Here is a 115343-nt window from a genome sequence, read left to right as displayed (position 1 = left end):
GCCGAGCGCGCGCAGCACGTCGGGCCCCGGGGCGGCGGGGTCGAGGGCACGGACCGCGTCGGCGGCGCCGCGCACCGTGAGCAGGACGTTGGTGCCCGTGTCCCCGTCGGGGACGGGGAACACGTTGACCGCGTCGATGCGCTCCCGGGCCGCGTCCAGCGCCGGCACGGCGCGGTCCAGCCAGGAGCGCAGCACGTCGCCGTCCCCGAGTCGTCCAGCCACGTCCGCGCGCGGTCCTTCCCGTCCGTCCTGGGTGCGGGCGGCGTGCCCGCACCGCCCTACTCTGCCGCACGGGACCGGCGTCGCCCGCCTCGTCCCCAGGCCCGTGCCGCTCCGCCCGCCGGCCGCGGCGCCCGCGGTGTGACGGACGTCGTTTTGAGGGTCCGGGCGGTCGTGGGCTAGTCTTATCCGGTTGCCTGGCCACTGCCGGGCACGGGTGGCACCCCAGCGGACCGGTCTCCGGAGCCTTGCGGGCGCCCCCACTCAACCAGGACTTGCCGCCCGGGCACCTTCCGAGCGGCGTGCAATAACCGGATCAGGAGAAGACCGTGGCTGCCAACTGCGACGTCTGCGCCAAGGGCCCGAGCTTCGGGCACAGCATCTCGCACTCGCACGTGCGCACGAAGCGGCGCTGGAACCCGAACATCCAGCGCGTCCGTGTGGTGGTCGCGGGTACCCCGAAGCGGCTCAACGTGTGCACCTCGTGCCTCAAGGCCGGCAAGGTGCAGCGCGCCGTCTGACGGCTCATGCGTGACGAGGGCCCGCACGGCTGACGCCTGCGGGCCTTCGTGCTGCCCGGGGCCGGGCGCCACCCGCGTGAACCCCTGTGGCGGGCCAGGCCCGTGTGGCACCCTGTCCGCATGAGCGAGCAGCGCCGCGAGCACACGGTCCGACCTGCGGAGCCGCGGGATGCCGCGGGCATCGCCCGCGTGCACGTGCAGACGTGGCAGCAGGCCTACGCGGGGATCGTCCCGGACAGCTACCTCGCCGCGCTCGACGTCGAGCGCCGGACCGAGGTCTGGCAGCGCGACCTGTCCCCCGGCAGCCGGATCCGGGCCTGGGTCGCGACCTCCGGCGACGACGTCGTGGGGTTCATCTCGCTCGGTCCCGCGCTGGACGAGGACGCGGAGCGGCACCAGCTCCAGATCTACGCGATCTACCTGGACCACGGCATGTGGGGCTCCGGCGCCGCGCGCGAGCTCCTGCGCACCGCGATGGAGGACGTCCCGCCGCGGGTGCCCGTCACGCTGTGGGTGTTCGCCGACAACGACCGGGCCCGGCACTTCTACCGCCGGCACGGCTTCCAGCCCGACGGCACCGAGCGCACGGAGGACGTCGGCGGGGCCGACCTGCTCGAGGTCCGCTACCGCCGCCGCTGAGGCGCTGCCGGGCCCGACGGGCACGGGCCTCACCGGGCGAAGTGGTCCCAGCCCGGCGGGGTCCCGGCCGGTCGCCCGGCCACCAGCACCGTGCCCGCCGCGGCGCCGTCCCCCGGCGCCCGGACGCGCCCGACCTCCCGGAAGCCGGCCGGCACGGCGCCGGGCGGGAACGTCGCCAGCAGGCCGTGGTCCTCGCCGCCGCCGAGCACCCACGCCCGGGCGTCGCCGCCGACCGCCGCCGCGGCGGCTGCGAGCGCCGCGAGGTCGTCGGCCAGCACCTCGGCGGGCTCGCCCAGGTCGAGCACGACCCCGCTCGCGCGCGCGATCCGCCCGCCGTCGCGCAGCAGTCCGTCCGACACGTCCAGCATCGCGGTCGCACCGGCCCGCGCCGCCACCGGGCCGAGCGCGAGCGGCGGCTCCGGCCGGCGGTGCACCCGCACCACGGCGGGGTCCGCGTCGGCGGCCCCGGCGGCCAGCAGCGCCAGCCCGGCCGCCGACCGGCCGGCCGTCCCCGCCAGCGCCACCACGTCGCCCGGCCGCGCACCGGAGCGCAGCACCGGGTCCGCGCCGCCGAGGTCGCCGTGCACGGTCACCGCGACCACGACCAGGTCCCCGCCCGACAGGTCGCCGCCGACCACCCCGGCACCCACCGTGGCGCCGGCCGCACCGAGGCCGCGGGCGAGCCCCTCGACCCACGACACCGGGAGGTCGCCCGGCACGACCAGGGACACCACCATCCCCGTCGGCCGCGCGCCCATGGCCGCGACGTCCGCGAGGTTCTGCATCGCCGCCCGCCAGCCCACGTCCGCACCCGTGGACCACGCCAGCCGGAAGTGCCGGTCCTCGACCAGCACGTCGGTCGACACCACGACCCGGCCGTCCGGTGCGGCGAGCACGGCGGCGTCGTCACCGGGGCCCAGCAGCGTCGCGTCGCCGGGCGGCAGGTGCGGGAAGATCCGCGCGAGCAGCCCGTCCTCGGACAGGTCCGCGACGGTGGTGGTCTCGGCGTCGGGGGCTGCGGGGGCGTCGCTCACGCCGGTCACGGTATCCCCCGCCGGCCGGGTTACCGTGACGGGGTGACCCACCCGAGCCGTGCCCCGCGTCGTCCTGCCGTCCTGCTGGGCGGGCTCGTGCTGGCCGCGTCGCCGCTGCTCGCCGGGTGCGCGCAGGGCGTGGGCGTCGCCGTCGCCCCGGACGCGGCGAACCCCGACTGCGCCCGCGTGGTGCTGGCGCTGCCGGAGTCGCTCGGCGACGGCCTGGAGCAGCAGCGCACCACGAGCCAGGCCACCTCGGCCTGGGGCACCCCGTCCGACCCGGTCACGCTGCGGTGCGGCGTCGAGGTCCCCGGACCCACCACCGAGCAGTGCGTGACCATGGAGACGGCCGGCGGTACGAGCATCGACTGGCTGGTCCGCGCGGACGCCGAGCCCGCCGACGCCGAGACCGCGGACGCCGGGTCCGCGGACGGGGCCGACGCCGACAGCCTCGCGACCGACCCGGGCTCGTCCGACTGGACCTTCGTCACCTACGGCCGCGACCCGGCGGTCGAGGTGCACGTGCCCGCCTCGGTGGTCGCGGAGCGGTCGACGTCGTTCCTCGACGCGCTGAGCACCGCGGTGTCCCAGGTCGAGGCGACCCGTTCCTGCCTCTGAGCGGGTCCGGGCGGGGCGCGGCGGGTCAGCGCAGGCCGGTCGGCCGCTCCAGCGCCAGCTGCAGCAGCTCGTCCAGCAGGTCCGGGTAGGACAGGCCGCTCTGCTGCCACATCCGCGGGTACATCGAGAACGGCGTGAAGCCCGGCATCGTGTTGATCTCGTTGACGACCACCTCGCCGTCCGCGGTGACGAACACGTCGACGCGCGCCAGGCCCTCGCAGTCGACGGCCTCGAACGTCCGGACGGCGACGTCCTGCACCCGCGCCGTCACGTCGTCCGGCAGGTCGGCCGGGCAGGACAGCTCGACGGCGGACTCGTCCAGGTACTTCGCCTCGAAGTCGTAGAACCCGTGCGAGCTGTCCGTCACGACGATCTCGCCCGGGAGCGACGCGCGGGCGCGCGCACCGTTCCGGCCGCCCAGCACCGCGCACTCGATCTCGCGCCCGACGATGCCCGCCTCCACGACGACCTTGGGGTCGTGCTGCTGGGCGGTCGCCACGGCGGCGTCGAGGTCGGCCAGGTCCGTGACCCGCGTGATGCCGATGCTGGACCCGGCGCGCGCGGGCTTGACGAACAGCGGCAGCCCGAGCGCCGCGATCCGCGCGCGCACGCCGTCCTTGTCCTGCGCCAGGTCGTCGCCGCGCAGCGTGACGAACGGCCCGACCGGCAGCCCGGCGCCGGCCAGCGCCACCTTCATGAAGTGCTTGTCCATGCCGACCGCCGAGGCGAGCACGCCCGCGCCGACGTACCGGACGTCCGCGAGCTCGAGCATCCCCTGCAGCGTGCCGTCCTCGCCGAACGGGCCGTGCAGCAGCGGCAGCACCACGTCGACGTCGCCGAGCGCCGTGGCCGGCGTACCCGGCTCGATCACCTGGAGCGCGCGGGAGCCGGCCTCCTGCGGCAGCAGCACCTGCTCCGGGGACGCCTGCACCTCCGGCAGGCGGCCGTCGACGATCGCCCAGCGGTCCGGGTCGTCCTCGACGCGCACCCAGCGGCCCTGCGGCGTGATGCCGATCGGCAGCACGTCGTACCGCTCGCGGTCGACCGCGCGCAGCACGGCGCCGGCGGTGGCGCACGAGATCGCGTGCTCGCTCGACCGCCCCCCGAACAGGACGAGCACGCGCGGGCGCGCGGGCGTGGACGGGGTCGGGGGCTGCGTCTGGCTGGACATCGCCCGCGAGCCTAGCCCGTGCCGGTGCCGCTGGGTGGGACGGCCGGCGCCGCCCGCCGCGCGCGGCGCTAACCTGCGCAGCGTGACCGACCACGCGCACCCGACCGAGCTCCGCCGCGAGACCCTCGCCGTGACGACGGGCCGTCCCGCCCGCGTGCAGGGCGCCCCGGTCAACGAGCCGATCGTCCTGTCCTCCACGTACGTCTCCCAGGGCGAGCCGCAGCCCGGCGAGATGATGTACGCCCGCGCCGACACCGAAACCTGGGGGCCGTTCGAGCAGACGCTCGGCGCCCTGGAGGGCTCGGTGCACCCGGCGCTGGTGCTCGGCTCCGGCATGGCCGCCATCGCCGCGGCGCTGTCGCTGGTGCCGCACGGAGGCCGGCTGGTGCTGCCGCGGCACGCGTACCAGGTGACCCTCGGCTACGCCCGCGACCTCGCGGGGCGCTCCGACGTCGAGGTGGCGCAGGTCGACATCGCGGACACCGACGCCGTCGTCGCTGCGCTGGACCCCGCGGCCTCCCCCACCGGCCGGGCCACCTCCATGCTGTGGGTCGAGTCGCCGACCAACCCGATGCTGGAGGTCGCCGACCTCCCGGCGCTGGTCGCCGCCGGGCACGCCGCCGGCGCCCTGGTGGCCGTGGACAACACGTTCGCCACCCCGCTCGTGCAGCGGCCGCTGGAGCACGGCGCCGACGTCGTCGTGCACTCGGTGACCAAGTACCTGGCCGGGCACAGCGACGTGGTGCTCGGGGCGGTCCTGACCGACGACGCGGACCTGCGCGCCACGCTGCACGGCTACCGCACGGTGCACGGCGCCATCGCCGGCCCGTTCGAGGTCTACCTGGCGCTGCGCGGCATCCGCACCCTGGCGCTGCGGGTCGAGCGCTCGCAGCGCACCGCGCTGGACCTGGCGCAGCGGCTCGCCGCGCACCCGGGCGTCGTCGAGGTGCGGCACCCCGGCCTGCCCGGCGACCCGGGCCACGCCCGCGCGACCGCGCAGATGTCCGGCTACGGCTCGATCATCGGCCTGCGCCCGCGCGGCGGTGCGGCGGGGGCGGACGCCCTGGTCGCCGCGCTGCGCCTGTGGGTGCCGGCGACCAGCCTGGGCGGCGTGGAGTCGAGCATCGAGCGCCGGCGCCGGTTCGCGACCGAGTCGCCGACGGTCCCCGAGGACCTGCTGCGCCTGTCGGTCGGCATCGAGGACGTCGAGGACCTCTGGGCCGACCTGGACCAGGCGCTCCGCGGCTGACGCATCGCGCGAGGTCGTCAGTCATCGGCGAGGTCGTCACGTACGTATGACGACCTCGCCGCCGTATGACGACCTCGAGGTGCTGCTGCGGGGATTCCGGTCGGCCGCGCGCCGGTCGGCTACAGACCCTCCGCCTTGCGCGGCCGTCCCAGCAGCAGCGGGGCCAGCGCGTCCACCGGCAGCCCCTCGTGCAGCACCTGCACCACGGCGTGCGTGATCGGCATGTCCACGCCCGCGCGCTCAGCCAGGTCGAGCACCGACCGCGAGGACTTCACGCCCTCGGCCGTGCCGCCGGTCGCCGCGATCGCCTCGTCCAGCGTCATCCCGCGGCCGATGTGCAGCCCCAGCTTGTGGTTCCGCGAGTCGGGCGACGCGCAGGTGGCCATGAGGTCGCCCATGCCGGCCAGCCCCGGGAAGGTCTCCGCGCGCGCGCCGAGCGCCTGCCCGAGCCGCGTGATCTCCACCAGGCCCCGGGTGATGACCGTGGCCATCGTGTTGTACCCGAGGCCCCGGCCCTGCGAGATGCCGACGGCCAGGGCGATGACGTTCTTCACCGCGCCGCACAGCTCGACGCCGACGACGTCGTCGTTCGTGTACGGCCGGAAGTAGCCCGTGGCGCAGGCGGCCGCGACCCGCTCGGCCGCGTGCGGGTCCGTGGCGGCGACCACGGTCGCGGTCGGCTGCCGCGCGGCGATCTCGGCGGCGAGGTTCGGCCCGGACAGCACCGCGACGCGCTCCGCCGGCAGGTCGAGCGACTCGGCGATCACCTCGCTCATCCGGCGGTCGGTCGCGAGCTCGACGCCCTTCATCAGCGAGACGACGACGGAGCCCGGTGCCAGCGCGCCGGCCAGCGGCGCCAGGATCGCGCGCGCCGACTGCGACGGCACGGCGACGGCGACCACGTCGGCGCCCGCCACCGCCGCTGCCGGGTCGGCGTCGGCCGTCACCCGCGCGGGCAGGTCGACGCCGGGCAGGTAGCGCTCGTTGCGGTGGTCCCGGACGATCTCCTCGCAGACGGCGGCGTCGCGGCCCCACACGGTGACGTCGCAGCCGGCGTCGGCCAGCACGGCGGCGAACGTCGTGCCCCACGCGCCGGCCCCGAGGACGGCGGCGCGGGTCACGTCAGGTCCGTCGACGCGCCGCCGGGACGCCGCATGTCGTAGGGGGTGGCCGGCGGCGTCGCGCCGCGGATGTCGGCCAGCAGCGCGGTGATCGCGGCCATGACCCGCTCGGTCGCCTCGCGGAGCGTCGCGGCGTCCAGCGGCCGGCCGTACAGGTCGTCGAGGTCCACCGGCGGGCCGGCGACGATCGTGATCTTCTTGGGCGGGAACGGCTTGAACAACTTCTTGTACCGGCCCAGCAGGTCCTGGGCGCCCCACTGCGCGGTGGGGACCACCGGCACGCGGGTGGTCAGCGCCAGCCGGGCGACCCCGGTCTTCGCGACCATCGGCCACAGGTCGGGGTCCCGGGTCAGCGTGCCCTCGGGGAAGACGGCGACGCACTCCCCCGCGAGCAGCGCGGCCTCGGCGTCCCGCAGCGAGTCGCCGGCGCGCGAGGTGTTCCGGTGCACCGGGATCTGCCCCGAGGTGCGCAGCACCCAGCCGAGCACCGGGACCGAGAACAGCGACGCCTTCGCGAGGATCTTCGGCGCGACGCCGTTGTCGTACAGGAAGTGCGCGAACGTCACCGGGTCCACGTTGGACATGTGGTTGCTCGCCGCGATGAACCCCGTGCCGGACGGCAGGTGCTCGACGCCCCGCCAGTCCCGCCGGGTGATCGCGTACAGCACGGGGCGCAGGACGCGGGCGACGTTGCGGTAGGCGCGGTTGGCGCGGGGCGGGTGCACGGGAGCCGATGCTACCGGGCGGCTCCGGCACCGCCCGCGCCGCCGGTGCGCCGCACGAAACGGGGACCCGGCGTGCACCGCGGGCGCGGATTTGGCACTATCGGTGCTGGTCCCGAACCCCGGCGTCGCCGGACCGGGCTCCCGCGCATCGTTGGGACGAAGCGAGCCGCGCGAGAAATACCGGTTCGACGTGCGCCTGAAGCCGTCGTGCCACGGCTCCGGAGTCTGCATGTCCCTCAGCACCCGTCCCTCGTCGTCGTCGACCGCCTCCTGGTCCGTGGCCCCGGGCACGTTCCGTCTCCTGGGTGACGGCGACTCCGTGGCCTGGTCGGAGCCCGTGTACCAGATGCACGGGTTCCAGCCGGGCGAGGTCGTGCCCTCGACCGCCCTCATGCTGGCGCACTGCCACCGCGACGACCGGCTCGCGCTCGAGGCCGTCCTGCGCTCGGCCGCCGCGGGCGATGTCACGGGCTCCGGCCGCAGCGCCCGGTACCGGCTGCTCGACGCGACGGGCCAGGAGCGGGTCGTGCTCGCCGTGCTCGCCCCCGGCACCGACGGGAACGGCGTGCCCCAGCTGCCCGGGGAGTCCGGCGCCCCCGGCCCGGGCGACGCCGCGGAGCCGGGCGGCACGTCGCCGCACCACGGCCTGCTCGTCGACCTGGGCGCCGAGATCAGCGCCACCGCCGCGCGCCGCGCGGACGAGATGCTCGCCGCCGCCATCGCCTCCCGCGAGGTCATCGACCAGGCGAAGGGCGCGGCCATGCTCGCCTACGGGCTGGACGGCGAGGCCGCGTTCGACTTCCTGCGCTGGCACTCCGAGCACCTCAACGTCAAGGTGCGCACGCTCGCCGAGCGGCTCCTGGAGACCATGCCGGCCCGCCGCGCGGACGGCGACCCCCGCGAGATCATCGACGCCGCGCTGGCCGAGCTCGGCGGTGCGCCCGCCACCGCCGGCACCGGCGGCGGGCGCGGGTCCGGCGTGCTGCCCGCCTCGCTCACCGTGACCCACGAGGTCGAGGGCCGGTCCGTCGTCGCCCACGTCGACGGCGAGGTGGACGGCGCGACCGCGCCCGCCCTGGTCGCCGGGCTCGCGACGGCGCTGCGCGCCGTGCCGGCGCGCGGCACGCTGGTGGTCGACGCGTCCCGGCTGCAGCGGGTCGGACCGGTCGCGGCCCTGCACGTGGCGCGGCTGCGGCGGCGTGCCGAGCAGGCGGGCGTCCAGCTGCGGATCGTCCCGCCCGCCGCCGACCCCTCCGAGATGCGGGACGGCGACCTCGGGTAAAGCATGGAGGGACCCGATCGAGGAGGTAGCAGCGTGAGCGAGCAGCAGGCCGACCGCCCCGAGGGCGTCCTGCCGGGCGGCGACCCGGACGACGTCGCCGAGCAGAGCACACCCGGTTCCGACGGCGACGGCCCCGAAGCCGGCTACACCGCGCAGCGGTCCTCGGGCGACGCGTCGCAGGAGGACCCGGGCGCGGACGGCGCCTGAGGCCGTGAGCTCCGTGGCCCGGTCGCAGGCGCGGGACGGATCCGCGCAGGTCGGGGTCCGCGGCGGCTGGCGTGCCGACGCGGTCGGTGCCCTGCACGCGATGCTGGCGAGCACCGTGCAGGTGGACGAGCTGCTGACCGTCATCGCGGCCCAGGCCGCGGAGCGCGCCGGGCCGGGGTGCTCGGCGGCGATCACGGTGCGGCTGGCGGGCCAGGCGACCGTCGCCGCGGCGACCGACCACCGCGCCGAGACGTGCGACCGGGCCGAGCAGGCCGCCGGCGACGGCCCGTGCCTCGAGGCCGGGCGGCAGTCCCGGATCGTGGTGGTCGCCGACGTCCGGGACGACGACCGGTGGCCGCAGTGGCACGAGGCGACCCTCGACGCCGGCTTCCGGTCCGCGGCCGCGCTGCCCGCCGCCACGCCGCAGGGGCTCGACCTGGACCTGGCGATCAACCTCTACCGCGACGAGCCGGGCGACTGGGGCCTCGACGTGCTGGGCGACGTCGGGCAGTTCGCGGACGACGCCGTCCGCGCGGTGGCCGTCGCCGCACGCGTCGAGGAGCAGGCCCGGGTGAACGAGGACCTCCGCCAGGCCATGGCCGCGCGCGCGGTCATCGACCAGGCCCTCGGGGTGGTGATGGCCCAGAACCGGTGCGGCCCGGAGGAGGCGTTCGAGATCCTGCGCCGCGCGTCCCAGCACCGGAACCAGAAGCTGCGGGTCCTGGCGGCGGAGATCGTCACGCAGGTGTCGGGCAGCACCCCGCACAGCCCGCACGAGTTCCGCGACCGGCCGCGTCGGTAGGCCCGGCGCCGGGGGGCCGCGCGCTGGTGCCGCCCGGGGCCGTGCTGCACCGGACCACCACCCGGAACGGCACCTCGACCTGGCACGGCGGCAGCCCGGGTTCCGCGAGCCGCCGCACCAGCAGGCGGACCGCCGCGGCCGCCAGCAGCTCCAGGTCGGGGGCCACCGACGTCAGCCCGGCGTACCGGGACTCCTCGACGTCGTCGAACCCCGCTACCGCCACGTCCTGCGGCACCCGCAGCCCCGCACGGCGCAGCGCGTGCACCGCACCGAGCGCCAGCAGGTCGTTGAAGCACAGCACCGCGTCCGGTGGCGGCCCCGCCGCCAGCAGCGCCTCGACGGCGCCGATCCCGTCCTCCCGCCGGTAGGCCGCGACCTGCGGCACCAGCGCCTCGTCGGGCCGCAGCCCCGCCGCCGCGAGCGCCTGCACGTGCCCGCGCCACCGCTCGCCGCCCGTGCTGCCCGGCACCTGCCGGCCGACGACGGCGATCCGCCGCCGGCCCGTGGCGAGCAGGTGCGCGGTCAGCTCCCGGGCCGCGCGCACGCTGTCCATCGCGACGTGGTCCGCGCCGACGTCGTACCGGTGCTCGCCGAGCATCACCAGCGGCGTCCGGCCGATCCGGTCGAGCACCAGCGGCTCGGGCGTGACGAGCGGCGACAGGATCACGCCGTCGACCAGCCGGGAGGTCAGGTCCACCAGCGCGACCCGCTCCCCCTCGACGTCGCCGCGGGTCTCCTCGATGACCAGCACCCGGCCGTGCTCCTTGGCCGCGCGGCCGGCGGCCGAGGCGAGCGCCGCGAAGTAGGGCGACGTCAGCTCCGGCACGGCGAGCGCGAGGATGCCGGACCGCCCGTGCCGCAGGCTGCGCGCGCTGGGGTTCGGCCGGTAGCCCGTGAGCTCGATGGCGGCCAGCACGCGGGCCCGCGTCACCTCGCTGACGTGGGGGTGGCCGTTCACCACGTTGGACACGGTCTTGAACGACACCCCGGCGCGTGCGGCCACGTCCCGCAGCGTCACCGTCACGGCGTGCGGCCCACGGTCGCCGCGGGGCCGTCCAGCACCGGGACGCCGTCGTCGCCGAACCGCAGCGGCGTCAACCACATCTGCCGGCCCGGGTAGGTGGCGCCCACCGCGTCCGGCGGCCACGCGTGGTGCACGTACCAGGTGCCCGTGTCCGTGGTGACGACGCTCCCGTGCCCCGGCCCGGCGGCGACCTCGTTGCTCCGCATCAGCGGCTCGTCGTGCGGCTTGGTCCACGGGCCGAGCAGGTGGTCGGCGACCGCCCAGCCCACCCCGTAGTCCGCGGACCCGTAGTCGTTCGCGGAGTACAGCAGGTGGTACCGGCCGTCGTGGACGTGCACCGACGGCCCCTCGACCAGGTGCCCCTCCCACGGCTGGTCGTGCGTGACGAGGTCGACCGGGCCGTCGCCGACCAGCGCACCGCCGTCCGCGGCGAGCTGCTGCACCCGGATCCAGGACCGGACGCCGACGTGGTTGCCGTCGTTCTTCCACAGCAGGTACGGCGTCCCGTCGACGTCGACGAACGGGGACGCGTCGATCGACCCGCCCTCGTCGTGCTCGCACACCAGCGGCGCGTCGGCGTCGTCGACGAACGGCCCCGTCGGCGCGTCCGCGTACGCGACCCCGATGCACTGCTGCTGCGTCCTGCGCTCCATCGCGGTGTAGTACGCGACGTACCGGCCGCCCAGCTCGACGACCTCCGGCGCCCAGTGCCGGCCCGCGCCGGACCAGGGGGCCAGGGTCGGCATCGCGTCGCCGACCACCTCCCAGGTCACCAGGTCCGGCGAGGTGAGCACGGGCATCGTGCCGAACCGGCCCTGCGTGCCGTACGCGTACCAGGCGTCGCCCGCGCGCAGCACGAACGGGTCGGGGAGGTTGCCGTCGTGGACCGGGTTGCTGAACGCCACGTCCTGCTCCTGCTCGGTGGTGGGGACGGGCTCGGCGCCGGCGGGCCCGCCGGGACCGCACGCGGCGGTCCCGGCCACCAGGCCCAGCACCAGCGCGCCCGACGCCAGCGCCCGGGTGGAGCGCCCGCCGCGACCGGGGATGACGCGTCGCACGGCGCTCACCCCTTCAGCCCGCTGCGCGCGACGCCCTCGATGATGAACCGCTGCGTCAGCAGGAACAGCACGATCACCGGGACGGACGCCACCACGGCGCCGGCCATGATGGACGGGAAGTCGGTCACGTAGGCGCCCTGCAGGAGCTTCAGCCCCGCGGGCAGGGTGAGCCGGTCCGGGCTGAACAGGACGTAGACCGGCCAGATGTAGTCGTTCCAGTTGCCCAGGAACGCCAGCACCGCGAGCGTGGCCAGCGCGGGCCGGGTGTTGGGCAGCACCACGCGCGTGAACACGTGCCACTGGTTGGCCCCGTCCAGGGCGGCGGCCTCCTCCAGCTCCGCCGGCAGCCCGACGAAGAACTGCCGCAGGAAGAACACCCCGAACGCCCCGGCCGCGCCCGGCACCACCAGCGCCCACACCGAGTCGGTCCAGCCGAGCCGGTCGATCGTCAGGTAGTTCGGCATCAGGAACACGAACGCCGGCAGGAACAGCGTGGAGACGATGACGCCGAAGATCAGCCCGCGCCCGCGGAACCGCATCCGGGCCAGGGCGAACGCCGCCGTCGACGCCACCGTCAGCACCAGCGCGGTGTGCAGGGTCCCGGCCAGCAGCGAGTTGAGGAACCAGCGCAGCACCGGGTACTGCCCGTCCAGGCTGAGCAGCCGCTCGTAGGCGGACAGGTCCACCTCGGCCGGCCAGAGCGTCGGCGGGGACGCCGTGGCCTCGCCGTAGGACTTGACCGACGTGAGGCCCATCCACAGCAGCGGGCCGATGAACGTCACCGCCAGCGCCGCGACCAGGGCCCAGGTCGCGCCCGCGCCGAGCCCCCGGCGGGTCCGCCCGCCGGCCCCGGCGCTCACGACGCCCTCCGCGCACGCAGCCCGCGCCGCCGGCGAGGGACGCCGTCGCGTTCCCGCAGGGCGACGAAGCTGATGATCGAGACGATGCCGAGCCCGATGGACAGCACGTACCCCATCGCCGCCGCGGCCCCCATCCGGTACTGCCCGAGCCCGGTGTCCAGGATGACCATGAGCGCGGTCCGCGTGGACGTGCCCGGGCCGCCGCTGGTCATCAGGTCCGCCTGCCCGAACATGTTGGCCGAGGCGAGCACCGTCATGGTCAGCACGAACGCCAGCACCGGCCGCAGCCCGGGCAGCGTGACGTGCCGGAACCGCTGGCGGGCGGAGGCCCCGTCGACCTTCGCCGCGTCGTACAGCTCGGCCGGCACGTCCTGCAGCCCGGCCAGGTAGATGATCATGTTGAAGCCGAGGGTCCACCAGACCGTGACGCCCACCAGGGACACCCAGGTCCACGGCTGCGCGGTGAGCCACGGCACCGGGTCGCCCGCACCCAGCGCGTGCAGCACCCGGTCCAGCCGGGTGACCTGGAGCAGGTGGTTGAGGATGCCGAGGTTCGGGTCCAGCACGAACCGGAACAGCACGCCGACGACCGCCACCCCCAGCACGTACGGCAGGAACACCACCGCGCGCAGGAACGTCCGCCCGGGGAACCGACGGTTCAGCGCCATCGCGAGCAGCAGCGGCAGCGTCAGCAGCACCGGCACCGAGGCCACGACGAAGATCCCCGTGGCGGACATCCCGTCCCAGAACCTCTCGAACAGCACGCTGGCCGGGTCGAGCAGGTCGGCGTAGTTGCCCAGCCCCACGAACGGCTTGCTCGGCATCAGGTAGTCCCAGTCGTGCAGCGACATCCAGAGCCCGCGGACCGCCGGGAACGCGACGAACGTGCCGAAGATCGCCAGGAACGGCGCCAGGAACAGGTACGGCGTGAACCACGCGCCGCGCTTCATGCGCCGTAGCGGTCGCGGTTGTCGGCCAGCACCTGGTCGGACCGCGCCGCCGCGTCCGCCAGGGCCTCGGCCGGCTCCTTCTGCAGCAGCACCGCCTCGTTCAGGGCGGTGTACAGCTCGCCGATCGCGTCGCCGATGCCGGGGATCGACGGCAGGAACCGCAGGTCCTCCGCCTGCTCGGCGATGGCCGCCTGGTGCTCGAGCGCCGCGAACTCGGCCGAGTCGCGCGCGGAGATCCGGGCCGGCACCTGCCCGCCGACGGCCCACTCGGCCGACTGCTGGGACACCCAGTTGATGAACGTGCGGGACGCCTCCAGCTGGTCGTCGGACGTGCCGCGCTGCTTGGTCATCACGAAGTTGTGCGAGCCCGCCCACGCGGCGTCGACGCTGCCGATGCGCGGCAGCCGCCGCACGCCCCACTCGAGGCCGCCGATCGAGTCCAGGGTGTTGATGGACCAGATGCCGTTCCAGTTGAACGCCGCCTGGCCGTTCTGCAGGGCGATCAGGTCGGCGTCCTGCCCCACGTCGGGGACGCTCCAGCCGCGGTGGATCGCGTCCACCATCCAGGACAGCGCCTCGACGCCCTCGTCCTGCGCCCAGGTCGTGGTGGCGCCCTCGGCGTCGAACAGGTCGCCGCCGAACTGCCAGATCAGCGACTGCACCGTCTGCCCGCCGGTGAACGTGTGCGGGCTCATCCAGTGCCCCGCCACGCCCTGCCCGAGCAGCGTGTCGAGCGCCGCCTCGTACGACGCCCGGTCCATCGGCGGGTCCTCCGGGTCCAGCCCGGCGTCGGCCAGCACCCGGGTGTTGTAGAACATGCCCAGCGGGTGCACGTCCAGCGGGATGCCGTAGCGCTCGTCGTCGTACAGCCCGGCGTCCCAGACGGTCCGGATGAAGTCGTCCGAGGTCAGCCCGAGGTCGTCCGCCACGTCGTCCAGCGGCAGCAGCAGGCCGCGGGCGGCGGAGGTGGGCAGCGAGTCGAGGTGCTGGATCGCGACGTGCGGGCCCTGGCCCGACGTGAGCGCGGCGGGCAGCTTCGCGTGGAAGTCAGCCCACTCCATCGTCGTCATCCGGACCGCGATGCCCTCGTGCTCGGCGTTGAACCGGTCGACCAGGTCCTGCATCACCGGGCCGTCGCCCCCGGTGAAGCCGTTCCAGAAGGCCAGCTCGACCTTGCCGGACGCGCCGGAGGACGACGGGCCGGGGCTGCCGGACGAGCAGGCCGCGACGGTGGCGCCGAGGCCCACCGCACCGAGGCCCGCCAGGAACCCGCGACGGGACATGCTGCTGAGGGTGGCGCCCGGTCGCGGGCGCGCCGAAGTCGGTCGTGTCTGGCTCACAGTGGCTCCTTCGCCATGGGGCCAGGTGGGCGGCGGCTGTTCGCCACCCGGCGTTTACAACGGATAACCGATACCTATGAGTAGCAACATCGCGGCTCCGTCGTCAACCCCGTCCTGCCGCCCCTGGGGACGACGACGCCCGCCGGGCCGGGGGCCGGGCGGGCGTCGTCGCGAGGTCGGCGGAGCGTCAGTCGCGGTCGAACTTGGCGCCGAGCGCCTCGAGCTTCGCGGTGAAGTTCTCGTACCCCCGGTCGATCAGGCTGATGCCCCGCACGGCCGAGGTGCCCTGGGCCGTGAGCGCCGCGATCAGGTGGCTGAACCCCCCGCGCAGGTCCGGGACCTCGATGTCGGCCGCCGTGAGCGGCGTGGGGCCGGAGATCACCGCGGAGTGCGAGAAGTTCCGCTGGCCGAACCGGCAGGGCCGGCCGCCCAGGCACTCCTTGTAGACCTGGATGGTGGCGCCCATGCCGCGCAGCGCGTCGGTGAAGCCGAACCGGTTCTCGTAGACCGTCTCGTGCACGATGGACAGGCCCTTGGCCTGGGTCAGCGCGACGACCAGCGGCTGCTGCCAGTCGGTCATGAAGCCGGGGTGCACGTCCGTCTCCAGCACGATCGACGACAGGTCCCCGCCCGGGTGGAAGAACCGGATGCCCTCGTCGTCGATGGCGAACTCGCCGCCCACCTTGCGGAAGGTGTTGAGGAACGCCGTCATCTCGGGCTGCGAGGCGCCGCGGACGTAGATGTCGCCGCCGGTGGCCAGCGCGGCCGACGCCCAGGACGCCGCCTCGATCCGGTCGCCCAGGGCGGTGTGCTGGAACCCGACGAGCCGGTCGACGCCCTCGATCCGGATGACCCGGTCGGTGTCGACCGAGATGATCGCGCCCATCTTCTGCAGGACGTTGATCAGGTCCATGATCTCGGGCTCGATGGCCGCGTTGGTCAGCTCCGTGATGCCCTCGGCGCGCACGGCGGTGAGCAGCAGCTGCTCGGTCGCCCCGACGCTCGGGTACGGCAGCGTGATCTTGGTGCCCTGCAGGCGGCGCGGCGCCCGGATGTGGATGCCGTTCTCGCGCTTGTCCACCACGGCGCCGAACTGCCGCAGGATGTCCAGGTGGTAGTTGATCGGCCGGTCGCCGATCCGGCAGCCGCCCAGGTCGGGGATGAACGCCTCGCCGAGCCGGTGCAGCAGCGGGCCGCAGAACAGGATCGGGATGCGGCTGGAGCCGGCGTGCGCGTCGATGTCCGCCACGTGCGCGGACTCCACGTCGGTCGGGTCCAGGCGCAGGACGCCGCCCTCGGCGTCGGCCTCGACCCGGACGCCGTGCAGCTCCAGCAGGCCGGTCACGACGCCGACGTCGCGGATCTGCGGGACGTTCCGCAGCACGCTCGGGGTCTCGCCCAGCAGCGCGGCCACCATCGCCTTGGAGACGAAGTTCTTCGCCCCGCGGACGGTGATCTCCCCGGAGAGCGGGGTGCCGCCGTGGACGTACAGGAGGTCGGTCATCCCCCCATGGTGGCGCACGCCCGGGGGTGCTCGCGCCAGGCGCACACGCGTCGCGGGCAGCGCGCGCCAAACCTCCACAAAGGGGACGCCCGGGCCACGCACGGTGCTGCGCGTGGCCCGGGCGTCGCGGCCCCTGCCGGACTACAGGCCGGGGCGGCGGCCCAGGCTCAGCTCGACGGGACGGGCGGCCTTGATCTCGACCGGCGGCAGGTGCTTGGCCGGCAGCGTCTTCGGGCGCCACGCGTCGCGCCGCGCCTCGAACGCCGTGATCTCCTCCTCGTGCTGGAGCGTGAGGCCGATGTCGTCCAGGCCCTCCATCAGGCGCCAGCGCGTGTAGTCGTCGATCTGGAACGGCACCACGACGTCGTCGCAGGTGACCGTGCGGGTCGCCAGGTCCACGGTCACCTCGGTGCCCGGGGTGGTCTCCAGGACCTTCCAGATCAGCTCGATGTCCTCCTGCGCGAGCTGGGCGGCGACCAGGCCCTGCTTGCCCGAGTTGCCGCGGAAGATGTCGGCGAACCGGGAGGCGAGCACGGCCTTGAAGCCGTAGTCCTTGAGCGCCCACACCGCGTGCTCGCGGGACGAGCCGGTGCCGAAGTCGGGGCCCGCCACCAGGACCGACCCGGACTTGTAGGCCTCCTGGTTGAGCAGGAAGTCCGGGTCGCCGCGCCAGGCGGCGAACAGCGCGTCCTCGAAGCCGGTGCGGGTGACCCGCTTGAGGTAGACGGCGGGGATGATCTGGTCGGTGTCGACGTTGCTGCGGCGCAGCGGGACGCCGACACCGGTGTGCTGGGTGAACTTCTCCATGAGCGTGGCTCGCTCTCTTCGGGTCGAGGGGCTGCGGGGGCGACGGCTGCGGTGCGGCGGCTCAGGCCGGCTGGAGGTCCAGCGGCGAGCCGTCCGGCACGGCGACGTCCGGGCCCAGGTCGGAGACGGAGGACAGGGTGCCGCGGATCGCCGTGGCGGCCGCGACCAGCGGGGACACCAGGTGCGTGCGGCCGCCCTTGCCCTGCCGGCCCTCGAAGTTGCGGTTCGACGTCGACGCCGAGCGCTCCCCCGGCGCCAGCTGGTCGGGGTTCATGCCCAGGCACATCGAGCAGCCGGCGTTGCGCCACTCCGCGCCGAAGTCCAGGAAGATCTTGTCCAGGCCCTCCGCCTCGGCCTGCAGCCGCACGCGCGCCGAGGACGGCACCACGAGCACGCGCACCGAGTCGGCCTTGGTCTGCCCCTGCATCAGCTTGGCGGCGGCCCGCAGGTCCTCGATCCGGCCGTTGGTGCACGAACCGATGAACACCGTGTCCACCGCGATCTCGCGCAGCGGCTGGCCCGGGGTCAGGCCCATGTACTCGATGGCGCGCTCGGCGGCGACGCGCTCGTTGGCGTCGGCGATCTCCTCCGGCACCGGCACGGTGGCCGACAGCGGCAGGCCCTGGCCCGGGTTGGTGCCCCAGGTGACGAAGGGCTCCAGGTCGGCGGCCTCGAGGACGACCTCGGCGTCGAACGTGGCGTCGTCGTCGGTGCGCAGCGTCCGCCAGTACGCGACCGCGGCGTCCCAGTCGGCGCCCTCCGGCGCGTGCGGGCGGCCCTTCAGGTACTCGAAGGTCGTGTCGTCCGGCGCGATCATGCCCGCGCGGGCCCCGGCCTCGATCGACATGTTGCAGATCGTCATCCGGCCCTCCATCGACAGGGCGCGGATGGCGTCGCCGCGGTACTCCAGGACGTAGCCCTGGCCGCCGCCGGTGCCGATCTTCGCGATCACGGCGAGGATGATGTCCTTCGCCGTGGCGCCGATCGGCAGCGCGCCGTTCACGGTGATCGCCATCGTCTTGAACGGGGCCAGCGGCAGCGTCTGGGTGGCGAGCACGTGCTCGACCTCCGACGTGCCGATGCCGAACGCCAGCGCGCCGAACGCGCCGTGCGTGGAGGTGTGCGAGTCGCCGCACACGACCGTCAGGCCCGGCATCGTCAGACCCAGCTGCGGACCGACCTGGTGCACGATCCCCTGGTCGGCGTCGCCGAGCGAGTGCAGGCGGACGCCGAACTCCTGCGCGTTGTTCCGCAGCGTCTGGATCTGGGTGCGCGAGGTCGTGTCCGCGATCGGCCGGTCGATGTCCAGCGTCGGGGTGTTGTGGTCCTCCGTGGCGAGCGTGAGGTCCGGCCGCCGCACGGGGCGCCCGGCGAGCCGCAGCCCCTCGAACGCCTGGGGGCTGGTGACCTCGTGCACGAGGTGCAGGTCGATGTAGAGCAGATCGGGCGCGCCGTCCGTGCCGCGCCGCACGATGTGGTTCTCCCACACCTTCTCCGCCAGGGTGCCCGCCATGTCGGGTGTCCTCTCCGCTCGGTCCGGCGGTGGGGGCCGCCGGAGCCTGTCTGGGTGTCGCACTTGCGTCTCAGTGAGCGAGACGCCAATATCGACCTATGGACAACTCTAGCGGAGTCGGCGTCTTGGACAAGGCCGCCTCGGTCCTCAACGCACTTGAGGCCGGACCCGCCACGCTCGCGCAGCTGGTCAACGCCACCCATCTTGCCCGTCCGACGGCCCACCGCCTGGCCGTCGCGCTGGAGCACCACCGCCTGGTGGGGCGCGACATGCAGGGCCGGTTCGTGCTCGGCCCGCGCCTGACCGAGCTGGCCAGCGCCGCCGGCGAGGACCGGCTGCTCGCGGCCGCAGGCCCCGTGCTCGCCGCGCTGCGCGACCACACGGGCGAGAGCGCGCAGCTCTACCGCCGGCAGGGCGACCAGCGCATCTGCGTGGCCGCCGCCGAGCGGCCGATCGGCCTGCGCGACTCGATCCCCGTCGGCGCCACGCTGACCATGGGCGCGGGCTCCGCGGCGCAGATCCTGCTCGCCTGGGAGGAGCCGGACCGGCTGCACCGCGGGCTGCAGGGCGCCAAGTTCACCGCGACGATCCTGTCCGGCGTGCGCCGGCGGGGCTGGGCGCAGTCCGTCTCCGAGCGCGAGCTCGGCGTCGCGTCGGTCAGCGCCCCCGTCCGCGGGCAGTCGGGGCGCGTCGTCGCGGCGGTGTCCATCTCCGGACCCGTGGAGCGCCTGAGCCGCCAGCCCGGCCGGCTGCACGCCGCCGCGGTCGTCTCCGCCGCCAACCGCCTCACGGAGGTCCTTCGCCGCACCGCGGAGTGACCCCGCGCGCCGGTCGGGTCCGCCCCGCCCGGCGGGCCGAGCGCGCTCAGCCCGCTCCCCCTCCGGCGAGGTCGTCATACCTGCGCGAGGTCGTCACACACGAGTGACGACCTCGCGCACGTGTGACGACCTCGGCACCTGGCCGAGCTGCGGCGAGGTCGAGGCTTTGCGGTGAGGTCGAGGGTTTGCGCCCGCCTGAGGCCGACAACCCCTCGACCTCGGTACCCCGGCGGGCCGCGTGAGCCCGGGGACAGCAGAAAGGCCGGTCACCTCGCGGTGACCGGCCTTTCTCGATGTACCCCCAAGGGGATTCGAACCCCTGTTACCGCCGTGAGAGGGCGGCGTCCTAGGCCTCTAGACGATGGGGGCCTGGACGATCTCACCGCCGGAGCGGCTTGACCGGGTCTTACTGTACTGCATCCTGCTCGGCCTCTTCAAATCGGCCCGGTCGGACCTTCTGGAGAAACCTTGCTGGGGTACCAGGACTCGAACCTAGACTAAGTGAACCAGAATCACTCGTGCTGCCAATTACACCATACCCCAATGGCATTGCTTGCCTTACTTTACCCGACCTTCCGACCAGCACCGACCGGCGCGCGGGGCGCCGGGAAGCGGGTGGAGGGGCGGGCGCCGCACGGACGCCTTGCCGACGGAGAACATTACCGGAGAGACCGGCACGCTCCAAACCGGCCGCTCGCGTGCGCCCTGAGGCCGGCTGACGCGGCCTGGCCCGCGTCAGAGCCCGAGCACGTCCGGCAGCTCGGCCAGCGACCGGATGACCACGTCCGTCGGCGCCGGCTCCCCCGCGTTCGCGTCCTTCGCCCCGAGCCCCGGCCGCGCCAGCCACACGCCCCGCAGACCGGCGGCCGTCGCAGCGCGCGCGTCGACGTCGAGCTCGTCGCCCACGTACGCGGTGCGCCCCGGCTCCGTGCCGAGGCGGCGGCACGCCTCGGCGAACACCCGCGGGTCGGGCTTGCCGAACCCGAGCGTGTCGACGCCGACCAGCATCGGCACGTCGTCGATCAGCCCGGCGCGGGTGAGCTTGCGCACCTGGTACTCGGTGGCGGCGTTGGTGAGCGCGCCCACGCGGATGCCGGCGTCGAGCAGGTGCCGGACCACCGCGGCGGCGTCGTCGTGCGCGGCCCACGCGCCGGTGAACCGGTCCTCGAACAGGGTGTTCCACTCGTCGTACGCGGCGTCGTCCAGCACCGGCCCGCCGAACGTCGCGTGCAGGTCGTTGGCGCGGGCCATCCGCTGCTCGCGGTACGACACCTCGCCGCGCGTGTACCCGCGGTACCGGCCGCCGGCGTCGGCGCGCCAGTGGTCCAGCACCTCGACGTCGCGCGCGGGGTCCAGGTCGGGCAGCCAGGTCCGCGACACGGCGGCCAGCGCCTGGGCGAACGCGCCGTGCGTGTCCACCAGGGTGTCGTCGACGTCGAACAGGACGCCGTCGACGGGCAGGACCGGGGCGGTCACAGCGACGCGCGCAGCGCCGCCAGCCGCGCCAGGGTGGACGTCCGGCCGAGGATCTCGAGGGACTCGAACAGCGGCGGGGACACCCGGCGCCCGGACACGGCCACCCGCAGCGGGGTGAACGCGAACCGCGGCTTGATGCCGAGCCCGTCGACCAGCGCAGCCTGCAGCGCGTCCTGGGTCGCCTGGGTGGTGAACCCGTCCTCCGGCAGCGCGGACAGCGCGGCGGTGGCGGCGTCGAGGACGTCGGCGGCGCTGTCCTTGAGCGCGGCGCGCGCGTCCTCCTCGACGACCAGGGCGTCGTCGGCGGTGAACAGGAAGCCGAGCATGCCCTCCACCTCGCCCAGCAGCGTGACCCGGGTCTGGATCAGCGGGGCGCCGGCGTCGAGCAGCGCGCGGTGCTCGGCGGACAGGTCGGCGTAGGAGTCGGCGGGGACGAGGCCGGCGCGGTGCAGGTAGGGCACCAGGCGGTCGCGGAAGTCCTCGGGCGCGAGCAGCCGGATGTGCTCGGCGTTGATCGCCTCGGCCTTCTTGAGGTCGAACCGCGCGGGGTTCGGGTTCACGTCGGCCACGTCGAACGCCTCGACCAGCTCGGGCACCGAGAAGATGTCCCGGTCCGGGCCGATCGACCAGCCGAGCAGCGACAGGTAGTTCAGCAGGCCCTCGGGCGTGAACCCGCGGTCGCGGTGCAGGAACAGGTTGGACTCGGGGTCCCGCTTGGAGAGCTTCTTGTTGCCCTCTCCCATGACGTACGGCAGGTGGCCGAACTCCGGCACCACGGTGGCGACGCCGAGCTCGAGCAGCGCGCGGTACAGCACGACCTGCCGCGGGGTGGAGGACAGCAGGTCCTCGCCGCGCAGCACGTGCGTGATGCCCATCAGCGCGTCGTCGACCGGGTTCACCAGCGTGTAGAGCGGCTGGCCGTTGCCGCGCACGATCACGTAGTCCGGGATCGACCCGGCCTTGAACGTGACGTCGCCGCGCACCAGGTCGCTGAAGGTGACGTCCTCGTCGGGCATCCGCAGGCGGAGCACGGCCTCGCGGCCCTCGGCCCGGTAGGCGGCCTTCTGCTCGTCGGTCAGCGCGCGGTCGAAGCCGTCGTAGCCGAGCTTCGGGTCCCGGCCGGCGGCACGGTGCCGGGCCTCGACCTCGTCGGGCGTCGAGAAGGACTCGTAGGCGTAGCCGCCCTCGACCAGCCGGCGCGCGACGTCGGCGTACAGGTCCATCCGCTGCGACTGCCGGTACGGCTCGTGCGGGCCACCGACCTCGACGCCCTCGTCCCAGTCCAGGCCGAGCCAGCGCAGCGCGTCCAGCAGCTGCTGGTAGGACTCCTCGGAGTCGCGCGCGGCGTCGGTGTCCTCGATGCGGAACACGAACGTGCCGCCGGTGTGCCGGGCGTAGGCCCAGTTGAACAGGGCCGTGCGGATCAGCCCGACGTGCGGGGTCCCCGTCGGCGAGGGGCAGAAGCGGACACGGACGCCGGACGCGGCAGGAGCACTCACACGCCAACCCTAGCGAGCGTCGGGCGCCACCCCGACCCGCGGTGCGACCGGCGCCCACACGTCGCCCGGGACGTCACCGGGCAGCAGCGGGTTGCCGTGCCCGACGAACCGCGGTTCGGTGCCGGCCGCCTCCGCCCGGCGGTAGTCCGCCAGCGCGCCCAGCGCCCACCTGCTCAGCAGCAGGATCGCCACCAGGTTGACCGTGGCCATCAGCGCCATCGCGACGTCCGCCACCGCCCAGACGGTGGTGAGCGCGAGCAGCGAGCCGAACCCGACGGCGGCCAGCACCAGGGTGCGCAGGGTGGTGAGCGCGCGCCCGCGGACGCCGAGGAACGTCAGGTTCACCTCGGCGTACGAGTAGTTGCCGAGCACCGAGCTGAAGGCGAACACGAAGATCAGCAGCGTCATCGGCCACGTGGTCCAGGTGCCGAGCTCGTGGGCGACGGCCGCGGACGTCAGGGCCGCCCCGGCGCTCTGGTCGGTCTGGCCCGGGACGTACACGTCCGGGCCGGCCGACAGGATGATGAACGCGGTCGCCGAGCAGACCAGCATCGTGTCGACGAAGACGCCGAGAGACTGCACGAGGCCCTGCTTGACCGGGTGCGACACCGTCGCCGTCGCCGCCGCGTTCGGCGCCGAGCCCATCCCCGCCTCGTTGGAGAACAACCCGCGCTTGGCACCGTTCAGCACCGCCGCCAGGATGCCGCCGGCGGTGCCGGCCAGCGCGCTGTCCAGGCCGAACGCCCCGCGGAGGATCTGGCCGAGCACCTCCGGCAGGGTGGACGCGTTCAGCAGCACGATCACCAGCGCGAGCAGCAGGTAGGCGGCCGCCATCACCGGCAGCATGACCTCGGCGACGCGGGCGACGCGGCGGACCCCGCCGAACAGCACGGGCGCGGCGAGCAGCATCAGGCCCACCGCCGTCCACGCCACCGGGACGCCGTGCGACGCCTGCAGCGTGTCCGCGATCGTGTTGGCCTGCACCATGTTGAACGCGAACCCGAAGGTCACGACCAGCAGCAGGGCGAACACGACGCCCCAGCGTCGCGAGCCCAGGCCCCGCTGGATGTAGTAGGCGGGCCCGCCCCGGAACGAGCCGTCGGGGTCGCGGACCTTGAACACCTGGGCGAGCGTCGCCTCGACGAGCGCGGTCGCCATGCCGACGGCGGCGACGACCCACATCCAGAACACCGCCCCGGGCCCGCCCAGGGTCAGCGCGACGGCGACGCCGGCGATGTTGCCGGTGCCCACCCGGGACGCGAGGCCCACGGCGAACGCCTGGAACGAGGAGATGCCGCCCTCGGCACCGGAGCGGGACGCGGCGACCTGGCGCAGCATCGCCGGGAACAGCCGCACCTGCACCACGCCGGTGCGCACGGTGAACCAGATGCCGACGCCGACCAGCAGGTAGACGAGCCAGTAGGTGTAGAGGGCGTTGGTCAGCCAGTCCAGCCCGGCCTGCAGGTCCATCGGGTCTCCTTCACGGAGCCAGGGGCTCCGGGTCGTGACCCTCGCGGGCCGTGGTCAGCTCCGGCGCAGCACCGGGTTGCGCAGCGTGCCGATCTCCTCGACCTCGACCTCGACGACGTCCCGCTCCTGGAGCAGGCCGACGCCGGCCGGGGTGCCGGTGAGGATGATGTCGCCCGGCAGCAGGGTGAACACCTCGGACACGTACGAGATGAGCGCGGCGACGTCGAACACCATCTGCGAGGTGCGGCCGTCCTGCTTGGTCTCGCCGTTGACCCGCGAGCGCACGGCGAGGTCGTCGACGTCCAGCCCGGGCACGATCCAGGGCCCGATCGGGCACGACGAGTCGAAGCCCTTGGCCCGGACCCACTGCGAGTCGGTGCGCTGGGCGTCGCGGGCGGTGACGTCGTTGGCGACGGTGAACCCGAACACCTTGCTCAGCGCGTGCTCGGGCGTGACGTCCTTGGTGACCTTGCCGATGACGACGGCGAGCTCGGCCTCGTACGAGACCTCCTCGGTCCAGTCCGGCAGCACGATCGGGTCGTCCGGACCGACCACGGCGGTATTCGGCTTGAGGAACAGCAGCGGCGCCGTCGGCACCTCGTTGCCCATCTCGGCGGCGTGGTCGACGTAGTTGCGCCCGACGCCGATGATCTTGGACCGCGGGATCACCGGGGCCAGCAGCCGGACGCCGTCGCCGAGCGGGATCCGCTCGCCGGTCGGCTGGACCGGGGTGTAGATCGGGTCGCCGCTGATGACGACGAGCTGCTCCGAGCCGGGCTCGCCCTCGACCAGGGCGTAGCGGGGGTCGTCCCCCGTGGTGAACCTCGCGATACGCACGAGAGCACCCTAACCGTCAGACGCGGGCGAGCACCTCGCCGTGCAGCACCGCGAACCACCCGTCGGGCGCCTCGCCCCACTCGCGCCAGCCCGCGGCGAGCTGCTCGAGCCCCACCTCGTCGGCCAGCCCGTGCGCGACCGCCTGGTGCGCGAAGTCGGAGGCGACGCAGCGCTCGGCCCACAGGCCGGCCCACCACGTGCGGTCCTCGGCGGAGGCGTAGCTCCACACGCCCGCGGTGGCGACGACGGCGTCGGGGTCGTAGCCGGCCGCGAGCACCCAGGACTGCAGGCGGCGGCCCGCGTCGGCCTCGGCCCCGTTGGCCTGGGTGACCTCGTGGTAGAGCGCGGACCACTCGTCGAGCGTCGGCGAGGCCGGGAACCAGGTCATCCCGGCGTAGTCGGCGTCGCGCACCGCGACCACGCCGCCGGGGCGGGTCACGCGGCGCAGCTCGCGCAGGGCGGCCACCGGGTCGACCAGGTGCTGGAGCAGCTGGTGCGCGTGCGTGACGTCGAAGCTGGCGTCGTCGAACGGCAGCGCGTAGGCGTCCGCCGCCCGGAAGGTCACGTTCGGCGTCCCCGCGGCGTCACCCGCCGCGCGCGCGATCTCGACCACGCGCTCGGACCGGTCGACCCCGACCACCTCGCCGGGGGCGACCCGCGCGGCGAGGTCGAGGGTCAGGTTGCCCGGGCCGCAGCCCACGTCGAGCAGGCGGTGGCCGGGCTGCAGGGCGGGCAGCAGGTAGGCCGCCGAGTTCTCCGCGGTGCGCCACCGGTGGGAGCGCAGCACGCTGTCGTGGTGGCCGTGGGTGTAGACCTCGGCCGGGTGCGTGTCGGTCACCTCTCGACTGTAGGGGCGCCGACGCGCTGCGTTCCACTCCCCGGTACGTTCCGTCCCGCTCAGCGAGACACCGCGTCCCCCAGGTCCGGCCGCTAGCGTGGCGGCATGCAGCGGATCACCGGGGTGGACGTCGCCCGCGGCCTGGCGGTGCTGGGCATGCTCACGGCGCACGTGGGCCCCGGCGGGCCCGACGACCCGTGGCCGTGGTCGCTGGCGCAGGTGGCGGACGGGCGGTCGGCCGCGCTGTTCGTGCTGCTGTCCGGGGTCTCGGTCGCCCTGATCTCCGGCGGGTCCGCGCCGGTCGCCGGGACCCGGCGCGCGCTCGCCCGGACCAAGGTGCTGGTGCGGGCGTTCGCCGTGCTCGGCATCGGCGTCGCGGTCCTGCTGCTCGGCACGCCGATCGCGGTGATCCTGCCGACGTACGCCGTGCTGTTCGCCGCGACGGTGCCGCTGCTCGGCGCGGACCCGCGCAGGCTGCTGGCGGGCGCGGCCGCCGTCGCGGCGATCGGCCCGGTGCTGCACCTCGCGCTGCAGCCGGTCCTCCTCCGCCTGCCGGGGCGCGCGTACACCGACCTCCTCGTCGGTGACTTCTACCCGGCCGTCGTCTGGTTCGCCTACGTGCTGGTGGGGCTCGCCGTCGGGCGGATGGACCTGCGCGACCGCGGCGTCCGGCTGCGGCTGCTCGGCGCCGGCGTGGCCCTGGCGGTCGTGGGGCACGCGCTGTCGGCGCTGCTCACCCGGGTGCTCGCCGCCGACGAGGCGCTGGTCGCGCTCGTCACCACGGAGCCGCACTCCAGCTCGGTGCTGGAGGTGGTGGCGAACACCGGCGTCGGGCTCGCCGTGCTGGCGCTGTGCCTGCTCGTGGCCGACGCCGTGCCCGCGCTGGTGGCGCCCGTGGCGGCGACCGGCGCGCTGGCGCTCACCGCCTACACGGTGCAGCTGGTCGCGATCGCGGCGCTGGGGTCGTCGGTGGTGTGGGAGCCGGACACCGGCACCTGGCTGGCGTTCCTCGGGTGCACCCTCGCGGCGTGCTGGCTGTGGCGCGCGGCGTTCGGCCGGGGGCCGCTCGAGCGGCTGCTGCACGGGCTCGCGGCGCGGGCCGCGGACGTGTCGCCGGACGAGCTGCCGGCGCGGGCCCCCGCCGCCTGAGGCCGCGGGCTCAGGGCCAGTCGAGGCGCCGGTCCCACCGGTCGCCGGCCCGGGAATACCGGACCCGCAGGTGCGTGCGGTCGGACACGCCCTGCCAGAGCTCGACCTCGTCCGGGCGCACCGCCCAGAGCTGCCACGTCGGCAGCACGAGCCCGGGCTCCCGGTCGACCCGGGCCCGCGCCTCGACCACCGCGTCCGCCAGCTGGGCGGCCGACGTCAGCTGCTCCCCCGGCCGCGAGGCCAGGGACGCGGCGCGCGAGCTGGGCGAGCGGCGCAGGAAGTCCGCCGCGCTGGTGGCGGCGTCCAGGGCGTGCGCGCGGCCCGAGACGCGCACCTGGCGCCCCAGGGCCTGCCAGTAGAAGGTCAGCGCCGCGTGCGGGTTGGCCGCGAGCTCCCGCGACTTGGCGGACCGGGCGTCGGTGGCGAACACCCACGCGCCCTCGGCGACGTCGGTGAGCAGCACGACCCGCGCGCTCGGCACGCCGTCGCGACCGGCGGTCGCCAGCGTGACCGCGTGCGGCTCGGGGACGCCGGCCGCGACCGCGTCGGCGAACCAGCTCTCGAACGCCTCGACCGGGTCGGCGGGCAGCGCGTACGGGTCGACCTCCGCGAGGTCGCCGGTGAGCGCGGGCAGCGTCCGCAGCAGGTCCCGCGTGGTCGGTCGGGTCGGCATGGCCCCATCATCGACCCGCGCGGCGCGCCCGGGGCGGGACGTCGGCCCCGCCCCGGACGGGCGCAGCCCTCAGGCGAGGGACAGCAGCGGGTCCCCCGGGGACACGCGGGTGCCGGGCTCGGCCAGCCGGGTCAGCGACTCGGGCGCCGCCTCGAGCCCGACGACCGGGCAGATCGCCGACCGGCCGCCGGCCTCGACGGCCGCCGGGTCCCACTCGACCAGCAGCTGCCCCGGCGTGACGGTGTCGCCCTCGGCGACGTGCAGCGTGAAGCCCTCGCCGCCGAGCTGCACCGTGTTGATGCCGAGGTGCACCAGCACGCCCCGGCCGCCCTCGGCGAGCAGCACGAACGCGTGCGGGTGCAGCTTGGCCACGGTGCCGGCGACGGGGGCGACGACCGTGCGGCCCGCCCCGGACGCCGCGTCGGGCTGCACGGCGAGCCCCGGCCCGACGATCTCCCCGGCGAACACCGGGTCGTCCACGTCCGCGAGCGCGTGCACGACCCCGGCCACCGGGGCCAGGACGGTCAGCGCCATCAGCGCAGGTCCTCGATGTCGGAGGCCAGCGTGTCCGCCTCCGGGCCGACGATGACCTGGACGACGGTGCCCTGCTGCATGACGGCGATCGCGCCGGCCGCCTTCAGGGTGGCCTCGGTGACCTTCGACGGGTCCTCGACCTCGACGCGCAGGCGCGTGATGCAGGGCTCCAGGTCGATGATGTTGGCGTCCCCGCCCAGTCCGGCGAGGATCTGCTCTGCCTTGCTCATGGTGATCTCCTTCGTGGCTCAGCCGGTGTGTGAGTTCAGTGGTGGTCGGGGGCCGTCACATCAGGTCCTCCAGGTCGGTGGCGAGGGTGTCGACGCTCGGGCCGATCACCACCTGCACCACCCGGCCGGACACCATGACCCCGAACGCGCCGGCGGCGCGCAGGGCCGCGGCGTCGACCCTGGACGGCTCCTTGACCAGCGAGCGCAGCCGCGTGGTGCACGGCTCGATCTCGTCGATGTTGCCCACGCCGCCGAGCCCGGCGAGGATCGCCGCCGCCTGCTCGGTCCCGTGACGCGTCATCCGGTGACTCCTCTCGTTCACGGCTGGGCCCCCACGGTCTCGGTCTCGCGCTCGCCCTCGTCGGCCCGCCCGCGCGGCACGAGTGCCGGCCCGGGGGCGCTGAGCGGCACCCAGACGCTGTACCGGTCGCCGCGGTAGCAGGCCCGCGAGTACATGGCCGGGGCGTCCGCGCTGAAGGTGCGACGCGTGGCGCGCAGCACCGCCCGGCTGGTGCGCAGGTCGAGCAGCGCGGCCTCCTCGTCCGTGGCGTCGGAGGCGGTCAGCGTCTCCTCGCCCCAGGACGGCTCCAGGCCGACGGCGCGCAGGGCGTCGTGCATGCTCACCGGCGGCCCGTCGGCCAGCAGGTCGGGCACGAGCGCGACCGCGACCCAGTGCTGCTCGATGCTCATCGGCGAGCCGTCGGCGTACCGGACGCGGCGCAGGTGGTGCAGCGGGGCGCCGACGACGGTGCCGAGCGCGTCGGCGGCGTCGGCGGACGCGGGGACCGTGCCGACGCCGAGCACCCGCGTCTCCGGGCGCATCCCGCGGCGGCGCATCTCCTCGCCGAACGTGGTCAGGCGCATCTCGAAGTCCATGCGCTGCGGGGCCACGAACGTGCCGCGGCCCTGCTCGCGGACCAGCAGACCCTCGCCGACCAGCGCGTCGACCGCCTGGCGGACCGTCATCCGGGAGACCCCGAAGCGCTCGCACAGCGTGCGCTCGGACGGGATCGCGTCGCCGACGAGCAGCTCGCGCTCCACCAGGTCCACCAGGAACGACCGGACCTCCTGGTACTTGTGGGCACCACGCGGGGGTCGGGGCTGCTCGGCGTGCACGGCCTCACCCTCCCACCTCGGTCGTCGTCGTCCGCACCACCCGCGGGTCGACGGAGCGTCTGCACGGCCGCCGATGTGGTCCTTGACACATCTTCCGGTCTAGACCACTCTGACCGCAACTGGTCCAGACAACTTGCCGGACTCGACGGCGACCACGCAAGTGCCGCACTTCCCCCACCGGGTGCACACACCCGCCGGACCCCCGGCGGACCCTCCCCCTGCACCTCTCTCGACGAGGAGTGACCATGTCCGCCACCACGGTCGACACCCCCAAGCGGGGCATCCCCGGGCTCGCGCAGCTGCAGCGCGTGGGCCGCTCCCTGATGCTCCCGATCGCCTCGCTGCCCGCCGCGGCCCTGCTGCTGCGGCTCGGGCAGTCCGACATGCTCGGCGCCGAGGGCGTCGGCCGGAACGCCGAGTGGATGCTGCCCGTCGCCGACGTCCTGGCCGCGGCCGGCAACGCGCTGCTCGGCAACCTGCCGCTGCTCTTCGCGCTCGGCGTTGCCATCGGCTACGCCCGCAAGTCCGACGGCTCCACCGCACTGGCCGCCGTCATCGGCTACCTGGTCTTCACCGGCGTGACCGACGCCCTGTCCCCGTACGTCCTGGACCGGGCCGGCGAGGGCGAGGTCCAGGAGCTCATCAACTACGGCGTGCTCGGCGGCATCGTCATCGGCCTCACCGCCGCCCTGCTCTACCAGCGGTTCTACCGGATCAAGCTGCCCGCCTACCTGGCGTTCTTCGGCGGCCGCCGGTTCGTGCCGATCATCACGGCGGGCGTCGCCGTGCTGATCGCCGTGGTCGCGGCGCTCATCTACCCCGCCTTCGACGCCGGGTTCACGGCCGTCGGCGACTGGGTCACCGGCTCGACCATCATCGGCGCGTTCGTGTTCGGCACGCTCAACCGGCTGCTGCTGCCGTTCGGCCTGCACCACCTGCTCAACTCGCTGCCGTGGTTCCAGTTCGGCTCGTACGACGCGGACGGCCAGACCTGGAACGGCGACATCGCCCGCTTCCTGCACGGCGACCCGACCGCGGGCACCTTCATGACCGGCTTCTTCCCGATCATGATGTTCGCGCTCCCCGCCGCCGCGCTGGCGATCGTGCACACCGCCAAGAAGAAGAACCGCAAGGTCATCGCCGGCATCATGGGCTCCGCCGCGCTCGTCGCGTTCGTCACCGGCGTCACCGAGCCGCTCGAGTTCGCGTTCGTCTACGTGGCCTACCCGCTGTACGCGATCCACGCGGTGCTGACCGGCACCTCGATGGCCCTGGTGAACGCGCTCGACATCCGCAGCGGGTTCGGGTTCTCCGCGGGAGCCATCGACTACCTGCTGAACTTCCGGATCGCCGAGCAGCCGCTGCTGCTCATCGTGATCGGTCTCGGCTACGCGGTCGTCTACTACTTCCTGTTCCGGTTCATGATCCTGAAGTTCAACTTCAAGACGCCCGGACGCGAGGACGACCCCGTCGCCGAGGGCGCGGGCGCGGGCGACACCGTCCCCGCCGACACGGTCCCCGCCGACGAGCCGGTCGCCTCCGTCCCCGCCGCCCGCGTGGAGTCCCGCGCCGACGACCCGGGCCGGCACGCCACGGGCCGCACCGAGGGCACCGCGTGACGGTCGTCCTGCACGGCGTCGGGGTCAGCCCCGGGACGGGCGCCGGCGTGGTCGCGACCATGCCGGCGCCCGTCGCCGAGCCGCCGGTGGCGACCGTGGCACCGGGCACGGACGTCGAGGCGGCCGTGGCGGCGATCGACGCCGCGACCGCCGGCGTGCAGGCCGACCTGGCCGCCGCCGCGGCCGGCGCCACCGGCACGGCGGCGGAGGTGCTGACCGTCGCCGCCGCGATGGCCGCCGACCCGGCGCTCGCCGCCGACGCCGCCCGCCGCGTCCGGACCGCCGGCAGCACCCCCGAGCGCGCGGTCTGGGAGGCCGCCGGGGTCGTCATCGACCAGCTCGCGGCGCTCGGCGGGTACATGGCCGAGCGCACCCGCGACGTCGCCGACATCCGGGACCGGGTCGTCGCCCGGCTCACCGGTGTCCGGCCGCCCGGCGTGCCGGACCCGGGGCACCCCTTCGTGCTCGTCGCGCACGACCTCGCCCCCGCCGACACCGCCACGCTGGACCCGGCGCAGGTCGTCGCCATCGTCACGGTCGGCGGCGGGCCCACCTCGCACACCGCGATCCTGGCCCGCGCGCTCGGCATCCCCGCCGTGGTCGCGGCACCGGACGCCGCCGCGCTGGCGGACGGGGAGACGGTCGTCGTCGACGGCTCCGCGGGCGAGGTCCTGCGGTCGCCGTCCCCCGACGACCTCGCGGCGGTCGAGCGCGCCGCCGCCCGGCGGGCCCGGTCGTTCAGCGGCCCGGGCGCCACCGCCGACGGGCACCGCGTGCAGCTGCTGGCCAACGTCGCCGACCCGTCGGGGGCGCGCGCCGCCGCGGACGCCGGCGCCGAGGGCGTGGGCCTGTTCCGCACCGAGTTCTGCTTCCTCGGCCGCACCGAGGAGCCCTCCGTCGCCGAGCAGGTCGAGGCCTACCGCTCCGTGCTGGCCGCGTTCCCGGGACGCAAGGTCGTCGTCCGCACGCTCGACGCCGGCGCCGACAAGCCGCTGCCGTTCGTCACCGCCGCCGGCGAGCCGAACCCGGCGCTCGGCGTCCGCGGGCTGCGCACCGCCGCCCGGCACCCCGAGGTGCTGGACCGGCAGCTGCAGGCGATCGCGACCGCGGCGGCCGCCGAGCAGGCCGAGGTCTGGGTGATGGCGCCGATGGTCGCGACCCCGGACGAGGCCGAGGCGTTCGTCCGGCTGTGCGCCGCCCACGGGCTCGCGCAGGCGGGCGTCATGGTCGAGGTGCCGGCGGCCGCGCTGTGCGCCGGCGCCGTCCTGGAGCACGCGCGGTTCGCGAGCCTCGGCACCAACGACCTGACCCAGTACGCGATGGCGGCCGACCGCGAGCTGGCGGACCTCGCGGCGCTGTCGACCCCGTGGCAGCCGGCGGTGCTGGCGCTGGTCGCGGCGACCTGCCGCGGCGGGGACGAGCAGGACCGCCCCGTCGGCGTCTGCGGCGAGGCTGCCGCCGACCCGGCGCTCGCGCCCGTGCTGGTCGGGCTCGGCGTCACGTCGCTGTCGATGACGCCCCGCGCGCTCGCCGACGTCGCGGCGGTGCTGGCGTCGGTCACGCTGGCGGACTGCCGCCGGGTGGCGGCACTGGCCCTGGCGGCACGGACCCCGGCCGACGGGCGTGCCGCGGTGCGGGACGCCCTGCCGGTGCTGGCCGAGCTCGGCCTGTAGGTCGCCGCATGACGACGGCCCCGGTGCACGCGAGGTGCGCCGGGGCCGTCGTCGTGCGAGCGCTACGCGATCTCGGTCTGCAGCAGGAACTTCTCCAGCGCGTCCAGCGAGGCCTCGGCCTCCGGACCGTCGGCCTCGGTGGCCAGCACCACGGTCTCCCCCGCCGCGGCGCCCAGGGTCATGACCCCGAGGATGCTCGCGGCCTGGACCGGGGCGGCGTCGCCCTTGCGGACGGTGACCGGGACCGGCTGCTTGCCGGCCTCCGCGACGAACAGGGCGGCGGGGCGGGCGTGCAGCCCCTCCGCGATGGCGACGACGACGGACCGTTCCATGCGTGCGACCTCCGGTACGAGCGGGTGTGCCCGGCGCTGGGCACGGGACCGACTGTAACTGGTCTGGACCACCAGCGGAACGCCTGCGTGCACGCGCGCCCTGCGAGGCGCCGTGCCCCCGCGCGCGCCGCGCGCAGCGCCTCCGCGCGCACCCTCGCGCGCTCAGCACCTCCGCGCACACCCCCACCGGCCGGCGCGGCTCGTCGAGTGTCCACCAACCCGTGCGCTCTGTCCCGAGATGTCCCCGGGTTTCTGGACACTCGACGCCGGTCGCGCCCCGGAGGGCAGGGGCTGGAGTGGACGGAGCAGGCCGGCCGGGGCGCGTGCAGCGGGTGGCGGGCAGCGCCCGGCGGACCCGGCCGGGCGGGTCAGCCCGCGCGGACCTCGTCGACGCCCTTGTTCGCGAGCTGGTCGGCGCGCTCGTTGCCCGGGTCGCCGGCGTGGCCCTTGACCCAGTGCCAGACCACCGCGTGCCGCGCGACCTCGGCGTCCAGCGCCTGCCACAGGTCCTGGTTCTTGACCGGCTTCTTGTCGGACGTGCGCCAGCCGTTGCGCTTCCAGCCGGCGATCCACTTCTGCACGCCGTTCATCACGTACTGCGAGTCCACGTGCAGGTCGACGCGGCACGGCTGGTTGAGCGCGCGCAGGCCCTCGATGACCGCGCGCAGCTCCATCCGGTTGTTGGTGGTGGTCGCCTCGCCGCCGAACAGCTCGCGCTCGTGCCCGTTCGCCCGGAGCAGCGCGCCCCAGCCGCCGACACCGGGGTTGCCCTTGCAGGCACCGTCCGTCCACATCTCGACGGCGGGGGGCGTGCTCTCGGCGGTGCTCATGGTCGCCCACTGTAGGGGCGCTCCCGGCGTGAAAGGATCAGCCGGTGCCTGCCTCCCGCCCGACCCTCGCCGACCGGGTCCCGGCGGACCCCCAGGACGCCGACGCCCTCTACGCCGCCTTCACCGGCTGGGCGGAGGACTCCGGCCTGACGCTGTACCCGCACCAGGACGAGGCGCTGCTGGAGCTGGTCACCGGCTCGCACGTCATCCTGTCGACGCCGACCGGGTCCGGGAAGTCCCTGGTGGCGACCGCCGCGCACTTCGTGGCGCTCGCCCAGGGCCGCCGCACGTACTACACCGCGCCGCTCAAGGCCCTGGTCAGCGAGAAGTTCTTCGCCCTGGTCGAGGCGTTCGGCTCCGCCAACGTCGGCATGATGACCGGCGACTCGGCGGTGAACCCGGACGCGCCGATCATCTGCTGCACCGCCGAGATCCTGGCCAACCTGGCGCTGCGGCAGGGGCCGGGCGCGGACGTCGGCCAGGTCGTCATGGACGAGTTCCACTTCTACTCCGACCCGCAGCGCGGCTGGGCGTGGCAGGTGCCGCTGCTGGAGCTGCCGCGGGCCCAGTTCCTGCTGATGTCGGCGACGCTCGGCGACGTGTCGTTCTTCGCCGAGGACCTGGAGCGGCGCACCGACGTGCCCGTCTCCGTGGTCGCGGGCGCGGAGCGGCCGGTGCCGCTGTCGTTCACCTACGAGGTGGAGCCGCTGCACGAGCTGCTGGAGATGCTGGTCCAGACCGGCCGCTCCCCCGTGTACGTCGTGCACTTCACGCAGAAGGAGGCCGTCGAGCGCGCGCAGGCGCTGCTGTCGACGACGCTCGCCAGCCGGGAGCAGCGCGACGTGATCGCCGCCGAGCTCGGCGACTTCCGGTTCGGCCCGGGGTTCGGGAAGACCCTGTCCCGGCTGCTGCGGCACGGCGTCGGCGTGCACCACGCGGGCATGCTGCCCAAGTACCGCCGGGTCGTCGAGCGGCTGACCCAGAAGGGCCTGCTGCGCGTCGTCTGCGGCACGGACACCCTCGGCGTCGGCATCAACGTGCCGATCCGCACGGTGCTGCTGACCTCGCTGGTCAAGTACGACGGCACCCGGATGCGGCACCTGTCCGCCCGCGAGTTCCACCAGATCGCCGGGCGCGCGGGCCGCGCGGGCTACGACACCACGGGCGAGGTGCTGGTGCTGGCGCCGGAGCACGTGATCGAGAACCGCAAGGCCCTGGCCAAGGCCGGCGACGACCCGAAGAAGCTCAAGAAGATCGTCCGCAAGCAGGCGCCGCCCGGGATGGTCAACTGGACCGACAAGACGTTCGAGCGCCTGCGGGACGCCGAGCCCGAGCCTCTGACGTCGTCGTTCTCGGTGACGCACGCGATGGTGCTCAACGTCCTGGCCCGGCCGACGGGCGACCCGGTCGAGACCATGAAGCACCTGCTGCTCGACAACCACGAGCCGGAGGCGGCCCGCGGCCGGCTGATCCGGCAGGCGGTCGCGATCTACCGGTCGCTGCGCGCCGCCGGCGTGGTCGAGCGGGTCGTGCACGACGGCCCCGGCCCGGAGCGGCTGCGGCGCACGGTCCGGCTCACCGTCGACGTCCCGCCGACGTTCGCACTGAACCAGGCGCTGTCCCCGTTCGCGTACGCCGCGCTGGACCTGCTGGACATCGAGGACCCCGGCTACGCGCACGACGTCGTCTCCGTCATCGAGGCCACGCTGGACGACCCGCGCCAGGTGCTCGCCGCGCAGCAGAACAAGGCCCGCGGCGAGGCCGTCGCCGCGATGAAGGCCGACGGCATCGAGTACGAGGAGCGGATGGCGCTGCTCGAGGACGTGACGTACCCGCGGCCGCTCGCCGAGCTGCTGGGCGCGTCGTTCGCGATCTACAAGCAGACCAACCCGTGGGTGGCCGACCACGAGCTCTCCCCCAAGTCGGTGGTCCGGGAGATGCACGAGCGCGCCGCGACGTTCGCGGAGTACGTGTCGCTGTACCAGCTGGACCGCACCGAGGGCGTGCTGCTGCGCTACCTCGCCGACGCGTTCCGCGCCCTGCGGCAGACGGTGCCCGAGGACGCCCGCACCGAGGAGCTGCACGAGATCATCGAGTGGCTCGGCGACCTGGTGCGCCGCACGGACTCGAGCCTGCTGGACGAGTGGGAGCGGCTCGCGCACCCGGAGGACCTCGACGACGCGACGGTCACCGAGTCCCGGCCCGAGGACGACGCGCCCCCGCCGATCACGACCAACGCGCGGGTGTTCCGCGCGCTGGTCCGCGGCGCGCTGTTCCGCCGGGTCGACCTCGCCGCGCGCGAGGCCTACCCCGCCCTGGCGGCGCTGCGGGACCTGGACGCGGCCGACGAGCCGTGGACGGCGGACCGGTGGGGCGACGCGCTGGACCCGTTCTACGACGACCACGACGAGATCCTCACCGGGGCCGCCGCCCGCGGCCCGGCGCTGTTCCAGGTCGACCAGCGGCCCGCTGCGCACGGCGAGGCGGGCGCCCGCGGGGACCTCTGGTTCGTCCGCCAGCTGCTCGACGACCCGGCCGGCGACCACGACTGGCGCATCGACGCCCTGGTCGACCTGCCCGCGTCCGACGCCGCCGGCGAGGTCGTGCTGCGGGTGCTGGACGTCGGCCCGCTCTGACCTGCGGTTTTCTGACACGGACGACCGAATGAGGGTAGCCATACCTGTGTTTGCGCAGGTCAGGCCAGCCTTTCCTGTGATGACAGGGTGCGCGGACCGGCCTACCGTGGAGGTATGAACGCTCCGTCGACCGACCTCCTGGACCGCGACCGCACCGTCCTGACGACGGGCCGTCCGACGTCCGAGGAGGCGCCGGCCGACGGGCGCGGCCCCCAGCGCCGGGCCGTCGCGGTCCCCCCTACCGACGGCGGTCCGGCCTCGACGGGGTCGTCCACCGGCTTCGCGCCGCCCACGGCCGAGCGGCTCAACTGGCTGCGCGCCGGCGTGCTCGGCGCGAACGACGGCATCGTCTCCGTGGCCGCGACCGTGGTGGGTGTCGCGGGCGCCGCCACCGGGACCTCCGCGATGGTGATCGCAGGCGTCGCCGCGCTGGTCGCCGGCGCGCTGTCGATGGCCGCCGGCGAGTACGTGTCGGTCAGCAGCCAGCGCGACGCCGAGCGGGTGCTGCGGGCGCACGGCCTGCGGGACGCCGAGGAGGGGTTGACCAACCCGTGGCACGCGGCGCTCGCGTCGCTGGTGGCGTTCGTCGTCGGCGGGCTGGTCCCGCTGCTGGTCGTGCTCGCGCCGTGGGGGTCGGGGCGCGTCGTCGCGACCTTCGCCGCCGTAGTGCTGGCGCTGGTCGTCACCGGTTCGGTGAGCGCCCGCCTCGGCGGCGCCCCGGCGGGTCGCGCGGTGCTGCGCAACGTGGTCGGCGGCTCGCTGGCGATGGCGGTCACCTACGGCGTCGGCACCCTGGTCGGCCTGGCGCTCTGACGCCACCGCGGCCTCACCCCGCCGACCTCACCCCGCGAGCAGGCGGCCCGCCAGCACGACCACGGCGACCGCCCCGAGCACGACGACGGCCAGCAGCGCGTCCCGCGGACCGAGCGGCACCGGCCGCCAGAGGGTACGGGGGCTGGTCGACAGCCCGCGCGACTCCAGCGCGAGCGCCACCCGCTCCGACGCCCGCACGGCGGACACCAGCAGCGCGAACGCCGAGCGCGCCAGGTCGCGCCACCCGCTCCGCGGGCGACCGTCGCGCCCGAGCGGGGCGCGGACGAGTTGCGCGGTCCGGATCGTCGTCCAGCGGGCCGGCAGCCCGGCGAGCATCCGGTGCCCCGCGAGCAGCGCGTAGGCGTAGCGCGGGCTGAGCCGCGCGTGCTGGGTCAGGCTCACCATGAGGTCGCGCGGCGGCGTGCTCGCCAGGAACGCGACCGTGCCGACCCCGATCACCAGCCCGCGCGCCGCCAGCGCCGCCCCGACCAGCACGCCCTCGCGTGACAGCGGCAGGGCGGACCCGGGGAGCAGCGGCTCCCCCGGTCGGCTCACGCCGTTCACCAGCAGCACCCCGAGGCCGAACGTCCAGAACGGCACCTGCGCCAGCCACAGCGTCCGGCCCCGCACGCCCGCGGCCCAGCGTGCCGCCGCCAGCCCGAGCAGGTACAGCACCGCCAGCGTGACCGGGTCGAGCAGGGCGAGCGTCACCACGGACACCGCGGTGAGCAGCGCCAGCTTCACCGTGGGGTTCCGCGCCGCCAGCGGCGTCACGGGACCGGCACCGGCGGTCGCGCGCCCGCCCGCGCGTCGAGGGCCGCCAGCGCGTCCCGGAGCCGGGCCGCGTCGTCGACCCCCTCGGCGAGCCAGCGCAGCAGCCGGGAGGGCCGCAGCCGCGCGGTCGCCAGCAGGTCCTGGTCCCGCAGCAGGGCGTGCGGGTCGACGTCCGCGACCAGCCGGCCCCCCGCCACCACCAGGACCCGGTCCGCGCAGGAGGCGACCGCGCGCAGGTCGTGGCACGAGAACAGCACGCCCCGGCCGGCCCGTGCCGCGGCGGTCAGCGCCCGCAGCGCGTGACCCGTCGCGTGCCGGTCGAGCCCGAACGTCGGCTCGTCGGCGAGCAGGAACGGGCGGTCGTGCACGAGCATCGCGGCCAGGCTCAGCCGCCGCTGCTGACCGCCGGACAGCCGGTGCGGGTCCCGCTCCGCGAGCGCGGTGAGGTCGAACTCCGCGAGCGCCGCCGCCACCCGCCGCTCGGTGGCCGGCCCGGCGGGCAGGCCGACGGCGACCTCGGCCCGGACGGTGCCCGCGGCGAGCTGGTGCTCGGGGTTCTGCAGGACCAGACCGGCACGCGGGCCCTCGACGGTGCCGGCGACCGGGTCCAGCAACCCCGCGAGGCACGCGAGCAGGGTGGACTTGCCGGCGCCGTTCGGACCCACGAGCGCGACCACCTCGCCCACGCGCAGCGTCAGGTCGACGTCCCGCAGCACCGGCGCCGGTGCGGGTGCCCGCCGGTACGTCCGGCGGTGCGGCGGCGCGACCGCGACCCCGCGGGCCGCGAGGACGGGACCGGGCGGGGGCGGGTCGGCGGCGTCGGGTGCGGGGGTCCGCGGCGGCGCCGCCGCCAGCGCCAGGAGCTCGCGCCGGTGCTCCGGCGACCCGACGGGGCCGCCGAGCACCGCCGCCAGCTCGACGTCCAGCGGCAGCCAGCAGCCGCGTGCCAGCAGCTCGGGACCGGCCTGCGCGGCCACGCGGTCGGCCGGCCCGTCGTGGGTGACGCGACCCGCGCGGTCGAGCACGACCCAGCGCGCCGGCAGCGCGGCGAGCCCGGCGTCCCCCGCCAGGTCGTCCAGCCGGTGCTCGACCAGCACGCACGCGGCGCCGGTCGCGTCCCGGGCCGCGCCGAGCGCGGCACGCACCGCCGCGACGCCGTCCGCGTCCAGCATCGACGTCGGCTCGTCCAGCAGCAGCAGCCGCGGGGCGGTGACGACCGTCGCCGCCAGCGCGACCCGCTGCAGCTCGCCCCCGGACAGCCCGTCGGTGCGGCGCCCGGCCAGGTGCGCCGCGCCGGTCGCGGCCAGCGCGGCCGTCACCGCGGGCCCGATCGTCACCGGGTCCGCCCCGAGGTTCTCCAGGGGGAACGCGACCTCGTCGGCGACGTCGGGCAGGCAGACCCCGGTCTCCGGGTCCTGGGCGAGCACGCCCACGACCTCCGCCAGGTCGGCCACGCCGTGCTCGGCGACCGCGCGGCCCGCGACCTCGACGGTGCCGGTGACCCGGCCCGGCACCGCGTGCGGGACGGCACCGTGCAGGCAGCGCAGCAGCGTGGACTTGCCCGCGCCGCTCGGGCCCAGCACCAGGACCTGCTCCCCCGGGCCGAGCCGCAGGTCGACCGGTCCGATGCCGTCGCCGGACGCGAGCACCGCCTCGAGCCCGGTCACGACCAGCACGTCGCCGGCGTCCGCGGGGTCAGCCCGCACGGCGCGGCCCGACGGGGAGCGCGGCGGCGTGGTCCCGGCCGATCGCGTAGCCGTCGAGCACCCCGGTGCGGTGCAGGGCGTCCACGACCACCTTGGCCAGCAGGCCGCCCAGCAGGATCCCGGAGGCCGCCTGCAGCACGAACCGCAGCAGCAGCACGTCCTGCCCGTACCAGCCGAACCGGAACGCCGACCAGACGAAGACCAGGCTCGCGCCCAGCAGCCCCGACACGGCGAACCGCGCCCAGCCGAACCGGCGGTACCCGCCGAGCGCGAACGGGATCTCGCTGCCCAGGCCCTGCAGCAGCGCGGCCACCACGAGCAGCGGCCCGACCGGGGAGCCGAGGAACACGACCTCGACGACGGACGCCAGCACCTCGGCGAGCACCCCGACCCCGGGCCGGCGGATGATCGCGAGCGCGATCGGCGCGACCAGCAGCCACCCGCCCAGCAGCACGTGCTGCGCCAGGTCGCCGGCCGGCCCCATGAGGACCGCGAGCCCGTTCCACGCCTGCACCAGCGCCCAGTACAGGAAGCCGAAGACCACCCCGAGCACGACCATCAGCACGATGTCCTTCAGGGCGAGCGGCTCGCGCCGCGGGCCCCGCACGGACCCGCGCACGCCCGGCTCAGCCACGGGTCCGGGACGGGGAGCCGAGCGACAGGGTCACGTGGCTGGTGACGTGCTGCACGCTCCGGCCGACGCGCGCCCACGCCCCGACCACCGTCTCGACGACGGCGCCGACGTCGCCCTCCAGCCGGGTGACGAAGTGCTCCGACCCGCGGAAGGTGCCGGCCCGGCGGGCGAGGTCGATCGCCGCCTCGATGTCCCGCATGTGGTCGGGCTCCACCCCGGCCCGCACGTCGTCGACCAGCGGGTACAGCGCCCACTCGGCGACCGCCTCGCGGCCGGTGCGCCGACCCGCGGGCAGGTCGACGGGGCGCGGTCCCGCACCCCCGGGCAGCTCGCAGCGCACCTCGCCCGGGCAGCCCCGGGACAGGTGCACCGTCACGGAGGCGTGCCGGCCGGTCGCCGCGACCGCGTCCACCAGGTCGGTCAGGTAGCGCTGCAGGTCGGACTCGTGCCCGCCGACGTACGTGCTGACGTCACCGGTCGACACCACCAGGCCGCGGGTGTCCACCCGGGCCAGGACGTCGAGGATGACGTCGGCGAAGTCGTCCGCCATCACCGCCACCGTCACGCGCGCCCCGACGCCGAAGCGCAGCGGGTCGGCGGTCGGGTCGTCCAGGACCTGCGGCCCCGGGTGCTGCGACGTGCGTGTCTCGGTCATCGGTGTCCTCCTGCGCTGGTCGGCCTCAGCACGGGAGGGCGCACGGACGGGCGTCCGGCGTCCTGCGATGTCGCTCCCTGCGCTGGCATGACCCAGATCAGGTTCTACGGTCGGAGTTCGAGTACTCCCTCTCAGCCCGGCTCACCGGACTCCCGTGCTGCTCCGCACGCTAGCAGCACCTCCCGCGCGACGGCACCGCACGGTCCTAGGCTGGTCGGCGTGAGCAAGCCGAAGCAGCCGCCGACCGGGACGCCCGCGCTGGTCGCGCTGGCCGCGGCCGGGGTCCCGCACACCGCGCACGCCTACGAGCACGACCCGCGCAGCACCGTCGGCTACGGCCAGGAGGCCGCCGAGGTGCTGGGCATCGACCCCGAGCAGGTGTACAAGACGCTGATGGCCGACGTGGACGGCACGCTGACCGTCGCGGTCGTGCCGGTGGCCGGCAAGCTGGACCTCAAGGCGCTCGCCCAGGCCGTGGGCGGCAAGAAGGCCGCGCTGGCCGACCCCGCCGCCGCCCAGCGCGCGACGGGGTACGTGGTCGGCGGCATCTCGCCGATCGGGCAGCGGACCGCGCACCCGACCGTCGTCGACGAGACCGTGTGGCTGTTCGACACGGTGTTCGTCTCGGGCGGGCGGCGCGGCCTCGACGTCGAGCTGGCCCCCGGCGACCTCGTCGCCCTGACGTCGGCCACGGTCGCCGACATCGCCCGCCCCTGACCCGCCGGCCCCGCCCGGCCGCCGCGCCCCCGCCCCACCCCGGTCGCCGAGGGAGAGTCCCCGGCCCGAGGTCGAGCGGGAGAACGCTCGACCTCGGCGCGATCGCTCGACCTCGGCGGACCGAGGGGTGGGGGCGCCGGGGCGGGCGGGGTCAGCGGGCGCTGCGGGCGAGGGTGCGGACGCCGACCAGCAGGCCGAGCGCCGCCGTGAGCACCGCCGCGACCGCGCCCCACGCCACCGTGCTCGTCGCCAGGTCGCCGGCGAACAGCGCGCGCTCCGCGTCGACGACGTACCGCAGCGGGTTCACGTCGGCGGCGACCTGCATCCACCCCGGCCCGGTCTCCAGGGGCAGCAGCATGCCGGACAGGATCAGCAGCGGGAACAGCAGCGTCTGCTGCACCGCCCAGAACATCCAGTCCTGCTTCCGGACCGCGATGGCCAGCGCGTAGGACAGCGACCCGATCCCGACGCCGAACACGGCGAGCAGCACCAGGCCGACCACGGCGCCGAGCGGGCTGAACGTGAACCCGAACGGCAGCATCACGACCACCACGACGACCGACTGCGCGACGATGGGCACCATCTCCTTCCAGGAGCGGCCGACCAGCTGCGCCGACCGGGCCAGCGGGGTGACCAGCAACCGCTCGTGCGCGCCCGTCTGCATCTCGAACAGCAGGTTGGCGCCCGTGGTCGACGTGCCGAACAGCGTGGTCATCACCAGGATCCCCGGCACGAACCACGCCCAGACGTCACCGCCGGGCAGCCCGTCGCCCACCGAGCCCGCCAGCAGCGGGCCGAACAGCGCCAGGAACACGACCGGCTGGATCAGGCCGAACACCACGGAGAACGGGTCGCGCAGGGTCGGCAGCAGCTCGCGGGTCATCACGAGCCACGCGTCACCCCACCAGGACCGGGCGGCCTCGCGGGCCGGCAGCGTCTCGCGGGCGGGAACGGTCGTCGCGGTCATGCCGCCACCTCCACGGGCTGGGCCGGCCGCGCGCCCTCGTCGCGCAGGCTGCGGCCGGTCAGGGTCAGGAACACGTCGTCGAGGGTGGGCTGGTGGCCCGAGGCCCGGGTGACCGCGACGCCGCGCAGGGCGGCCTCGGCGAGCACGCCGGGCAGGGCGGTGGGGGCGTCGGCGACCCGCGCACGCACGGCGGTGCCGTCCACCTCGAGGTCCCGCGCACCGGGGGCCCGCTCCACGATCCCGGCCAGCGCGGGCGCGTCGGCGGGGTCCGCGACGCCGAGCTCCAGCCGGTCGCCGGCCAGGGTGTGCTTGAGCCCCGCCGCGGTGTCGTCGGCGATGACCCGGCCGTCGTCGACCACCACCACCCGCTCGGCCATCGAGTCGGCCTCGTCCAGGTAGTGCGTGGTCAGCACCACGGTCATGTCGTGCTGCGCGCGCAGCCGCAGGATGTGCTCCCACAGGTTCGCGCGGTTGTGCGGGTCCAGCCCGGTCGACGGCTCGTCCAGGAACAGCAGCCGGGGCGCGTGCACCAGGCCGAGCGCCACGTCGAGCCGCCGCCGCTGCCGGCCGGACAGGTCCGAGACCTTGCGCCGCGCGAGCGGCTCCAGGTCGAGCTGCGCCATCAGCTCCCCGGCCCGGCGGCGGGCGTCCCGCCGGTCCAGGCCGTACACGACGCCCTGCACGACCAGCTCGTCGAGCGCGCGCTGGGCGTGCCCGGCGCCGTTGCCCTGCCCGACGTAGCCGATCCGCCGCCGCACCAGCGCCGATTCCCGGGCGATGTCGGCCCCGGCCACCTGCGCGGTGCCCGCGGTCGGCGCGATCAGCGTGGTCAGCATCCGGATCGTCGTGGTCTTGCCCGCGCCGTTCGGGCCGAGCACCGCCACCAGCTCCCCCGGTCCGATGTCCAGGTCGATGCCGCGCACGGCGTGCACGGTCGGCCCCTTGCCCCCGCTGAAGTCCTTGGTCAGTCCGCTCGTACGGATCACGTCCCGCTCCCCTCACCTCGGTCGAGGTCCCCACGGTGCTCGGGGTAGCGGTCAGATCCTGTCCGCTACCGGGAGCAGACTGCTGGCATGGCCGATTCCGTGGATGCCGCCGCCGCGACGCCGTCGTCGCGGCTGCTGTCCCTGCTCTCGCTGCTGCAGACGCGCCGGGACTGGCCGGGCGACGTGCTCGCGGACCGGCTGGGCGTGAGCGCCCGGACCGTGCGGCGGGACGTCGACCGGCTGCGCGCCCTCGGCTACCCCGTGCACGCCACCAAGGGGCCGGACGGCGGGTACCGGCTGGCGGCCGGCAGCGCCATGCCGCCGCTGATGCTCGACGACGAGCAGGTCGTCGCGCTCGCCGTCGCGCTGCAGACCGCGACGACCGGCGTCGACGGGCTCGACGAGGCCGCGGCCCGCGCGCTGGCCACCCTGCGCCAGGTGCTGCCCGCCCGGCTGCGGGCACGGGTCGAGGGCCTGGAGCTGACCGCCGTCCGCCGGGCCGACGCGCCGGACGAGGAGCGGGTCGACACCGAGCGGCTGCTGGCGATCGGCGCCGCGGTCCGCGCGCGCGAGGTGCTGCGGTTCGACTACCGGGCACCCGACCACGCCGAGGAGCCCGGGCGCCCCCGGCGCGCCGAGCCGCACCACCTGGTGACCCGCGGCCGCCGCTGGTACCTGGTCGCCTGGGACCTGGACCGCGCCGACTGGCGCACGTTCCGCGTGGACCGGCTGCACCCCCGCACCCCCACCGGCCCCCGGTTCGAGCGTCGCGCCCTGCCGGAGCCCGACGTCGCCGCCTACCTGCAGCAGCAGTTCGCCGGGGCGCTGCACCCCTGCCGCGGCGAGGCCGTCGTGGACGCCCCCGCGTCCGTCGTCGCGCGGTGGTCCGGCCCGGCCGACGTCGTGGAGCCGATCGACGCCAGGCGCTGCCGGGTGGTCGCGGGGTCGTGGTCCTGGGGCGGGCTCGCCGCGTGGCTGGGCATGTTCGACGCCCCGCTGACCGTGGTCGGGCCGCCGGAGCTGCGCGCCGCCGCCCGGGAGCTGGCGCACCGGTACGCCGCGGCGGCGGACGAGCGGGGCGACGTCACCCGCAGCGGTTAGGGTCGCACGCATGACGACCGGGGCGACGGAGGTGGCGGAGCGGCTCGCCCGCGTGCGGGCGCGGATCGCCGCAGCCGAGGCCGCCGCCGGCCGCGACGCGGGATCCGTGCGGCTGCTGCTCGCCACCAAGACCACCGACGCCGCGACGGTGCGCGCCGCCCTGCTCGCGGACATGGCGGGCACCGCGACCACGGCCGGTGCCGCGCGCCGGGTGCTGGTGGGCGAGAACCGCGTGCAGGAGCTGGTCGCCAAGGCCCCGGAGCTGACCGACCTCGCGCCCGAGCTGCACGTGATCGGCCCGCTGCAGTCCAACAAGGTCAACGCCGCGCTCCGCTGGGCGACCTGCGTGCAGAGCGTCGACTCCCCGGCGCTCGCCGACCGCCTGGCCCGCCGGTGCGCGGACGTCGACCGGACGCTGGACGTGCTGGTGCAGGTGAACGTCTCCGGCGAGCCCACCAAGCACGGCGCCGCGCCGCAGGACGCGCTCGACGTGGTCCGCGCGGTGACCGCGCACGACCGGCTGCGGCTGCGGGGCTTCATGACGATCGGCGCCAACACCACCGACGAGCGCGCGGTCCGCGCCGGGTACGCGCTGCTGCGGGACCTGCGGGACAAGGTCGCGGGCAGCGCCGAGCCGGGCACGGGCGCCGCGGTCGAGCTGTCGATGGGCATGAGCCGCGACCTCGAGGCCGCCGTCGCGGAGGGCGCGACGATCGTGCGTGTCGGCACCGCGGTGTTCGGCGCGCGCCCGGCTCCCGAGGCGCCGGCGTGACCGGGCCGGACGACCGCCGGTTCCCGCGCGGCGTCTACGCCCGCGGCAGCGAGCCCGACGCCCGGTTCTCCCTGGCGAACGAGCGCACGTTCCTGGCGTGGGTCCGCACCGCGCTGGCGCTGCTCGCGGGCGGCGTCGCGCTCGAGGCCCTGGACCTGCCCGTGGAGCCGCACCTGCGGCTGGCGGCGTCGGTGCTGCTCCTGGCGCTCGGCATCGCCGCCCCGGTGCAGGCGTGGTTCGGCTGGGCCCGCGCCGAGCGGGCGCTCCGCGAGCGCCGGCCGCTGCCCGCACCCGCGCTCAGCGGGCCGCTGGCCGCCGGCGTGGCCCTGGCCGGGGTGCTGGTGCTGGTCGGGCTGCTGGTGCGGTGACCACCGCCGACGCGGTACACGGTGCCCAGCCCGAGCGCACGGCGCTGGCGTGGCGGCGCACCGCCCTGTCGCTGGCCGTCGGGGCCCTGGCCGGCGGCCGGCTGCTGGAGCCGTGGCTCGGGCCGCTGGTCTGGGCGCCCGCCGTCGCCGGGGTGCTCGCCGCCGTCGTCCTGGCCCGTGCCGGTGACCGGCGGGCCGGCCGCTGGGCGACGGTGCTCGACGCCGGTGCGGCTCGCGGCCCGGGCGGGCGGCTGCTCGCCGTGACCGCCGGCGGGGCGCTCCTCCTCGGTGCGACGGCGCTCGTCGTCGTGCTGCGCCACGCCGCCGCCGGCTGAGCCGCGGACTACCGCCCGTAGGCGGCGAACGGCCGGTCGGTCGGCACGATCTCCTTGCCCAGCGGCAGCAGCGAGACCGGGATCATCTTGAGGTTCGCGATCGCCAGCGGGATGCCGACGATCGTGATCGCCTGCGCGACCGCGGTGGTCAGGTGCCCGATGGCGAGCCACCAGCCGGCCACCAGCACCCAGATCACGTTGCCCACCGCCGACATCGCACCGGCACGGGGGTGGTCGACGATCGTCCGGCCGAACGGCCACAGCGCGTAGCTGGCCATCCGGAACGACGCGATGCCGAACGGGATCGTGATGATGAGGATGCAGCAGAGGATCCCGGCCAGCACGTAGCCGAGCGCGAGCCAGATGCCGCCGAACAGCAGCCAGATGATGTTGAGGAGCGCCTTCACGCGTCCAGCCTCGCGGACGCGGGGCGACCTGCGCATCCGGGATGCCCCCGACCGGACCCTGGCCGGGCGCGCCTCACGGCACCCGCGCGGTCCACTCCGGGTTGCCGAACTTCTCCGCGACCAGCTGCTCCGCGCGCGCGAGCTCCTCCGGCCGCAGCTCGCCGTCGACCGTCCGGTACCGGGACCGGAAGTGCGCGATGAAGGCCTCGATCACGTCCTCGCGCGCCATCCCGGTCTGCGAGCGGACCGGGTCGACCCGCTTGTTGGCGCTGGTGGTGCCCTTGTCGGACAGCTTCTCGCGCCCGATCCGCAGCACCTCGAGCATCTTGTCGGCGTCGATGTCGTAGGCCATCGTCATGTGGTGCAGGACGGCGCCGCCGGCCAGCCGCTTCTGCGCGGACCCCGCGATCTTGCCCGCGGGCGACGCGACGTCGTTCAGCCCGGCGAAGGTCGCCGTCACGCCGACGTCGGCGAGCGCGCCGATCACCCAGTCGTCGAGGAACCGGTACGACTGCTCGAACGACAGCCCGTCCACCAGCGAGGCGGGCACCACGAGCGAGAACGTGATGCAGTTGCCGGCCTCCATGAACATGGCGCCGCCGCCGGAGATCCGCCGGACCACGGTCACGTCGTGCTTCGCGACGCCCTCGGGGTCGACCTCGTTGCGCAGCGACTGGAACGAGCCGATGAACACGGCGCGCTCCGTCCACTCCCAGAACCGCAGCGTCGGCCCGCGCCGTCCCGCGGCCAGCTCCTCCGTGAGCACCTGGTCCAGCGCGCCGAGCACGGCGGGCGGCAGCGGCCCGGGGTGGATGACCTCGAACGTGTGGTCCTGCCAGCCGGTGGCGTGGCCGAGCGCGCGGCGGACGGCGATCGCGACCGACTCGGCGCTGAACCCGACCATCTGCACCGGGACGTCGAACCGGCCGTCGGCCTCGGCCCGGCGCAGCCCGGCCTCGACCGCCTCGGTCAGGTCGGCGACGCGCGCGTCGGCCGGGCGGCCGCGCAGCGCCTCGTCGATGACCGCGAGCGCCTCGTCCGGCTCGAGGAAGAAGTCGCCGCTGACGCTCACGTCCGCGAGCGCGCCGTCGACCACCTCCACGTCCGCTGCCACGAGCTTGCCGCCGGGGACCTTGTACTCACCACGCACGACGTCGATCCTAGGCCCGTGACCGGGCCGGGGGCCGGGGTTCAGCCCTGCCGGTCGTCCACCTGGGCCAGCGCCCGCTCCCCCGCCGCCCGTGCGGCACGCGCCAGCACCCCCGGGTCGGCCGGGGCGGTCGCCGGGTCCACACCGGACACCGTGGTCGTGACGAGGGCGTTCCCCGCCAGCGCGGTCACCTCGACCTCCGGGCTCGTGGCCCCCTCCGCCGTGAGGGTCAGCTCCCGGACCACGGTGGGCACCGCGCCGTGCTGCGCGGTCGGCGGCTCCGCGGTCCACGAGCCGCTGTCGACCCCGGGGTTCATCTGCCGGTAGGAGTCGCACGTCTCGGCGGTCCGGACCAGCAGCGCGAACGCCTCCGCGGCGACGTCGGCGTCGGCCAGCACGTCGACCGACTGGACGACCGTGACGGCGTCGCCGCCGACGAACCGCCGCAGGAACGCGTCCGGCTGCTGCTCCACGATCGTCACCGCCGGCGTGCAGGACGGCGGCGTGACGGCCGAGCCCTCGGGCAGCCCCCACATCGGCTCGTCGACGTCGGCGAGGGCCAGGCCGGCGACCAGCGGCACGGCCTGCGCGAGCTCGGCGTCGGTGAAGAACAGGGCGACGGCGCTCGCCTCGTCGAAGCCGGGGCCGGCCGGCTCCGGGGACCCGGGGACGACGCCCGGGGCGGTCGCCGACGGCGTCGCGGCCGGTGCGGCGTCGACCACGTCCGCGGGTGCCGCCCACGGCCGCCACGCCAGCAGCACGCCGACGAGGAGCGCGCCGACGAGCACGAGCACCCAGGGCCAGGCCCGCGACCGGTCCGCCGGCTGCGCCATCGCCCCGCCCCCCTCGCGTGCTGCGGCTGTGCCCGTCAACCTACGGCGCGACGGGACGCGGCGCGAGCAGCCGGTCGCCGTCCCGGGCGACGGCGACCAGGCGCGTCACCTGGGCGGCCGTCCGCCGGATCCCGGCCGCGGCGACGGCGGGGTCCATCGCCTCGGCGAGCGGGAGGGGCCGGGGGTGCACCGGGAGCACGGCGTCGAACGGACCGCCGTCGCCCCCGGCGTCGTCCGAGACCGCGCCCGCCAGCGCCACGACGACCGCCCCGGCGGCACGCCCCTGCGCCGCGACGGCGGCGGGCGTCTTGCCGCGCGCGGTCTGGGCGTCCACCCGGCCCTCGCCGGTGAGCACGAGGTCCGCCCCGCGCAGCGCGTCCGGCAGGCCCACCGCCCGGGCGACGTACGCCGCCCCGGCCTCGCGGCGCGCGCCCAGCGCGAGGAGCGCGGCCCCGAGACCGCCGGCCGCACCGGCACCGGGCAGCCCGGCCACGTCGCGGCCGGATGCGGCGAGCGCCGCGCCCCACGCCCGCAGCCGGTCGTCCAGGTGCGCGACCTGCGCGGGCGTCGCCCCCTTCTGCGGACCGAACACGTGCGCCGCGCCGCGGGGGCCGTGCAGCGGGCTGTCGACGTCGGTGAGCACGACGAGCCCGACGCCCGGGTCCGGCAGCCGGTCCAGCCCGGCGAACCGCCACAGCGGGTTCGCGCCCGTGGCCGGGACGACGGCACCGGCGTCGTCGTGCACCTGCCCGCCGAGGGCGATCAGCAGCCCGAGGCCGCCGTCCGTGCAGGACGTGCCGCCGAGCGCGACGACCACCCGCCGGGCACCGCCCGCCGCCGCGTGCCGGACCAGCAGCCCCAGGCCCGCGGACCCGGCACGCGGCGGCAGGCCGTCGTCGACCGCGACCTGCGCCAGCCCGACGCAGGACGCGGCCTCGACGACCGCCGTGGCGCCGTCGTCCAGCACCGCGTAGGCGGCGTCGAGCGGGCGGCCGAGGGCGTCGACGGTGCTCGCCACGACCCGGCGCACCGGCCCGGGCGCCCCGGCGAGCAGCGCGTCGACGGTCCCCTCGCCGCCGTCCGCGACCGGGACCACGCGGACGTCCGCCCGCGGGTCGGCGTCCAGCACCCCGGCGCGCGCCGCGGCCCCGGCGGCCGCGCTGGTGAGGCAGCCCTTGTAGGCGTCGATCGCGACGACGACCCTCATCGCCGCAGCCAGACGTAGCCGTACGGCGGCAGCACCGGGTCGACGTGGACGGCGCCGGTCAGCACGTCGGTGCCCGCGAACCCGGGCAGCGCCACCGGCCGGCCGGACACGTTGGTCACCGCCACGACCTCGTGCGCGGTCCCCGGCGCGCGGCGGACGACGAGCGCGCGACCGGCCACCACCTCGACCTCCTGCCGGGCGAACGGGTCGAGGGCCGGCTGGCCGCCGCGCACCTGCAGCAGATGGCGGACGCCCTCGAACACCTCCCGGCGCCGGCCGGGACGCCGCAGCGCGTCGCCGAGCTCGTCGGCGTCCAGCCGGCCGCGGTTGACCCGGCGGGCGATCCCCGACTCCCGCATCCCGTCGAGGTCGTGGGGCGAGCCGAGCAGCGAGTGGTAGTAGACCGCCGGCACGCCCACGAGCGTGAGCAGGATGCTGTGCGCGGCGAGGCCGCGCTGCACCACCTGCGCGTCGTGGTCCGGGGCACCCGGGTCCGCGAGCGCGTCGAGGAACCCGACGTTGAGCTCGTACGGCCGCTCGCGACCCGCCGGGTCCGTGGCGACGGACACCCGCCCCCCGTGCGCGAGCGCGCGCTGCACCAGGGCGTCCCGCGCCGCGTCGTCGAGCAGGCCCTCGCTCGGCCGCATGCCGATGCCGTCGTGGCTGGCCAGGAAGTTGAACCAGGTCGCCGTGGGCCCGACGGCGTCGACCCCCGCCGCCCACCGGCCCAGGACCTCCGCGCGGCCGGAGACGAACGCGTCGAGCACCAGCGGCGGCAGCGCGAACTGGTAGACCATGTGCGCCTCGTCGGTCCCGTCCCCGAGGTACGACACGTTCTCCGCGTGCGGCACGTTGGTCTCGGTCAGCAGCAGGGTGCCGGGCGCCAGGTGGTCGAGCAGCGCCCGCCAGACCCGGATGAGCGCGTGGGTCTGCGGCAGGTGCAGGCAGGTGGTCCCCGACTCCTTCCAGAGGAACCCGATCGCGTCGAGACGCACGGTCCGGGCCCCGCGGGCGACGTACCCGAGCAGCACGTCGGTGAGGTCCAGCAGCACGCGCGGCTCGGCGAGGTCCACGTCGACCTGGTCCGCGCCGAACGTCGTCCACACCTCGGCCTGCGTCCCGTCCGGCCGGTCGTACCGGTGGAACAGGGGGCTGGTCCGCGGCCGGACCACCCGGGAGGTGTCGAAGGCCGGGTCGCGCTCGACGACGTACCCGGCGTACCGGGGGTCGCCCGCCAGCCATCCGGTGAACCACGGGCTGCTCGCGGACAGGTGGTTGGCCACGAGGTCGAGCATCACCCGCCGCCCGGTCGCGAGGTCCTCGACGTCCTGCCAGGTGCCGAGGGCCGGGTCGACCTGCCGGTGGTCCACGACCGCGAACCCGTCGTCCGACGTCCACGGGTAGACCGGCAGCAGGTGCACGTCCGTGATCGCGTCGCCCACGTGCTCGTCCAGCACCCGGCGCAGCGTGCGGAGCGGGACCTCGCCGGGGCGGCGCACCGCGTCGGCGTAGGTGATGAGGTAGGCCGTCGACTGGTCGGGCAGCGCGACGGCGCGCCCGCCGAGCCGGTCGGCCCAGGAGGCCGCGAGCGCCAGCAGGTCCGTCCGCACGTCGTCGGCCCGCGCGCCGTAGACGGACGCGAGCAGCGGACGCAGGGCCGCGTCGAGCGCGCGGTCGGGCCCGGCCTCCAGCGCGGTCGTGTCGCGCGCGGTCACCGGGGCACCGCCGCGGTGACGACCTCGTCCGGCAGGGGCCCGGTCGGCGGCGGGTCGTCGAGCAGCCGGCGCGCGGCCGCCAGCCCCCGGTCGTCCAGGTCGCCGACCCGGTCGGAGAACGACCGCAGCCCGCCGAACCGCGTCACCACCCGCTCCCACTCCGCGCGCAGCGCGAAGGACGGTCGCAGCACCGCGCAGTCCGGGTCGTTCGCCCACAGCCGCCCGTGCTGCCAGGCGCGCGCCTCCAGGGACGCGCGACCGCGCAGCCCCGCGGAGCCGTCCTCGCCGCCCTCGTGGAACGTGTCCGGCGACACCCGCATCGCGTCGACCAGGCCCACGCTCGGCAGCACCGGCGCGCCGCAGCCCACCAGGTAGACGTCGGGACCGAGCGCCTCGCGCAGCAGCCGCAGCCCGGAGCGGTACGCCTCGGTCCCGGAGACGGTGCGGTCGTACCGGTCGCCCGGCACGGCACCGGCGTACAGGAAGTCGGCCTTCACGTACCCGGCGCCCAGCGCGCGGACCCGCTCCGCCGCCTCGACCAGGAAGCCGCGCACGCCGGGGTGCGTCAGGTCCAGGCCGACCAGGTCGTCCCGCCAGTTGTAGCCCGCGGGCCCGACCAGCCAGTCGGGGTGCTCGCGCGCGACCGTGCTCGACGCGCCCACCACGAACGGCGCGAGCCAGACGCCCGCCTGCCGGCCCGTGCCGCGGATCTCCGCCAGCACGTCGGTGACCGACCCGAACTCCGGGCGCGGTCGCAGCAGCTCGCCGGTCGGCCCGACCCAGCCGTCGTCCAGCTGCACCACGTCCACCGGCAGGCCGAGCCGGTCGATCGCGTGCACGTTCTCGACCACGTCGGCCGCGGTGACGTCCTCGAAGTACTGGTACCAGGAGCACCACACCCGCGGTGCCGGCGTGCCGGCACCGCCCCCGCCGCCGCCGGTCCAGCTGCGCGCCACGGCGTCGAACGCGGCCACGACGCCCGGCGCCTCGGTCACCTCGACCGGCCCGTCCGCGCGCACGGCGACCCGCCCGCCCGTGACCGTCACGTCGATCGAGGGCACCTCGTGCTCGGGGCCGGTCGCGGCGTACGACCGCACGGGTCCGCCGTCGCCGGGGTCGACGAGCACGAGCCCCTCCCCGCGCAGGGTCGCGTCGGGGACCGGGTGACCGGGCCGCCGGCGCATCGCGTCCTCCACCGCGTGCTGCGGCGGGGCGGGCCAGGGGTCGCCCGGCTGCCACCAGCCGGCAGGGCTCCAGCTCTGCCAGCCCTCGGTGTACACCCGCGGCCGCGGCGCGGCGAGGTCGTCGACCGCCCTCATGCCCCGGCTCCGGTGCCGGGCGCCGTCAGCTCCAGGTCCAGGCCGGTCACCGGCGCACCGGTGGCCGCCGCGGCCACGGCGGCGGCGCCCAGCCGCACCGACGCGGCGACGTGCGCCACCCCGTTCTCCGGCTCGCGGCCCTCGGCGACCGCGCACTGCAGCTCCCCCATCGCGCCGGCGAACCCGTCCACGAACCACTGCCCCTCCAGCGCGTAGGACGTCGTGCTGCCGTCCGCCTCCAGCTCGACCCGGTCGGAACCCAGCAGGATGCTGCCGCGGATCGTGCCGCGGGTGCCGTGCACCCAGAACGGGCAGCCGCCGGTGCGGGTGCGGGCGTCCCCGACGACGCGGACGGCGGCCGTCGCGCCGCCCGCCGTGGCGACGTGCACGGAGGCGTGCCACGGGTTGCGGGCGCCGGCGGGCTGCCCCGGGACCCGGGAGTCGTGCGCGGTGACCGACTCGACCCGCGCGCCCTCGAGCCAGCACCGGGTGATGTCGAACCAGTGCACCAGGTAGTCGGACAGCAGCATGTGGTCCAGGTCGTCGAACGGCGTCCCGGCGATCGGCGGCAGCGGCTTGTCGTGCAGGTGCGTCACGCCCACCACCTCGCCGACCGCGCCGGCCCGGACCAGCTGCGTGGTGACCCGCCAGGCCGGCGCCCACCGGGCGTTCTGGTTCACCGCGACGCGCAGGCCGCGGGCCGCGCCGCGGGCGGCGACCTCCTCCAGCGCGGCCAGGTCGTGCAGCGTCGTCACCACGGGCTTCTGCGCGAGCACGTGCTTGCCGGCCGCGAGGCAGCGCTCGACCAGCTCGACCCGGCCGGCGGGACCGGTCGCGATGTCCACCACCTCGACGCGCGGGTCCGCCAGGAACGCGTCCACGTCGTCGTAGGCGGCCGCGCCCGCGGGCAGCACCTCGCCGAGGGCCTCGGCGCCGGCCGAGCGGTCGCAGCCCGCGACCACCGGCACCCCGGACGCGGCGTAGGCGGGCAGGTGCGCGGTGCGCGCGATCGCGCCGACGCCGAGCACGCCGACGGCCAGCCGCCGCTCCGGGAACCGGGGGCGGTGGTCCGGCGCGGTCATGCGGGCACCCGCGCGGGAGCACCGTCGAACCGGAGCACGGCCTGCAGCACCTCGGGGTCGCCGCCGTCGATCAGCGCGAACGCGTCCGCCACCTGCGCGGCGTCGACCACGTGCGTCACGAGGGCCGCGACGTCGACGGCGCCGCGCTGCGCCTGGTCCATGAACACCCGGACCAGCCGCGGCTGGTCCCAGCGGGTCGCGAGCTCGACCGGCGCGCCGGAGATCTGGCTGGAGACCAGCCGCACCCGGTTGTGGTGGAACTCCTCGCCGAGGCGCAGCGCGTCGGCGCCGCCCTGGTAGAAGCCCGAGGCCGCGACCGTGCCGCCGACGACGACGCTGCGCAGGGCCTCGTGCAGGGCGGCGGGGTTGCCGCTCAGCTCGATCGCGGCGTCCGTGCCGCCGCCCGTCAGCTCGCGGACGACAGCACCCGCGCCACCCGGGGCGTCGGCGGGCACGACGTGCGTCGCCCCCAGCGCCGTGGCGACGTCGAGCCGGCGCTGCTGCGCGTCGACGGCCACGACCCGCGCACCCGCCAGCACGCCGAGGCGCGTGGCCAGCAGCCCGATGACCCCCTGGCCGAACACGGCGACGTCCTCGCCGAGCCGGGTGCCGGCGGCGAGCACCGCGTTCAGCGCGATCGCACCCACCCGGGCGAACACGCCCACCAGCGGGTCGACGCCGTCCGGCAGCACGCGGCCCGCGAGCGCCGCGGCGGGCAGCACGGCCTCGGACCGGTGCCCCCAGATGCCGTGCACCACGTCGCCCACGGCGATCCCGTCGACCTGCGAGCCGACCTCGACGACCTGCCCGACCTCCGAGTAGCCCCAGCCGACCACCGGGTAGCCGAAGGTCGGCGCCCCGTCGGTGAACAGCCGCCGCTCGGCGTCCCAGGTCCGGGTGAGGTACGGGTTGGACCCGCGGTAGGCGGTCAGCTCGGTCCCCGCGGAGATGCCGGAGTACCAGGTGCGGACCCGGACGGCGTCCGGGAGCAGCGGGTCGGCGGTGCACGGCACGAGCTCCACGCGGCGCGGTGCGGTGAACTGGACGACTTCGGGCACGACGCTGTCCTCCTCGACAGGGTGGTCTTCACTCCGGGTGGCGGCGGTTCACCCACATACGCCTAATCACTAGCCGTATGATGCGGACCAGTTAAGCACAGGCATTGGGCAGAAGGAAGGACGACCGGTGGCACCTGGGACCGGGGACGTGCTCGCGCTGATCCGCGCGGGCGAGGTCGCCACGCGCGGCGACATCCTGGAGCGCACGGGGCTGTCCCGGATGACCGTGGCGCAGCGGGTCGACCGGCTGCTCGACGCGGGCCTCGTGGTCGAGCAGGGCACCGACCGCGCCACCGGCGGCCGCCGGCCCCGCCGCCTCGTCTTCCACGAGCAGCACGCGCACCTGGTCGCCGTCACCGTCGCGACCCGGCACACCCGCGCCGCCGTCACGGACCTGGCCGGCCGCGTGGTCGCCCGCGCGGCCGTGGACGTCGCCGTCGCGGACGGCCCCGAGCGCGCGCTCGACACGGTGGTCGCCTGCGTCCGCGGCCTGCTCGACGAGGCCGGCGTCTCCGCGCTCGCGGGCATCGGCATCAGCCTGCCCGGCCCGGTCGACCCCGCCACCGCCCGGCCCTCCCAGCCGCCGATCATGCCCGGCTGGGACGGCTACCCGGTCACCGAGCGGCTCGAGGAGGCGTTCGGCGCCCCGGTCCTCGTGACCAACGACGCCGACGCCGAGGCCGTCGGCGAGCACGGGGCGGGCCCGGCCTCCCCCGCGCTCTGCTACGTCAAGGTCTCGACCGGGATCGGCGTGGGCATCGTGCTGCACGGCGCCGTGTACCCCGGTGCGGACGGCGGGGCGGGCGACATCGGCCACGTGAAGCTCGCCGGTCACGAGGACGCGCTCTGCCGGTGCGGGGCCCGCGGCTGCCTCGCCGCGGTCGCGAGCGGCCGCGCGGTGGCCCAGCGGCTGCGGGCGCTCGGCCACGACGCGGCCTCGGGCCGGGACGTGCGCGACCTGCTGGACCGCGGCGACGCGGACGCCACCGAGGCGACGCGCGCCGCCGGCCGCACCATCGGCCAGGTGCTGGCCACCGTGGTGTCGCTGCTCAACCCGAGCACGCTGGTGCTCGGCGGCGACCTGGCGTCGACCGCGCTGCTGGCCGGCGTGCGCGAGACGATCTACCCGCTGTCGCAGGCCCGGGCGACCCGGCACCTCGACATGCGCGTCGCCCGGCTGGGCGAGGACGCGGGCGTGGCCGGGCTCGCCCGGCTGCTGGTGGACCGGGAGTTCGCCGCGGACGCGGTCAACCGCCGACTGGGCGGCTGACCGCGCCGGAGCCCTCACCCCTTGTCCGCGCCGGCAGCCAGCCCGTCCGTGATCTTGCGCTCCGCCAGGGCGTACAGCAGCACGATCGGGATGGTCAGCAGCACGGATCCCGCCATCAGCACCGTCTTGGGCACCTCGACCCCGTTGGACAGCTGGGACAGCCCGAGCGACACGGTCCACAGGTCGCGCTGCGCCGTGAGGAACAGCAGCGCGAACAGGAACTCGTTCCACGCGATCATGAACACGTAGAGCAGCGTGGACACGATCGTCGGCATCGCCAGCGGCACCGTGATCAGCCGCATGGTCTGGATCCGGGACGCGCCGTCCACCCGCGCCGCCTCGTCGATCGACACCGGGATGGTGTCGAAGTAGTTGCGCAGCATGTGGATGGACACGGGGATGTTCAGCGCCACGTAGACGATCACGAGCCCGACCAGCGACTCCCGGATCCCCATCCGGGAGAACGCGATGAACAGCGGGATCGCGATGATGATCGCGGGGAACATGTAGACGACCAGGAACAGCGACGAGATCTGCCGCCGCCCCGCGAACCGCAGCCGGGACACCGCGTACGCGCCGGGGATGACGAGCAGCAGCGTGAGCGCCGCCGTCGCGGCTGACACCAGGGCCGAGTTGGTCATGAAGCCCGCGAACCCCTGGCCGCCCTCCTCCGGCGACGTGAGCACCTGCCGGTACGTGTCGAGCGTGAGGTCGCCGAGCGGGATCACGAGCCGGTCCGGCTGCCGGAGCAGCTCCTCGATGGGCACGAAGCTGAGCAGCACCATGTAGTAGAAGGGGAAGACGGCGCTGATCAGCAGGACGACGATCAGCGCGGGGCGCGCCACGCCCAGGACCCGGCGCTCGATCGCGAGGCGGTTCACGACTCCTGCTCCTTCCGGCCGACGAGCACGAAGTACGCGGTCAGCAGCACGCCGAGGATCACGGCCAGCACCATCGCGGTGGTCGCGCCGCCGCCGATGTCGAACGAGCCGACCAGCTGGTTGTAGACCCGCACCGCCGCGACCTCGGTGCCGGCGGCGCCGCCGGTCAGCAGGTACACGTCGTCGAACTTGTTGAACGTCATGATCAGGCGGAGCACGGACAGCAGCGCCAGCACCGGCAGCAGCTGCGGCAGCGTGACCCAGCGGAACGTCTGCGTGGGCGTGGCGCCGTCGAGCACCGCTGCCTCGTCGACGTCCCGGGGCAGGGCGGTCATCCGGGCGGTGATGAAGATCAGCGCGAACGGGAAGTACCGCCAGATCTCGAACGCGATGACCGTGATCAGGGCGTACGGCGCGCGCCCGAGGAAGTCGATCGGCTGGTCCCAGCCCAGCAGGTCGGTGCCCCAGATGTTGATGATGCCGAACTGCGGGTTGAGCATCATCTGCCAGACGAAGGTCATGGCCACGACCGGTGCGACGTACGGCAGCAGCAGCAGCGCCCGCACCGCGCCGCGACCGCGGAACCGGTTCCGCAGCGCGAGCGCGGCGGCCAGCCCGAGCACGATGGACCCGACCGTCGTCCCCACCGAGTACACGATCGTGGTCCACAGCGAGCGCCAGAACCCCGTCGACGTGAGGACCTCGACGTAGTTGTCCAGCGTGAACGACCCGAACAGCTGGCCGCGGCGCAGCGTGGTCAGGGACACGTCCTGGAACGACAGCACCAGGTTCCACACGATCGGGACGACGATCGTCGCCGCGATGATGACCGTGATCGGCAGGACCAGCCCGATGCCCTCGAGCTGCGCGCGGCGCCGGGCGCTCCGGCGGCCCGGCCGGTCCGCGGCGGCGGTCCCGGCGGGCCGGGTCTGCAGCGCGGTCACGACCGGCTCGCCTGGATGTCGGCGACGGCGGCGTCGGCCTGCTCGGCCGCGCCGCGGGCGTCGAGCGCCCCCGCCGCCAGGTCGGACACGGCCTTGGGCACCGGCATCTGCGTGCTCACGGGCCCGAGCAGCCCGCCGTCGCCGGTGCCGATCGCCCACCGGTCGGCGGTGGTCGCGGCGGTGGCGATCCGCTCGACGACCTCGGGGCCGTAGACGTCGGCCATGGACGCCTTCGCGTCGACGCCCATCTCCAGGGTGTGCCACGCGGCCGTGAACCGGTCCGGCTCCTCCGGCGTGCCGGTGCGGACCGGGATCTTGCCCTCGGGCGCCTGCCGCATCCAGTCCTCGTACCCCTCGGTCATCACGAACTCCACGTACCGCTCGGCCTCCTCGGTGTCGGCGTCGTCCATCACGGCGAAGTTCTGCACCTCGCCGTAGGACGCGGGGCCGGACGCGTCGGGCCCGGTGACCGACGTGACCACGCCGCTGTTCGCCGCGAGGAAGCCGGGGTCGTCGAGGCACTCGGGGCAGGTCGGCAGGGCGTCGTTGCGCAGCCCGGCCAGCTCGTCCAGCAGGAACGTCGACCACAGCACCATCGCGGCCTGGCCGGCGAAGTACGTCGCCCGCGTCGAGTCGACCGTCTGGGTGCCCGCCGGGGCGTGCTCCGTCGCGAGCTCCTCGTACAGCTCCCAGGTCGCGAGGCACTCCGGGGAGTCGAGCGCGGCCTCGTGGTCGGCGACCAGCTGGCAGTCGTTGCCCAGCGCGAGCGTCTCGAACGTCTGGGAGGTGAAGACGTCGGCGGCGTCGGTCGCGAGCGTGATGCCGAACCGGCCGGGCTCGGTGAGCTCGGCGGCCGCGGTCCGCAGCGCCTCGTACGTCGTCGGCGGCTCGAGTCCCGCCTGCTCGAACAGGTCGGTGCGGTAGACGAGGATCTGCGACCAGGTGTCGGACGGCACGCCGACCTGCACGTCGCCGTCCCGCGACATCGCCAGCGCCGCCTCGACGAACGTCTCCTCCCCCAGCGCCTCGACGACCCGGGCGTTGGCGGCGGTGTCGACCAGCTCCTGGTCCACCAGCTGCCGGACGAAACCGGGGCTCAGCAGCGAGATGACGTCCGGCAGCTGCCCGGACAGCGCGGCCGACTGCACCAGCTGGACCGCCTGGGACTCGTCCAGCGGCACCAGGTCGACCTCGATGCCGGTCGCGTCGGTGAACGCCTCGTTGACCTGCCGCTGCAGCGCGAGGCGGGGTTCCTGCGCCTCGACCGTCCACACCACGAGCCGTCCGTCCGGCCCGCCGACGTCACCTCCGGCGCACGCGGTGCCGGCCAGCACGCCGGCGACGGCGACGAGGCCGAGGGCGCGACGGCGCGCCCGGTGTCGAGTCTGCATGTGCGCTCCCCAGTGAGCCGGACAGGACTTCTGCATACTGGCATGGCAGAAGGCGTCCAGCCAATAGGGTTATCGCTCAGGCCTCCAGCAGGATCGTGGCGCTGACGAGCGGCCCGATCACCACCAGGTACATCAGCCCGAAGAACACGCCCGCCACCAGCGTGAACCCCGCCGCCGCGGCGGCCCGCCCCGGTTCCCGCAGGTGCCGCAGCACCTTCGCCGCCAGCGACCACGGGTGCAGCACGTCCCAGGTGTTCACCCGGATGTGGCGGCCGAGGTAGATCCCGAAGGCGGCGAGCACCAGCACGACCGCGCCGAGGACCCGCACCTCGGTCCCGGCGAGCGCGTCCACGTCGTCGAACCGGATCCCCGCGTAGGCCAGCTGCACCAGCAGCACGTTGACCAGCATGTTGAGCACGCCCGACATCGCCAGCGACAGCACGAGCAGCACGTCGTACCACTCCGGCACCCGCTCCCCCGGCTTGCGGTGCGACTGGTTGAGCTCGGTGATGAGGTACCCCGCGTTCGGCAGCAGCAGGAGCCACACGACCAGGACGACCACCTCGAGCGCCACGGCGACCCCGCGCGGCAGACCCGTCGCGATCAGCACGGCCACGAGCAGCACCCCGGCGCCCAGCACCAGCACCGGCGCGACCGACAGCCCGACGTTCAGCAACATCGGCCGGTACAGGCGGGTGCGGAACAGCGGGACGCGCGCGAGCACCAGCACGACCGCGAGCGCGTTCATGGCGAGCACGCCCAGGACGGTGTCGTCGAACAGCACGCGGTCCCCCGTCGCTCGCCGGGCACCGGCGGCCCGTGCCGGCGGTGCTCTCGTCGGACGATACCGACGCCGCGGCGCCGCCGCAGGTCAGCGCCGGACCTGGCGTCAGCGTGGGGCGACCCCGCGGTTCCGCAGGCCCCAGATCGCGGAGTCCGTCAGCGCCTCCCAGGACGCCTCGATCAGGTTCGGCCCGACGCCCACGGTGCTCCACGCCGTCTGCCCGTCGGTGGTCTCGATGAGCACGCGGGTCACGGCGTCCGAGCCGTGCATCGCGTCCAGGATGCGCACCTTGAAGTCGATCAGCTCGAACTCCGCCAGCTCCGGGTAGACCCGCTGCAGCGCGAGCCGCAGCGCGTGGTCGAGGGCGTTCACGGGACCGTTGCCCTCCCCCGTGGCGACGATCCGCTCGCCGCCGGCGTGCAGCTTGACCGTGGCCTCGGCGGTCGCCGTGGTGCCGCGCGACCCGGCGCGCTCCACGATCGCGCGCCAGCTCTCGACCCGGAAGTACGCGGGACGCCGGCCGTCGACCTCCTCGGCCAGCAGCAGCTCGAACGAGGCGTCGGCGGCGTCGTACGTGTAGCCCTGCGCCTCGGCGTCCTTGATCCGGTTCGTCACCCGGGTCAGCACCTCGTCCTGCCCCGCCAGGTCGAACCCGAGCTCGCGGCCCTTCAGCTCGATGGACGCGCGGCCCGCCATCTCGGAGACCAGCATCCGCATGCCGTTGCCCACGGCCTGCGGGTCGATGTGCTGGTAGAGGTCCGGGTCGACGCGGATCGCCGACGCGTGCAGGCCGGCCTTGTGCGCGAACGCGCTGACCCCGACGTACGGCTGCCGGGCGAACGGCGCGATGTTGGTGATCTCGCTGATCTGGTGCGCGATCCGGGTCATCTCGGCCAGACCGCCGGAGCCGTCGGCGGGAGGCACCAGCACGCTGCGCCCGGTCTTCAGCTCGAGGTTCGCGACCACCGCGAGCAGGTCGGCGTTGCCGGTGCGCTCGCCGTACCCGTTCACCGTGCCCTGGACGTGCACGACCCCGGCCTCGACGGCCGCGAGCGAGTTGGCCACGGCGCAGCCGGAGTCGTTGTGCGCGTGCACGCCGAGCCGGGTCAGCGCGTCGGCGGTGCCGAGCGCGGCGCGCAGCTGGCCGATCACCTCGGTGACGTGGAACGGCAGCAGGCCCCCGTTGGTGTCGCACAGGACGACCGTCTCCGCGCCGGCCTCGACGGCCGCGAGCACGACGTCCCGCGCGTACGCCGGGTCGAACCGGAAGCCGTCGAAGAAGTGCTCGGCGTCCACGACCACGCGGCGGCCCTCGTCGACCAGCAGCCGCACCGAGTCGGCCACCATCGCGAGGTTCTCCGCGCCGGTGGTGCGCAGCGCCCGTTCGACGTGCCGGGAGTCGCTCTTCGCCACGAGCGTGACGACCGGCGCCTCGGAGTCGAGCAGGGCGCGCAGCTGCGGGTCGTCCCAGGCGCGCACGCCCGGCTTGCGGGTGGCGCCGAACGCGGCGAGCACCGCGTGCCGCAGGTCCAGCTCCTTGGCGGCGCGCGCGAAGAACTCGGTGTCCTTCGGGATCGCGCCCGGCCAGCCGCCCTCGATGTACCCGACGCCGAGCTCGTCCAGCAGGGGGGCGATCGCGAGCTTGTCGGCGACCGACAGGTTCATGCCCTCCTGCTGGGCGCCGTCGCGCAGCGTGGTGTCGTAGACGTCGAACGCCGCGGGGCCGCCGTCGCCGGCGGGGTGCGCCGCGCCGTCGCGGGGCAGCGTCCGGGGGGCGGGCGCGTCGGTGGGCTGGGTCGTCACGGTGCGGGCTTCTCTCGGCGAGGGGATGCGAGCGGGGTGCCGGGGCCGACGGGTGCGGGCAGGGCGGTGGAGCAACAAAAAGACCCCCCGGGTTCGGGAGGTCGGCGCGTCCGCGGGGTGGGCGGACGCGCTAGGCGATGACGAGGGGTCGCAGGTCGGTCACGGGCCCATCGTGGCACACGTCACCCCGTGCGTCAGCCCCGCCCAGGATGCGGACCCCCCGCCCGGCCCGGTCGGCGAGGTCGAGGGGTTGTCGGCGAGGTCGAGGGGTTGAGCCCCTTCCCTGCCGACAGACCCTCGACCTCGCGACGCGGGTCCGGCACACCGGGTCAGACCAGGCGGTGCATCCAGCCGTGCGGGTCGGCGGCGCGGCCGTACTGGATGTCCGTCAGGCGCGTGCGGATGCTCTGCATGACCGGGCCCGCGTGCCCGTCGCCGACGGTCTCGTCGAAGTCGGTCCCGGCCAGCCGGCCGATCGGCGTGACCACCGCGGCCGTGCCGCAGGCGAACACCTCCGCGACGCTGCCGTCCCGGATCCCGGCCAGCAGCTCGGCCAGCGGGATGTCCCGCTCGGTGACGTCCCGCCCGTCCTCGGTCAGCAGCTGCAGGATGGACGAGCGGGTGACGCCCTCGAGGATCGACCCGGTCAGCCGCGGCGTGGACACCGAGCCGTCGGCGCCGACCACGAAGACGTTCATGCCGCCGAGCTCCTCCAGCAGGGTGCCGGTCGCGGCGTCGAGGAAGCAGACCTGCTCGCAGCCGCGGGCCTGGGCCTCCTGCTGGGGCAGCAGGCTGGCGGCGTAGTTGCCGCCGGTCTTGGCCGCGCCCGTGCCGCCGGGTGCGGCGCGCGCGTAGTCCTCGGAGACCCAGATCGACACCGGCTGCACGCCGCCCGCGAAGTACGAGCCGACGGGCGACGCGATCACGAGGTACTCGGCCTGCATGCTCGGCCGCACGCCGAGGAACGCCTCGGACGCGTACATGAACGGGCGCAGGTAGAGGGACGTCTCCTCCCCCGACGGCACCCACGCCACGTCGGTGCGGACCAGCGCGGTGATCGAGGCCAGGAAGTCCTCGGTGGACAGCTCGGGCAGCGCGAGCCGGCGGGCGGAGCGCTGCAGGCGCTCGGCGTTGGCGGTCGGGCGGAACGTCCAGACGGACCCGTCCTCGTGCCGGTACGCCTTCATGCCCTCGAAGATCTCCTGGGCGTAGTGCAGCACCGCCGTGGCGGGGTCCAGCAGCAGCGGCCCGTACTTCTCGACCCGGCGGTCGTGCCAGCCGAGGCCCTGCGTCCAGGTGACGCGGGCCATGTGGTCGGTGAAGACGGTGCCGAACTTCGGCGTGGCCAGCAGCGACTCCCTCTCGGCGTCGGGTCGCGGGCTGTCGGAGGGGTGCACCTCGAAGGAGGCGGTGGTCGACGTGTCCGTCGTGTCGGAGATGCTCATCGGTCTGCGGCCTTTCACCAGGAGTCTGATCTGACGGTACCTGGGCGACGGCCGGATGGGACGACACAGCCCCCCGTCCGCGCGGTGCGGCGAGGGGCGGCGCGAGGGTGCTCAGCCGGCGATGCGCGCGGCGAGGTCCTTGCCCACCTCGGCCGTCGACCGTACTCGCCCGCCGCGCTCGGCCACGTCGGCCGCGACGGCGGCCTCGACGCGGGCGGCGGCGTCGCGCTCGCCCAGGTGCTCCAGCAGCAGCGCGACGGACAGCACCGTCGCGGTGGGGTCGGCCTTGCCCTGGCCGGCGATGTCGGGCGCGGAGCCGTGCACCGGCTCGAACATGCTCGGCGCGGTCCGGTCCGGGTTGATGTTGGCGGACGCGGCCAGGCCGATGCCGCCGACGATCGCCCCCGCCAGGTCGGTCAGGATGTCGCCGAACAGGTTGTCCGTGACGATCACGTCGAACCGGGCCGGGTCGGTCACCAGGAAGATCGTCGCCGCGTCGACGTGCAGGTAGTCCACCGTCACGTCCGGGAACTCGGCGTTCACGGCCTCGACCGTCCGGCGCCACAGGTGGCCGGCGTGCACGAGGACGTTGTGCTTGTGCACCAGCGTCAGCTTCTTGCGCGGGCGCGCCGCGGCGCGGGCGAAGGCGTCCCGGACCACGCGCTCGACGCCGAACGCGGTGTTCACGCTGACCTCGTTGGCGATCTCGTGCGGCGTGCCGACGCGGATCGCACCGCCGTTGCCGACGTAGGGGCCCTCGGTGCCCTCGCGGACGACCACGAAGTCGACCTCGCCCGGGTCCGCCAGCGGCGACGCCACCCCGGGGAACAGCTTGGACGGGCGCAGGTTCACGTAGTGGTCCAGCGCGAACCGCAGCCTCAGCAGCAGCCCCCGCTCCAGCACGCCGGACGGGACGCTCGGGTCGCCGATGGCGCCGAGCAGGATCGCGTCGTGCGTGCGGATGGCCGCGAGGTCGTCGTCGGTCAGCGTCTCGCCGGTCGCGTGCCAGCGGCGGGCGCCCAGGTCGTAGTCGGTCGTGGTGACCGAGCTGCCGGTGCCCGCGAGGGCCGCGTCGAGCGCGAGCAGGCCCTGCTCCACGACCTCGGTGCCGATGCCGTCTCCTGCGACGACCGCCAGGTTGATCTGCTGCGCCATGCCCGCCACCCTACTGAGCCGTCTTACGAACCGGGACGCCCGTCTCAGGCCTCGGACGCACTCCGGTCCGCGGGGCGCGGGTACAGCAGCTCGAACCGCTCGGTCACGACCAGCATCCCGGGCGCGAACTCCGCACCCAGCGGCTCCAGCACGCCGCGCCAGGAGCGCTCGTGCTCGGCGCGCCACGACGCGAGGGTCCGGTCGCCCTCGCCCTCGGACGCGGCGAACTCCGCGTCGACCTGGTCGAACGGCACCGTCTCCACGCGGGTCGTGCGGATCAGGGCGCCGGGCCGGCCGGCGCCGTCGGTGACGATCGACAGGTCGCCCCGCGCCGGCAGCGGCTCGTCGGCGTGCTCGAGCTCGGCCAGCGCGGTCGACGTCCCGGTCTTGGTGCCGTCCAGCACCAGGCCCAGCAGCTCGTCGGCCAGCCGGGGGTCGTCGCCGAACGACCACGACGGCGGCACCATCGACCCGGACACCCCCGGACCGAGCACGGACGCGAACCGGACGACCCCGGCCCGCACCCGCGCCACCTCCCAGAACGCGAGGATCTCGTCGGCGTGCGTGCTGGCGGCGGCGTCGTCGGTCATGCCGCCCATCCTCCCCCGGAACCGCCAGAACCACCGACGCCGAGGTAGAGCGGTCCCGCCGAGGTAGCGCGGACGATCGCTCTACCTCGGGCGGGAGGCTCTGCCTCGGCGTCGGCGGAGGCGTCGTCAGGCGTCGGGGGTCAGCGCGCGGCCGAGCCCTCGACGTAGTCCGTGTCGGACGGCTTGACCCAGGCGAAGAGCTTGCGCAGCTCGCGGCCCACGGGCTCGATCGGGTGGTTCTGGCCCTGCTCGCGCAGCCGCTGGAACTCCGGGGCGCCGGCGTCCTGGTCGGCGATGAACCGCTCGGCGAACGCGCCGTTCTGGATGTCGGCGAGGACGGCCTTCATGTTCTCCTTCACGTCGGGTGTGATGACCCGCGGGCCGGAGACGTAGTCGCCGTACTCGGCGGTGTCGGAGACGGACCAGCGCTGCTTGGTGATGCCGCCCTCCCAGATGAGGTCGACGATCAGCTTGAGCTCGTGCAGCACCTCGAAGTAGGCGACCTCGGGCTGGTAGCCCGCCTCGGTCAGCGTCTCGAAGCCGTACTGGATCAGCTGGGACACGCCACCGCACAGGACGGCCTGCTCGCCGAACAGGTCGGTCTCGGTCTCCTCGGTGAACGTGGTCTTGATGCCGGCGGCGCGCAGGCCGCCGATGCCCTTGGCGTAGGACAGCGCGAGGTCCCAGGCGGCGCCCGACGCGTCCTGCTCGACGGCGACGATCACGGGCACGCCGCGGCCGTCGACGTACTCGCGGCGCACGAGGTGGCCGGGGCCCTTCGGGGCGACCATGACGACGTCGTGGCCGGCCTCGGGCTTGATGTAGCCGAACCGGATGTTGAAGCCGTGACCGAACACGAGGGCCGCGCCCTCGCGCAGGTTGGGGGCGATCTCGTCGCGGTAGATGTGCCGCTGGACCTGGTCCGGCGCGAGGATGACGACGACGTCGGCGCCCTGGACGGCCTGGGCGACGGTCGCGACGGCGAGGCCCTCGTTCTCCGCCTTGGCGCGGGACGCGGAGCCCTCGCGCAGGCCGACGGTGACGTCGACGCCCGAGTCGCGCAGGTTCAGCGCGTGCGCGTGCCCCTGGCTGCCGTAGCCGATGACGGCGACCTTCTTGCCCTGGATGACCGACAGGTCGGCGTCGTCGTCGTAGAACAGCTCAGCCACGATGGATCTCCTTGGTTCGTCGGGTGGTGGAAGCTCAGGCGGACCGGCTGACGCGCTCGAGCGCCCGGTCGGTGATGGAGCGGGGGCCGCGGCCGATGGCCACGGTGCCGGACTGGACGATCTCGCGGACGCCGAACGGCTCGAGAGCCGCGAGCAGCGCCGTGAGCTTGCCCGGGCTGCCGGTCGCCTCGATGGTGACGGTGTCCGGCACGACGTCGACGACGTGCGCGCGGAACAGCTCGACGACCTCGAGCACCTGGGTGCGGGTGCCGCCCTCGGCGCGCACCTTCACCAGCAGCAGCTCGCGCTGCACCGAGGCGGCGTCCTCGAGCTCGACGATCTTCAGGACGTTGATCAGCTTGTTCAGCTGCTTGGTGACCTGCTCCAGCGGCAGCTGGTCCACGTCGACGACGACCGTGATGCGCGAGATCTCCTCGTGCTCGGTCGGGCCCACGGCGAGGGAGTGGATGTTGAACGAGCGGCGGGCGAACAGCCCCGCGACGCGGGTCAGGACGCCCGGCTTGTTCTCCACGAGGACGGAGAGGGTGTGACGGCTCATGATCTTCGCGCTCCGCTTCAGTCTTCGCGGTCCCACGCGGGGCTGATGCCCCGGGCGTACTGGATGTCGTCGTTCGGCACCCCGGCGGCGACCATCGGCCACACCATGGAGTCGCGGGAGACGGTGAAGTCCACGACCACCGGCTGGTCGTCGATCTCCATGGCGCGCTTGATGGTCGCGTCCACGTCGGCGAGCGTCTCGCAGCGCAGGCCGACCGCCCCGTAGGAGTCCGCCAGCTTCACGAAGTCCGGGATGCGGCGCGTGCCGTGGCCCGTGTGCAGGTCGGTGTTCGAGTACCGGGACTCGTAGAACAGGGTCTGCCACTGCCGGACCATGCCCAGCGAGGAGTTGTTGATCACCGCGACCTTGATCGGGATCTCGTTGATCGTGCAGGTGGCCAGCTCCTGGTTGGTCATCTGGAAGCAGCCGTCGCCGTCGATGGCCCACACCGTGCGGTCCGGCTGCCCGACCTTGGCGCCCATGGCGGCCGGCACCGAGAAGCCCATGGTGCCGAGGCCGCCCGAGTTCAGCCACGAGTTGGGCCGCTGGTACCGGATGAACTGCGCCGCCCACATCTGGTGCTGGCCGACGCCCGCCGCGAAGATCGACTCCGGGCCGGAGATCTCGCCGATCCGGGAGATCACGTGCTGCGGCGCCAGGTGGCCGTCCGTCGGCTCGTCGAAGCCGAGCGGGAACGTCTCGCGCCAGGAGTCGATCTGCCGCCACCAGGCCTCGAGGTCCGGCTTGCCGTGGTGACCCTGCTCGCGGGCGAGCTCGGGCAGCAGGTCGGTGATGACCTCGCGCAGGTCGCCGACGATCGGCACGTCCGCCGCGCGGTTCTTGCCGATCTCGGCGGGGTCGATGTCGGCGTGCACGATGGTCGCGTTCGGCGCGAACGACGACAGCTTGCCGGTCACCCGGTCGTCGAACCGCGCGCCGAGGGCCACGACCAGGTCGGCCTTCTGCAGCGCCGCGACGGCGGGCACCGTGCCGTGCATGCCGGGCATGCCGAGGTGCTGCGGGTGCGAGTCGGGCAGGGCGCCGCGGGCCATGAGCGTGGTGACGACGGCGGCGCCGGAGGCGTCCACCAGGCGGCGCAGCTCGGCGGACGCGCCGGAGCGGATCACGCCGCCGCCGACCATCAGCACCGGGCGCCGCGCGGTCGCCAGCAGGCGCGCGGCCTCGCGGATCTGCTTGCCGTGCGGCTTGGTCACCGGGTGGTAGCCGGGCAGGTCCAGCTGCTGCGGCCACGTGAACGTGGTGTCGGTCTGCATCGCCGACTTCGCGATGTCCACCAGCACGGGTCCGGGCCGGCCGGTCGACGCGATGTGGAACGCCTCGGCGATGGTCCGCGGGATGTCGTCGGGGTCGGTCACCAGGTAGTTGTGCTTGGTGATCGGCAGCGTGATGCCGACGATGTCGGCCTCCTGGAACGCGTCCGTGCCGATCAGCGACGCCCCGACCTGGCCGGTGATCGCGACCAGGGGGATCGAGTCCATGTTGGCGTCCGCGATCGGCGTCACCAGGTTGGTCGCGCCGGGGCCGGAGGTGGCCATGCACACGCCGACCTTGCCGGTGGCCTGCGCGTAGCCGGTCGCCGCGTGCCCGCCGCCCTGCTCGTGCCGCACCAGGATGTGCCGCAGCCGGGTGGAGTCCATCAGCGGGTCGTAGGTCGGCAGGATCGCGCCGCCCGGGATGCCGAAGACGACCTCGGCCCCGGCCTCCTCGAGCGAGCGCACGATCGACTTCGCCCCGGTGACCTGCTCGGTGACGACGGGACGCGGCGCGCCGGCGGGCTCCGCCGCGAGGCGGGCGGCGGGGTCGCGCTGCTCCGGTGCGGCCGCGGGGGTCGCGGCCGGCCGGCGGGGCGGTGCCGGGTGGGGGCCCTGGACCATCGGTGTCTCCTGGGTGCTGATGAAGCTGCGGTGCTGCCGGGTGCTGCGGGGCGCCGGTCGGTGCCGGTGCCGGTGGGTGCCGTGGAGCGGGAGCGGCGCCCCGGCCCGTCGGCACGAAAAAACCCCTCGGGCCCGGTGGATCGGGCCGGTCGAGGGGTGCGCGCGCTGACGAAGCCTTCCGTGCGTGGCGTCAGCCGGCGCGCTCGGGAAGTACTACGAGGAGGAGGTTCGTCCGCATGTCGGCGACGTTACGCCGCACCTCGCGAGATGTCACGCCCGGGATGCGCCGTCTCACATCGTGGAGCACGGGTCCACCAGGTGATCGGTATCGAGTCGTGACCCGGCGCGCCGCAGGGTTCCGTCCGCGTCGCCCGGGCCGCTCCTAGCCTCGGGCCATGACTCGCAACCGCACGTCCCGCCGCTCGCTGCTCGCCGGCACCGCCGTCGCGGTGCTCGCCCTGGTCGCCGCGTGCGGCGGCGGCGAGCCGGCCGCCGGCCCCACGTCCCCTGAGCCCACCGCGTCCGCGGCCACCACCGCACCGGCGACCCCGTCCCCCGCCCCGACGCCGGCCGGCACGACCGGGCCGGCGGACGAGGACGCCCAGGCGGACGCCACGGCGCCGGAGTTCGGCACCCCCTCCGCCGACGCGGAGCCGTCCGCCGACGCGTCGCTCACCGTCACCGGCCTGCGGTCGGGGGCGCAGCTCGGGTACGACCGCGTCGTGGTCGACCTGGCGGGCACCGGCACGCCGGGCTGGCACATCGAGCGCACCGCCACCGCCGTCGAGGACCCGACGGGCGACGCCGTGGACCTGGGAGGCGACGGGGTGCTCAGCGTGTACGTCACCGGGCTCGGCTACCCCTACGAGACGGGGCAGACCGAGCTCGCCGTCGGGACGCGGATCTACGGGCCCACCGTGGTGACCGGCGCCGAGTACACCGGGACCTTCGAGGGTCAGGCCCAGGTGTTCCTCGGGCTGACCGACCCCGAGGCGCCGTACCGGGCGTTCCTGCTGCAGGACCCGCTGCGCCTCGTGATCGACGTGCAGCGCTCGATGGCCTGAGCGCCGCGAGGACGCTCAGCCCCGGCGGTGCACCCGGGCCTCCCAGGGCCGGAGCACCGTCGGCACCGTCGGGGCGGGCTCGCCGTCGCCGTCGTGCGTGCCGAGCACCAGCGCGCCCCAGCCGCCGTCCGCGTCGAGCGGCCACGCCGCGCCCAGGTCGACCGCCCTTTCCGCCCCCGACACGTTGACCACCACCAGCAGCGCGTCGCCGTCGAGCTCGCGCGTGTACGCGTAGACCTGCTCGTCCTCGGGGAGCAGCATCGTGAAGTCGCCGAGCGCCACCACGGGGTCCGCGTGCCGCAGCTCGATCAGCCGGCGGTGGTGGTGGAACACGGACCCGGGGTCGGCGTGGGCCGCGGCGGCGTTCACCTCGGCGTGGTTGGGGTTCACCGCGAGCCAGGGCGTGCCCGTGGTGAACCCCGCGTGCCGCGAGTCGTCCCACTGCACCGGGGTGCGCGCGTTGTCCCGGCTCATCGCGGCGAGCCCGGCCAGCAGCTGCTCGTCGGTCGCCGATGCCAGCGTGCGTGCCTGGGCGACGTGGTTGACCGACTCGATGTCCCGGTACTGGTCGAACCGGGTGAAGTGCGCGTTCGTCATCCCGAGCTCCTCGCCCTGGTAGACGTACGGCGTGCCCCGGTGCAGGTGCAGCAGCGTCGCGAGCGCCTTGGCGGAGGCGACCCGGTGCTCCCCGTCGTCGCCGAACCGGGACACCACGCGCGGCTGGTCGTGGTTGTCCCAGTACAGGCTGTTCCAGCCGACGTCGGCGAGCCCGGTCTGCCAGCGGCCGAACGTCGCCTTCAGGTCGGTCAGCCGCAGCGGCTTCGGGTCGAACTTCCCGCCGGGCCCGTGGTCGAGACCCACGTGCTCGAACTGGAACACCATGTCGACCTCCCGGCGGGCCGGGTCGGTGTACTTCAGCGCCTCCGCCAGGGTCACGCCCGGGGTCTCCCCCACGGTCAGCAGGGCGTGCGCACGGCCCTCGAACACCTCGCGGTGCATCTCGTGCAGGTACTCGTGCACGCGCGGCCCGTCGGTGTAGAACGGGCTGCCGTCGCCCCAGACGCCCGCGACGACCGGCCCGTCCGGCAGCGACGTGTCCTTGGAGATGAGGTTGATGACGTCCATCCGGAAGCCGTCGACCCCGCGGTCCAGCCACCACCGCATCATCGCGTAGACGGCCTCGCGGACCTCCGGGTTCTCCCAGTTGAGGTCGGGCTGCTTCCGGCTGAACAGGTGCAGGTAGTACTCGCCGCTCGCCTCGTCCAGCTCCCAGGTCGACCCCGAGAAGAACGAGTGCCAGTTGGTCGGCTCGGCACCCGGCGCCCCCGGCGCCATCCCCTCGCGCGCCGGCCGCCACCAGTACCAGTCCCGCTTGGGGCTGTCGGGCCCGCTGCGGCTCTCCAGGAACCAGGGGTGCTCGTCGGAGGTGTGGTTCACGACGAGGTCCATCAGGAGCTTCATCCCGCGCGCGTGCAGCTCCGCGATCAGCTCGTCCAGGTCCGCCAGCGTGCCGAACGACGGGTCGACGTCCTGGTAGTCGCTGATGTCGTAGCCGTTGTCGTCCTGCGGCGACCGGTAGATCGGCGACAGCCACACCACGTCGACGCCGAGGGCGCTCAGGTGGTCCAGCCGGGAGATGATCCCGCGCAGGTCGCCGACGCCGTCGCCGTCGGAGTCCTGGAACGACCTCGGGTAGATCTGGTAGACGACGGCTCGGGTCCACCACGGTGCGTCTTCGACGGTCCAGCCCATGCGCTCGACCCTCTCACGCGCCGCCGACCTGCGCAGGGGACCTCAGATCAGCACAGCGCCCGTCGACGCCGACTGCACCAGCTTCGCGTACTTGGCCAGCACGCCGCGGGTGTAGCGCGGGGGCAGCGGCGCCCAGCCCTGCCGGCGCGACGCCATCTCGGCCTCGTCCACCAGCAGGTCCAGCGTCGCCTCCGCGACGTTCAGCCGGATCCGGTCGCCGTCCCGCACGAACGCGATCGGGCCGGCGTCGACCGCCTCGGGCGCGACGTGCCCGACGCACAGCCCGGTGGTGCCGCCGGAGAACCGGCCGTCGGTCAGCAGCAGGACGTCCTTGCCGAGCCCCGCGCCCTTGATGGCGCCGGTGATGGCGAGCATCTCCCGCATGCCGGGCCCGCCCTTGGGGCCCTCGTACCGGATGACGACGACGTCGCCGGCCTGGATGGTGCCGTCCTCCAGGGCGTCGAGGGCGGCGCGCTCGCGCTCGAAGACCCGGGCGGTGCCCTCGAACACGTCGGTGTCGAAGCCCGCGGACTTCACGACGGCGCCCTCGGGGGCGAGCGACCCGTCGAGGATCGTGATGCCGCCGGTGTGGTGGATCGGGTCGTCCAGCGCCCGCAGGATCTTGCCGTCCGGGTCCGGCGGGGTGATGTCGGCGAGGTTCTCCGCGACCGTCTTCCCGGTGACGGTGAGGCAGTCGCCGTGGATCAGCCCGGCGTCGAGCAGCGCCTTCATGACGACGGGCACGCCGCCGATCCGGTCGACGTCCGCCATCACGTACCGGCCGAAGGGCTTGAGGTCGCCCAGGTGCGGGACCTTGGCGGCGACGCGCTTGAAGTCGTCGAGCGTCAGGTCGACCTCGGCCTCGTGCGCGATGGCCAGCAGGTGCAGCACCGCGTTGGTCGAGCCGCCGAACGCCATGACCACCGCGATGGCGTTCTCGAACGCCTCCTTGGTCATGATCTGCCGGGCGGTGATGCCCCGGCGGAGCAGCTCGACGACGGCCTCGCCCGACTTCGCGGCGAAGTTGTCGCGGCGGCGGTCGGCGCTCGGCGGGGCGGCGGAGCCCGGCAGGGACATGCCCATCGCCTCGGCGACCGACGCCATCGTGTTGGCGGTGTACATGCCGCCGCAGGCGCCCTCGCCCGGGCAGATGGCGCGCTCGATGCGGTCCAGGTCGCCCTGCGACATCAGCCCGCGGGCGCAGGCCCCGACGGCCTCGAAGGCGTCGATCAGCGTGACGTCCTTCTCGGTGCCGTCCTCCAGCTTGACCCAGCCGGGCATGATCGTGCCGGCGTAGAGGAACACGCTCGCGAGGTCGAGGCGCGCGGCCGCCATCAGCATCCCGGGCAGCGACTTGTCGCAGCCCGCCAGCAGCACGGAGCCGTCCAGCCGCTCGGCCTGCATCACGGTCTCGACGCTGTCGGCGATGATGTCGCGGCTGACCAGCGAGAAGTGCATCCCCTCGTGGCCCATCGAGATGCCGTCGGACACGGAGATGGTGCCGAACTCCAGCGGGTAGCCGCCGCCGGCGTGCACGCCGTTCTTCACGGCCTGCGCGAGCCGCTGCAGCGACAGGTTGCAGGGGGTGATCTCGTTCCAGGAGCTGGCGACACCGATCTGCGGCTTGACCCAGTCGTCGTCGCCCATGCCGACCGCGCGGAGCATGCCGCGCGAGGCCGTGGCCTCGATGCCGTCGGTGACCTGGCGCGAGCGCGGCTTGATGTCGGGGGTCTCGCGGGGCGTCGTCGTCATGACCCGACTCTAGGCGTGCGCGACGCGAGACGCTCCTGACGTGCCGGAGCGTCTCGCGTCGTGACCGTCAGCCGCGGCGGATGCGGCTCACGTCGCGCACGGCGCCGCGGTCGGCGCTGGTGGCCATCGCCGCGTACGCCTGCAGCGCGGGCGACACGTAGCGGTCGCGGTCCACCGGCTGCCACGGGTTCTCCCGCGCCTCCATCTTGGCGCGGCGCTCGGTGAGCACCGCGTCGGGCACGTTGACCCGGATCAGGCGGGTCTCGACGTCGATCTCGATCTCGTCGCCGTCCTCGATCAGCCCGATGGTGCCGCCGGCGGCGGCCTCGGGGCTGACGTGGCCGACGGAGATGCCGCTCGACCCGCCGGAGAACCGGCCGTCGGTGATCAGCGCGCACACCTTGCCCAGGCCGCGGCCCTTGATGAACGACGTCGGGTACAGCATCTCCTGCATGCCGGGGCCGCCGGCCGGGCCCTCGTAGCGGACGACCACCACGTGACCCGGCTCGACCTCCTTGCGCAGGATCTTGTCGACCGCCTCGTCCTGCGACTCGCACACCAGCGCGCGGCCGACGAAGTGGAACACGTCCGGGTCGATGCCCGCGGTCTTGATGATCGCGCCGTCCTCGGCGAGGTTGCCGCGCAGCACCGCCAGGCCGCCCTCGACCGTGTAGGCGTGCGGGACGTCGCGGATGCAGCCCGCCGTCCCGTCGGTGTCCAGCGACTCCCAGACGTTCGAGGTCGAGAACGCCTGGGTGGTGCGCACGCCGCCCGGTGCCGCGTGGAACAGCGCCGTGGCCCGCTCGGTCGCCTTGCCGCCGCGGACGTCCCAGTCGTCCAGCCAGGCGCGCAGCGTCGGGGTGTGCACGCTGGTCACGTCGTGGTCCAGCAGCCCGCCGCGGTCCAGCTCGCCGAGCAGCGCGGGGATGCCGCCGGCCCGGTGCACGTCCTCCATGTGGTAGTCCGGGTGGTTCGGCGCGACCTTGGCCAAGCAGGGCACCCGCCGGCTGATCTCGTCGATGTCCGCGAGCGTGAAGTCGACCTCGGCCTCCTGCGCCGCGGCCAGCACGTGCAGCACCGTGTTGGTGGAGCCGCCCATCGCGACGTCGAGGGCCATGGCGTTGGCGAACGCGGCGCGGGTGGCGATGCCGCGCGGGGCCGCGGTGTCGTCCTCGTCGTCGTAGTACCGGCGGGCCAGGTCGACGATCGTGCGGCCGGCCTCGAGGAACAGCTCGCGGCGCGCCGAGTGGGTCGCCAGCGTCGAGCCGTTGCCCGGCAGGGACAGGCCGAGCGCCTCGGTGAGGCAGTTCATCGAGTTCGCGGTGAACATGCCGGAGCACGACCCGCAGGTCGGGCAGGCGTTCTCCTCGACGGTGGCCAGCGCCTGGTCGGACACGTTGTCGTCCGCGGAGTAGTTGATCGCGTTGATCAGGTTCAGGGGGGTCTTCGCGACGCCGTCGGCGACCACCGCCTTGCCGGCCTCCATCGGCCCGCCGGACACGAAGACCACCGGGATGTTCAGCCGCAGCGCCGCGTTCAGCATGCCGGGCGTGATCTTGTCGCAGTTGGAGATGCACACCAGGGCGTCGGCGCAGTGCGCCTGCACCATGTACTCGACCGAGTCGGCGATCAGGTCGCGGCTGGGCAGCGAGTAGAGCATCCCCGCGTGACCCATGGCGATGCCGTCGTCGACGGCGATGGTGTTGAACTCCTTCGCCACGCCGCCGGCCTCCTGGATCGCGGACGCCACCAGGTCGCCCATGTCCTTGAGGTGCACGTGCCCCGGGACGAACTGGGTGTACGAGTTCGCGATCGCGATGATCGGCTTGCCGAAGTCCTCCGAGCCCATGCCGGTCGCGCGCCAGAGCGCGCGGGCACCGGCCATGTTGCGGCCGTGGGTCGAGGTACGGGAGCGCAGGGGACGGCTCACGGGACAGCTCCTTCGCACAAGCACAGGCGTCGTCGCGGCGGCGACGCCCGGACACGGTACGTCCGCGCCGGTCAGGCCCGTGTCCGGCGTCCGTCCTGTGATCGACCACCAGCCGAGACGCCTGCCTCGTCCGGCAGCGTCCGCCGTCGTCGCGGCGCCGGGCAGCGTCAGCCGTCGCCGCGCGCCTGCCACGTGCACACGCAGGCCTCGTTGCCCTCCGGGTCCGCGAGCACCCAGAACGCCGGGGCGCGGCGGTCGGACAGCAGGGTGCCACCGGCCGCGATCGCCGCGGCGACCCGGGCCTCCGCCTGGTCGTGCGGCACCGTCACGTCGACGTGGATCCGGTTGCGCTGCGGGCGCGGGGCGTCCATCTGCTGGAACCAGTACCCCGGGCCGAGCGCGCCCGGGTCCGCGAGCGCGGGGTCGTCCGGGTCGGTGCCGGGCTCGTGCACGTAGCCGAGCACGGCACGCCAGAACGGGGCGACGGCCGGGATGTCCAGGGCGTCGATCGCGATCTCCTGAGACGTCAGCAGCGCCGGGTCGCCGTGCAGCCCGAGCTCGTCGGCGAGCGCCGAGACGGCGCCGGCCAGCGCGAGGTCGGCCTCCGTCAGGCCGTGCGCCGCCTCGGTCGTCGTCCGGATCTGCACCTGGTCCGGCCGCAGCGTCACGTCCGGCCGCGCACCGACCCGGGCGGCGGCCTCGGCGACGCGGGTGACGAACGCCGCGCCGGTCGCGAGGTCGGGCACCCGGAACGCCGCCTGCAGCCACAGCAGGAGCACCCGCCAGTGCCGCGGGTCGACCCGCTCGGTGGCCGCTCCTGGACCGATGACCTGCGCCGGTGTCGTCATGGGAGGCAGCCTGCCACGGGGGTCCGACACCGGGTCCGGCACGCGCTTGCGGTTGACGCCGCGTCAACGCCTACGGTCGGGTGTCGACGGCGGAGGGACCGCCGTCGCAGGCACCGGAGGGCACCATGACCGTCGACGTCGAGCGGTGGACCACCGCCGAGGTGGTCCGGCTGTCGGGCGTGACGTCCCGGACGCTGCGGCACTACGACGCGATCGGGCTGCTGCGGCCGGCCGGCACCGCGCCGGGCGGCCAGCGCGCGTACGGGCGCCCGGAGCTGCTGCGGCTGCAGCAGGTCCTCGTGCTGCGGGAGCTCGGGGTCGGGCTCGGCACCATCGCCGAGATCCTCGACGACGACGCCCCGCGGGCCGACCGGCTGCGCGAGCACCACGCGTGGCTGCTGGCGGAGCGGGACCGGCTGGACCGGCTGGCCCGCACCGTCGCCTGCACCATCGAGTCCCTGGAAGGGGGCACCGTCATGCCGACGGAGCAGCTGTACGACGGGTTCGACCACCGCCGGTACGAGGACGAGGCGCGCGAGCGCTGGGGCGAGGCCGCCGTGGACCGCGGCAACCGGGCGTGGGACACCATGTCCGACGCCGAGCGGGCCGACCACCAGCGGGAGGGGAAGGCCGTGAGCGAGGGGCTCGCCGCGCTGCTGTCCACCGGCACCCCCGTCGCCGACCCGGCCGTCCGCGACCTGGTGGCGCGGCACCACGCCTGGGTGGCCCGGTTCTGGACGCCGACGGCCGAGGCGTACCGCGGCCTGGGCGCGTTGTACGTGGACGACGAGCGGTTCGCGGCCACCTACGACGCCGTCGCTCCCGGGCTCGCGGTGTACCTGCGGGACGCCATCGCCGCGCACGCGGACGACGTCGCCACGGGCTGACGCCGGCCCGGGACAGATCGGGACCAACGGCCCAGCCGCGGCGCGCGGCGCGACGGCAGGCTGGTCCCACGGATCGGGCGTCACCTCTCCCCCGGGGTGACCACCGGGCTCGCGCCCGCGGTCCGCTCGGTCACCTGACGACGACGACCCGTCGCCAGGTACCCAGTCGCGGCACCACCGGCTCATCGCCCGGGCCGGTGGTGCCTCGACGCACGCCGCGACGCGGCCGCCCGCACCGTGCCGGCGGCCCCGACGCCCCGGTGCGACCCGCCCGTGCACGCAGCGAGCCCGGTCGCGTGCCACCGCGCCGCTGACTACCGTCGCCGGGTGACCGCCCTGCACTGGTTCCGCCGCGACCTCCGGCTCGGCGACAACCCGTCCCTGCACGCCGCCGCCGCATCCGGGGACGTCCTCGCGCTCTACGTGCTGGACCCACGGCTGTGGGCGTCGGCGGGCGCGCCCCGCCGGGCCTACCTCGCGCGGAGCCTCGCGGCGCTCGACGCGCAGACCGGCGGCCGGCTGCTGGTCCGCCACGGCCACCCGCGGGACGTGGTCCCGGCCGTCGCACGCGAGGTGGAGGCGGGCACGGTGCACGTCGCCGCGTCCTACGAGCCGTTCGGCCGCCGGCGGGACGACGACGTCGAGTGGCAGCTCGAGGACGCGGGCGTGCAGCTGGTCCGGACCGGCTCGCCCTACGCGGTCGCCCCGGGCCGGGTCCGCAACGGCTCCGGCAAGCCGTACCAGGTGTTCACCCCGTTCCGCCGCGCGTGGGCGCAGCACGGCTGGCACTCCCCCGCCCCGGACGCCGCGGCGACCGCGGACCGCGTGACCTTCCTCGACGGCGGCCGCTCCGACGGCGTGCCCGACGCCCCGGTGCCCGACGGGCTCGAGCTGCCCGAGGCCGGGGAGCCCGCCGCGCTCGCCCGCTGGCGGGAGGTGCGATCCGGCGCCCTCGCGCAGTACGACGACGAGCGCGACCGTCCCGACCTGGACACGACCTCGCGGCTCTCCGTGCCGCTCAAGTGGGGCGAGATCCACCCCCGCACGATCCTGGCGGACCTGTCCCGCAAGCGGGGCGCGGGGCCCGACACGTTCCGCAGCCAGATCGCCTGGCGCGAGTTCCACGCCGACGTGCTGTTCCACCACCCGCGGGCCAACCACGAGTCGCTGACACCGGTCGTCCCCGAGGCGGCCTGGGTGAACGGCGACCAGGAGCGCGCGCACCTGGAGGCCTGGGCGGCCGGCCGCACCGGGTACCCGATGGTCGACGCCGGCATGCGGCAGCTGCGGCACGAGGGCTGGATGCACAACCGGGTGCGGATGCTGGTGGCGTCGTTCCTGGTCAAGGACCTGCACGTGCGCTGGCAGCGGGGCGCCGACCACTTCATGGCGTGGCTGGTGGACGGCGACCTGCCGCAGAACCAGATGAACTGGCAGTGGGTGGCCGGCACCGGGCGGGACGCCTCGCCCTACTTCCGGGTCTTCAACCCGGTGACGCAGGGCGTGAAGTTCGACCCGGACGGCTACTACGTCCGCCGCTGGGTGCCCGAGCTGCGCAACGTGCCCGGCAAGGCCGTGCACGAGCCGTGGAAGCTGCCCCGCGCGGCGGCTCCCGACTACCCGGAGCGGATCGTCGACCACGCCCACGAGCGCGCGGTCACCCTGGGCGCGTACCAGTCCATGCGCTGACCCGCCCCGCCCGCGCCGCCCGCGCCGCCACGCCCCCGCGCCCCGCGCCCCGCGCCCCGCGCCCCGCGCCCCGCGCCCGCGCCCCGCGAGGTCGTCACTACGTGGCGAGGTCGTCACCTGCACATGACGACCTCGCGCCGGTGTGACGACCTCGTGCTGCGCCGCCCGCCCCCGCGCCCGCGCCGCCCGCACCCGCTCCCGCCCGCACCCGCACCCGCGCGCTGCCTGCGCCCGCGCCGTCCCCGCCCGGGTGCCGTCGTCCGGATCGGGCGGGACGGAGGTCCCACCGAGCCGGCTCAGGCGGTGCGCCGGCGGCCGGCACGGGGACCGGAGAACCGGATCTGGGACTTCGGTCCGGGGCGCGGAGCCGTTCGCAGGAGGACATTGGGAATGTCATCACAAGGACGAACCCGAACGAACGAGAGCCCGATCATGACCACGATCAGCACCCCCCGCACCGCCGCAGCCCCCGCTGCCGCGCGGACCCAGGACGAGGTCGTCACCACCGTGCGCGCCCGCCGCAGCCTCGCGGTGCTCCGCCTGGCGACCGGGTTCATCTTCCTGTGGGCGTTCCTCGACAAGACCTTCGGCCTGGGCTACTCGACGCCGTCGGAGCGCGCCTGGGTCAACGGCGGCGCACCGAGCCAGGGCTTCCTGAACAGCCCCGCGGTCATCGGCCCGTTCGCGGACTTCTTCCGCTCGATCGCCAGCCCGGCCACCGACGTGCTGTTCATGCTCGGCATGCTGGGCGTCGGTGCGGCCGTGGTGCTCGGCATCGGCACCCGCGTCGCCGCCGGCGCCGGCTCGCTCATCATGCTGATGATGTGGGTGGCCGAGTGGCCGCTGCAGGCCGGCTCGAGCAACCCGGTCGTCGACTACCACGTCATCTACGCGATCGCGCTGGTCGTCATCGCCCTCACCGCCGCCGGCGACACCTGGGGCCTCGGCCGCTGGTGGAAGAGCCTGCCGGTGGTGGACAAGAACCGCTGGCTCGTCTGAGCACCCGCACCGACGAGGCGCCGGTCCCCCTGCCGAGGGGGACCGGCGCCTCGTGCGTGCACCCGCGGGTCAGGCGGCGCTCAGCGCCCGGTACTCGTCGTCGAGCATCCCCATGACGATCGCGTCGCACCACCCGGCGCCGTCGCGGTACGCGTCCCGCCGCCGGCCCTCGACGACGAAGCCGATGCTCTCGTACAGGGACCGGGCACGGGCGTTGATGCTCAGGACGTCCAGGCCGACGCGGTGCAGGCCGATCCCGTCGAACGCGAGGCCGAGCACCAGCTGGATCGCCTCGGTGCCGTAGCCGCGGCCCCGGTAGGCGGGGCGCATGACGAGCTGCAGGCCGGCGGAGCCGAGCTTCTCGTCGATCGGCTCCAGCACGATCTCCCCGAGGTACTCGTCCGACCCGTTGGCGGTGATCGCCAGGTCGATCCGGCCCTCCATCCCGGCGACGGCCGCGCACCACGCGTCGACCATCGGGCGGGTGAACTCCGTCGTCGACCCGATGATCCGCATGCCCTCGGCGTCGTTCACCATGTCCCACATCGCCGCGGCGTCGTCCGCGCGGACGGGTCGCAGGTGGATCATCTCGCCCTCGAGCGTGGGCTTCTCCATCAGTTCCTCCCCTGCCGATGACCCGATGCTAGGCACTCCGGGTGACCGGGATGTTTCGCCACGCACGACGACGGCGGCGCACCCGTCGCAGGTGCGCCGCCGTCGTGGTGCCTCAGGCCTGGACGCGCTCCAGCACGAGCTCGCGGACGCGCCCGGCGTCCGCCTGCCCGCGGGTGGCCTTCATGACCGACCCGATGATGGCGCCGACCGGGCCCAGGTTGCCGCCGCGGATCTTCTCCGCGATGTCCGGCTGCGCGGCGAGCGCGGCGTCGATGGCCTCGAGCAGCGGGCCGTCGTCGGAGACGACCTCGAGCCCGCGCGCGACGACGACCGCCTCCGGGTCGCCCTCCCCCGCGAGCACGCCCTCGAGCACCTGGCGCGCGAGCTTGTCGTTGATCCGGCCCGCGTCGACCAGCTGCTGCAGCTGACCGATCTGCGCCGGCGTGATCGGCAGGTCGCCGAGCTCGACCTCCTGCGCCTTCGCTGTGCGGGCCAGCTCGCCCATCCACCACTTCCGCGCGGCGGCGGGGCTGGCACCGGCGGCCACGGTCGCCTCGATCAGCTCGATCGCGCCCGCGTTCACCACGTCGCGCATCTCGGCGTCGGCGTAGCCCCAGTCGCCCTGCAGCCGGCGGCGCCGGGCGGCGGGCAGCTCGGGCAGCCCGGCGCGGATCTCCTCGACCCACTCGCGCGACGGCGCGACGGGCACCAGGTCGGGCTCCGGGAAGTACCGGTAGTCCTCGGCGTCCGACTTCACGCGGCCGGCCGTGGTGATGCCGGTGTCCTCGTGCCAGTGCCGGGTCTCCTGGGTGACGGTGCCCTGCGCGTCGAGGATCGCGGCCTGGCGGCTGATCTCGTACCGCACGGAGCGCTCGACGGACCGGAACGAGTTCACGTTCTTGGTCTCGGTGCGGGTGCCCAGCGGCGACTCCGGGGTCGGGCGCAGGGAGACGTTGACGTCGGCGCGCACGTTGCCGCGCTCCATCCGGGCCTCGGAGACGCCGAGCGCCCGGAAGATGTCCCGGAGCGTCTGCACGTAGGCGCGCGCGACCTCGGGGGCGCGCTCGCCGGCACCGACGATCGGCCGGGTGACGATCTCCACCAGCGGGATGCCGGCCCGGTTGTAGTCGACCAGCGAGTACTCGGCGCCCTGGATGCGGCCGGTCGACCCACCCACGTGGGTGTTCTTGCCGGCGTCCTCCTCCATGTGCGCGCGCTCGATCTCGACGCGGAACACCGTGCCGTCCTCGAGCTCGACGTCCAGGTACCCGTCGTGGGCGATCGGCTCGTCGTACTGCGACGTCTGGAAGTTCTTCGGGACGTCCGGGTAGAAGTAGTTCTTCCGGGCGAACCGGCAGGACTCGGCGATCTGGCAGTTCAGCGCGAGGCCGATCCGGATCGCGTACTCCACGGCGGTGCCGTTGACGGCGGGCAGCGCCCCCGGCAGGCCGAGCGACACCGGCGTCACCGCGGTGTTCGGCTCGTCGCCGAAGGTCTGCGGCGCGGCGTCGAACATCTTGGTCCGCGTGCCGAGCTCGACGTGCACCTCGATGCCGATGACCGGGTCGAACCGGGCCACGGCGTCGTCGTAGTCGACCAGGTCGACGGTCTGGGTGCTCACTCGCCCACCTCCAGCTCGGGAGCCTTGGCCAGCAGCGGGCCGCCCCAGTTCTTCTCCAGCATCGCCTCGAGGGCGGCGCCCACGCGGTAGAGCCGGTCGTCCGCCTTGGCGGGGGCCAGCACCTGGAAGCCGACGGGCAGGCCGTCGTCCGACAGGCCGTTCGGCAGCGACATCCCCGGCACGCCGGCCAGGTTGGCCGGGATGGTGGCGACGTCGTTCAGGTACATCGCCAGCGGGTCGTCGAGCTTCTCGCCCAGCTTGAACGCCGTGGTGGGCGCCGTCGGCGACACCAGCACGTCCGCCTGCGTGAACGCGGCGGTGAAGTCGCGCTGGATCAGCGTGCGGACCTTCTGCGCCGAGCCGTAGTAGGCGTCGTAGTAGCCGGCCGACAGGGCGTACGTGCCCAGGATGATCCGGCGCTTGACCTCGTCGCCGAAGCCGGCGCCGCGGGTGGCGGCCATGACCCGCTCGGCCGTGACCGGGCCCTGCGACGGCTCGACCCGCAGGCCGAACCGCATGCCGTCGAACTTGGCCAGGTTGCTGGACGCCTCGCTCGGCAGGATCAGGTAGTAGGCGCCGAGCGCGTAGTCGAAGTGCGGGCAGGAGACCTCGACGATCTCGGCGCCCGCGCCGCGGAGCAGCTCCAGCGACTCCTCGAACCGGGCCAGGACGCCGGGCTGGTAGCCCTCGCCCTGCAGCTCGCGGACCACGCCGACGCGCACGCCGGTGAGGTCGCCCGTCGCGCCCTGGCGGGCCGCGGCGACCAGGCCGGGCAGCGGCTCCGCGATGGAGGTGGCGTCGCGCGGGTCGTGCCCGCCGATCAGCTCGTGCAGCAGCGCCGAGTCGAGCACCGTGCGGGTCACGGGGCCCGCCTGGTCCAGCGACGACGCCAGCGCGATGAGGCCGTAGCGGGACACCGAGCCGTACGTCGGCTTCACGCCGACCGTGCCGGTGACCGCACCGGGCTGGCGGATCGAGCCGCCGGTGTCCGTGCCGATGGCCAGCGGCGCCTCGTACGCGGCGACGGCCGCGGCCGAGCCGCCGCCGGAGCCGCCGGGGATCCGGTCGAGGTCCCACGGGTTGTGCGTGTTGCCGTAGGCCGAGTGCTCGGTGGAGGACCCCATGGCGAACTCGTCCATGTTGGTCTTGCCGAGGATCGGCAGGCCCGCGGCCTTGATCCGCTCGACCAGGGTCGCGTCGTACGGCGGCACCCAGCCCTCGAGGATCTTCGAGCCGGCGGTGGTCGGCAGGCCCTGCGTGACGACGACGTCCTTGACGGCGATCGGCACGCCGGCCAGCGGGTGCAGCTCGGCGCCGGCGGCGCGCTGCTCGTCGACCTCGCGGGCGGTGGCCAGGGCCTGCTCGCCGGAGACGTGCAGGTAGGCGTGCACGGCGGGCTCGACGGCGGCGATCCGGTCCAGGTGGGCCTGGGTGGCCTCGACGCTGGTGACCTCGCGCGCGGTGAGCCTGTCGGCCAGGTCGGCGGCGGAGAGGCGGGTCAGGTCGGTCATGTCACTCCTCCCCGAGGATCTGCGGGACGAGGAACTTGCCGTCCTGCGACGCCGGGGCGCCGGACAGGGCCTGGTCCTGCGTCAGGGGCTGCTCGGGCACGTCGGGGCGGAACACGTTGGTCAACGGCAGCGGGTGGCTGGTGGCCGGCACGTCGGGCGTGGCGACCTCGCTGACCCGGGCGACCGACTCGACGATCACGTCGAGCTCGCCGGCGAGCCGGTCGATCTCCTCGGAGGTCAGGTCGATCCGCGCCAGGCCCGCGACGCGCGCGACCTCGTCACGAGAGAGGGAGGACATGCCTGCGAGTCTAGACGCGCGCGGCGGACACCAGGGCGAGCACGGCGTCGGCGTAGGCGTCGGCGGCCTGCTCGGCGGCGAACGACCGCTCGGGCTGGCCCGGCAGCTCGACGACCACCAGGTACGACCCGTCCAGCGCCCGGGCCAGGCTGCGGAACGTCCCGCCGAGCAGCTCGCGCAGCTGGTCCTCGCGCGGCAGCCACACCGCGTCCTCCTGGGTGACGGAGTCGAGCGCCCACTCGGTGGTGCCGTTGAACCCGAGCACCGTCCCCGACGGGTAGACGTGCGGCTCGATCGTCATCTCGCTGATCGTGAAGACGTCGCCCGCGAGCGCGGGCTGGCGCAGGGTGAAGCGGTCCCCGGACCGGGGCGTCCAGCGCAGGCCGGCCGCCTGCAGGAGCTCGGCGCGCTCGATCGCGATCATCGCGCCAGTATCGTCCGGCCCGCGCGCACCCGCTCGGCGACCGGGGCGGCTCAGCGCTCCCAGTAGGCGTAGCGCTCGGCGGGCCGGAACCCCTCCGCGGCGTACAGGTCGGCGGCGCCCTGGTTGCTCGTCTCCACCTGCAGGAACGCGCGCCGCGCGCCCCGCTCGGCGGCGACCCGCAGGCCGGCCCGGGTGAGCAGCCGACCCAGGCCCCGGCGGCGCGCGTCCGGCGCGACCGCCAGGCAGGCCAGGCCCGCCCAGCCCTCGGTGAGCGCCGCCCGCAGCACGGCGAGCACCGCGCCGTCGGGTGCCGTGGCGGTGAGGTAGAGCGCCGGCGACCCCAGCAGGACCCGCTCGGCGGCCTCCGTGTCCACGGCGTGCCCGTGCGCCTTCACGCCGAGCCAGCCGTCGAGCCAGGCGGCATCGGGCCGGTCGGCCACCGCGAGCCGCACCTCCGGCGGCGCCGCCGGCCGGGCGGGCGGCAGCGCGACGAGGTCCCGGACCAGCACGTCGGTGACCGCCGCCTCCGCGTAGCCGCGCGCGGCGAGCACGTCGGCGAGCCCCGGGGTGGCGGCGGAGCAGACCCGGACGACGGCGGGCAGCCCCGCCTCGGCGTACCGGGCCTCGACCCGTCCCAGCGTCGCGTCGAGGTCCGCCGGCGTGCCGAGCGGCAGCGCGCTGTTGGCGCGGCGGGTGAACCCGCCGGACAGCCCGAGCCGCCAGCCGTCCACCACCTCGGTGGTCACCGGCACCCAGGTCGCGGACTCGACGAGGACCCCGGGCGCGACCGGCGGGGTCCAGGTGAGCGTCTCGAGCGCGACGTGCTCGTGCGCCCAGTCGCGGTCCGGCGCGGCGACGAACCCGAGGCGGTCGTACAGCCGGCGCGCGGCGGCCATCGCCGGGCGCGTCGACAGGACGACGCCCCGTGCGCGCCGGGCGACGGCCTCGCGCAACGCCGCCGCCACGAGCCGCTCCGCGACCCCGCGGCGCCGGGCCTCCGGAGCGACGGCGAGCATCCGCAGCTCGAGCTCGCCGGGCTCGGCGATCTCCGCGTACGAGGTGCCGTACGGGGCCAGCGTCAGGGTGCCGAGGACGACCTCGCCCGCGTCTCCCGGCACGGTCGCGACCAGCAGCACCGCCTCGCGGGCCCTGCGGGCGGCGTCGCGCAGCTCGTCCGCGTACTCCGGGTCCGTCACCAGCAGACCGTCGGCGTGGTAAGCCTCGGCGGTCAGGGCGCCGGCCTGGTCGTGGTCCTCCGGCCGGGCGACCCGGACGTGCACCGGCGCCGTCACGCGTCCGCGTCCGGGGTCGCGCCGGGCTCGGGGGCCCCATCGGCCTCCGGGGCCGCGTCCGCGTCCGGGGCCCCGTCCGCGGCGGGCACGTCGCCCACCCCCGCGGGCCCCTGCGCCAGCAGCGCGACGAACCCGGCCTCGTCCAGGATCCGCAGCCCGAGCTCGCGCGCCCTGGCCTCCTTGGACCCGGCGTTCTCCCCCACCACCACGTAGTCGGTCTTCTTGGACACGCTGCCGGACGCCTTGCCGCCCCGGGACAGCACGGCTTCCTTGGCACCGTCCCGGCTGAAGCCGTCGAGGCTGCCGGTGACGACGACGGTCAGCCCCTCGAGCGTCCGGGGCGCCGAGGCATCGGGCTCGTCCGCCATGACGACGCCGGCCGCGCGCCACCGGTCCACGATGTCCGCGTGCCAGTCCTCGGCGAACCAGTCGAGGACCGAGTCGGCGATCGTGGGCCCGACGCCGTCGACGCCCGCCAGCGTCGCGCGCGCGGCCTCCGGGTCGGCGAGCGCGGCGCGCAGCGCGTCCATCGACCCGAACCGCTGCGCGATCGCGCGGGCGGCGGTCGGTCCGACGTTCCGGATGCTCAGCGCGACGAGCACCCGCCAGAACGGCTTGGTCTTGGCCGCGTCCAGCTCGTCCAGCAGCTTCTTGGCGGCCTCGGACGGCACGTCCTCGTACTCGGGCAGCGGCTGCCCGGCGGCCTCGGCGTCCCGGCGCGCCTTGACGCCGTACGTGAGCCGGCGCCGGAACGGGGTCCGCCGGCGCACGCTGCCGTCCTCGTCCACCCGCGGCTCGCCGGTCTCGGGGTCCCGGACCACGACCTGCACCTGCTGCAGCGCGGCGAAGCTGCGGGCGCGCACGCGGTCGCGCTCCTCCTCGGAGGCGTCCGGCGCCCAGCCGACCAGCTCGAACAGGTCGGCCTCGTTCACGACCGGCGGCACCTCGGGGATCTCGGGCTGGGTCAGGGCGGCCGCGGTCACCTCGCCCAGCGCCTCGATGTCGAGCGCACCGCGGGACCCGATGTGCTCGACGCGGCCGCGGACCTGCGCCGGGCAGCTCCGGGCGTTCGGGCAGCGCAGGTCGACGTCGCCCTCGCGCATCGGCCGCAGCGTCGACCCGCACTCGGGGCACTCGGTCGGCATTACCCAGTCGGTCCGGGGGTAGCCGTCGTCCGCGAGCGCCGTGACCGGTCCGACGATCTCCGGGATGACGTCCCCGGCCTTGCGCAGCACGACCATGTCCCCGGGACGGACGCCCTTGAGCGCGACGACGTCCTTGTTGTGCAGCGTCGCCATCGCGACGGTCGACCCCGACACCTTGACCGGCTCCATCACGGCGTACGGGGTGACGCGGCCGGTGCGGCCGACGTTCACCTCGATCGCCAGCAGGCGCGTGTTGACCTCCTCCGGCGGGTACTTGTAGGCGATCGCCCACCGGGGCGCGCGGCTGGTCGCCCCGAGCCGCCGCTGCAGCCCGAGGTCGTCGATCTTGATGACGACCCCGTCGATCTCGTGCTCGTACGCGTGCCGGTGCTCGCCGATCTCCGCGATGCGCGCCGTCACGTCGGCCAGGGAGGGGACGACCCGGTAGTGCGGGGACGTCGGCACGCCCCAGCCGGCGAGCAGCTCGTACACCTGCGACTGCCGCTCCAGCGCGACGGCGCCGGGACCCCACCGCAGCGCCCCGACGCCGTGCGCGTACATCCCGAGCGGCCGGCCCGCGGTCACGCGCGGGTCCTTCTGCCGCAGCGACCCCGCCGCGGCGTTCCGGGGGTTGGCGAACGGTGCCTTGCCGGCGGCGACCTGGGCCTCGTTCAGGCGCTCGAACGCCTCGACCGGCAGGAACACCTCCCCGCGCACCTCGATCTGCTCCGGGTGCGTCGCCGGGTCCCCCGCGAGGGTGTCCGGGATGCTGGCGATCGTGCGCACGTTGAGCGTGACGTCCTCGCCGGTGCGCCCGTCGCCGCGGGTCGCGGCGCGGACCAGGCGCGCCGGGCCGGCACCGGTGCGCTCGTAGAGCAGGGCGATGGCCAGCCCGTCGATCTTGAGCTCGGTCAGGTAGTCGACGGTCGCGTCCGGGGCGGACTCGAGGTCGCGGTGCACCCGCTCGGCCCAGGCCGCGACGTCCTCCGCGGAGAACGCGTTGTCCAGGGACAGCATCCGCTCGACGTGGTCGACCGCGCGGAACTCGGTGGAGAACGTCCCGCCGACGTTCTGCGTGGGCGAGTCCGGCGTGCGCAGCCCGTGGTCCGCGTACGCGTCCTCGAGCGCCTCCAGCCGGCGCATCGTCACGTCGTACTCGGCGTCGCTCGCGGCCGGCTCGTCCCGCACGTAGTAGGCGAACTGCAGCTCGCGCACGCGGTCCGCGAGCTCGGTCCAGCGCTGGCGGGCGCCGGCCTCGTCCAGGCCGGCGTCGTCGGGGGTCGTCTCGGGTCGTGTCGCGTCCACGCGCACATCATGCCGCGCGGCCCCGACAGCGCACCCGCGCGGGGACGGGTGGGGGTGGACGCGCGCGCCGCCGAGGTGCTACTCATAGGTCTGTAGACAGAGAAGTAGCGGGACACCGACCGTGGGCGCCATGGAAGGCGACCTGCAGGTGGACGTCGGGCGGCGCGTGCGCCGGATCCGGACCGAGCGCGGCATCAGCCAGGAGGAGCTGGCGCGTGCCGTGGGCGTGCACCGCACGTACCTCGGCGGGGTGGAGCGCGGCGAGCGCAACCTCACGCTCCGCTCGGTCGAGCGCCTGGCCGAGCGGCTGGGCGTCGACGTGCGGGTGCTGCTGGGCCTCGCCGACGGGGGCTGACCGGGCCCCTGTGGACGACGGCCCCGGGTTGTCGGTGGTCGCGGTCAGGGTGGTTCCGGACGAGGGGTACGGGCCGCCGAGGCCCCTCGGGAGACCGATCCGAGGAGGAGCCATGAAGACGACGGACCACCGACCGACCTGGCAGGTCGACACCTGCCCGCCCTGGTGCGTGGTGCTGCACGCCGAGGACGACCTCGAGGGCGACCGGGTGCACGTCAGCACGTCGATGTCGGTGCCGGCCCGCCAGCTGCTGGGCGGTGCTGCCCGGCCGGTGCACGCCCGGCCCGACGAGGTGCCGCCGCGCTCGCCCGAGTCGCTCGACCGCACGGCGCACGCGGACCTCGCCGTGGCCGTGCACCGGCGCGACGGGGCCCGCACCACCTGGGTGTACGCGGGCGACGGGTCGGTGCAGCTGCTGGAGCTCACCGCCGAGTCCTGGGCCCGCCTCGTGCCGGCGCTGGACCGCGCGCTGGACCTGGCCCGCGCGTGACCCGTCGCGGGTCCGGCCCCACCTCAGCCGCCCGGGTGGGGCCGGGCCCGCGTCAGTCGTCCCGCGCCAGGAGGGCGGACGGGTCCACGCCCAGCGCGTCGGCGAGGCTCTCGACCGTCTGGAGCGCGAGGTTCCGCTCGCCCCGCTCGATGCCGCCCACGTAGGTGCGGTGCCGGTCGATCGACTCGCCGAGCTCCTCCTGGGTCACACCTCGGCCGGTCCGGATCCGTCGGAGGTTGCGTCCGACCACGCGCTGCAGGTCACCGTTCACGCAGACGACGTTGGCGCGGGCGTGCGCTCAGGTCCACACACCGATCAGGAGCGCACCCGAGGTCAGGCGGCCGCGGATCCGCTCGCCGGGTCCCGTGCCGTGCGCCGGGACCGGATCGCCGCGGCGACCGCGACCGCGACGACCAGGACCCCGGCCGCCGCGACCACCGCGGCCACCGTCGCGACCGTCGCGGACCGCTCCGCCAGCACCGTCGTGCTCCGCTCCCCCTCCACGGTCCAGGTGCACACGGCCCGCGGCGGGAAGAGCGTCGAGGTCAGCGTGGCGTCGCCCGCCCCGTCCGTGGCCGCTGCCACGCAGGCGCCGGCGGGGTCGTCCGGGGCGGCCGCGTCGGACAGCCCGGTCCGCAGGCTCGCCGTGAGGAGACCGAGCCACAGCACCAGCAGGGTGACCAGGCCCGCGACGGCCAGCAGCGCACCGAGCGCGAGCCCGCCCGCCGTGCGCCGGCCGAGCCAGGTCGACCGCCTGCGCGCCGCGGGCCCGGCCACCGCCCGCGTCACGCCTCGCCCCGCTCGGCGACGAGCGCCGCGGCACGTCCCACCGTCGCCAGCGTGGCCCGCGCCGCCGCCGGGTCGACCACGGCGCCGCCCGGCCCGGTGAGCCCGCCGGACCCGCCGGGCACGGCAGGGCCGGCGGGTGCGAGCAGCACGACGTCCCGCAGCCCGGACCGGGACAGCCCGACCCGCTCCCAGCCCCGCAGCACCGCGTCCGCGACGCCGCGGACGTCCGGCCCGGCGCACTGCGACGTCTCCGGCTGCGGCACCCCCGCCCAGAGCGGGGTCCCGGCCTCGACCACCTCGGCGATCCGCTCCCACCAGCGCTCGTCCAGCCCGGCGACGTCGAGGCCGAGCGCGTCGGCCCCGGCCCCGCGGGCGGCGCCGATCACGGGGGCGCCCGTGCCGACGTGCAGCACCACGCGCTCCGCGCCGCCCGCACGGAGCAGCGTCACCAGCCGCGCCAGGCGCTCCGAGACCACCGGCGCCGGCACGGCGCGCAGCCGGGCGTAGCCGGAGAACGACGGCAGCACGCCCGCGACCACCTGGGCCAGCAGCGGCTCGTGCAGCAGCACCGTCGGCCGCGCGCCCGGCACGGACCGGCGCACCGCCGCCAGGTGCTCGGCGAGCCCGGCCCCCAGCGACTCCACCAGCTCGGCCACCGCGCCGGCGTCGCCGACGGCCCGGTCACCGCGCGCCAGGTACACGCTCGCGGCGAGCGTCAGCGGCCCGGACACCGGGACCACCAGGGGCCCGGCCCAGCCGTGCGCCGCGATCGCCAGCGCGTCCAGGTCGGCGCGGCGCGCCGAGTCCAGGCGCGAGGCGTCGCGGCCCGGGTGGTCGGCCAGCCGCCAGCCGTGCGGTCCCAGCTCGGCCGGCAGGTCCGCCAGCAGCCCGAGCGCGTGCGCCGCGAGGGTGCCGTACGGCCCGCGCTCGGCGAGCCGGACGGTCCAGGGCAGCCCTTCGACGCCGTCGGGCACGTCCGCCACGTCGCCGAGCACCGTCTGCTGCGCCTCGAGGGGCTCCGTGCCGGGCCACGCACCGGTGCCGGTGACCCCCGTCACGCCGTGGTCCCGGCGGTGACGGACGCCTGCACCCGGTGAGTCCGGTCGACCGTCGCCTGCCCCAGCACCGTGTCCCCCTCCGGCCCGCCGTAGAGCACCGCCGACTGCCCCGCGGCCACGCCGCTGAGCGTCCCCAGGACGCGGATCTCGAGCCCGCCGGCCGCCGTCGCCCGCGCGCGCACCGGCACCGTCGCGCCGTGCGCGCGGACCTGGAGCGCGCAGTCGGTCCACTCCGCCGGCGGGGCCGTGAACCACACGGCGTCGGTGGCGTCGACGCCGCCGACCGCGAGGTCCTCCGCCGCACCGACGACGACGCGGTTGGCCACCGGCTCGATGGAGAGCACGTACCGCGGGCGGCCGTCGGGCGCCGGCCGGCCGAGCTGCAGGCCCTTGCGCTGCCCGATCGTGTACCCGTAGGCGCCGTCGTGCGTGCCGAGCACGGTGCCCTCGGCGTCGACGACCTCGCCGGGCCGGGACCCGAGCCGGTCGCGCAGGAACCCGCGGGTGTCGCCGTCGGCCACGAAGCAGATGTCGTACGAGTCCGGCTTGGCGGACACGCTGAGCCCGCGCGCCGCGGCCTCGGCCCGCACCTCGTCCTTGGACGTCACGTCGCCGAGCGGGAACAGGGCGCGCGCCAGCCGCTGCGGCCCCATCACCGCCAGCACGTAGGACTGGTCCTTGGCGAGGTCGCGGGCGCGGCGCAGCACCGGCGTCCCGTCCGGCCCGGCCGACGCGCGGGCGTAGTGCCCGGTCGCGACGGCGTCGAACCCGAGGGCGAGCGCCTTGTCGAGCAGCGCGTCGAACTTGATGTGCTCGTTGCACCGCACGCAGGGGTTCGGCGTCCGGCCCGCCTCGTACTCGGCGAGGAAGTCCGCGACGACGGTGTCCTCGAACCGCTCGGACAGGTCCCACACGTAGTACGGGATGCCGAGCACGTCGGCCGCCCGGCGCGCGTCGCCCGCGTCCTCGATCGAGCAGCAGCCGCGCGAACCGGTGCGCATCTGGGCACGGTCGCGGGACAGCGCCATGTGCACGCCGACCACGTCGTGGCCGGCGTCGACCGCCCGGGCCGCCGCGACCGCGGAGTCGACGCCGCCGGACAGCGCCGCGAGCACCCGCATCAGGCGACCCCGGCCTTCGAGGACCCGGCGGCGCCCGCCAGGCCCGCCGCGCGCGCCCGCTCGACGACGCCCGGCAGCGCCGCGAGCAGCGCGGCCACGTCGTCCCGGGTCGACGACCAGCCCAGGCTGAACCGGAGCGCGCCGCGCGCGTCCGCCTCGTCCAGGCCCATCGCCAGCAGCACGTGGCTCGGCTGCGGGACCCCCGCCTGGCACGCCGACCCGGTCGAGCACTCCACCCCCGCGCTGTCCAGCAGGTAGAGCAGGGAGTCGCCCTCGCAGCCGGGGAACGTCAGGTGCGCGTTGGCGGGCAGCCGCTGCGCGCCGTCGGCCGGGCCGCGCAGCACGGCGTCGGGCACCGCGGCGCGCACGCCGGCCACCAGCTCGTCCCGCAGCGCGCCCAGGCGGGCGGCCGTCGCCTCGCGCCCGGCGACCGCGTGCGCGACGGCCACGGCGAACGCCGCGATCGCCGGGACGTCGAGCGAGCCCGACCGGACCCCGCGCTCCTGCCCGCCGCCGTGCAGCACCGGGACCAGGCCCAGCTCACGGCGGGCGAGCAGCGCGCCGACGCCGGTCGGCCCGCCGAGCTTGTGCCCGCTCACGGTCATCGCGTCCAGCCCCGAGGCGCCGAAGTCCACCGGGACCTGCCCGACGGCCTGCACGGCGTCGGCGTGCACCGGGACGCCCCGCGCGTGCGCCAGCCGGACGACGTCGGCGAGCGGCTGGACGGTGCCGACCTCGTTGTTCGCCCACATCACCGACACCAGGGCGACCGCGTCGCCGTGCTCGGCCAGCTCGTCACGGAGCGCATCGGTGCGCACGCGGCCCTCGTCGTCGACCGGCAGCAGCACGATCTCCGCACCGGCGTGCTCGGCGAGCCAGAACGCCGGGTCGAGCACCGCGTGGTGCTCGACCGCGGACACGAGCACCCGGCGCCGCGCCGGGTCCTGCGCGGTCCGCGCCCAGAACAGGCCCTTGACCGCGAGGTTGTCCGCCTCGGTCCCGCCACCGGTCAGCAGCACCTCGCTCGGACGGGCGCCGAGCGAGGCGGCCAGGGACTCCCGGGCCTCCTCCACGGCGCGCCGGGCCCGGCGGCCGGCGGTGTGCAGGGAGGACGGGTTGCCCGTCGTCGACAGGTGCTCGACCAGGACGGCAGCCGCCTCCGGGAGCACGGGCGTCGTGGCCGCGTGGTCCAGATACGCGCTCACCCGCACCAGTCTACGAATCGTTTTGGCAGGATGTGCCCCGTGAGTGCCGACGACGCGACGACGCCTCCGCTGGCCTTCAGCGGCCAACGCCTGGACTGGCGCGACCTGCCGCGGTCCGTGCGCGCGCGGATCGCCGAGCTCGCCGGGTCCCAGGTGACCGCCGAGACCAGCGCGACCACCGGGTTCAGCCCGGGGTTCGCGGCGGTGCTCGAGCTGGCCGACGGGCACGGCGTGTTCGTCAAGGCGGTGTCGCCGGAGCAGAACCCCGAGTCGCCCGGGCTCGCCCGGGCGGAGGTGCGCGCGGCCGCCGCGCTGCCCCCGCAGGTCCCGGCGCCCCGCCTGCTCTGGTCCGACGACGACGGCGACTGGGTCCTGCTCGGCTTCGAGGTCGCCCCGGGCCGCCCGCCGCTGCTGCCGTGGCGCTCCGACGAGCTCGAGGTCGTGCTCCGCGCCCTGGACACCCTGGCCGAGGCCGAGCCGCTGCCGGGCCACGGGCTGGTCCGCACCGGCGACCAGCTGACCGACGACTTCACCGGCTGGGCCACGCTCGCCGCCCTGCCCGGCGCCGAGCTGGACCGGCTCGCCGTGCGTGCCGGGTCCGCCGGGGCCTGGGTGCGCGAGCACCTGGACGTGCTGGTCGACTGGGAGCGGGACGCGGTCGCCGCGTGCGCCGGCACCGCCCTGGTGCACGGCGACCTGCGGGCCGACAACGTCCTGATCGACCACGACCACGACGGCGGCCGGGTCGCGCTCATCGACTGGCCGCACACCAGCGTCGGGGCGCCCTGGCTGGACCTGGCGTTCATGCTGCCGAGCGTCGCGATGCAGGGCGGCGGGGCGCCGCAGGACATCTTCTGGTCCCGCCCGGTCGCGAAGCAGGTCGAGCCGGAGCGGCTGCGCGCGGCCGTGGCCGGGCTCGCGGGGTACTTCGCGCACAGCGCGATGCAGCCCGCGCCGCTCGGCATCCCGAACCTGCGCCGGTTCCAGGCCGCGCAGGCCCGGCACGCGGTCACCTGGCTGACCGCCCTCGCCTGACCCGGGGTCGCGCGACGCGGCCGGCGCCGGTCGGGCCGGCGCCGGTCGGGTCGGCCGCCGGTCAGCGCCGGCGGCGCAGCTCCTCGGTCACCTGCGGCAGCACGGTGAACAGGTCGCCGACGATCCCGTAGTCCGCGATCTCGAAGATCGGCGCCTCCGGGTCGCTGTTGACGGCGACGATCGTCCCCGACGCCTGCATGCCCCCACGGTGGTGCACCGCGCCGGAGACGCCGGCGCCGATGTACAGCCGCGGCGAGACGGTCACGCCGGTCTGCCCGATCTGCGCCTCGTGGCCGATCCAGCCCTCGTCGGTCGCCACGCGGGTCGCCCCGACGGCGGCGCCGACCTCGTCCGCGAGCGCCTCCAGCACCGAGAAGTCGCCCTCGGTGCCGCGCCCGCCGACGACGACCACGTCGGCCGAGGACAGATCGGGCCGGTCGGACGGCGTCTCCGGGGTGCGCGAGACGACCCGCACCCGCGTCGCCCGCTCCGAGACCGTGACCTCGCGGGACCGGACCTCCGGGATCAGCGGCGCCTCGGCGTCGACGTGCCGGGACACGATCGCGCCGGCCTTGATCGTCACGACCGCGAGGTCCGTGCGGACCGCGCACCGGGTGGTCCAGGTGCCGGCCAGCACGGTCTTGCCGGCCACCACGCGCCCGTCGTCGTCGCGGCCGACGGCGGCGGCGTCCGTCACGACGCCCGCGCCGGTGGCCACCGCGAGGCGGGCGACGGCCTCCTTGTTCTCGAACGTCGACAGCGCCAGCAGCACCGTGGCACCGGTGTCGCGGACCGCGTCGACGAGCACCTCGCCGAGGACCGGCGTCAGGCGCGGGTCGGCGTCGCCGGTCGTCACCGCGTGCACCACCTGCACCCCGTGCCGGCCGAGCACGGGCAGCGCCGGATCGAGCGGCTCGTCGCCCACCCAGAGCCCGTGCACCTCGCCGCCGCCGGCCAGGTCGCGGGCCGCGGTCGCCAGCTCCAGCACGCTGCCGCGCAGCGCGCCCGTCTCCGCGTGGTCCAGCAGGACCAGCACCGATGCGCTCACAGCACCTCTCCCGTCGCGGGGGTCGTCCGGACCAGCTCGTGCTCGACCAGCCAGGCGGCCAGCCGCGCGCCGGCCTCGCCGTCGTCGCTCACCAGCACCCGGTCGGTGCGCGGCGGCCGCGGCGCGGCCTCCAGCACCTCGGTCCGCGCGCCGGCGGTGCCGACGGTCGCCGGGTCGACGCCCAGGTCGGCGAGCGTGAGGTGCTCGACCGGCTTCTTGCGGGCCGCCATGATGCCCTGGAAGTTCGGGTACCGCGGCTGGTTGCTGCGGTCGGTCACCGACACCAGCGCGGGCAGCGGCGCCGCCAGCACCTCCGTCGTGTGGTCCAGGTCGCGGCGCACCGTGACGACGCCGTCGGCCAGCGTCACCTCGGCGGCGAGCGTGAGCTGCGGCAGGTCCAGCAGGTCGGCGAGCATGGCGGGCAGCAGCGAGGTCAAGCCGTCCAGGCCCGCCATGCCGGTGACCACCAGGTCGACCGGAGCCTGCTCGCCCAGCCGGCGCAGCACCGCGGCCAGCACGGTCGCCGTGCCGGGCACGTCCGAGCCGGCGATCGCGTCGTCCACCACGTGCACGGCGGCGTCCGCGCCCAGCTGCAGGCCACGGCGGACGGCGTCCTCGGCGTCGTCCGGGCCGACGGTCACGACGACGACCTCCGCGTCGCCACCCGCGTCCCGGGTCTGCTCCGCCAGGACGACCGCGGCCTCGACCGCGTTCTCGTCCAGCTCGTTGATGGTGCCGTCGCCACCGTCCCGGACCATGCGGCCGTCGGGCCCCATCGACCGGTCGGACTGGATGTCGGGCACGTGCTTCACGCACACCACGATTCTCACGCCGGGAACGTTACCCGCCCGGCACGCGCGGGGCACGGGACCCCCGTCCGGGACCGGAGCCGCAGGTCCTGGCCCCGGGCGGGCCACAATGGGTCCGTGACGTCCGCCGACCGCACCCCCGGTGCCCCGGTCCACCGCGGCGCGCCGCCGCCGCGCCTCGGCGTGCACGCGACCGACGACGGGATCGAGGTCGCCGTGCTCGCACCGCACGCCGACGCCGTCGACCTCTGCCTGCTCGACCCGGACCCGGCCTCGCCGACGGGCTGGGCGGAGCGGCGGGTGCCGCTGACCGGTCCCGACCTCGGCGTGTTCGCCGCCCGGGTGCCCGGCGTCCGCCCCGGGCAGCGCTACGGCCTGCGGGCGCACGGCACGTGGGACCCGGCCGCCGGGCTGCGGTACAACCCCGCCAAGCTGCTGGTCGACCCCTACGCCTACGGCCTGGTCGGCGAGGTCGACCACGGCCCGGCCACCTACGGCCACGTCGTGGACGACGCCCTGCGCGGCGACCCGCTCGGCGCCGCGGACCCGCGCGACTCGGTCGCGCACGTCCCGCACGGCGTGGTGCTGGACCGGCGCCCCGGGCGGCGCGGCGCCGGCGACGCGGTCGACCCCGCCGGCAACCGCCCGCACGTGCCGTGGGAGGACACGGTCGTCTACGAGGCCCACGTCCGCGGGCTGACGCTGCGGCACCCCGGCCTGCCGCCGCACCTGCGCGGCACCTACGCGGCGCTCGGGCACCCCGTGCTGGTGCAGCACCTGCGCGACCTCGGCGTCACCGCCGTCGAGCTGCTGCCGGTGCACGCGTTCTCCTCCGAGCCGCACCTGGTCGACAAGGGCCTGACCAACTACTGGGGCTACAGCACGCTCGGGTTCTTCGCCCCGCACGCGCCGTACGCGACCGCGGCCGCCCGGGCCGCGGGACCCGCCGCCGTCCTGGACGAGCTGCGCACCGCGGTGCACGCCCTGCACGAGGCCGGTATCGAGGTGCTGCTGGACGTCGTCTACAACCACACGTGCGAGGGCGGGCTGGCGGGTCAGCACCTGTCCTGGCGCGGCCTGGACTCCGCGGCGTACTACCTGCACGACGGCGGGCACCCGGCCGCGCTCGCCGACGTGACCGGCACCGGGAACACGCTCGACTTCCGGCGGCCGGAGGTCGTGCGGATGGCCCTCGACTCGCTGCGGTACTGGGCGCAGGAGGTCGGCGTCGACGGGTTCCGGTTCGACCTGGCGGTCACGCTGGGGCGCGGCCGCTCGGGCTTCGACCCCGACCACCCCTTCCTGGTGGCGGCGGGGACCGACCCGGCGCTGCACGGGCTGAAGCTGGTCGCCGAGCCGTGGGACGTCGGCCCGGGCGGCTGGCGCACCGGGCAGTTCCCGCCGCCGTTCGCCGAGTGGAACGACAAGTTCCGCAGCTCGGTGCGGTCGTTCTGGCTGGCCGACCCCGCCCGCGCCGCGCACGGCCTGCCCGAGCACCGGGTCCGCGACCTCGCGACCCGGCTGTCCGGTTCCGTCGACCTGTTCGGGCACTCCGACCCGCCCCTGGCCCGCGGGCCCCGGGCGAGCATCAACTACGTCACCGCCCACGACGGGTTCACGCTGGCCGACCTGGTGGCGTACGAGCACAAGCACAACGAGGCCAACGCCGAGAACAACCGCGACGGGTCGGACGACAACCGGTCCTGGAACCACGGCGTCGAGGGCCGGGTGGACGCCGACTCCGTGGCGGCCGACATCGTGCCGCTGCGCCGCCGGTCGATCCGGAACCTGCTGGCCACGCTGCTGCTGGCGACCGGCACGCCGATGATCACCGCGGGCGACGAGATCGGCCGCACCCAGCGCGGTAACAACAACGCCTACTGCCAGGACTCGGCGCTGTCCTGGGTCGCCTGGGACCTCGCGCCGTGGCGGCGGGACCTGCTGGCCACCGCGCAGCGGCTCACCGCCCTGCGCCGCGAGCACCCCGCCCTGCGCAGCGCGCACTTCTTCACCGGGCGCGCCGTCGCGGGCGACCGCCCCGACCTCACCTGGTTCGACCCGACCGGGGCGGCGTTCACCCACGAGCGCTGGCACGACGCCGACCTGCGCACCCTGCAGATGCTCCGCGCCGTCGACGGCGACGCCGTGCTGGTGGTGGTGAACGGCTCGCTGGACCCGGTCGACGTCGTGCTCGCCGACGGGCTGCCGACCACGTGGACCCTCGCCTGGGACTCGACGTGGGAGCACCCGGACGAGGTCCGGTCCGCGGACCTGAACGGCGCCCTGCACCAGCAGGCCGGCACCCGCGCCGTCCTCGAGCCCCTGAGCCTGCGCGTCTACACGGCCTGACGCCGGCCCGCCCGGCGCCGCCCGGCCCGCCCCGCCCCATCCCGCACACCGAGAGAGGGCGGCGCGCGCCGGGTCAGCCCGCGTTCGCGACCAGGCCGACCTCCGCGACGGAGGCGAGGCCCGCGTGCGTCGGGACCACGCGCACGCTGTAGCCGAACGGCCCGGAGGCGTCGAGCAGCACGTCCCCGGCGAACGCGTACCGGCCGCCCTCGTACGTGTCCGCGAGCGCCAGCGGGTCCACCGTGAAGCCGTCCAGCTCGTCGGACTCCGTGACCCGGCCGTGCACGACCTGGACCTCGACGTCCTCGGGCGCCAGGTCGCCCAGCGCGACGTACGCCTTGACGTGCAGGGCGTCGCCGACCTGCGGCACCTCCCCGACCCCGCCGGACTCGACGTGGTCGACGCGGACGTGCTGCCAGCCCGACCGCACCCGGCCCTTCCAGGCGGCGAGCTCGCGCGCGCCGGTGAACGACTGGTCGCCGGCCAGCGCGCGGCCCGCCACGGCGGCGGGGGCGTACAGCCGCTCGACGTAGTCCGCGACCATGCGCGTGGCCTGCACCTTCGGGCCGAGGGTGGCCAGCGTGTGCCGGACCATCTCGAGCCAGCGCAGCGGCAGCCCGCGCTCGTCCCGGTCGTAGAACCGCGGGGCGACCTGGTGCTCGATCAGCTCGTACAGCGCGGCGGCCTCCAGGTCGTCGCGGCGGTCCGGGTCCTCGACGCCGTCGGCGGTCGGGATGGCCCAGCCGTTCTCGCCGTCGTACCACTCGTCCCACCACCCGTCGAGGATCGACAGGTTGAGGCCGCCGTTCAGCGCGGCCTTCATGCCGGACGTGCCGCAGGCCTCGAGCGGGCGCAGCGGGTTGTTCAGCCAGACGTCGCAGCCCGGGTACAGGGTCTGCGCCATCGCGATGTCGTAGTTCGGCAGGAACACGATCCGGTGCCGCACGCCCTCGGCGTCGGCGAACCGGACCAGCTGCTGGATCAGCCGCTTGCCCTGGTCGTCGGCGGGGTGCGACTTGCCGGCGATGACCAGCTGCACCGGGCGCTCGGGGTGCGTGAGCAGGGCCTTGAGCCGCTCGGGGTCGCGCAGCATCAGCGTCAGCCGCTTGTAGGTCGGCACCCGCCGGGCGAACCCGATGGTCAGCACGTCGGGCGACAGCACGTCGTCCACCCAGCCGAGCTCGGCGGGGCTCGCGCCGCGCCGGGCCCAGGACGCGCGCACCCGGCGCCGGGCGTCGGTCACCAGCTGGGCGCGCAGCGTCCGGCGCAGCGCCCACAGCTCCTCGTCGCCGATGGCGTCGGTCCGCAGCCAGCCGTCGCCCGCCGCGAGCTCCTCGGCGGTGAGCCGCTCGGCGGCGAGCTCGCTCAGCCGCGGGTCGACCCAGGTCGGCGCGTGCACGCCGTTGGTGACCGACGTGATCGGCACCTCGACGTCGTCGAAGCCCGGCCACAGCCCGTTGAACATGTCGCGGGACACCTCGCCGTGCAGCACCGAGACCCCGTTCGCCCGGCCGCCCAGGCGCAGGCCCATGACCGCCATGTTGAACATCAGCGGGTCGCCGCCCGGGTAGTCCTCGGCGCCGAGCGCGAGCACCCGGTCGACGGGCACGCCGTCGGTCGCGTTCGCCCCGCCGAAGTACTGCTGGACCAGCTGCGCCTCGAACCGGTCGATGCCGGCGGGCACGGGCGTGTGCGTGGTGAACACCGTCGCGGCGCGCACCGCCTCGAGCGCCTCGTCGAACCCGAGGCCGGCGCCGGTCACCAGCTCGCGGATCCGCTCCACGCCGAGGAACCCGGCGTGCCCCTCGTTGGTGTGGTAGACCTCCGGCACCGGGGCGCCGGTCAGCCGCGACCACACCCGCAGCGCGCGGACGCCGCCCACCCCGAGCAGCAGCTCCTGCTGCAGCCGGTGCTCGCCGCCGCCCCCGTACAGCCGGTCGGTGACCTTGCGCGCGGCCTCGTCGTTCTCCGGCACGTCGGAGTCGAGCAGCAGCAGCGGCACCCGGCCGACGGTCGCGGTCCAGATGTGCGCGTGCAGCGTCCGGTCGCCGGGCAGCGCGATCCGCACGACGGCCGGGGTGCCGTCCTCCTCGCGGACCAGCGTCAGCGGCATGCCGTCCGGGTCCAGCACCGGGTAGGTCTCGACCTGCCAGCCGTCCCGGGTCAGCGCCTGCTTGAAGTAGCCCGAGCCGTACAGCAGGCCGACGCCGGTGATCGGGACTCCGAGGTCGGACGCGCTCTTGAGGTGGTCGCCGGCGAGGATGCCGAGGCCGCCGGAGTACTGCGGCAGCACGGCGGTGATGCCGAACTCCGGCGAGAAGTACGCGATCCCGGCCGGCAGCGTCGGGTCCGCGGCCTGCCGGCGCTGGTACCAGCGCGGCGCCTGCAGGTACCCGTGCAGGTCGGCCGTCGCGGCGCGCACGGCGGCCACGACGTCCGGGTCGGCGGCCAGCTCGGCCAGCCGCTCCGGGCGCAGCGCGCCGAGCAGCGCGACGGGGTCGCCGCCCACCTCGGCCCAGAGCCCCGGGTCGATCCGGGCGAACAGGTCGCGGGTGGGGGCGTGCCAGGACCAGCGGAGGTTGTGGGCGAGCTCGTCCAGGTCGGCGAGCTCGGCGGGCAGCGAGGTGCGGACGGTGAATCGGCGGATGGCTCTCACGCGCACGACAGTAGCCACGAGCGGGGCCGGGACGACAGCACCTACGTCCCACGAGATCGCCCGGGAGCAGGAGGTTCGCCGTCCGGATGGCTGGCTCCCGCACCAGTGGATAGGTTCGGGACCGTGACGTCGACACCCCCGCCGCGCGAGCCCGCGCCGCGTCGTGCCCGCCCCCGCTCGACCGCGTCCACGACGCCCGCCACCCGGACCGCCACGGCCGCCCCGGCGCCCGTGACCGCGTCCGGCCCCGCGGGCCACGCCCCCATCGGGCGGATCCCCGTCGTGGACGTCTCCCCCGTCGCCGAGGGCGGGCGCTGGCCCGCCAAGGCGGTCGTCGGCGAGGCGGTCCCGATCCGCGCCACCGTGTTCCGCGAGGGGCACGACGCCTGCGCCGCCACCGCGGTGCTGGTCGGGCCGGACGGCACCGACCGGTCCCGCGCCACGATGGTCGACATCGCTCCCGGCCTGGACCGGTACGAGGCGCACCTGGTGCCGGACGCGCCCGGCGCCTGGGGCTTCCGGGTCGAGGGCTGGTCCGACCCGTACGGCACCTGGTCGCACGACGCCCCGCTCAAGGTGGGCGCCGGCGTGGACGTCGAGCTGATGCTCGAGGAGGGCGCCCGCCTGCTGGAGCGCGCCGCCGCACGGACCACCGACGACGCCGGCGCCGCGATCGCGCCCGACGGCGCCCGGCTGCTGCGCGACGCCGTCACCGCGCTGCGGGACGCGACCCGGCCCGCCGAGGCCCGGCTCGCCGCCGGCCTGTCCGCCGAGGTCGCGGCCGTCCTGGCCGCGCACCCCGTGCGCGAGCTGGTCAGCCCGTCCCCGGTGTACCCCCTGCTGGTCGACCGGCCGCTCGCGATGGCCGGGGCCTGGTACGAGATCTTCCCGCGGTCGATCGGCGCCACCTACGACGACGCGACGGGCACCTGGACCACCGGCACCCTGCGCACCGCGGCGACGGACGTGCCGCGCATCGCCGGCCTCGGGTTCGACGTCGTCTACCTGACGCCGATCCACCCGATCGGCACCACGCACCGCAAGGGCCGGAACAACACGCTCGACGCGCGCCCCGGCGACCCGGGCTCCCCCTACGCGATCGGCTCGCCCGACGGCGGCCACGACGCCATCGACCCGTCGCTCGGCACCTTCGAGGACTTCGACGCGTTCGTCGCCGAGGCCCGGGCGCAGGGCCTGGAGGTCGCGCTCGACCTCGCCCTGCAGTGCTCCCCCGACCACCCGTGGGTCACGGAGCACCCGGAGTGGTTCACCACCCGGCTGGACGGCACGATCGCCTACGCCGAGAACCCGCCCAAGAAGTACCAGGACATCTACCCCCTGAACTTCGACAACGACCCGGAGGGCATCTACGCGGAGATCCGCCGCGTGCTGCAGGTGTGGATCGACCACGGTGTGACGGCGTTCCGCGTCGACAACCCGCACACCAAGCCGCTGTCGTTCTGGCAGCGGATCCTTGCCGACGTCCGCGCGACGCACCCGGAGGTCGTGTTCCTGTCGGAGGCGTTCACCCGCCCGGCGATGATGCTCAACCTGGCCCGGGTCGGGTTCCACCAGTCGTACACGTACTTCACCTGGCGGAACACGAAGGACGAGATCGAGGAGTACCTGGCCGAGGTCTCCGGCGAGCAGGGCTCCTGGATGCGGCCGAGCTTCTGGCCGACCACGCACGACATCCTCACCCCGTACATGCAGACCGGCGGCACCGCCGGGTTCGCCGTCAAGGCCGTGCTGGCCGCCCTCGGCGCGCCGACCTGGGGCATCTACTCCGGCTACGAGCTGGTCGAGGACGTGCCGCGGCCGGGCGTCGAGGAGCAGATCGACAACGAGAAGTACGAGTTCAAGCCGCGCGACTGGTCGGCCGCCGAGCCGCTCGGCATCGCCCGGCTGCTGCGCTCGCTCAACGAGATCCGCAGGGCGCACCCGGCGCTGCTGCAGCTGCGCAACCTCACGGTGCATCCCACGAGCGACCCGTCGCTGGTGGCGTTCTCGCGGCACCTGCCCGCGCACCTGTCCCCGACCGGGCGCGCGGACACCGTGCTGGTCGTGGTGAACCTCGACCCGCGGTCGGCGCACGACGGCGTCGTCGACCTGGACCTCGCGGCGCTGGGCCTGGAGCCCGACGCGAAGTTCGTGGCCCACGACGTGCTGTCCCAGGAGGTCTACGCCTGGGACGGGCACCCGTGGGTCCGGCTCGACCCGTACAGCCGGGTCGCGCACGTCGTCGTGGTGGAGCGGGTGTGAGCCCGCTGGGGCCGACGGGCGGCGCACCGGCGCCGTCCGCCGCGGGGGCTGCCCCCGTCCCGCCGCTCACCGGTCAGATCGCGGTCACGGCCCTGCCGGCCAAGCGGCAGCCGCCGGTGCCCGCGCCCGAGGGCGGCGGCCTGAGCAACGACCCGGAGTGGTACCGCACCGCGGTGTTCTACGAGGTGATGATCCGGTCGTTCTCCGACTCCGACGGCTCCGGCAGCGGCGACCTGCGCGGCCTGATCGAGCGGCTCGACTACCTCAAGTGGCTCGGCATCGACTGCCTGTGGCTGCCGCCGTTCTACCCGTCCCCGCTGCGCGACGGCGGCTACGACGTGTCCGACTACACCGCCGTCGCCGCGCAGTACGGCTCGCTGGACGACTTCACGGAGCTGGTCGCGCAGGCGCACGAGCGCGGCATCCGCGTCGTCGTCGACCTGGTGATGAACCACTCCTCCGACCAGCACCCCTGGTTCCAGGCGTCCCGCTCCGACCCCGAGGGTCCGTACGGCGACTTCTACGTCTGGTCCGACGACCCGACGCGCTACCAGGACGCCCGGATCATCTTCGTCGACACCGAGACGTCCAACTGGACCTTCGACCCCGTGCGCCGGCAGTACTTCTGGCACCGGTTCTTCAGCCACCAGCCCGACCTGAACTTCGACAACCCGCGGGTGGTCGAGGCGATGCACGACGTCGCCCGGTTCTGGCTGCGGCTGGGCGTCGACGGGTTCCGGCTCGACGCCGTGCCCTACCTGTACGAGCGCGACGGCACGAACTGCGAGAACCTCCCGGAGACGCACCGGTTCCTGCGCGACCTGCGGGCGATGATCGACCGGGAGTTCCCCGGGCGGATCATGCTGGCCGAGGCCAACCAGTGGCCCGAGGACGTCGTGCACTACTTCGGCACCGAGGCCGAGCCCGAGTGCCACATGTGCTTCCACTTCCCCGTGATGCCGCGCATCTACTACTCGCTGCGCGACCAGCAGGCGACGTCGATCGTCGACATCCTCGCGGACACGCCGGAGATCCCCGCCGGCGGGCAGTGGAGCACGTTCCTGCGCAACCACGACGAGCTCACGCTCGAGATGGTGTCCACCGAGGAGCGCGCCTCGATGTACGGCTGGTACGCCCCGGACTCCCGGATGCGTGCCAACATCGGCATCCGGCGCCGGCTCGCGCCCCTGCTCGAGGACTCCCGCAAGGAGATCGAGCTCGCGCACGCCCTGCTCCTGTCGCTGCCGGGCAGCCCCTGCCTGTACTACGGCGACGAGATCGGGATGGGCGACAACATCTGGCTGCCCGACCGCGACGCGGTGCGCACCCCGATGCAGTGGACGCCCGACCGGAACTCCGGCTTCTCCACCGCGGACCCCGGCAAGCTCTACCTGCCGGTGATCCAGTCGCTGGTGCACCACTACAACAACGTCAACGTCGAGGCGCAGCTCGCGCAGCACACCTCGCTGCTGCACTGGGTGCGCGGCATGCTCGCGGTCCGGCGCCAGCACCCGGCGCTCGGCCTCGGCACGTTCGAGGTCGTGCCGGGCGACAACGAGAGCGTCCTGTCGTTCCTGCGCCGGTCGGACACCGAGACGCTGCTGTGCGTGGCCAACCTCGCGTCGACGGCCCGGGCGTCGACGCTGCGTCTGCCCGCCGCGCTGGCGGGTGCGGAGCTGCGCGACGTGTTCGGCGGCGCGCCGTTCCCCTCGGTCGGCACCGACGGGACCGTCTCGGTCACGCTCGGCTCCCGCGACTTCTACTGGCTGGCGGTGACGACGGCATGACCGGGCGGCGCGTGGTGCACGAGTCCCGCGACGACGCGCTGGCGGCGCTGCTGGCGCCCTGGCTGCCGGGCCGGCGCTGGTTCCCCGTCAAGGGCACCGAGGCCCGGGTGAGCGCGATCGGCGGGCTCACGCTCACCGACCCCGACGGCGACGCCGAGGTGCGGCTGCTGCTGATCCGCGCCGAGGGCGCCGGGACGGGCGCGGTGCTGCAGGTGCCGCTCGTGCTCGACGGCGACGTCGCGGACGACCACCCCGCCCTCGTCGGCCGGCTGCCGGACGGCACCGTGGTGCTGGACGGCGCCGGGCTCCCGGAGTTCGAGCGCGCGTGGCTCGCCGAGGCGGACCGGCCCGAGGGTGCTCCCGCAGCCGCCCCGACCGACCGGCTCGGGGCGCCCAAGGTCGTCCCGGGCGAGCAGTCCAACACCTCGGTGATCCTGCCCGGCGCCGGCCCCGACGGCGGCACCGCGATGCTCAAGGTGTTCCGCGGCCTGTCCGACGGCGACAACCCCGACGTCGACGTGCCCCGCGCGCTGGCCGAGGCCGGCTGGTCGCACGTGCCCGCCCCGCTCGCCTGGCTCGGCGCCGAGTGGCCCGACGGCGAGGGCACCGCGCACGGGCACCTCGGCGTGCTCAGCGCGTTCGTCCCCGGCGCGCAGGACGGGTTCGAGCTCGCGTGCGACCTGGCCCGCGCCGGGACGTCGTTCGCCGACCTCGCGCACGAGCTCGGTGCCGTCGTCGGCCAGATGCACCGCGCGCTCGCGCAGGCGCTGCCGACCGACGCCGAGCCGCCCGCCCCGCCGGCGCCCGCCGAGGGCCGGCACGCCGCCGACCCCGAGCCCGGCCTGTCCCCGGCGGCGGCGGTCGTCGCCGACGGGCTGGCCGCCCGGTTCGCCTGGGCCCGGGAGGCCGTGCCCGAGCTGGAGCGGTACGCCGACCCCGTCGCCGCCCTGGCCGAGCGCACCCGGCTGCTGCACGAGGTCCCGCCCCGGCAGCGCGTGCACGGCGACCTGCACCTGGGGCAGGTGCTGCGCGGGGACGGCACCTGGTACGTCCTGGACTTCGAGGGCGAGCCGCTGGTGCCGGTCGCGCAGCGCACCCGGCCCGACCTGGCGCTGCGCGACGCCGCCGGCATGCTCCGGTCCTTCGACTACGCCGCCGCCGTCGGCGACGCACCCGGCGCCTGGACCGACGTGGCGCGCACCGCGTTCCTCGCGGGGTACTCGGCGGAGTCGGCCGACCTGGACCCGGGCGTGCGCGCGCACCTGCTGCGCGTGCTCGAGCTGGACAAGGCGCTGTACGAGGCGGTCTACGAGGCGCGCAACCGGCCCACCTGGCTGCCGATCCCGATGCGGGCCGTCGAGCGGCTGATCGGCTGACGGGGCGGCCGGCGGCTGGCAGACTGCCGCGCGTGACCGCCGACGCCCCCGCTCCCCCGTCCGGCCCGCACGTGCTGTTCGCCGGCGACTCCGTCACCGACTGCGGCCGGCGCGCCGACCCGGGCGGGCTGGGCGACGGGTACGTCCGGCTGCTCGCCGAGGGCCCGCTGCGCGGCGCGCGGGTCACCAACCGCGGGGTCGGCGGCGACCGGGCGGTCGACCTGGCCGCGCGCTGGGACCCCGACGTCCTGCAGGCGCGCCCGGACGTGCTCTCCGTCCTGATCGGCATCAACGACACCTGGCGCCGGTACGACGCGGGCGAGCCGACCCCCGCCGCCGCGTTCGAGGCGACCTGCCGCACGCTGCTCGGCGGTGCCCTGGCCGCCGGCGTCCGCCGCCTGGTGCTGGTCGAGCCGTTCGTGCTGCCCGTGACGCCCGAGCAGGAGCGGTGGTGGGACGAGGACCTCGGTGAGCGGGTGGCCGTCGTCCGGCGGCTGGCCGCGGAGCACGACGCCGTGCTCGTGCCGGCGGCCGCGCACCTGTCGGCGCTTGCCGGTGCGGACGGTGCGGGTGAGCTCGCGGCGGACGGCGTGCACCCGACCCCGGCGGGCCACCGCGCGCTCGCCGACCTGTGGTGGTCGGTGGCCGGCGGGGCGGTCCTGCGCGACTGACCGCGTGACCGGCGGACCGGCCGGCCACGTGCCGGGCACCTCTGGCTGCGGGAACGCGCCGGTGGTGGTTGGGTAGGGACATGAACCGCCCGGCAGAGACGTCGCCCGTCACCGTGGACCCCGGAACGCTGCACGCCGTGGCCTCCGGCGCGCACCACGACCCGCACGCCGTCCTCGGTGCGCACCAGACCCCGAGCGGGCTGGTCGTGCGCACCCTGCGCCCCATGGCGGACGCCGTCGTGGTGGTCACCGCCGACGGCTCGACGCCCGCGGTGCACGAGCAGGACGGCATCTGGGTCGCCCTGCTGCCCCACCCGCAGGTGGTCGACTACCGGCTCGACGTCACCTACGGGGGCGAGACCACCCGGGTCGACGACCCGTACCGCTACCTCCCCACGGTCCAGGAGCTGGACCGGCACCTGATCCGCGAGGGCCGGCACGAGCAGCTGTGGTCCGTGCTCGGCGCCAACGTGCACCGCTACCCGGGCTCCCTCGGCGACGTCGAGGGCACCGCGTTCGCCGTCTGGGCGCCCAACGCCCGTGCCGTCCGGGTCGTCGGCGACTTCAACCACTGGCAAGGCTCGACCCACGCCATGCGCTCGCTCGGCGAGTCCGGGGTGTGGGAGATCTTCGTGCCCGGCGTCACCGCCGGCGCGCGGTACAAGTTCGAGATCCTCGGCGCCGACGGCGGCTGGCGGCAGAAGGCCGACCCGCTGGCCAAGGGCACGGAGGTGCCGCCGGCCACCGCCTCCGTCGTCGTCGAGTCCGCCTTCAGCTGGGGCGACGACGAGTGGATCCAGCAGCGGCAGACCCACGACCCGCACGCCGGCCCCATGAGTATCTACGAGGTGCACCTCGGCTCCTGGCGCCAGGGGCTGTCCTACCGCGACCTCGCGGCGCAGCTCACCGAGTACGTGCTGGAGATGGGCTTCACCCACGTCGAGTTCCTGCCGGTGGCCGAGCACCCGTTCGGCGGCTCCTGGGGCTACCAGGTCACCTCGTACTACGCGCCCACCTCGCGGTTCGGGCACCCCGACGACTTCCGGTACCTGGTCGACACCCTGCACCGCGCCGGCATCGGCGTGCTGATCGACTGGGTGCCCGCGCACTTCCCCAAGGACGAGTGGGCGCTGGCCCGGTTCGACGGCACCCCGCTGTACGAGCACCCGGACCCGATGCGCGGCGAGCAGATGGACTGGGGCACCTACGTCTTCGACTTCGGTCGCAACGAGGTGCGCAACTTCCTGGTCGCCAACGCCACCTACTGGCTCGAGGAGTTCCACGCCGACGGGCTGCGGGTCGACGCCGTCGCCTCGATGCTCTACCTCGACTACTCCCGCGAGCCCGGCCAGTGGCGCCCGAACGCGCACGGCGGCCGCGAGAACCTCGAGGCGATCTCGTTCCTGCAGGAGGCCAACGCGACCGCCTACCGGCGGACCCCCGGCGTCATGATGATCGCCGAGGAGTCGACCGCCTGGCCGGGCGTCACCACCCCCACCAGCGGCGGCGGCCTCGGGTTCGGCCTCAAGTGGAACATGGGCTGGATGAACGACACGCTCCGCTACCTCGCGGAGCTGCCGATCAACCGCCGCTACCACCACCACGAGGCGACGTTCTCGCTGGTGTACGCGTTCTCCGAGCAGTTCGTCCTGCCCATCAGCCACGACGAGGTCGTGCACGGCAAGGGATCGCTCATGCGCAAGATGCCCGGGGACGACTGGCAGCAGCGCGCCGGCGTCCGCGCCCTGCTCGGCTACCAGTGGTCGCACCCCGGCAAGCAGCTGCTGTTCATGGGCTCCGAGTTCGCCCAGGGCACCGAGTGGGCCGAGTCCCGGTCGCTCGACTGGTACCTGCTCGACCACGAGCCGCACCGCGGCGTGCAGCGGGCCGTGCGCGACCTGAACCGGTTCTACCGCTCGCACTCCGCCATGTGGGCCCTCGACCACAGCCCGCAGGGTTTCGAGTGGATCGACGCCAACGACGCCGACCGCAATGTCCTCGCCTACCTGCGCCGGGACGACCGCGGCAACGTGGTCGCGGTGGTGGTCAACTTCTCGGGCGTCCCGCACGAGAACTACCGGCTCGCGCTCCCCCAGGGCGGCACCTGGATCGAGGCCGTCAACACCGACGCCGAGGAGTACGGCGGCTCCGGCGTGGGCAACCTCGGCCAGGTCGAGGCGCGGCCCGAGCCGCACCACGGCCGCGCGTTCTCCGCGACGGTCCGCGTGCCCCCGCTCGGCGTCCTGTACTTCGTCCCGGCCTGATCGGACGCGCTCGCGGGATGTCGGACTCCCCGTCGAGGCCCCTGGTCATCGCAGGCACGGGATACGACCACCGGCACCGCGGAGCGAGCACGGTCCTGCACGTGGAGGACGACCCGGTAGCGCTCCGCCGGGCCGTCGCGCTGCTCGACGCCCTGGAACCGGACCCCGAGGACGCGTGGACGGAGTCGCCGTTCGCGTCGGTGGTGCGCCTGGAGAGCCGTGGCCCCACCCTGCTCGAGGTCGGGTTGCTGGGCGGCGGGTGGGTGCGCCTCCCACTGGGCGACGCCCCCGCCGCAGGTACGCCGCTGTGGACGTGGCTCGCCGACGCCGGCGTGCACCCGGACAGCTGAGGTCCACCCCCTACGGACACCCCGGGCACGGCTGAAACCTCCGCCGCGGACAGGGGACCCCCACGCCGTGCACCGGTCTCTCGACGCGGACCCGAACCGACGCCACAGCGCCTCCAGCAGGGGGACGTGGCTGCCGGGCCGCCGCTACCAGGGCGGCGGCGCCGCCGGCACGTCGAGCGGGAAGCCATCGAGCGACGCTCGTCGAAGTGGCAGAAGCGGCCTGCGTGGCAGGGCCGACGCACAGGCGCGCGTTGTCATCTCGGCGCCCGGGGAGCTGCGGGGGCATGCGTGCACGGGTGCGTGCGCGGGGCCGGGAAATGTTCCGGGAAACACGAAGAGCCACCCCTTGCGGGGTGGCTCTTCGTGAATGGATGTCCGGCGGCGTCCTACTCTCCCACACCCTGGCGAGTGCAGTACCATCGGCGCTGAAGGGCTTAGCTTCCGGGTTCGGAATGGGACCGGGCGTTTCCCCTTCGCTATGACCGCCGTAACTCTGTCGAACTGTCAAAGCACATACCTGACGGCAGGGTGCTCGTGGTTCGGGAACCGCACAGTGGACGCGTAGCAACACAAAGTGTTGTGGTGAAGTTGTCGGCTTATTAGTACCGGTCAGCTGCGGCAGTCTTGCGTCCTGCCTTCCACATCCGGCCTATCTACCCGGTGGTCTAGCCGGGAGCCTCTCACCCCTCGAGGGGGCGTGGAAACCTCATCTTGAAGCAGGCTTCCCGCTTAGATGCTTTCAGCGGTTATCCCTTCCGAACGTAGCCAACCAGCCGTGCTCCTGGCGGAACAACTGGCACACCAGAGGTTCGTCCGTCCCGGTCCTCTCGTACTAGGGACAGCCCTTCTCAAGTTTCCTGCGCGCGCAGCGGATAGGGACCGAACTGTCTCACGACGTTCTAAACCCAGCTCGCGTACCGCTTTAATGGGCGAACAGCCCAACCCTTGGGACCTACTCCAGCCCCAGGATGCGACGAGCCGACATCGAGGTGCCAAACCATGCCGTCGATATGGACTCTTGGGCAAGATCAGCCTGTTATCCCCGGGGTACCTTTTATCCGTTGAGCGACGGCGCTTCCACAAGCCACCGCCGGATCACTAGTTCCGACTTTCGTCCCTGCTCGACCTGTCAGTCTCACAGTCAAGCTCCCTTGTGCACTTGCACTCGCCACCTGATTGCCAACCAGGCTGAGGGAACCTTTGAGCGCCTCCGTTACATTTTAGGAGGCAACCGCCCCAGTTAAACTACCCATCAGGCACTGTCCCTGATCCGGATCACGGACCGAGGTTAGATATCCAGAGCGACCAGAGTGGTATTTCAACGTTGACTCCACCGACACTGGCGTGCCGGCTTCACAGTCTCCCACCTATCCTACACAAGCCGCACCGAACACCAATACCAAACTATAGTAAAGGTCCCGGGGTCTTTCCGTCCTGCTGCGCGTAACGAGCATCTTTACTCGTAGTGCAATTTCGCCGAGTTCGCGGTTGAGACAGCGGGGAAGTCGTTACGCCATTCGTGCAGGTCGGAACTTACCCGACAAGGAATTTCGCTACCTTAGGATGGTTATAGTTACCACCGCCGTTTACTGGGGCTTAAATTCTGAGCTTCGCCTTGCGGCTGACCCGTCCTCTTAACCTTCCAGCACCGGGCAGGCGTCAGTCCGTATACATCGTCTTGCGACTTCGCACGGACCTGTGTTTTTAGTAAACAGTCGCTTCCCCCTGGTCTCTGCGGCCCTCCACGCTTCCCGGGCAAGCCGGTACACGCTTCAGGCCCCCCTTCTCCCGAAGTTACGGGGGCATTTTGCCGAGTTCCTTAACCACGATTCTCTCGATCGCCTTGGTATTCTCTACCTGATCACCTGAGTCGGTTTAGGGTACGGGCGGCTAGAACCTCGCGTCGAAGCTTTTCTCGGCAGCATAGGATCACCCAATCATCCAGCATACGCTGTCACCATCGGTTCTCAGGCTATGTGAGTGGCGGATTTGCCTACCACTCGCCCTACGGCCTTGGACGTGGACTACCATCGCCACGCTGGGCTACCTTCCTGCGTCACTCCTGTTAATACGCTTACCTACTACCGGATCGGGTCACGCGCTCCCCGCCGCGGTGACTCCCGAAGGAGTCGGTGCGGCGGCTCGGGCGTTTAGCATCACCGGGCTCGGTATGGGCGGTTCTTCGCCGGTACGGGAATATCAACCCGTTGTCCATCGACTACGCCTGTCGGCCTCGCCTTAGGTCCCGACTTACCCAGGGCGGATTAGCCTGGCCCTGGAACCCTTGATCATTCGGCGGACGGGTTTCTCACCCGTCATTCGCTACTCATGCCTGCATTCTCACTCGTGTGGCGTCCACCACTGGGTTACCCCGCAGCTTCACCCGCCACACGACGCTCCCCTACCCATCCACACGGCTGGACCACGAAGGCCTGCCTGAAATGTGAATGCCACAGCTTCGGCGGTATACTTGAGCCCCGCTACATTGTCGGCGCGGAATCACTTGACCAGTGAGCTATTACGCACTCTTTCAAGGGTGGCTGCTTCTAAGCCAACCTCCTGGTTGTCTGTGCAACTCCACATCCTTTCCCACTTAGCATACGCTTAGGGGCCTTAGCTGGTGGTCTGGGCTGTTTCCCTCTCGACTACGGAGCTTATCCCCCGCAGTCTCACTGCCACGCTCTCACTTACCGGCATTCGGAGTTTGGCTAACGTCAGTAACCTGGTGGGGCCCATCGGCTATCCAGTAGCTCTACCTCCGGCAAGAAACACGTGACGCTGCACCTAAATGCATTTCGGGGAGAACCAGCTATCACGAAGTTTGATTGGCCTTTCACCCCTAACCACAGGTCATCCCCCCGGTTTTCAACCCAGGTGGGTTCGGTCCTCCACGCGGTCTTACCCGCGCTTCAACCTGCCCATGGCTAGATCACTTCGCTTCGGGTCTAGAGCACGCGACTGTATCGCCCTATTCGGACTCGCTTTCGCTACGGCTTCCCCACACGGGTTAACCTCGCCACGTACCACTAACTCGCAGGCTCATTCTTCAAAAGGCACGCCGTCACCCCTGCTAGGGAGGCTCCGACGGATTGTAGGCACACGGTTTCAGGTACTATTTCACTCCCCTCCCGGGGTACTTTTCACCTTTCCCTCACGGTACTTGTCCGCTATCGGTCACTAGGTAGTATTTAGGCTTAGCAAGTGGTCTTGCCAGATTCACACGGGATTTCTCGGGCCCCGTGCTACTTGGGATCCCCTTCGGGAGGCCACGTCATTTCGTCTACGGGGGTACCACCCTCTGTGCCGGGCCTTTCAATGCCCTTCGACTATAACGCGGCTTTCTGACTCCCTGACGGATCGGCAGATCCATCGGAAAGGTCCCACAACCCCGTACACGCAACGCCTGCCGGCTTGGCACGCATACGGTTTGGCCTCATCCGCTTTCGCTCGCCACTACTCACGGAATATCTCTTCCTGCCGGTACTGAGATGTTTCACTTCCCGGCGTTCCCTCCACACACCCTATATATTCAGGTGCGGGTCACACGACATGACTCGTGCGGGGTTTCCCCATTCGGACATCCTCGGATCACGGTTCGTTTGCCAACTCCCCGAGGCTTATCGCAGGCTACAACGTCCTTCTTCGGCTCCTAGTGCCAAGGCATCCACCCTGTGCCCTTAAAAACTTGACCACAAAGACATTACTTTAAAAGATGCTCGCGTCCACTGTGCAGTTCTCAAACAACGAACGATCCCCAGGTCTTCCGCCGGCGCCTGCCCCCACCAGCTGGTGTGAGCGGTTCGACCGACCGACCGGGCCCGTCATGAAGCAACACCCCCAAAGCGGGCTGTTCCCTCAGGACCCAACAGCGTGCCCAGGCGACCCGACCAGATCAGCGGTGCGAGGTTCCGACCACCCGAAGGCGGAGTACTGACGCGATGCCGACCCAGCAAGAGGTCGCCGTAGTTGATGTTCCACCCGTGAGCACCACCCCGAACGCGTACGGTCCGGGCCTGGTCTCTGCACACCCTGCACCAGGCAGAGCGTCAGAAGCTCCTTAGAAAGGAGGTGATCCAGCCGCACCTTCCGGTACGGCTACCTTGTTACGACTTAGTCCCAATCGCCAGTCCCACCTTCGACGGCTCCCCCCACAAGGGTTGGGCCACCGGCTTCGGGTGTTACCGACTTTCGTGACTTGACGGGCGGTGTGTACAAGGCCCGGGAACGTATTCACCGCAGCGTTGCTGATCTGCGATTACTAGCGACTCCGACTTCATGGGGTCGAGTTGCAGACCCCAATCCGAACTGAGACCGGCTTTTTGGGATTCGCTCCACCTCGCGGTATCGCAGCCCTTTGTACCGGCCATTGTAGCATGCGTGAAGCCCAAGACATAAGGGGCATGATGATTTGACGTCATCCCCACCTTCCTCCGAGTTGACCCCGGCAGTCTCCTATGAGTCCCCGGCATGACCCGCTGGCAACATAGGACGAGGGTTGCGCTCGTTGCGGGACTTAACCCAACATCTCACGACACGAGCTGACGACAACCATGCACCACCTGTACACCGACCTTGCGGGGCAACCATCTCTGGAAGTTTCCGGTGTATGTCAAGCCTTGGTAAGGTTCTTCGCGTTGCATCGAATTAATCCGCATGCTCCGCCGCTTGTGCGGGCCCCCGTCAATTTCTTTGAGTTTTAGCCTTGCGGCCGTACTCCCCAGGCGGGGCACTTAATGCGTTTGCTGCGGCACGGAACTCGTGGAATGAGCCCCACACCTAGTGCCCAACGTTTACGGCATGGACTACCAGGGTATCTAATCCTGTTCGCTCCCCATGCTTTCGCTCCTCAGCGTCAGTTGCGGCCCAGTGACCTGCCTTCGCCATCGGTGTTCCTCCTGATATCTGCGCATTCCACCGCTACACCAGGAATTCCAGTCACCCCTACCGCACTCTAGTCTGCCCGTACCCACTGCAAGCCCGAGGTTGAGCCTCGAGTTTTCACAGCAGACGCGACAAACCGCCTACGAGCTCTTTACGCCCAATAATTCCGGACAACGCTTGCGCCCTACGTATTACCGCGGCTGCTGGCACGTAGTTAGCCGGCGCTTCTTCTGCAGGTACCGTCACTTGCGCTTCTTCCCTGCTGAAAGAGGTTTACAACCCGAAGGCCTTCATCCCTCACGCGGCGTCGCTGCATCAGGCTTGCGCCCATTGTGCAATATTCCCCACTGCTGCCTCCCGTAGGAGTCTGGGCCGTGTCTCAGTCCCAGTGTGGCCGGTCGCCCTCTCAGGCCGGCTACCCGTCGTCGCCTTGGTGGGCCACTACCCCACCAACAAGCTGATAGGCCGCGAGTCCATCCCTGACCGATAAATCTTTCCAGACACTTCGGATGCCCGAGCGTCTCGTATCCGGTATTAGACCTCGTTTCCAAGGCTTATCCCAGAGTCAGGGGCAGGTTACTCACGTGTTACTCACCCGTTCGCCACTGATCCACCCAGCAAGCTGGGCTTCACCGTTCGACTTGCATGTGTTAAGCACGCCGCCAGCGTTCGTCCTGAGCCAGAATCAAACTCTCCGTTGATGTCTACATGGCAACCACCACCCGAAGGCAGCAGTCCACCGACACACGAAACGACCACCCCCACGCTGACGAAGGGGCAGCCAGTTCAACATGGCTGTGCGGGCCGACCCAGACGGAGCAGGGCCAGACCCACGACACCAAAAAA

Annotated in this window: 102 protein-coding genes, 2 tRNA genes, 3 rRNA genes and 1 riboswitch (1 of these 108 running past the window's edge); of the genes, 33 read left to right on the top strand and 74 right to left on the bottom strand. The window is 74.3% G+C overall.

The annotated features are described in order from the left end of the window. Window positions 1–222, bottom strand: the beginning of a protein-coding gene (locus tag AC1050_RS14130) for a DAK2 domain-containing protein (protein WP_482388040.1). Its footprint begins 1413 nt before the window's first position; 222 of the gene's 1635 nt are visible here — the first part of the coding sequence; it begins with the start codon at window positions 220–222; the stop codon falls past the left edge of the window. A gap of 326 nt (window positions 223–548) precedes the next feature. Here AC1050_RS14130 and rpmB point away from each other — a divergent pair, with 326 nt between their 5' ends. Then, the gene (gene rpmB, locus AC1050_RS14125; RefSeq protein ID WP_135974635.1) at window positions 549–740 is read left to right on the top strand and encodes a 50S ribosomal protein L28; all 192 of its coding nucleotides are present in this window, start codon (window positions 549–551) and stop codon (window positions 738–740) included. A 120-nt stretch (window positions 741–860) separates the two neighbouring features. Next, window positions 861–1379 carry a GNAT family N-acetyltransferase gene (locus AC1050_RS14120; protein ID WP_482388039.1) on the top strand — a complete coding sequence of 173 codons (519 nt, stop codon included), beginning with the start codon at window positions 861–863 and terminating at the stop codon, window positions 1377–1379. Between the two features lie 29 nt (window positions 1380–1408). Here AC1050_RS14120 and AC1050_RS14115 read toward each other — a convergent pair whose 3' ends face one another. Further along, window positions 1409–2413: a thiamine-phosphate kinase gene (locus tag AC1050_RS14115; RefSeq protein WP_482388038.1), complete on the bottom strand. Its 1005-nt coding sequence runs from the start codon at window positions 2411–2413 to the stop codon at window positions 1409–1411. 42 nt (window positions 2414–2455) lie between these two features. Between AC1050_RS14115 and AC1050_RS14110 the strand changes: the two genes are divergently transcribed. Continuing rightward, entirely contained in the window at window positions 2456–3031 is a 576-nt protein-coding gene (locus tag AC1050_RS14110; protein ID WP_482388037.1) for a DUF3515 family protein, read from the top strand. Window positions 3032–3056: 25 nt separating this feature from the next. Here AC1050_RS14110 and AC1050_RS14105 read toward each other — a convergent pair whose 3' ends face one another. Then, window positions 3057–4202 (bottom strand): D-alanine--D-alanine ligase family protein, encoded by a 1146-nt coding sequence (locus tag AC1050_RS14105; protein ID WP_482388036.1) that lies wholly within the window; start codon window positions 4200–4202, stop codon window positions 3057–3059. An 82-nt stretch (window positions 4203–4284) separates the two neighbouring features. Here AC1050_RS14105 and AC1050_RS14100 point away from each other — a divergent pair, with 82 nt between their 5' ends. After that, window positions 4285–5451, top strand: a complete 1167-nt coding sequence (locus AC1050_RS14100) for a trans-sulfuration enzyme family protein (RefSeq protein ID WP_482388035.1) — start codon at window positions 4285–4287, stop codon at window positions 5449–5451. Between the two features lie 119 nt (window positions 5452–5570). On the opposite strand, the gene AC1050_RS14095 is transcribed toward AC1050_RS14100, so the two are convergent. Further along, window positions 5571–6572, bottom strand: coding sequence for an NAD(P)H-dependent glycerol-3-phosphate dehydrogenase (locus AC1050_RS14095; RefSeq protein WP_482388034.1), 1002 nt, complete (start codon window positions 6570–6572; stop codon window positions 5571–5573). Continuing rightward, a complete protein-coding gene (locus AC1050_RS14090) occupies window positions 6569–7297 on the bottom strand; it encodes a lysophospholipid acyltransferase family protein (protein ID WP_482388033.1) in 729 nt (242 codons plus the stop codon). The genes AC1050_RS14095 and AC1050_RS14090 overlap by 4 nt, the downstream gene beginning before the upstream one ends. Window positions 7298–7526: 229 nt before the next feature. On the opposite strand from AC1050_RS14090, the gene AC1050_RS14085 reads away from it, so the two are divergent. The 3 genes from AC1050_RS14085 to AC1050_RS14075 are packed head-to-tail and all read left to right on the top strand — an operon-like array spanning window position 7527 to window position 9588. Then, complete coding sequence (locus tag AC1050_RS14085; RefSeq protein WP_482388032.1) at window positions 7527–8579, top strand: ANTAR domain-containing protein; 1053 nt, start codon at window positions 7527–7529, stop codon at window positions 8577–8579. A 33-nt stretch (window positions 8580–8612) separates the two neighbouring features. After that, window positions 8613–8786 (top strand): hypothetical protein, encoded by a 174-nt coding sequence (locus AC1050_RS14080; protein ID WP_482388031.1) that lies wholly within the window; start codon window positions 8613–8615, stop codon window positions 8784–8786. A 4-nt stretch (window positions 8787–8790) separates the two neighbouring features. Beyond that, window positions 8791–9588, top strand: coding sequence for an ANTAR domain-containing protein (locus AC1050_RS14075; RefSeq protein ID WP_482388030.1), 798 nt, complete (start codon window positions 8791–8793; stop codon window positions 9586–9588). Here the strand turns inward: AC1050_RS14075 and AC1050_RS14070 are convergent. The 8 genes from AC1050_RS14070 to leuC form a co-directional block, all read right to left on the bottom strand. Further along, window positions 9524–10591 carry a LacI family DNA-binding transcriptional regulator gene (locus tag AC1050_RS14070; protein ID WP_482388029.1) on the bottom strand — a complete coding sequence of 356 codons (1068 nt, stop codon included), beginning with the start codon at window positions 10589–10591 and terminating at the stop codon, window positions 9524–9526. The two genes, AC1050_RS14075 and AC1050_RS14070, sit on opposite strands and share 65 nt — an antisense overlap. 17 nt (window positions 10592–10608) lie before the next feature. Then, window positions 10609–11670 (bottom strand): glycoside hydrolase family 43 protein, encoded by a 1062-nt coding sequence (locus AC1050_RS14065; RefSeq protein ID WP_482388028.1) that lies wholly within the window; start codon window positions 11668–11670, stop codon window positions 10609–10611. 5 nt (window positions 11671–11675) lie between these two features. Then, window positions 11676–12530 carry a carbohydrate ABC transporter permease gene (locus AC1050_RS14060; RefSeq protein WP_482388027.1) on the bottom strand — a complete coding sequence of 285 codons (855 nt, stop codon included), beginning with the start codon at window positions 12528–12530 and terminating at the stop codon, window positions 11676–11678. Next, entirely contained in the window at window positions 12527–13480 is a 954-nt protein-coding gene (locus AC1050_RS14055; RefSeq protein ID WP_482388026.1) for a carbohydrate ABC transporter permease, read from the bottom strand. Before AC1050_RS14055 ends, AC1050_RS14060 begins: the two co-directional genes overlap by 4 nt. Next, entirely contained in the window at window positions 13477–14763 is a 1287-nt protein-coding gene (locus AC1050_RS14050; RefSeq protein WP_482388025.1) for an ABC transporter substrate-binding protein, read from the bottom strand. Before AC1050_RS14050 ends, AC1050_RS14055 begins: the two co-directional genes overlap by 4 nt. A 244-nt stretch (window positions 14764–15007) precedes the next feature. Then, window positions 15008–16324 carry a UDP-N-acetylglucosamine 1-carboxyvinyltransferase gene (gene murA, locus AC1050_RS14045; protein ID WP_482388024.1) on the bottom strand — a complete coding sequence of 439 codons (1317 nt, stop codon included), beginning with the start codon at window positions 16322–16324 and terminating at the stop codon, window positions 15008–15010. A gap of 141 nt (window positions 16325–16465) precedes the next feature. Then, complete coding sequence (leuD, locus tag AC1050_RS14040) at window positions 16466–17131, bottom strand: 3-isopropylmalate dehydratase small subunit (RefSeq protein WP_482388023.1); 666 nt, start codon at window positions 17129–17131, stop codon at window positions 16466–16468. Between the two features lie 61 nt (window positions 17132–17192). Further along, complete coding sequence (gene leuC / locus AC1050_RS14035; RefSeq protein WP_482388022.1) at window positions 17193–18644, bottom strand: 3-isopropylmalate dehydratase large subunit; 1452 nt, start codon at window positions 18642–18644, stop codon at window positions 17193–17195. Between the two features lie 98 nt (window positions 18645–18742). On the opposite strand from leuC, the gene AC1050_RS14030 reads away from it, so the two are divergent. Next, window positions 18743–19462, top strand: coding sequence for an IclR family transcriptional regulator (locus tag AC1050_RS14030; RefSeq protein WP_482388021.1), 720 nt, complete (start codon window positions 18743–18745; stop codon window positions 19460–19462). Between the two features lie 296 nt (window positions 19463–19758). Here the strand turns inward: AC1050_RS14030 and AC1050_RS14025 are convergent. From AC1050_RS14025 to AC1050_RS13995, 7 genes are all read right to left on the bottom strand, one after another. Beyond that, a tRNA-Glu gene (locus AC1050_RS14025) sits at window positions 19759–19831 on the bottom strand. 102 nt (window positions 19832–19933) lie between these two features. After that, a tRNA-Gln gene (locus AC1050_RS14020) sits at window positions 19934–20005 on the bottom strand. Window positions 20006–20197: 192 nt separating this feature from the next. Beyond that, window positions 20198–20938 carry an HAD family hydrolase gene (locus tag AC1050_RS14015; protein WP_482388020.1) on the bottom strand — a complete coding sequence of 247 codons (741 nt, stop codon included), beginning with the start codon at window positions 20936–20938 and terminating at the stop codon, window positions 20198–20200. After that, a complete protein-coding gene (gltX, locus tag AC1050_RS14010) occupies window positions 20935–22437 on the bottom strand; it encodes a glutamate--tRNA ligase (RefSeq protein ID WP_482388019.1) in 1503 nt (500 codons plus the stop codon). Before gltX ends, AC1050_RS14015 begins: the two co-directional genes overlap by 4 nt. A 9-nt stretch (window positions 22438–22446) precedes the next feature. Continuing rightward, window positions 22447–23907, bottom strand: a complete 1461-nt coding sequence (locus AC1050_RS14005; RefSeq protein WP_482388018.1) for an alanine/glycine:cation symporter family protein — start codon at window positions 23905–23907, stop codon at window positions 22447–22449. Window positions 23908–23961: 54 nt separating this feature from the next. Beyond that, complete coding sequence (locus tag AC1050_RS14000) at window positions 23962–24744, bottom strand: fumarylacetoacetate hydrolase family protein (RefSeq protein WP_482388017.1); 783 nt, start codon at window positions 24742–24744, stop codon at window positions 23962–23964. A gap of 16 nt (window positions 24745–24760) precedes the next feature. Beyond that, a complete protein-coding gene (locus AC1050_RS13995; protein WP_482388016.1) occupies window positions 24761–25582 on the bottom strand; it encodes a methyltransferase domain-containing protein in 822 nt (273 codons plus the stop codon). Between the two features lie 105 nt (window positions 25583–25687). On the opposite strand from AC1050_RS13995, the gene AC1050_RS13990 reads away from it, so the two are divergent. Further along, window positions 25688–26731: a heparan-alpha-glucosaminide N-acetyltransferase domain-containing protein gene (locus tag AC1050_RS13990; RefSeq protein ID WP_482388015.1), complete on the top strand. Its 1044-nt coding sequence runs from the start codon at window positions 25688–25690 to the stop codon at window positions 26729–26731. A gap of 10 nt (window positions 26732–26741) precedes the next feature. On the opposite strand, the gene AC1050_RS13985 is transcribed toward AC1050_RS13990, so the two are convergent. The 5 genes from AC1050_RS13985 to AC1050_RS13965 all read right to left on the bottom strand — a co-directional run bounded on the left by AC1050_RS13985 (window position 26742) and on the right by AC1050_RS13965 (window position 29284). Next, window positions 26742–27404, bottom strand: a complete 663-nt coding sequence (locus tag AC1050_RS13985; protein ID WP_482388014.1) for a pyridoxine/pyridoxamine 5'-phosphate oxidase — start codon at window positions 27402–27404, stop codon at window positions 26742–26744. A gap of 69 nt (window positions 27405–27473) precedes the next feature. Then, window positions 27474–27938: a PTS sugar transporter subunit IIA gene (locus tag AC1050_RS13980; protein ID WP_482388013.1), complete on the bottom strand. Its 465-nt coding sequence runs from the start codon at window positions 27936–27938 to the stop codon at window positions 27474–27476. Further along, a complete protein-coding gene (locus AC1050_RS13975; RefSeq protein ID WP_482388012.1) occupies window positions 27938–28168 on the bottom strand; it encodes a PTS sugar transporter subunit IIB in 231 nt (76 codons plus the stop codon). Before AC1050_RS13975 ends, AC1050_RS13980 begins: the two co-directional genes overlap by 1 nt. Window positions 28169–28223: 55 nt before the next feature. Further along, a complete protein-coding gene (locus AC1050_RS13970) occupies window positions 28224–28469 on the bottom strand; it encodes a PTS sugar transporter subunit IIB (RefSeq protein WP_482388011.1) in 246 nt (81 codons plus the stop codon). A 17-nt stretch (window positions 28470–28486) separates the two neighbouring features. Next, entirely contained in the window at window positions 28487–29284 is a 798-nt protein-coding gene (locus tag AC1050_RS13965; RefSeq protein WP_482388010.1) for a GntR family transcriptional regulator, read from the bottom strand. A 245-nt stretch (window positions 29285–29529) separates the two neighbouring features. Here AC1050_RS13965 and AC1050_RS13960 point away from each other — a divergent pair, with 245 nt between their 5' ends. Together AC1050_RS13960 and ptsP are read left to right on the top strand one after the other, a co-directional pair. Continuing rightward, window positions 29530–30903, top strand: coding sequence for a PTS transporter subunit EIIC (locus tag AC1050_RS13960; protein ID WP_482388009.1), 1374 nt, complete (start codon window positions 29530–29532; stop codon window positions 30901–30903). Next, window positions 30900–32576, top strand: coding sequence for a phosphoenolpyruvate--protein phosphotransferase (ptsP, locus tag AC1050_RS13955; protein ID WP_482388008.1), 1677 nt, complete (start codon window positions 30900–30902; stop codon window positions 32574–32576). The genes AC1050_RS13960 and ptsP overlap by 4 nt, the downstream gene beginning before the upstream one ends. Before the next feature lie 62 nt (window positions 32577–32638). On the opposite strand, the gene AC1050_RS13950 is transcribed toward ptsP, so the two are convergent. Next, entirely contained in the window at window positions 32639–32908 is a 270-nt protein-coding gene (locus AC1050_RS13950) for an HPr family phosphocarrier protein (protein WP_482388007.1), read from the bottom strand. Between the two features lie 368 nt (window positions 32909–33276). Further along, entirely contained in the window at window positions 33277–33738 is a 462-nt protein-coding gene (gene rnhA, locus AC1050_RS13945; RefSeq protein WP_482388006.1) for a ribonuclease HI, read from the bottom strand. A gap of 44 nt (window positions 33739–33782) precedes the next feature. Here rnhA and AC1050_RS13940 point away from each other — a divergent pair, with 44 nt between their 5' ends. Next, entirely contained in the window at window positions 33783–36374 is a 2592-nt protein-coding gene (locus tag AC1050_RS13940; protein ID WP_482388005.1) for a DEAD/DEAH box helicase, read from the top strand. A 114-nt stretch (window positions 36375–36488) separates the two neighbouring features. Continuing rightward, window positions 36489–37187 carry a VIT1/CCC1 transporter family protein gene (locus tag AC1050_RS13935; protein ID WP_482388004.1) on the top strand — a complete coding sequence of 233 codons (699 nt, stop codon included), beginning with the start codon at window positions 36489–36491 and terminating at the stop codon, window positions 37185–37187. Window positions 37188–37214: 27 nt separating this feature from the next. On the opposite strand, the gene AC1050_RS13930 is transcribed toward AC1050_RS13935, so the two are convergent. The 4 genes from AC1050_RS13930 to AC1050_RS13915 are packed head-to-tail and all read right to left on the bottom strand — an operon-like array spanning window position 37215 to window position 40956. Further along, the gene (locus AC1050_RS13930; RefSeq protein WP_482388003.1) at window positions 37215–37961 is read right to left on the bottom strand and encodes an energy-coupling factor transporter transmembrane component T family protein; all 747 of its coding nucleotides are present in this window, start codon (window positions 37959–37961) and stop codon (window positions 37215–37217) included. Then, entirely contained in the window at window positions 37958–39667 is a 1710-nt protein-coding gene (locus AC1050_RS13925) for an ABC transporter ATP-binding protein (RefSeq protein WP_482388002.1), read from the bottom strand. The genes AC1050_RS13930 and AC1050_RS13925 overlap by 4 nt, the downstream gene beginning before the upstream one ends. Continuing rightward, window positions 39657–40286, bottom strand: coding sequence for an ECF transporter S component (locus AC1050_RS13920; RefSeq protein WP_482388001.1), 630 nt, complete (start codon window positions 40284–40286; stop codon window positions 39657–39659). Before AC1050_RS13920 ends, AC1050_RS13925 begins: the two co-directional genes overlap by 11 nt. Before the next feature lie 7 nt (window positions 40287–40293). Continuing rightward, a complete protein-coding gene (locus AC1050_RS13915) occupies window positions 40294–40956 on the bottom strand; it encodes a YkoF family thiamine/hydroxymethylpyrimidine-binding protein (protein WP_482388000.1) in 663 nt (220 codons plus the stop codon). Window positions 40957–41013: 57 nt separating this feature from the next. Continuing rightward, a riboswitch (TPP riboswitch) is annotated at window positions 41014–41122 on the bottom strand. A 53-nt stretch (window positions 41123–41175) separates the two neighbouring features. Between AC1050_RS13915 and ybaK the strand changes: the two genes are divergently transcribed. Further along, window positions 41176–41673, top strand: coding sequence for a Cys-tRNA(Pro) deacylase (gene ybaK / locus AC1050_RS13910; RefSeq protein ID WP_482387999.1), 498 nt, complete (start codon window positions 41176–41178; stop codon window positions 41671–41673). Window positions 41674–41824: 151 nt separating this feature from the next. Here the strand turns inward: ybaK and AC1050_RS13905 are convergent, their stop codons facing one another. Further along, on the bottom strand, window positions 41825–42640 hold the full coding sequence (locus tag AC1050_RS13905; protein WP_482387998.1) for an ABC transporter permease: 816 nt from the start codon (window positions 42638–42640) through the stop codon (window positions 41825–41827). Further along, the gene (locus tag AC1050_RS13900) at window positions 42637–43626 is read right to left on the bottom strand and encodes an ATP-binding cassette domain-containing protein (RefSeq protein ID WP_482387997.1); all 990 of its coding nucleotides are present in this window, start codon (window positions 43624–43626) and stop codon (window positions 42637–42639) included. Before AC1050_RS13900 ends, AC1050_RS13905 begins: the two co-directional genes overlap by 4 nt. 87 nt (window positions 43627–43713) lie before the next feature. Here AC1050_RS13900 and AC1050_RS13895 point away from each other — a divergent pair, with 87 nt between their 5' ends. Genes AC1050_RS13895 through AC1050_RS13880 form a run of 4 tightly spaced genes read left to right on the top strand, consistent with a single transcriptional unit; the run spans window position 43714 to window position 46202 of the window. Further along, on the top strand, window positions 43714–44727 hold the full coding sequence (locus AC1050_RS13895) for a helix-turn-helix transcriptional regulator (RefSeq protein ID WP_482387996.1): 1014 nt from the start codon (window positions 43714–43716) through the stop codon (window positions 44725–44727). 10 nt (window positions 44728–44737) lie between these two features. Further along, complete coding sequence (locus AC1050_RS13890) at window positions 44738–45499, top strand: YggS family pyridoxal phosphate-dependent enzyme (RefSeq protein WP_482387995.1); 762 nt, start codon at window positions 44738–44740, stop codon at window positions 45497–45499. Next, entirely contained in the window at window positions 45496–45867 is a 372-nt protein-coding gene (locus AC1050_RS13885; RefSeq protein ID WP_482387994.1) for a YidH family protein, read from the top strand. The genes AC1050_RS13890 and AC1050_RS13885 overlap by 4 nt, the downstream gene beginning before the upstream one ends. Further along, the gene (locus AC1050_RS13880; RefSeq protein ID WP_482387993.1) at window positions 45864–46202 is read left to right on the top strand and encodes a DUF202 domain-containing protein; all 339 of its coding nucleotides are present in this window, start codon (window positions 45864–45866) and stop codon (window positions 46200–46202) included. Before AC1050_RS13885 ends, AC1050_RS13880 begins: the two co-directional genes overlap by 4 nt. 8 nt (window positions 46203–46210) lie before the next feature. On the opposite strand, the gene AC1050_RS13875 is transcribed toward AC1050_RS13880, so the two are convergent. The 8 genes from AC1050_RS13875 to AC1050_RS13840 all read right to left on the bottom strand — a co-directional run bounded on the left by AC1050_RS13875 (window position 46211) and on the right by AC1050_RS13840 (window position 54973). Continuing rightward, window positions 46211–46609, bottom strand: a complete 399-nt coding sequence (locus AC1050_RS13875) for a YccF domain-containing protein (protein WP_482387992.1) — start codon at window positions 46607–46609, stop codon at window positions 46211–46213. 73 nt (window positions 46610–46682) lie between these two features. After that, a complete protein-coding gene (gene lplAB / locus AC1050_RS13870) occupies window positions 46683–47759 on the bottom strand; it encodes a lipoate-protein ligase LplAB (protein WP_482387991.1) in 1077 nt (358 codons plus the stop codon). A 41-nt stretch (window positions 47760–47800) separates the two neighbouring features. After that, window positions 47801–48592, bottom strand: coding sequence for a hypothetical protein (locus AC1050_RS13865; RefSeq protein ID WP_482387990.1), 792 nt, complete (start codon window positions 48590–48592; stop codon window positions 47801–47803). 40 nt (window positions 48593–48632) lie between these two features. After that, entirely contained in the window at window positions 48633–49799 is a 1167-nt protein-coding gene (locus tag AC1050_RS13860; RefSeq protein WP_482387989.1) for a glycerate kinase family protein, read from the bottom strand. Next, the gene (locus AC1050_RS13855) at window positions 49796–51514 is read right to left on the bottom strand and encodes a sugar phosphorylase (protein ID WP_482387988.1); all 1719 of its coding nucleotides are present in this window, start codon (window positions 51512–51514) and stop codon (window positions 49796–49798) included. The genes AC1050_RS13860 and AC1050_RS13855 overlap by 4 nt, the downstream gene beginning before the upstream one ends. Further along, window positions 51511–52833 carry a glycoside hydrolase family 36 protein gene (locus tag AC1050_RS13850; protein ID WP_482387987.1) on the bottom strand — a complete coding sequence of 441 codons (1323 nt, stop codon included), beginning with the start codon at window positions 52831–52833 and terminating at the stop codon, window positions 51511–51513. The genes AC1050_RS13855 and AC1050_RS13850 overlap by 4 nt, the downstream gene beginning before the upstream one ends. Further along, a complete protein-coding gene (locus tag AC1050_RS13845; RefSeq protein WP_482387986.1) occupies window positions 52830–53915 on the bottom strand; it encodes a Gfo/Idh/MocA family protein in 1086 nt (361 codons plus the stop codon). The genes AC1050_RS13850 and AC1050_RS13845 overlap by 4 nt, the downstream gene beginning before the upstream one ends. Next, on the bottom strand, window positions 53912–54973 hold the full coding sequence (locus tag AC1050_RS13840) for a zinc-dependent alcohol dehydrogenase (protein ID WP_482387985.1): 1062 nt from the start codon (window positions 54971–54973) through the stop codon (window positions 53912–53914). Before AC1050_RS13840 ends, AC1050_RS13845 begins: the two co-directional genes overlap by 4 nt. 127 nt (window positions 54974–55100) lie before the next feature. Here AC1050_RS13840 and AC1050_RS13835 point away from each other — a divergent pair, with 127 nt between their 5' ends. Next, complete coding sequence (locus AC1050_RS13835; protein ID WP_482387984.1) at window positions 55101–56243, top strand: ROK family transcriptional regulator; 1143 nt, start codon at window positions 55101–55103, stop codon at window positions 56241–56243. A gap of 14 nt (window positions 56244–56257) precedes the next feature. On the opposite strand, the gene AC1050_RS13830 is transcribed toward AC1050_RS13835, so the two are convergent. The 11 genes from AC1050_RS13830 to AC1050_RS13780 form a co-directional block, all read right to left on the bottom strand. Next, complete coding sequence (locus AC1050_RS13830; protein WP_482387983.1) at window positions 56258–57124, bottom strand: carbohydrate ABC transporter permease; 867 nt, start codon at window positions 57122–57124, stop codon at window positions 56258–56260. Beyond that, complete coding sequence (locus AC1050_RS13825; RefSeq protein WP_482387982.1) at window positions 57121–58068, bottom strand: carbohydrate ABC transporter permease; 948 nt, start codon at window positions 58066–58068, stop codon at window positions 57121–57123. Before AC1050_RS13825 ends, AC1050_RS13830 begins: the two co-directional genes overlap by 4 nt. Further along, complete coding sequence (locus AC1050_RS13820) at window positions 58065–59459, bottom strand: ABC transporter substrate-binding protein (protein WP_482387981.1); 1395 nt, start codon at window positions 59457–59459, stop codon at window positions 58065–58067. The genes AC1050_RS13825 and AC1050_RS13820 overlap by 4 nt, the downstream gene beginning before the upstream one ends. 76 nt (window positions 59460–59535) lie before the next feature. Continuing rightward, window positions 59536–60243 (bottom strand): DUF1361 domain-containing protein, encoded by a 708-nt coding sequence (locus tag AC1050_RS13815; protein ID WP_482387980.1) that lies wholly within the window; start codon window positions 60241–60243, stop codon window positions 59536–59538. Window positions 60244–60348: 105 nt separating this feature from the next. Then, a complete protein-coding gene (gene cimA, locus AC1050_RS13810; RefSeq protein WP_482388396.1) occupies window positions 60349–62007 on the bottom strand; it encodes a citramalate synthase in 1659 nt (552 codons plus the stop codon). 368 nt (window positions 62008–62375) lie between these two features. Further along, a complete protein-coding gene (locus tag AC1050_RS13805; protein WP_482387979.1) occupies window positions 62376–63491 on the bottom strand; it encodes a branched-chain amino acid aminotransferase in 1116 nt (371 codons plus the stop codon). Window positions 63492–63602: 111 nt separating this feature from the next. Beyond that, the gene (locus AC1050_RS13800) at window positions 63603–64646 is read right to left on the bottom strand and encodes a 3-isopropylmalate dehydrogenase (protein WP_482387978.1); all 1044 of its coding nucleotides are present in this window, start codon (window positions 64644–64646) and stop codon (window positions 63603–63605) included. A gap of 44 nt (window positions 64647–64690) precedes the next feature. Next, window positions 64691–65236: an ASCH domain-containing protein gene (locus AC1050_RS13795; RefSeq protein WP_482387977.1), complete on the bottom strand. Its 546-nt coding sequence runs from the start codon at window positions 65234–65236 to the stop codon at window positions 64691–64693. 140 nt (window positions 65237–65376) lie between these two features. Further along, window positions 65377–66405, bottom strand: a complete 1029-nt coding sequence (ilvC, locus tag AC1050_RS13790) for a ketol-acid reductoisomerase (protein ID WP_482387976.1) — start codon at window positions 66403–66405, stop codon at window positions 65377–65379. A 34-nt stretch (window positions 66406–66439) separates the two neighbouring features. Beyond that, the gene (gene ilvN / locus AC1050_RS13785) at window positions 66440–66964 is read right to left on the bottom strand and encodes an acetolactate synthase small subunit (protein WP_482387975.1); all 525 of its coding nucleotides are present in this window, start codon (window positions 66962–66964) and stop codon (window positions 66440–66442) included. A 17-nt stretch (window positions 66965–66981) separates the two neighbouring features. After that, window positions 66982–68859 (bottom strand): acetolactate synthase large subunit, encoded by a 1878-nt coding sequence (locus tag AC1050_RS13780; protein WP_482387974.1) that lies wholly within the window; start codon window positions 68857–68859, stop codon window positions 66982–66984. A 395-nt stretch (window positions 68860–69254) separates the two neighbouring features. On the opposite strand from AC1050_RS13780, the gene AC1050_RS13775 reads away from it, so the two are divergent. Then, on the top strand, window positions 69255–69923 hold the full coding sequence (locus AC1050_RS13775) for an AMIN-like domain-containing (lipo)protein (RefSeq protein WP_482387973.1): 669 nt from the start codon (window positions 69255–69257) through the stop codon (window positions 69921–69923). A 15-nt stretch (window positions 69924–69938) separates the two neighbouring features. Here the strand turns inward: AC1050_RS13775 and AC1050_RS13770 are convergent, their stop codons facing one another. From AC1050_RS13770 to AC1050_RS13755, 4 genes are all read right to left on the bottom strand, one after another. Further along, window positions 69939–71675, bottom strand: coding sequence for a glycoside hydrolase family 13 protein (locus AC1050_RS13770; RefSeq protein WP_482387972.1), 1737 nt, complete (start codon window positions 71673–71675; stop codon window positions 69939–69941). 42 nt (window positions 71676–71717) lie between these two features. Next, window positions 71718–73427, bottom strand: a complete 1710-nt coding sequence (gene ilvD, locus AC1050_RS13765) for a dihydroxy-acid dehydratase (protein WP_482387971.1) — start codon at window positions 73425–73427, stop codon at window positions 71718–71720. A 67-nt stretch (window positions 73428–73494) separates the two neighbouring features. After that, entirely contained in the window at window positions 73495–75357 is a 1863-nt protein-coding gene (ilvD, locus tag AC1050_RS13760) for a dihydroxy-acid dehydratase (RefSeq protein ID WP_482387970.1), read from the bottom strand. A gap of 167 nt (window positions 75358–75524) precedes the next feature. After that, window positions 75525–76205, bottom strand: a complete 681-nt coding sequence (locus AC1050_RS13755; RefSeq protein WP_482387969.1) for a VOC family protein — start codon at window positions 76203–76205, stop codon at window positions 75525–75527. A gap of 125 nt (window positions 76206–76330) precedes the next feature. Between AC1050_RS13755 and AC1050_RS13750 the strand changes: the two genes are divergently transcribed. From AC1050_RS13750 to AC1050_RS13740, 3 genes are all read left to right on the top strand, one after another. Further along, the gene (locus AC1050_RS13750; protein ID WP_482387968.1) at window positions 76331–77092 is read left to right on the top strand and encodes a MerR family transcriptional regulator; all 762 of its coding nucleotides are present in this window, start codon (window positions 76331–76333) and stop codon (window positions 77090–77092) included. A 327-nt stretch (window positions 77093–77419) separates the two neighbouring features. Continuing rightward, complete coding sequence (locus tag AC1050_RS13745) at window positions 77420–78781, top strand: cryptochrome/photolyase family protein (protein ID WP_482387967.1); 1362 nt, start codon at window positions 77420–77422, stop codon at window positions 78779–78781. Window positions 78782–79213: 432 nt separating this feature from the next. Continuing rightward, window positions 79214–79780: a DoxX family protein gene (locus tag AC1050_RS13740; RefSeq protein ID WP_482387966.1), complete on the top strand. Its 567-nt coding sequence runs from the start codon at window positions 79214–79216 to the stop codon at window positions 79778–79780. Between the two features lie 69 nt (window positions 79781–79849). Here AC1050_RS13740 and AC1050_RS13735 read toward each other — a convergent pair whose 3' ends face one another. From AC1050_RS13735 to ligA, 7 genes are all read right to left on the bottom strand, one after another. Beyond that, the gene (locus AC1050_RS13735) at window positions 79850–80395 is read right to left on the bottom strand and encodes a GNAT family N-acetyltransferase (protein ID WP_482387965.1); all 546 of its coding nucleotides are present in this window, start codon (window positions 80393–80395) and stop codon (window positions 79850–79852) included. 112 nt (window positions 80396–80507) lie between these two features. Continuing rightward, window positions 80508–82016: an Asp-tRNA(Asn)/Glu-tRNA(Gln) amidotransferase subunit GatB gene (gene gatB / locus AC1050_RS13730; protein ID WP_482387964.1), complete on the bottom strand. Its 1509-nt coding sequence runs from the start codon at window positions 82014–82016 to the stop codon at window positions 80508–80510. Then, window positions 82013–83527, bottom strand: a complete 1515-nt coding sequence (gene gatA, locus AC1050_RS13725) for an Asp-tRNA(Asn)/Glu-tRNA(Gln) amidotransferase subunit GatA (protein WP_482387963.1) — start codon at window positions 83525–83527, stop codon at window positions 82013–82015. The genes gatB and gatA overlap by 4 nt, the downstream gene beginning before the upstream one ends. A 1-nt stretch (window position 83528) precedes the next feature. Continuing rightward, window positions 83529–83825: an Asp-tRNA(Asn)/Glu-tRNA(Gln) amidotransferase subunit GatC gene (gene gatC, locus AC1050_RS13720; protein WP_482387962.1), complete on the bottom strand. Its 297-nt coding sequence runs from the start codon at window positions 83823–83825 to the stop codon at window positions 83529–83531. A gap of 10 nt (window positions 83826–83835) precedes the next feature. Beyond that, window positions 83836–84249, bottom strand: coding sequence for a pilus assembly protein CpaE (locus AC1050_RS13715; RefSeq protein WP_482387961.1), 414 nt, complete (start codon window positions 84247–84249; stop codon window positions 83836–83838). 50 nt (window positions 84250–84299) lie between these two features. Beyond that, window positions 84300–85541 (bottom strand): GNAT family N-acetyltransferase, encoded by a 1242-nt coding sequence (locus AC1050_RS13710; protein WP_482387960.1) that lies wholly within the window; start codon window positions 85539–85541, stop codon window positions 84300–84302. Next, window positions 85538–87991: an NAD-dependent DNA ligase LigA gene (gene ligA / locus AC1050_RS13705; protein WP_482387959.1), complete on the bottom strand. Its 2454-nt coding sequence runs from the start codon at window positions 87989–87991 to the stop codon at window positions 85538–85540. Before ligA ends, AC1050_RS13710 begins: the two co-directional genes overlap by 4 nt. 130 nt (window positions 87992–88121) lie before the next feature. Here ligA and AC1050_RS13700 point away from each other — a divergent pair, with 130 nt between their 5' ends. Together AC1050_RS13700 and AC1050_RS13695 are read left to right on the top strand one after the other, a co-directional pair. After that, window positions 88122–88346 carry a helix-turn-helix domain-containing protein gene (locus AC1050_RS13700; RefSeq protein WP_482387958.1) on the top strand — a complete coding sequence of 75 codons (225 nt, stop codon included), beginning with the start codon at window positions 88122–88124 and terminating at the stop codon, window positions 88344–88346. 112 nt (window positions 88347–88458) lie between these two features. Beyond that, window positions 88459–88836 (top strand): DUF6907 domain-containing protein, encoded by a 378-nt coding sequence (locus AC1050_RS13695; protein ID WP_482387957.1) that lies wholly within the window; start codon window positions 88459–88461, stop codon window positions 88834–88836. Window positions 88837–88888: 52 nt separating this feature from the next. Here the strand turns inward: AC1050_RS13695 and AC1050_RS13690 are convergent, their stop codons facing one another. The 5 genes from AC1050_RS13690 to AC1050_RS13670 form a co-directional block, all read right to left on the bottom strand. Beyond that, window positions 88889–89086: a helix-turn-helix domain-containing protein gene (locus AC1050_RS13690; RefSeq protein WP_482388395.1), complete on the bottom strand. Its 198-nt coding sequence runs from the start codon at window positions 89084–89086 to the stop codon at window positions 88889–88891. Between the two features lie 83 nt (window positions 89087–89169). After that, window positions 89170–89625 (bottom strand): hypothetical protein, encoded by a 456-nt coding sequence (locus tag AC1050_RS13685; RefSeq protein WP_482387956.1) that lies wholly within the window; start codon window positions 89623–89625, stop codon window positions 89170–89172. Next, window positions 89622–90683 carry a uroporphyrinogen decarboxylase/cobalamine-independent methonine synthase family protein gene (locus tag AC1050_RS13680; protein WP_482387955.1) on the bottom strand — a complete coding sequence of 354 codons (1062 nt, stop codon included), beginning with the start codon at window positions 90681–90683 and terminating at the stop codon, window positions 89622–89624. Before AC1050_RS13680 ends, AC1050_RS13685 begins: the two co-directional genes overlap by 4 nt. Next, on the bottom strand, window positions 90680–91804 hold the full coding sequence (gene mnmA, locus AC1050_RS13675; RefSeq protein ID WP_482387954.1) for a tRNA 2-thiouridine(34) synthase MnmA: 1125 nt from the start codon (window positions 91802–91804) through the stop codon (window positions 90680–90682). The genes AC1050_RS13680 and mnmA overlap by 4 nt, the downstream gene beginning before the upstream one ends. Further along, complete coding sequence (locus AC1050_RS13670) at window positions 91804–93009, bottom strand: cysteine desulfurase family protein (RefSeq protein ID WP_482387953.1); 1206 nt, start codon at window positions 93007–93009, stop codon at window positions 91804–91806. Before AC1050_RS13670 ends, mnmA begins: the two co-directional genes overlap by 1 nt. Before the next feature lie 39 nt (window positions 93010–93048). On the opposite strand from AC1050_RS13670, the gene AC1050_RS13665 reads away from it, so the two are divergent. Next, the gene (locus tag AC1050_RS13665) at window positions 93049–94044 is read left to right on the top strand and encodes a phosphotransferase family protein (protein WP_482387952.1); all 996 of its coding nucleotides are present in this window, start codon (window positions 93049–93051) and stop codon (window positions 94042–94044) included. A gap of 61 nt (window positions 94045–94105) precedes the next feature. Here the strand turns inward: AC1050_RS13665 and AC1050_RS13660 are convergent, their stop codons facing one another. Both AC1050_RS13660 and AC1050_RS13655 read right to left on the bottom strand, forming a co-directional pair. After that, window positions 94106–95092, bottom strand: a complete 987-nt coding sequence (locus AC1050_RS13660; RefSeq protein WP_482387951.1) for an electron transfer flavoprotein subunit alpha/FixB family protein — start codon at window positions 95090–95092, stop codon at window positions 94106–94108. Beyond that, window positions 95089–95922, bottom strand: a complete 834-nt coding sequence (locus AC1050_RS13655) for an electron transfer flavoprotein subunit beta/FixA family protein (RefSeq protein ID WP_482387950.1) — start codon at window positions 95920–95922, stop codon at window positions 95089–95091. The genes AC1050_RS13660 and AC1050_RS13655 overlap by 4 nt, the downstream gene beginning before the upstream one ends. Before the next feature lie 96 nt (window positions 95923–96018). Here AC1050_RS13655 and glgX point away from each other — a divergent pair, with 96 nt between their 5' ends. Further along, window positions 96019–98250 (top strand): glycogen debranching protein GlgX, encoded by a 2232-nt coding sequence (gene glgX, locus AC1050_RS13650; protein ID WP_482387949.1) that lies wholly within the window; start codon window positions 96019–96021, stop codon window positions 98248–98250. A gap of 73 nt (window positions 98251–98323) precedes the next feature. Here the strand turns inward: glgX and glgP are convergent, their stop codons facing one another. Continuing rightward, window positions 98324–100906 carry an alpha-glucan family phosphorylase gene (gene glgP / locus AC1050_RS13645; protein WP_482387948.1) on the bottom strand — a complete coding sequence of 861 codons (2583 nt, stop codon included), beginning with the start codon at window positions 100904–100906 and terminating at the stop codon, window positions 98324–98326. 123 nt (window positions 100907–101029) lie between these two features. Between glgP and AC1050_RS13640 the strand changes: the two genes are divergently transcribed. The 6 genes from AC1050_RS13640 to AC1050_RS13615 all read left to right on the top strand — a co-directional run bounded on the left by AC1050_RS13640 (window position 101030) and on the right by AC1050_RS13615 (window position 109616). Continuing rightward, window positions 101030–103168, top strand: coding sequence for an alpha-1,4-glucan--maltose-1-phosphate maltosyltransferase (locus tag AC1050_RS13640; protein WP_482387947.1), 2139 nt, complete (start codon window positions 101030–101032; stop codon window positions 103166–103168). Window positions 103169–103173: 5 nt separating this feature from the next. Then, window positions 103174–104955: a maltose alpha-D-glucosyltransferase gene (gene treS / locus AC1050_RS13635; protein ID WP_482388394.1), complete on the top strand. Its 1782-nt coding sequence runs from the start codon at window positions 103174–103176 to the stop codon at window positions 104953–104955. Next, window positions 104952–106331: a maltokinase N-terminal cap-like domain-containing protein gene (locus AC1050_RS13630; protein WP_482387946.1), complete on the top strand. Its 1380-nt coding sequence runs from the start codon at window positions 104952–104954 to the stop codon at window positions 106329–106331. The genes treS and AC1050_RS13630 overlap by 4 nt, the downstream gene beginning before the upstream one ends. Before the next feature lie 32 nt (window positions 106332–106363). After that, complete coding sequence (locus tag AC1050_RS13625; RefSeq protein WP_482387945.1) at window positions 106364–107002, top strand: SGNH/GDSL hydrolase family protein; 639 nt, start codon at window positions 106364–106366, stop codon at window positions 107000–107002. Between the two features lie 80 nt (window positions 107003–107082). Next, on the top strand, window positions 107083–109266 hold the full coding sequence (gene glgB / locus AC1050_RS13620; protein ID WP_482387944.1) for a 1,4-alpha-glucan branching protein GlgB: 2184 nt from the start codon (window positions 107083–107085) through the stop codon (window positions 109264–109266). Between the two features lie 101 nt (window positions 109267–109367). Beyond that, on the top strand, window positions 109368–109616 hold the full coding sequence (locus tag AC1050_RS13615) for a hypothetical protein (protein ID WP_482387943.1): 249 nt from the start codon (window positions 109368–109370) through the stop codon (window positions 109614–109616). A 373-nt stretch (window positions 109617–109989) separates the two neighbouring features. On the opposite strand, the gene rrf is transcribed toward AC1050_RS13615, so the two are convergent. From rrf to AC1050_RS13600, 3 genes are all read right to left on the bottom strand, one after another. Next, a 5S ribosomal RNA gene (rrf, locus tag AC1050_RS13610) occupies window positions 109990–110106 on the bottom strand. An 89-nt stretch (window positions 110107–110195) separates the two neighbouring features. After that, window positions 110196–113307: ribosomal RNA gene (locus AC1050_RS13605) — 23S ribosomal RNA — on the bottom strand. Window positions 113308–113677: 370 nt separating this feature from the next. Further along, window positions 113678–115198, bottom strand: a 16S ribosomal RNA gene (locus AC1050_RS13600). Together the 16S, 23S and 5S rRNA genes form the textbook arrangement of a ribosomal RNA operon. Window positions 115199–115343 lie beyond the last annotated feature (145 nt).

This window comes from Cellulomonas sp. NEAU-ZC6 (assembly GCF_056844425.1).
Note: the sequence above shows the minus strand (reverse complement) of the source record. Positions and strands in the feature narration are given on the sequence as shown.

Coding starts and splice junctions, on each gene's coding strand:
- gatC (WP_482387962.1), bottom strand. CDS start 83,825: ATGTCCTCCCTCTCTCGTGACGAGGTCGCGCGCGTCGCGGGCCTGGCG.
- AC1050_RS14055 (WP_482388026.1), bottom strand. CDS start 13,480: ATGAAGCGCGGCGCGTGGTTCACGCCGTACCTGTTCCTGGCGCCGTTC.
- AC1050_RS13700 (WP_482387958.1), top strand. CDS start 88,122: ATGGAAGGCGACCTGCAGGTGGACGTCGGGCGGCGCGTGCGCCGGATC.
- AC1050_RS13960 (WP_482388009.1), top strand. CDS start 29,530: ATGTCCGCCACCACGGTCGACACCCCCAAGCGGGGCATCCCCGGGCTC.
- AC1050_RS14050 (WP_482388025.1), bottom strand. CDS start 14,763: ATGTCCCGTCGCGGGTTCCTGGCGGGCCTCGGTGCGGTGGGCCTCGGC.
- AC1050_RS14030 (WP_482388021.1), top strand. CDS start 18,743: ATGGACAACTCTAGCGGAGTCGGCGTCTTGGACAAGGCCGCCTCGGTC.
- AC1050_RS13845 (WP_482387986.1), bottom strand. CDS start 53,915: ATGACCGCGCCGGACCACCGCCCCCGGTTCCCGGAGCGGCGGCTGGCC.
- AC1050_RS14105 (WP_482388036.1), bottom strand. CDS start 4,202: ATGTCCAGCCAGACGCAGCCCCCGACCCCGTCCACGCCCGCGCGCCCG.
- murA (WP_482388024.1), bottom strand. CDS start 16,324: ATGACCGACCTCCTGTACGTCCACGGCGGCACCCCGCTCTCCGGGGAG.
- AC1050_RS13860 (WP_482387989.1), bottom strand. CDS start 49,799: ATGAGGGTCGTCGTCGCGATCGACGCCTACAAGGGCTGCCTCACCAGC.
- AC1050_RS13715 (WP_482387961.1), bottom strand. CDS start 84,249: ATGATCGCGATCGAGCGCGCCGAGCTCCTGCAGGCGGCCGGCCTGCGC.
- AC1050_RS13695 (WP_482387957.1), top strand. CDS start 88,459: ATGAAGACGACGGACCACCGACCGACCTGGCAGGTCGACACCTGCCCG.
- AC1050_RS13895 (WP_482387996.1), top strand. CDS start 43,714: ATGGCCGATTCCGTGGATGCCGCCGCCGCGACGCCGTCGTCGCGGCTG.
- AC1050_RS13775 (WP_482387973.1), top strand. CDS start 69,255: ATGACTCGCAACCGCACGTCCCGCCGCTCGCTGCTCGCCGGCACCGCC.
- AC1050_RS13865 (WP_482387990.1), bottom strand. CDS start 48,592: ATGGCGCAGCCGGCGGACCGGTCGCGGGCCTGGCCCTGGGTGCTCGTG.
- AC1050_RS13735 (WP_482387965.1), bottom strand. CDS start 80,395: ATGGAGAAGCCCACGCTCGAGGGCGAGATGATCCACCTGCGACCCGTC.
- AC1050_RS13980 (WP_482388013.1), bottom strand. CDS start 27,938: ATGGCGCTGACCGTCCTGGCCCCGGTGGCCGGGGTCGTGCACGCGCTC.
- AC1050_RS13630 (WP_482387946.1), top strand. CDS start 104,952: ATGACCGGGCGGCGCGTGGTGCACGAGTCCCGCGACGACGCGCTGGCG.
- AC1050_RS13905 (WP_482387998.1), bottom strand. CDS start 42,640: ATGACCGCGACGACCGTTCCCGCCCGCGAGACGCTGCCGGCCCGCGAG.
- AC1050_RS13820 (WP_482387981.1), bottom strand. CDS start 59,459: ATGCAGACTCGACACCGGGCGCGCCGTCGCGCCCTCGGCCTCGTCGCC.
- mnmA (WP_482387954.1), bottom strand. CDS start 91,804: ATGCGGGTGCTCGCGGCGCTGTCCGGCGGCGTCGACTCCGCGGTCGCG.
- glgB (WP_482387944.1), top strand. CDS start 107,083: ATGAACCGCCCGGCAGAGACGTCGCCCGTCACCGTGGACCCCGGAACG.
- AC1050_RS13770 (WP_482387972.1), bottom strand. CDS start 71,675: ATGGGCTGGACCGTCGAAGACGCACCGTGGTGGACCCGAGCCGTCGTC.
- AC1050_RS13805 (WP_482387979.1), bottom strand. CDS start 63,491: ATGAGCATCTCCGACACGACGGACACGTCGACCACCGCCTCCTTCGAG.
- AC1050_RS13780 (WP_482387974.1), bottom strand. CDS start 68,859: ATGGTCCAGGGCCCCCACCCGGCACCGCCCCGCCGGCCGGCCGCGACC.
- AC1050_RS13975 (WP_482388012.1), bottom strand. CDS start 28,168: ATGAGCAAGGCAGAGCAGATCCTCGCCGGACTGGGCGGGGACGCCAAC.
- rnhA (WP_482388006.1), bottom strand. CDS start 33,738: ATGAGCACCGCCGAGAGCACGCCCCCCGCCGTCGAGATGTGGACGGAC.
- AC1050_RS13850 (WP_482387987.1), bottom strand. CDS start 52,833: ATGAGGGCGGTCGACGACCTCGCCGCGCCGCGGCCGCGGGTGTACACC.
- AC1050_RS13890 (WP_482387995.1), top strand. CDS start 44,738: ATGACGACCGGGGCGACGGAGGTGGCGGAGCGGCTCGCCCGCGTGCGG.
- AC1050_RS13740 (WP_482387966.1), top strand. CDS start 79,214: ATGACCACGATCAGCACCCCCCGCACCGCCGCAGCCCCCGCTGCCGCG.
- AC1050_RS14120 (WP_482388039.1), top strand. CDS start 861: ATGAGCGAGCAGCGCCGCGAGCACACGGTCCGACCTGCGGAGCCGCGG.
- AC1050_RS13985 (WP_482388014.1), bottom strand. CDS start 27,404: ATGCCGACCCGACCGACCACGCGGGACCTGCTGCGGACGCTGCCCGCG.
- AC1050_RS13950 (WP_482388007.1), bottom strand. CDS start 32,908: ATGGAACGGTCCGTCGTCGTCGCCATCGCGGAGGGGCTGCACGCCCGC.
- AC1050_RS13915 (WP_482388000.1), bottom strand. CDS start 40,956: ATGACCGAGACACGCACGTCGCAGCACCCGGGGCCGCAGGTCCTGGAC.
- AC1050_RS13800 (WP_482387978.1), bottom strand. CDS start 64,646: ATGGCGCAGCAGATCAACCTGGCGGTCGTCGCAGGAGACGGCATCGGC.
- AC1050_RS13970 (WP_482388011.1), bottom strand. CDS start 28,469: ATGACGCGTCACGGGACCGAGCAGGCGGCGGCGATCCTCGCCGGGCTC.
- AC1050_RS14005 (WP_482388018.1), bottom strand. CDS start 23,907: ATGGACCTGCAGGCCGGGCTGGACTGGCTGACCAACGCCCTCTACACC.
- ilvD (WP_482387971.1), bottom strand. CDS start 73,427: ATGACGACGACGCCCCGCGAGACCCCCGACATCAAGCCGCGCTCGCGC.
- AC1050_RS13750 (WP_482387968.1), top strand. CDS start 76,331: ATGACCGTCGACGTCGAGCGGTGGACCACCGCCGAGGTGGTCCGGCTG.
- ilvN (WP_482387975.1), bottom strand. CDS start 66,964: ATGAGCCGTCACACCCTCTCCGTCCTCGTGGAGAACAAGCCGGGCGTC.
- AC1050_RS13755 (WP_482387969.1), bottom strand. CDS start 76,205: ATGACGACACCGGCGCAGGTCATCGGTCCAGGAGCGGCCACCGAGCGG.
- AC1050_RS13795 (WP_482387977.1), bottom strand. CDS start 65,236: ATGACCGACGACGCCGCCGCCAGCACGCACGCCGACGAGATCCTCGCG.
- AC1050_RS13990 (WP_482388015.1), top strand. CDS start 25,688: ATGCAGCGGATCACCGGGGTGGACGTCGCCCGCGGCCTGGCGGTGCTG.
- gatA (WP_482387963.1), bottom strand. CDS start 83,527: ATGACCGACCTGACCCGCCTCTCCGCCGCCGACCTGGCCGACAGGCTC.
- AC1050_RS14085 (WP_482388032.1), top strand. CDS start 7,527: ATGTCCCTCAGCACCCGTCCCTCGTCGTCGTCGACCGCCTCCTGGTCC.
- leuD (WP_482388023.1), bottom strand. CDS start 17,131: ATGGAGAAGTTCACCCAGCACACCGGTGTCGGCGTCCCGCTGCGCCGC.
- AC1050_RS13935 (WP_482388004.1), top strand. CDS start 36,489: ATGAACGCTCCGTCGACCGACCTCCTGGACCGCGACCGCACCGTCCTG.
- leuC (WP_482388022.1), bottom strand. CDS start 18,644: ATGGCGGGCACCCTGGCGGAGAAGGTGTGGGAGAACCACATCGTGCGG.